General features: G+C 73.3%; 100 protein-coding genes (1 of these 100 running past the window's edge). 55 read left to right on the forward strand and 45 right to left on the reverse strand.

Features of this window, described 5'->3' with window-relative positions:
- Positions 1-1,377: 1,377 nt before the first annotated feature.
- Positions 1,378-2,637: a hypothetical protein gene (locus tag IE251_RS19800; RefSeq protein WP_189754326.1), complete on the reverse strand. Its 1,260-nt coding sequence runs from the start codon at positions 2,635-2,637 to the stop codon at positions 1,378-1,380.
- 417 nt (positions 2,638-3,054) lie between these two features.
- On the opposite strand from IE251_RS19800, the gene IE251_RS19805 reads away from it, so the two are divergent.
- On the forward strand, positions 3,055-3,684 hold the full coding sequence (locus tag IE251_RS19805; RefSeq protein ID WP_189754327.1) for a hypothetical protein: 630 nt from the start codon (positions 3,055-3,057) through the stop codon (positions 3,682-3,684).
- A gap of 224 nt (positions 3,685-3,908) precedes the next feature.
- Here the strand turns inward: IE251_RS19805 and IE251_RS19810 are convergent, their stop codons facing one another.
- A complete protein-coding gene (locus IE251_RS19810; protein ID WP_189754328.1) occupies positions 3,909-5,258 on the reverse strand; it encodes a glycoside hydrolase family protein in 1,350 nt (449 codons plus the stop codon).
- Positions 5,259-5,440: 182 nt separating this feature from the next.
- Between IE251_RS19810 and IE251_RS19815 the strand changes: the two genes are divergently transcribed.
- The 5 genes from IE251_RS19815 to IE251_RS19835 all read left to right on the forward strand — a co-directional run bounded on the left by IE251_RS19815 (position 5,441) and on the right by IE251_RS19835 (position 10,164).
- Positions 5,441-6,463, forward strand: a complete 1,023-nt coding sequence (locus tag IE251_RS19815; protein WP_189754329.1) for a LacI family DNA-binding transcriptional regulator — start codon at positions 5,441-5,443, stop codon at positions 6,461-6,463.
- Between the two features lie 74 nt (positions 6,464-6,537).
- Positions 6,538-7,878, forward strand: coding sequence for an ABC transporter substrate-binding protein (locus tag IE251_RS19820; RefSeq protein ID WP_189754330.1), 1,341 nt, complete (start codon positions 6,538-6,540; stop codon positions 7,876-7,878).
- Positions 7,879-7,930: 52 nt separating this feature from the next.
- Positions 7,931-8,938 carry a carbohydrate ABC transporter permease gene (locus tag IE251_RS19825; RefSeq protein WP_200692445.1) on the forward strand — a complete coding sequence of 336 codons (1,008 nt, stop codon included), beginning with the start codon at positions 7,931-7,933 and terminating at the stop codon, positions 8,936-8,938.
- Positions 8,939-8,941: 3 nt separating this feature from the next.
- The gene (locus tag IE251_RS19830; RefSeq protein ID WP_189754331.1) at positions 8,942-9,784 is read left to right on the forward strand and encodes a carbohydrate ABC transporter permease; all 843 of its coding nucleotides are present in this window, start codon (positions 8,942-8,944) and stop codon (positions 9,782-9,784) included.
- A gap of 137 nt (positions 9,785-9,921) precedes the next feature.
- On the forward strand, positions 9,922-10,164 hold the full coding sequence (locus tag IE251_RS19835) for a hypothetical protein (protein ID WP_189754332.1): 243 nt from the start codon (positions 9,922-9,924) through the stop codon (positions 10,162-10,164).
- Between the two features lie 164 nt (positions 10,165-10,328).
- On the opposite strand, the gene IE251_RS19840 is transcribed toward IE251_RS19835, so the two are convergent.
- Complete coding sequence (locus IE251_RS19840; RefSeq protein ID WP_189754333.1) at positions 10,329-14,834, reverse strand: hypothetical protein; 4,506 nt, start codon at positions 14,832-14,834, stop codon at positions 10,329-10,331.
- Between the two features lie 553 nt (positions 14,835-15,387).
- On the opposite strand from IE251_RS19840, the gene IE251_RS19845 reads away from it, so the two are divergent.
- Positions 15,388-16,764 (forward strand): MFS transporter, encoded by a 1,377-nt coding sequence (locus IE251_RS19845; protein WP_189754334.1) that lies wholly within the window; start codon positions 15,388-15,390, stop codon positions 16,762-16,764.
- Between the two features lie 50 nt (positions 16,765-16,814).
- On the opposite strand, the gene IE251_RS19850 is transcribed toward IE251_RS19845, so the two are convergent.
- The 4 genes from IE251_RS19850 to lnt all read right to left on the reverse strand — a co-directional run bounded on the left by IE251_RS19850 (position 16,815) and on the right by lnt (position 21,928).
- A complete protein-coding gene (locus tag IE251_RS19850; protein ID WP_189754335.1) occupies positions 16,815-18,731 on the reverse strand; it encodes a helix-turn-helix domain-containing protein in 1,917 nt (638 codons plus the stop codon).
- A gap of 73 nt (positions 18,732-18,804) precedes the next feature.
- A complete protein-coding gene (locus IE251_RS19855; RefSeq protein ID WP_229896857.1) occupies positions 18,805-19,695 on the reverse strand; it encodes a 3-hydroxybutyrate dehydrogenase in 891 nt (296 codons plus the stop codon).
- 54 nt (positions 19,696-19,749) lie between these two features.
- Complete coding sequence (locus IE251_RS19860; protein WP_189754336.1) at positions 19,750-20,229, reverse strand: NUDIX hydrolase; 480 nt, start codon at positions 20,227-20,229, stop codon at positions 19,750-19,752.
- Positions 20,230-20,308: 79 nt separating this feature from the next.
- Positions 20,309-21,928, reverse strand: coding sequence for an apolipoprotein N-acyltransferase (lnt, locus tag IE251_RS19865; protein ID WP_189754337.1), 1,620 nt, complete (start codon positions 21,926-21,928; stop codon positions 20,309-20,311).
- 412 nt (positions 21,929-22,340) lie between these two features.
- Here lnt and IE251_RS19870 point away from each other — a divergent pair, with 412 nt between their 5' ends.
- Positions 22,341-23,291, forward strand: a complete 951-nt coding sequence (locus IE251_RS19870) for an O-antigen ligase family protein (RefSeq protein ID WP_189754338.1) — start codon at positions 22,341-22,343, stop codon at positions 23,289-23,291.
- A gap of 25 nt (positions 23,292-23,316) precedes the next feature.
- Here IE251_RS19870 and IE251_RS19875 read toward each other — a convergent pair whose 3' ends face one another.
- Both IE251_RS19875 and IE251_RS19880 read right to left on the reverse strand, forming a co-directional pair.
- Positions 23,317-23,859 (reverse strand): phage holin family protein, encoded by a 543-nt coding sequence (locus IE251_RS19875; protein ID WP_030775590.1) that lies wholly within the window; start codon positions 23,857-23,859, stop codon positions 23,317-23,319.
- Between the two features lie 81 nt (positions 23,860-23,940).
- A complete protein-coding gene (locus IE251_RS19880; RefSeq protein WP_189754339.1) occupies positions 23,941-24,726 on the reverse strand; it encodes a glutamate racemase in 786 nt (261 codons plus the stop codon).
- A gap of 16 nt (positions 24,727-24,742) precedes the next feature.
- Between IE251_RS19880 and IE251_RS19885 the strand changes: the two genes are divergently transcribed.
- On the forward strand, positions 24,743-25,960 hold the full coding sequence (locus tag IE251_RS19885) for a glycosyltransferase (RefSeq protein ID WP_189754340.1): 1,218 nt from the start codon (positions 24,743-24,745) through the stop codon (positions 25,958-25,960).
- A gap of 51 nt (positions 25,961-26,011) precedes the next feature.
- Here IE251_RS19885 and IE251_RS19890 read toward each other — a convergent pair whose 3' ends face one another.
- Positions 26,012-27,286 (reverse strand): TerD family protein, encoded by a 1,275-nt coding sequence (locus IE251_RS19890; RefSeq protein ID WP_189754599.1) that lies wholly within the window; start codon positions 27,284-27,286, stop codon positions 26,012-26,014.
- A gap of 310 nt (positions 27,287-27,596) precedes the next feature.
- On the opposite strand from IE251_RS19890, the gene IE251_RS19895 reads away from it, so the two are divergent.
- The 4 genes from IE251_RS19895 (at position 27,597) to IE251_RS19910 (ending at position 32,377) form a co-directional block, all read left to right on the forward strand.
- Positions 27,597-28,040, forward strand: a complete 444-nt coding sequence (locus IE251_RS19895) for a DUF6643 family protein (protein WP_189754341.1) — start codon at positions 27,597-27,599, stop codon at positions 28,038-28,040.
- A 41-nt stretch (positions 28,041-28,081) separates the two neighbouring features.
- Entirely contained in the window at positions 28,082-28,942 is an 861-nt protein-coding gene (locus IE251_RS19900) for an MOSC domain-containing protein (RefSeq protein WP_189754342.1), read from the forward strand.
- A 167-nt stretch (positions 28,943-29,109) separates the two neighbouring features.
- Positions 29,110-29,715 (forward strand): Rv1733c family protein, encoded by a 606-nt coding sequence (locus IE251_RS19905; RefSeq protein WP_189754343.1) that lies wholly within the window; start codon positions 29,110-29,112, stop codon positions 29,713-29,715.
- A 223-nt stretch (positions 29,716-29,938) separates the two neighbouring features.
- Positions 29,939-32,377 (forward strand): right-handed parallel beta-helix repeat-containing protein, encoded by a 2,439-nt coding sequence (locus IE251_RS19910; RefSeq protein ID WP_189754344.1) that lies wholly within the window; start codon positions 29,939-29,941, stop codon positions 32,375-32,377.
- A 27-nt stretch (positions 32,378-32,404) separates the two neighbouring features.
- Here the strand turns inward: IE251_RS19910 and IE251_RS19915 are convergent, their stop codons facing one another.
- Together IE251_RS19915 and IE251_RS19920 are read right to left on the reverse strand one after the other, a co-directional pair.
- Positions 32,405-32,833 carry a nuclear transport factor 2 family protein gene (locus IE251_RS19915; protein ID WP_189754345.1) on the reverse strand — a complete coding sequence of 143 codons (429 nt, stop codon included), beginning with the start codon at positions 32,831-32,833 and terminating at the stop codon, positions 32,405-32,407.
- Positions 32,834-32,943: 110 nt separating this feature from the next.
- Entirely contained in the window at positions 32,944-35,493 is a 2,550-nt protein-coding gene (locus IE251_RS19920) for a hypothetical protein (protein ID WP_229896858.1), read from the reverse strand.
- A 262-nt stretch (positions 35,494-35,755) separates the two neighbouring features.
- Here IE251_RS19920 and IE251_RS19925 point away from each other — a divergent pair, with 262 nt between their 5' ends.
- A complete protein-coding gene (locus IE251_RS19925) occupies positions 35,756-36,586 on the forward strand; it encodes a DeoR/GlpR family DNA-binding transcription regulator (protein ID WP_189754346.1) in 831 nt (276 codons plus the stop codon).
- Between the two features lie 104 nt (positions 36,587-36,690).
- Complete coding sequence (locus IE251_RS19930) at positions 36,691-37,164, forward strand: SRPBCC family protein (RefSeq protein WP_189754347.1); 474 nt, start codon at positions 36,691-36,693, stop codon at positions 37,162-37,164.
- Between the two features lie 37 nt (positions 37,165-37,201).
- On the opposite strand, the gene cds1 is transcribed toward IE251_RS19930, so the two are convergent.
- A complete protein-coding gene (gene cds1 / locus IE251_RS19935; RefSeq protein ID WP_189754348.1) occupies positions 37,202-38,347 on the reverse strand; it encodes an L-cysteine desulfhydrase Cds1 in 1,146 nt (381 codons plus the stop codon).
- A 306-nt stretch (positions 38,348-38,653) separates the two neighbouring features.
- Between cds1 and IE251_RS19940 the strand changes: the two genes are divergently transcribed.
- The 7 genes from IE251_RS19940 to IE251_RS19970 all read left to right on the forward strand — a co-directional run bounded on the left by IE251_RS19940 (position 38,654) and on the right by IE251_RS19970 (position 43,726).
- Positions 38,654-38,977, forward strand: a complete 324-nt coding sequence (locus tag IE251_RS19940; RefSeq protein WP_030775553.1) for a hypothetical protein — start codon at positions 38,654-38,656, stop codon at positions 38,975-38,977.
- Between the two features lie 258 nt (positions 38,978-39,235).
- Complete coding sequence (locus IE251_RS19945; RefSeq protein WP_229896859.1) at positions 39,236-39,892, forward strand: ATP-binding protein; 657 nt, start codon at positions 39,236-39,238, stop codon at positions 39,890-39,892.
- Between the two features lie 202 nt (positions 39,893-40,094).
- Positions 40,095-40,667 (forward strand): TetR/AcrR family transcriptional regulator, encoded by a 573-nt coding sequence (locus IE251_RS19950; protein ID WP_189754349.1) that lies wholly within the window; start codon positions 40,095-40,097, stop codon positions 40,665-40,667.
- 53 nt (positions 40,668-40,720) lie between these two features.
- Complete coding sequence (locus IE251_RS19955; protein ID WP_189754350.1) at positions 40,721-41,110, forward strand: (R)-mandelonitrile lyase; 390 nt, start codon at positions 40,721-40,723, stop codon at positions 41,108-41,110.
- 15 nt (positions 41,111-41,125) lie between these two features.
- Complete coding sequence (locus IE251_RS19960) at positions 41,126-41,710, forward strand: DUF4865 family protein (protein ID WP_189754351.1); 585 nt, start codon at positions 41,126-41,128, stop codon at positions 41,708-41,710.
- Positions 41,707-42,618, forward strand: a complete 912-nt coding sequence (locus IE251_RS19965) for a phosphotriesterase family protein (protein ID WP_189754352.1) — start codon at positions 41,707-41,709, stop codon at positions 42,616-42,618. Before IE251_RS19960 ends, IE251_RS19965 begins: the two co-directional genes overlap by 4 nt.
- 61 nt (positions 42,619-42,679) lie before the next feature.
- Positions 42,680-43,726 (forward strand): S66 family peptidase, encoded by a 1,047-nt coding sequence (locus IE251_RS19970; protein ID WP_189754353.1) that lies wholly within the window; start codon positions 42,680-42,682, stop codon positions 43,724-43,726.
- 59 nt (positions 43,727-43,785) lie between these two features.
- Here IE251_RS19970 and IE251_RS19975 read toward each other — a convergent pair whose 3' ends face one another.
- Positions 43,786-45,036, reverse strand: a complete 1,251-nt coding sequence (locus IE251_RS19975; protein WP_189754354.1) for an ROK family protein — start codon at positions 45,034-45,036, stop codon at positions 43,786-43,788.
- A 48-nt stretch (positions 45,037-45,084) separates the two neighbouring features.
- Entirely contained in the window at positions 45,085-45,735 is a 651-nt protein-coding gene (locus IE251_RS19980; RefSeq protein WP_189754355.1) for an alpha-ketoglutarate-dependent dioxygenase AlkB family protein, read from the reverse strand.
- Between the two features lie 67 nt (positions 45,736-45,802).
- Between IE251_RS19980 and IE251_RS19985 the strand changes: the two genes are divergently transcribed.
- Positions 45,803-46,936 (forward strand): methyltransferase, encoded by a 1,134-nt coding sequence (locus IE251_RS19985; RefSeq protein WP_189754356.1) that lies wholly within the window; start codon positions 45,803-45,805, stop codon positions 46,934-46,936.
- A 63-nt stretch (positions 46,937-46,999) separates the two neighbouring features.
- On the opposite strand, the gene IE251_RS19990 is transcribed toward IE251_RS19985, so the two are convergent.
- Positions 47,000-47,863 (reverse strand): class II fructose-bisphosphate aldolase, encoded by an 864-nt coding sequence (locus IE251_RS19990; protein ID WP_189754357.1) that lies wholly within the window; start codon positions 47,861-47,863, stop codon positions 47,000-47,002.
- Between the two features lie 32 nt (positions 47,864-47,895).
- Positions 47,896-48,777 carry an SIS domain-containing protein gene (locus tag IE251_RS19995; protein WP_189754358.1) on the reverse strand — a complete coding sequence of 294 codons (882 nt, stop codon included), beginning with the start codon at positions 48,775-48,777 and terminating at the stop codon, positions 47,896-47,898.
- A gap of 135 nt (positions 48,778-48,912) precedes the next feature.
- Here IE251_RS19995 and IE251_RS20000 point away from each other — a divergent pair, with 135 nt between their 5' ends.
- Complete coding sequence (locus tag IE251_RS20000; protein ID WP_189754359.1) at positions 48,913-49,692, forward strand: DeoR/GlpR family DNA-binding transcription regulator; 780 nt, start codon at positions 48,913-48,915, stop codon at positions 49,690-49,692.
- Between the two features lie 311 nt (positions 49,693-50,003).
- Here the strand turns inward: IE251_RS20000 and IE251_RS20005 are convergent, their stop codons facing one another.
- Entirely contained in the window at positions 50,004-50,399 is a 396-nt protein-coding gene (locus tag IE251_RS20005) for a luciferase domain-containing protein (protein WP_189754360.1), read from the reverse strand.
- A 433-nt stretch (positions 50,400-50,832) separates the two neighbouring features.
- On the opposite strand from IE251_RS20005, the gene IE251_RS20010 reads away from it, so the two are divergent.
- The gene (locus IE251_RS20010; RefSeq protein ID WP_189754602.1) at positions 50,833-52,005 is read left to right on the forward strand and encodes an MFS transporter; all 1,173 of its coding nucleotides are present in this window, start codon (positions 50,833-50,835) and stop codon (positions 52,003-52,005) included.
- Here the strand turns inward: IE251_RS20010 and kilB are convergent.
- Complete coding sequence (gene kilB / locus IE251_RS20015; protein WP_189754361.1) at positions 51,980-52,444, reverse strand: plasmid transfer protein KilB; 465 nt, start codon at positions 52,442-52,444, stop codon at positions 51,980-51,982. The genes IE251_RS20010 and kilB overlap by 26 nt on opposite strands.
- A 154-nt stretch (positions 52,445-52,598) precedes the next feature.
- Here kilB and IE251_RS20020 point away from each other — a divergent pair, with 154 nt between their 5' ends.
- From IE251_RS20020 to IE251_RS20030, 3 genes are all read left to right on the forward strand, one after another.
- The gene (locus tag IE251_RS20020; RefSeq protein ID WP_229896860.1) at positions 52,599-53,483 is read left to right on the forward strand and encodes a TIGR03619 family F420-dependent LLM class oxidoreductase; all 885 of its coding nucleotides are present in this window, start codon (positions 52,599-52,601) and stop codon (positions 53,481-53,483) included.
- A 194-nt stretch (positions 53,484-53,677) separates the two neighbouring features.
- Entirely contained in the window at positions 53,678-53,974 is a 297-nt protein-coding gene (locus tag IE251_RS20025) for a hypothetical protein (RefSeq protein WP_189754362.1), read from the forward strand.
- Complete coding sequence (locus tag IE251_RS20030; RefSeq protein ID WP_350968854.1) at positions 53,952-54,485, forward strand: maleylpyruvate isomerase N-terminal domain-containing protein; 534 nt, start codon at positions 53,952-53,954, stop codon at positions 54,483-54,485. Before IE251_RS20025 ends, IE251_RS20030 begins: the two co-directional genes overlap by 23 nt.
- Before the next feature lie 156 nt (positions 54,486-54,641).
- Here the strand turns inward: IE251_RS20030 and IE251_RS20035 are convergent, their stop codons facing one another.
- A complete protein-coding gene (locus IE251_RS20035; protein ID WP_189754363.1) occupies positions 54,642-55,040 on the reverse strand; it encodes a MarR family winged helix-turn-helix transcriptional regulator in 399 nt (132 codons plus the stop codon).
- A gap of 85 nt (positions 55,041-55,125) precedes the next feature.
- Here IE251_RS20035 and IE251_RS20040 point away from each other — a divergent pair, with 85 nt between their 5' ends.
- Positions 55,126-56,619: an MFS transporter gene (locus IE251_RS20040; protein ID WP_189754364.1), complete on the forward strand. Its 1,494-nt coding sequence runs from the start codon at positions 55,126-55,128 to the stop codon at positions 56,617-56,619.
- Positions 56,620-56,690: 71 nt separating this feature from the next.
- A complete protein-coding gene (locus IE251_RS20045; protein WP_189754365.1) occupies positions 56,691-56,966 on the forward strand; it encodes a DUF6332 family protein in 276 nt (91 codons plus the stop codon).
- A gap of 334 nt (positions 56,967-57,300) precedes the next feature.
- Here the strand turns inward: IE251_RS20045 and IE251_RS20050 are convergent, their stop codons facing one another.
- Positions 57,301-58,554 carry a geranylgeranyl reductase family protein gene (locus IE251_RS20050; RefSeq protein WP_189754366.1) on the reverse strand — a complete coding sequence of 418 codons (1,254 nt, stop codon included), beginning with the start codon at positions 58,552-58,554 and terminating at the stop codon, positions 57,301-57,303.
- Between the two features lie 130 nt (positions 58,555-58,684).
- Between IE251_RS20050 and IE251_RS20055 the strand changes: the two genes are divergently transcribed.
- Both IE251_RS20055 and IE251_RS20060 read left to right on the forward strand, forming a co-directional pair.
- Complete coding sequence (locus IE251_RS20055; protein WP_030775494.1) at positions 58,685-60,040, forward strand: dipeptidase; 1,356 nt, start codon at positions 58,685-58,687, stop codon at positions 60,038-60,040.
- Between the two features lie 61 nt (positions 60,041-60,101).
- Positions 60,102-60,797, forward strand: a complete 696-nt coding sequence (locus IE251_RS20060; RefSeq protein WP_189754367.1) for an MBL fold metallo-hydrolase — start codon at positions 60,102-60,104, stop codon at positions 60,795-60,797.
- A 13-nt stretch (positions 60,798-60,810) separates the two neighbouring features.
- Here IE251_RS20060 and IE251_RS20065 read toward each other — a convergent pair whose 3' ends face one another.
- Positions 60,811-61,854 (reverse strand): NUDIX hydrolase, encoded by a 1,044-nt coding sequence (locus IE251_RS20065; protein WP_189754368.1) that lies wholly within the window; start codon positions 61,852-61,854, stop codon positions 60,811-60,813.
- A gap of 154 nt (positions 61,855-62,008) precedes the next feature.
- Positions 62,009-62,191, reverse strand: a complete 183-nt coding sequence (locus tag IE251_RS20070) for a hypothetical protein (RefSeq protein ID WP_030775486.1) — start codon at positions 62,189-62,191, stop codon at positions 62,009-62,011.
- A 216-nt stretch (positions 62,192-62,407) separates the two neighbouring features.
- On the opposite strand from IE251_RS20070, the gene IE251_RS20075 reads away from it, so the two are divergent.
- The 3 genes from IE251_RS20075 to IE251_RS20085 all read left to right on the forward strand — a co-directional run bounded on the left by IE251_RS20075 (position 62,408) and on the right by IE251_RS20085 (position 65,616).
- A complete protein-coding gene (locus tag IE251_RS20075; RefSeq protein ID WP_189754369.1) occupies positions 62,408-64,441 on the forward strand; it encodes an NPCBM/NEW2 domain-containing protein in 2,034 nt (677 codons plus the stop codon).
- A 213-nt stretch (positions 64,442-64,654) separates the two neighbouring features.
- Complete coding sequence (locus IE251_RS20080) at positions 64,655-65,113, forward strand: hypothetical protein (protein ID WP_189754370.1); 459 nt, start codon at positions 64,655-64,657, stop codon at positions 65,111-65,113.
- Positions 65,114-65,199: 86 nt separating this feature from the next.
- Positions 65,200-65,616 (forward strand): SsgA family sporulation/cell division regulator, encoded by a 417-nt coding sequence (locus tag IE251_RS20085; RefSeq protein ID WP_189754371.1) that lies wholly within the window; start codon positions 65,200-65,202, stop codon positions 65,614-65,616.
- Between the two features lie 37 nt (positions 65,617-65,653).
- Here the strand turns inward: IE251_RS20085 and IE251_RS20090 are convergent, their stop codons facing one another.
- Positions 65,654-66,793 carry an aromatic acid exporter family protein gene (locus IE251_RS20090; protein ID WP_189754372.1) on the reverse strand — a complete coding sequence of 380 codons (1,140 nt, stop codon included), beginning with the start codon at positions 66,791-66,793 and terminating at the stop codon, positions 65,654-65,656.
- 160 nt (positions 66,794-66,953) lie between these two features.
- Here IE251_RS20090 and IE251_RS20095 point away from each other — a divergent pair, with 160 nt between their 5' ends.
- Positions 66,954-67,259: a hypothetical protein gene (locus IE251_RS20095; protein WP_189754373.1), complete on the forward strand. Its 306-nt coding sequence runs from the start codon at positions 66,954-66,956 to the stop codon at positions 67,257-67,259.
- 106 nt (positions 67,260-67,365) lie between these two features.
- On the opposite strand, the gene IE251_RS20100 is transcribed toward IE251_RS20095, so the two are convergent.
- A complete protein-coding gene (locus IE251_RS20100) occupies positions 67,366-68,319 on the reverse strand; it encodes an ROK family protein (protein ID WP_189754374.1) in 954 nt (317 codons plus the stop codon).
- Between the two features lie 217 nt (positions 68,320-68,536).
- Between IE251_RS20100 and IE251_RS20105 the strand changes: the two genes are divergently transcribed.
- Positions 68,537-69,586 carry a LacI family DNA-binding transcriptional regulator gene (locus tag IE251_RS20105; RefSeq protein ID WP_189754375.1) on the forward strand — a complete coding sequence of 350 codons (1,050 nt, stop codon included), beginning with the start codon at positions 68,537-68,539 and terminating at the stop codon, positions 69,584-69,586.
- 596 nt (positions 69,587-70,182) lie between these two features.
- Here the strand turns inward: IE251_RS20105 and IE251_RS20110 are convergent.
- Positions 70,183-71,481, reverse strand: coding sequence for a DUF6986 family protein (locus IE251_RS20110; RefSeq protein WP_189754376.1), 1,299 nt, complete (start codon positions 71,479-71,481; stop codon positions 70,183-70,185).
- Between the two features lie 215 nt (positions 71,482-71,696).
- On the opposite strand from IE251_RS20110, the gene IE251_RS20115 reads away from it, so the two are divergent.
- Entirely contained in the window at positions 71,697-72,602 is a 906-nt protein-coding gene (locus IE251_RS20115; protein ID WP_189754377.1) for an endonuclease/exonuclease/phosphatase family protein, read from the forward strand.
- A gap of 59 nt (positions 72,603-72,661) precedes the next feature.
- Here the strand turns inward: IE251_RS20115 and IE251_RS20120 are convergent, their stop codons facing one another.
- From IE251_RS20120 to IE251_RS20135, 4 genes are all read right to left on the reverse strand, one after another.
- The gene (locus IE251_RS20120) at positions 72,662-73,624 is read right to left on the reverse strand and encodes an electron transfer flavoprotein subunit alpha/FixB family protein (RefSeq protein WP_189754378.1); all 963 of its coding nucleotides are present in this window, start codon (positions 73,622-73,624) and stop codon (positions 72,662-72,664) included.
- A gap of 52 nt (positions 73,625-73,676) precedes the next feature.
- Positions 73,677-74,462 (reverse strand): electron transfer flavoprotein subunit beta/FixA family protein, encoded by a 786-nt coding sequence (locus IE251_RS20125; RefSeq protein ID WP_189754379.1) that lies wholly within the window; start codon positions 74,460-74,462, stop codon positions 73,677-73,679.
- 216 nt (positions 74,463-74,678) lie between these two features.
- Positions 74,679-75,188, reverse strand: a complete 510-nt coding sequence (locus IE251_RS20130; RefSeq protein ID WP_189754380.1) for a flavin reductase family protein — start codon at positions 75,186-75,188, stop codon at positions 74,679-74,681.
- 208 nt (positions 75,189-75,396) lie between these two features.
- Entirely contained in the window at positions 75,397-75,729 is a 333-nt protein-coding gene (locus IE251_RS20135; protein WP_189754381.1) for a thioredoxin family protein, read from the reverse strand.
- 317 nt (positions 75,730-76,046) lie between these two features.
- Here IE251_RS20135 and IE251_RS20140 point away from each other — a divergent pair, with 317 nt between their 5' ends.
- Positions 76,047-76,772, forward strand: a complete 726-nt coding sequence (locus IE251_RS20140) for a lysophospholipid acyltransferase family protein (RefSeq protein WP_189754382.1) — start codon at positions 76,047-76,049, stop codon at positions 76,770-76,772.
- Between the two features lie 414 nt (positions 76,773-77,186).
- On the opposite strand, the gene IE251_RS20145 is transcribed toward IE251_RS20140, so the two are convergent.
- The 4 genes from IE251_RS20145 to IE251_RS20160 all read right to left on the reverse strand — a co-directional run bounded on the left by IE251_RS20145 (position 77,187) and on the right by IE251_RS20160 (position 81,108).
- Positions 77,187-77,777, reverse strand: a complete 591-nt coding sequence (locus IE251_RS20145) for a transglutaminase-like domain-containing protein (protein WP_189754383.1) — start codon at positions 77,775-77,777, stop codon at positions 77,187-77,189.
- Positions 77,778-77,855: 78 nt separating this feature from the next.
- Positions 77,856-78,926, reverse strand: coding sequence for a threonine aldolase family protein (locus IE251_RS20150; protein ID WP_189754384.1), 1,071 nt, complete (start codon positions 78,924-78,926; stop codon positions 77,856-77,858).
- On the reverse strand, positions 78,923-79,714 hold the full coding sequence (locus IE251_RS20155) for an SDR family NAD(P)-dependent oxidoreductase (protein ID WP_189754385.1): 792 nt from the start codon (positions 79,712-79,714) through the stop codon (positions 78,923-78,925). Before IE251_RS20155 ends, IE251_RS20150 begins: the two co-directional genes overlap by 4 nt.
- A complete protein-coding gene (locus IE251_RS20160; RefSeq protein ID WP_189754386.1) occupies positions 79,711-81,108 on the reverse strand; it encodes a DUF6421 family protein in 1,398 nt (465 codons plus the stop codon). Before IE251_RS20160 ends, IE251_RS20155 begins: the two co-directional genes overlap by 4 nt.
- A 405-nt stretch (positions 81,109-81,513) precedes the next feature.
- On the opposite strand from IE251_RS20160, the gene IE251_RS20165 reads away from it, so the two are divergent.
- Positions 81,514-82,197 (forward strand): glycerophosphodiester phosphodiesterase, encoded by a 684-nt coding sequence (locus IE251_RS20165; protein ID WP_030604187.1) that lies wholly within the window; start codon positions 81,514-81,516, stop codon positions 82,195-82,197.
- A gap of 37 nt (positions 82,198-82,234) precedes the next feature.
- On the opposite strand, the gene IE251_RS20170 is transcribed toward IE251_RS20165, so the two are convergent.
- Complete coding sequence (locus IE251_RS20170; protein WP_189754387.1) at positions 82,235-82,774, reverse strand: GNAT family N-acetyltransferase; 540 nt, start codon at positions 82,772-82,774, stop codon at positions 82,235-82,237.
- 57 nt (positions 82,775-82,831) lie between these two features.
- Between IE251_RS20170 and IE251_RS20175 the strand changes: the two genes are divergently transcribed.
- Both IE251_RS20175 and IE251_RS20180 read left to right on the forward strand, forming a co-directional pair.
- On the forward strand, positions 82,832-83,224 hold the full coding sequence (locus IE251_RS20175) for a VOC family protein (RefSeq protein ID WP_189754388.1): 393 nt from the start codon (positions 82,832-82,834) through the stop codon (positions 83,222-83,224).
- A gap of 170 nt (positions 83,225-83,394) precedes the next feature.
- Positions 83,395-84,447 carry an aldo/keto reductase gene (locus tag IE251_RS20180; RefSeq protein WP_189754389.1) on the forward strand — a complete coding sequence of 351 codons (1,053 nt, stop codon included), beginning with the start codon at positions 83,395-83,397 and terminating at the stop codon, positions 84,445-84,447.
- Between the two features lie 13 nt (positions 84,448-84,460).
- Here IE251_RS20180 and IE251_RS20185 read toward each other — a convergent pair whose 3' ends face one another.
- Both IE251_RS20185 and IE251_RS20190 read right to left on the reverse strand, forming a co-directional pair.
- Positions 84,461-85,042 carry a MarR family winged helix-turn-helix transcriptional regulator gene (locus IE251_RS20185; protein ID WP_189754390.1) on the reverse strand — a complete coding sequence of 194 codons (582 nt, stop codon included), beginning with the start codon at positions 85,040-85,042 and terminating at the stop codon, positions 84,461-84,463.
- Positions 85,039-86,739 (reverse strand): FUSC family protein, encoded by a 1,701-nt coding sequence (locus IE251_RS20190; RefSeq protein WP_189754391.1) that lies wholly within the window; start codon positions 86,737-86,739, stop codon positions 85,039-85,041. Before IE251_RS20190 ends, IE251_RS20185 begins: the two co-directional genes overlap by 4 nt.
- 187 nt (positions 86,740-86,926) lie before the next feature.
- On the opposite strand from IE251_RS20190, the gene IE251_RS20195 reads away from it, so the two are divergent.
- The 5 genes from IE251_RS20195 (at position 86,927) to IE251_RS20215 (ending at position 92,497) form a co-directional block, all read left to right on the forward strand.
- A complete protein-coding gene (locus IE251_RS20195) occupies positions 86,927-87,478 on the forward strand; it encodes a DUF5134 domain-containing protein (RefSeq protein ID WP_189754392.1) in 552 nt (183 codons plus the stop codon).
- A 174-nt stretch (positions 87,479-87,652) separates the two neighbouring features.
- The gene (locus IE251_RS20200; RefSeq protein WP_189754393.1) at positions 87,653-88,405 is read left to right on the forward strand and encodes a phosphatase PAP2 family protein; all 753 of its coding nucleotides are present in this window, start codon (positions 87,653-87,655) and stop codon (positions 88,403-88,405) included.
- A 293-nt stretch (positions 88,406-88,698) separates the two neighbouring features.
- Positions 88,699-89,364 (forward strand): TetR/AcrR family transcriptional regulator, encoded by a 666-nt coding sequence (locus IE251_RS20205; RefSeq protein ID WP_189754394.1) that lies wholly within the window; start codon positions 88,699-88,701, stop codon positions 89,362-89,364.
- Between the two features lie 206 nt (positions 89,365-89,570).
- Positions 89,571-90,914 carry an FAD-dependent oxidoreductase gene (locus tag IE251_RS20210; protein WP_189754395.1) on the forward strand — a complete coding sequence of 448 codons (1,344 nt, stop codon included), beginning with the start codon at positions 89,571-89,573 and terminating at the stop codon, positions 90,912-90,914.
- A gap of 173 nt (positions 90,915-91,087) precedes the next feature.
- On the forward strand, positions 91,088-92,497 hold the full coding sequence (locus IE251_RS20215; RefSeq protein WP_189754396.1) for a nucleobase:cation symporter-2 family protein: 1,410 nt from the start codon (positions 91,088-91,090) through the stop codon (positions 92,495-92,497).
- On the opposite strand, the gene IE251_RS20220 is transcribed toward IE251_RS20215, so the two are convergent.
- Positions 92,396-92,770: an ArsR/SmtB family transcription factor gene (locus tag IE251_RS20220; RefSeq protein WP_189754397.1), complete on the reverse strand. Its 375-nt coding sequence runs from the start codon at positions 92,768-92,770 to the stop codon at positions 92,396-92,398. The two genes, IE251_RS20215 and IE251_RS20220, sit on opposite strands and share 102 nt — an antisense overlap.
- Positions 92,771-92,917: 147 nt before the next feature.
- On the opposite strand from IE251_RS20220, the gene IE251_RS20225 reads away from it, so the two are divergent.
- Together IE251_RS20225 and IE251_RS20230 are read left to right on the forward strand one after the other, a co-directional pair.
- On the forward strand, positions 92,918-93,997 hold the full coding sequence (locus IE251_RS20225) for an NADH:flavin oxidoreductase/NADH oxidase (protein WP_189754398.1): 1,080 nt from the start codon (positions 92,918-92,920) through the stop codon (positions 93,995-93,997).
- Positions 93,998-94,141: 144 nt separating this feature from the next.
- The gene (locus IE251_RS20230) at positions 94,142-94,903 is read left to right on the forward strand and encodes a metallophosphoesterase family protein (protein ID WP_189754399.1); all 762 of its coding nucleotides are present in this window, start codon (positions 94,142-94,144) and stop codon (positions 94,901-94,903) included.
- 47 nt (positions 94,904-94,950) lie between these two features.
- Here IE251_RS20230 and IE251_RS20235 read toward each other — a convergent pair whose 3' ends face one another.
- On the reverse strand, positions 94,951-99,255 hold the full coding sequence (locus tag IE251_RS20235) for a cation-translocating P-type ATPase (RefSeq protein WP_189754400.1): 4,305 nt from the start codon (positions 99,253-99,255) through the stop codon (positions 94,951-94,953).
- A gap of 9 nt (positions 99,256-99,264) precedes the next feature.
- Entirely contained in the window at positions 99,265-99,807 is a 543-nt protein-coding gene (locus tag IE251_RS20240) for a hypothetical protein (protein WP_189754401.1), read from the reverse strand.
- Between the two features lie 417 nt (positions 99,808-100,224).
- Between IE251_RS20240 and IE251_RS20245 the strand changes: the two genes are divergently transcribed.
- Positions 100,225-101,013: a pectate lyase gene (locus IE251_RS20245; RefSeq protein WP_189754402.1), complete on the forward strand. Its 789-nt coding sequence runs from the start codon at positions 100,225-100,227 to the stop codon at positions 101,011-101,013.
- Positions 101,014-101,056: 43 nt separating this feature from the next.
- On the opposite strand, the gene IE251_RS20250 is transcribed toward IE251_RS20245, so the two are convergent.
- Together IE251_RS20250 and IE251_RS20255 are read right to left on the reverse strand one after the other, a co-directional pair.
- A complete protein-coding gene (locus IE251_RS20250) occupies positions 101,057-102,235 on the reverse strand; it encodes a benzoate/H(+) symporter BenE family transporter (protein ID WP_189754604.1) in 1,179 nt (392 codons plus the stop codon).
- Positions 102,236-102,719: 484 nt separating this feature from the next.
- A complete protein-coding gene (locus IE251_RS20255; RefSeq protein WP_189754403.1) occupies positions 102,720-103,487 on the reverse strand; it encodes a PaaX family transcriptional regulator C-terminal domain-containing protein in 768 nt (255 codons plus the stop codon).
- A gap of 71 nt (positions 103,488-103,558) precedes the next feature.
- Between IE251_RS20255 and IE251_RS20260 the strand changes: the two genes are divergently transcribed.
- Complete coding sequence (locus IE251_RS20260; protein ID WP_189754404.1) at positions 103,559-105,226, forward strand: DNA alkylation response protein; 1,668 nt, start codon at positions 103,559-103,561, stop codon at positions 105,224-105,226.
- Between the two features lie 259 nt (positions 105,227-105,485).
- Here the strand turns inward: IE251_RS20260 and IE251_RS20265 are convergent, their stop codons facing one another.
- A complete protein-coding gene (locus tag IE251_RS20265; RefSeq protein ID WP_444545175.1) occupies positions 105,486-106,073 on the reverse strand; it encodes an Rv1733c family protein in 588 nt (195 codons plus the stop codon).
- A gap of 279 nt (positions 106,074-106,352) precedes the next feature.
- On the opposite strand from IE251_RS20265, the gene IE251_RS20270 reads away from it, so the two are divergent.
- From IE251_RS20270 to IE251_RS20285, 4 genes are all read left to right on the forward strand, one after another.
- Positions 106,353-107,441, forward strand: coding sequence for a WD40/YVTN/BNR-like repeat-containing protein (locus tag IE251_RS20270; RefSeq protein WP_189754406.1), 1,089 nt, complete (start codon positions 106,353-106,355; stop codon positions 107,439-107,441).
- 144 nt (positions 107,442-107,585) lie between these two features.
- Positions 107,586-108,263, forward strand: a complete 678-nt coding sequence (locus IE251_RS20275) for a uracil-DNA glycosylase (RefSeq protein WP_189754407.1) — start codon at positions 107,586-107,588, stop codon at positions 108,261-108,263.
- Positions 108,260-109,234, forward strand: a complete 975-nt coding sequence (locus tag IE251_RS20280; protein WP_189754408.1) for an N-acetylglucosamine kinase — start codon at positions 108,260-108,262, stop codon at positions 109,232-109,234. The genes IE251_RS20275 and IE251_RS20280 overlap by 4 nt, the downstream gene beginning before the upstream one ends.
- A 164-nt stretch (positions 109,235-109,398) precedes the next feature.
- A complete protein-coding gene (locus IE251_RS20285) occupies positions 109,399-110,325 on the forward strand; it encodes a sirohydrochlorin chelatase (protein WP_189754409.1) in 927 nt (308 codons plus the stop codon).
- Positions 110,326-110,583: 258 nt separating this feature from the next.
- Here the strand turns inward: IE251_RS20285 and IE251_RS20290 are convergent, their stop codons facing one another.
- A complete protein-coding gene (locus IE251_RS20290; protein WP_189754410.1) occupies positions 110,584-111,621 on the reverse strand; it encodes a lactonase family protein in 1,038 nt (345 codons plus the stop codon).
- Positions 111,622-111,737: 116 nt separating this feature from the next.
- A protein-coding gene (locus tag IE251_RS20295; RefSeq protein WP_189754411.1) for an FUSC family protein crosses the window boundary here: on the reverse strand, positions 111,738-112,559 show its 3' portion. 672 nt of this gene lie beyond the right edge of the window; the window shows 822 of its 1,494 coding nt (coding positions 673-1,494); its start codon lies beyond the right edge, outside the window; the stop codon is at positions 111,738-111,740.

A 112,559-nucleotide genomic window follows, 5' to 3' on the forward strand; every position in this document is an offset into this window, starting at 1 on the left:
GCTGATGCGCGAGGACGTCCCGGTTGACCATGATCACCACGGGCTGGATCATCCCACCCTCGCGCGATCACCCCTCAACCGCTATCACGCACCAGCTCGTAAGACGACAAGAAGCGCCAGCCATCCGTACAGCAGGGAGACCGGTGCGACAGGTGCACGGAGAATCGTGCCGCTTCGGAGATGCGGGCTGAACGGAAGCAAGATCGTGGCAGCCGCACAATCACCCTTGAGCCCCGCCCCGGGAGCGCCGAGGCCGCCAAGGTTCCGGTCGACGCGTCGGGTCAAGCGATCCCGCTCCGCCGCTTCGGCTGCGGTAAGCCCGCAAGCCTCCCAGGACCTGAAGGACTGCCCGAGCACTTCTCGTGCCGCAGGAAGAATGAGGCGTAATCCATCGGCCACCGCTGGCCACCCCTCACTGCGTCACCAGGCGCCAAAACCCCTTGCCCGGGTCGGGTGGGAGGTGTCATGTTTCCGCCCGACAGGCCAGTCCCCAGTGCCACAGTGAGCGCCAAGCAGGACACCCGCGCCGGCCACGTTATGACGTTCCTTGCGGGGTCCTGCGTACTGCGGAACCGGGCCGACTCGGCTGACCACACGGCGAAAGGGCCCGCCTCCAACGCACACTCCCGGTCCCAGCCGTGCTGCCCTACGGCGCTGAACCGAAAGGGCACCCGTCAGCCGTGGGAGTCCTCTGGAATTTCTCTGGGACTTCCGGCTTCATCAACCGGCACGAGCCTGAAAGAACTGAAAGACCATTCTCGCAGGTCAGCGGCCAACTCATCCCCGTCTCCGCAGGTCGCCACGCTGCCAGGTCTCTTCCGGGGCATCTGGCCAGCCGGACTCAGTAGGTCCGCACTCAGCGTTGCTTGCCCTCGGCGCCCGATCGATACTCGCCGCCTCGACAGGTCCGACCTGCCCGATAAGGTGCCTGACATTCCATCAGAACGAGCGTCAAATGAGCTTCAAGATACCTTGCAGAGCGTCATTTGAGCGTCAAGATATCGCCCGTAACGCCCATAGCGCACATCATGCGCACCCATCAAAACCGCAGGTCAGAAGCCCTTCGCCGCCGGTTCAAGGATCGCGACGCACTCCACATGATGCGTCATCGGAAAGATGTCGGCCTCAGTGAGCCGCAGAAAAGGCCAGGTCAGAGGCGCTTTCTCGGCTCGCTGTGGAGCTTGAGGGCGCCGCGAGCGTCACGGCGGACAGTCCATGCTGCTCAACGGGGAACACATTGCGGCACCCGGATCGCCCCGACAGGGATCCACCTCGCTTGCTCCGGGCTTCAGTCGAGTGCCATTGCGCCGCACCCCCCTAGCGGCCGCCCTGTGCTGCTACAAACGCCTCGTCCGACCCACCACGTAGGACAACGGTCTAAGGCGTCGTCGTGGCCTGTTCGGTGGTCAGGCGGACCCTCCAGTCACGGACGTAGTCAGGGGGGATCGAGGCCAGGCGGGCTATCTCCACGTCGTCGCGGCCGTCGGCCCACGCCAGGATCCGGGTCACGGTGCGGTTCCGCGCGGTGCGGAGGTCCTTGAGCATGCCTTCGAGGCGTTCGACTTCCTCGCCTTCGTAGACGAGCTGCCGGTCGACGGCGGCCCGTTCGTCGGCACGCAACCGCTGCAGATAGGCGGGGAGACCGGTCAGCACCAACCCCTCATCGTGCGCGGCCTTCTGGAAGCGTTCGGCCAGGGCCGCCAGCACGCAGTCCGGCACATCGGCGAGCGTGGCTCCGGGAGGTTTGGCCGCCTCCCAGGTGCTCCTGCCGGCCTCTGTCGTCTCGAACCAGGTGCGGGCCTCCGTCGGGGAACGGTCGCCGCACGCCGTGGCGCGATAGGCGTACAGGGCGGCGCGATGGCCGTAGAAGGTGAAACCGTCCTCGATCTGCCGGTCGGCGGCGCGGCACATCCGCCCCGGGACACCGCCGTAGCCCGAGTCGGGCCGGTAGTCGGCGTAAGCCTCCAGTTCCGCGTCGGTGGCCACTGCCCAGGACGGGTCGCACAAGTCGGGGTTTCTCGCGAGGAACGCGCCGACCTCGACCCGCCACGCGGGGACCGGGCTCATCTGGAGCCTGGGCCAGACGACGTCTCCGGAGGGGGCGAAGGTGTAGGTGGCGGCCTGCTCGATGTCGTCCCAGGCGGTGGCGGCCTCGGCGGACCACTCCAGTTCGCCGGCCGGTCCCGTACGGTGGATCGAGTCCACGAGCCGCTGTACGGCGGGCAGTATGCGCAGCGCGAGCGCATGCAACTCCTCGGCGGTGAAGAAGCGCCAGGAGTAGCCGCGCCGTTCGTCGTGCGCAAGGTGGGTCAGCAGGTGCACGAGAACACCGGGGGCCGGCAGCGTCCCATCGCCGAGTGCGCTGCGCGGGACGCCGGGGAGCTGGCGTTCCAGGTCCTCGCGCGAGGCTCGCCAGTCGACGTCCCCGAACCAGACCGCACCGCTCTGTGCGTCGATGGCCAGCCACTGGTGGTATCCCACGCCCGGTCCGTCCCGCTCCTCTTGCTGCTCGGCGTCTTCGTCGTGCCAGACGTACTCGGCGGGGGGCGGGTTCAGCCCCACGGCCATGAAGCCGTCCTCCGGGCGATAGCCGGTGAGGATGTGGGCTGTGATCGGTGCGCTGTCGGCGGCGGTCATGAGGGGTTTCCTCTCGGTGGAACAGCAACCGCCGCAAACCGTAGTGTGCCCGTCGGTCACCAGTTCACTTTTGAGTCATTTATGCCTGGCTCGGCACGGCAGGCGGGCACCGTCGGGGCCCCGGTGTCACGCGAGGTCTACGCGCGTGCAAGTGGTGATCACGTTGGCCAATAATTCACGCGCCCTCCGCGTATTATTCACATCACGGCATGCTCTTGCAGTCGGCCCTCGATCGATTCGAACGCATGCCGGGCGGGTACGGCCGCATTCCAGATCGGCAAAACACCTGGTTGGTGCAGGGTTCCGCTACTCGCAAGGGCTTGCGGCGCGTTCCCCACGAACGCAACGTGCTTGACGCCGGCCGCCGCCGATCCGGCGTGACTTTTCACCACCGGCATTCGCCGAAAGGCTCCGCCCTTGAACACCGCACTCGCAGAAGCCCTCCTCGTCGCCCTGCTCCGTGATCCGGCCGCAGGGCTGGCGGTTACTGAGGATCTCGGTGCGGTGTCGCCTGGCGGTCGACGGGACCTGATGAAGGACATGTGCCCGGAGCTGCTGTACGTGTCGGGGTTGGTGGGCACGGAGTTTGAGTGCGACGGTGAAGTCGTCGTGGCGGAGGAGATGTTCGGCTCTGCGGTCGACAACGAGGTGCTGGTCCGTGACGGGGCGGGCCGCCGGTTCCGGTTGTCGCTGCGCGAGTGCTCGCCCTTGGCCGGGCCCAGGTCATCGCGACCGGGCCGGGGCCGCAGGCGGACGACGACCGCGAGAGGGCCTCGGTGCTGCTCACTCAGCTCAGCGATGAGGAACTTGCCGCAGTTCGTCAGCGGGCTCCCCATGGAGGTTCTGACCCGCTTCCGGTCGTGCGGCGACGGACTCGCAGAGCCTGGCGAGCCCCGGCCGCAGTACGCGACCACGGTGCCCGAGTTGCAGCGATACGAGGCGAAGGCCACCGAGCCGGGCGTGAGCGTAAGGGCCGTCAGGCGGTGGGCGCGCGCCGGCGACCGGGAAGCCGGGTTCGTGCGTGACGACCCCGACCGTGAGCGGTGACATGGGAAGCCTGGGCCGGGCCGCCGTGCGGTGGGCTGAGATGGCCCTGGGGATCACGGCCGAGCACGGGAAGGACCCGAAGCCGGCCCGTGGGATGGTGATCCGTTCCGTCGGCTCGCGCCTGGAGGCCCGCTCCGGCGCAGGGGAGGTGAAGCTGCCCGGTCGCGCGACGGCATACCGGTGGGTTCAGGCCGAACCGACCGTCGGGCGCGGGCTCTCGCCCCTCAGGGAGTCGAGGGGCCGGGCCAGATGGCCGAGGCGTCGTCGCGGTGCGGGTCGGGCAGCCGGATCGGGCGGACCGGAATCGTGCGTCGGCGTCCTTCTGCGACGGCCGTCCACGGGGCGGAGTGCCCGGAGTAGCACAGGGTGGTCAGGGCGAACACGCCGTCGGCGTAGACCTCGACGTATTCGCCGATGGTGAGGATGCGCAGGGTGGCGGCGGGGCCGGTCAGGACGGTTTCGCCCAGTCGGGTCCCATCGGGGCCGGTGACCCAGAGGTTCTTGCCGTCGCAGCCCACGGCGAGGGCGGGACGGTCGCCGTCCGGTGTGTCGGTGCGCAGGGTGATCTCGACCGGCCCGGTGATGCCGAGGTCGCCGACCGCGTGCAGGGTGGGGCGGTCGGTCTCCTCCCCGAGCCAGGTGTCCAGGCCGGGCCACCATTCCAGGCGGGGAGACGAACCCCTGTCCACCACAAGTGACTTCGGCTGGGCGAGCATGCCGCGGCAGCCGGCACCGGTGTCCCTGAGCCCGACGCGGCGGGGCGTGGTGTGCAGCACGACGCGGGAGCCGTCGGGCGCGGCGATCACGCGCGGAGCATAGGCGCCGGTCGGGCCGAGCGGGCCCCGGCGGGTCCAGGGGCCCCTGAGGCGGGGAGCGGTCCACGCCTCGAAGCCCCGGGTGGCGCCGATCGAGCCGAGCAGCAGCCAGCTGCCGTCGTCGAGGCGCTCCAGGACCGGGCACTCCAGCTCGTCGACGTCGCCGGGTGAGATGAGCGGCGGGTGGACGGTCCAGTGCTCCAGGTCGTCGGAGGTGGCCAGCGCGACGCAGCCGCTGACCTCCACCGGGAGGGAGGCATCGCTGGCGCAGATGACCATGACCCAGCCGTCCGACTCGTCGTCACGTACGACGAATGGGTCGCGCCAGCCCATGCGTTCGCCGGTGCGGTACCAGCGTGGGTCCGCTTCGACGACCGGCCCGGTGCCATGGCGGCGCCAGGCTGTGCCGTCGGTGCGGTCGGAGTAGGCCAGTCCGACTGACTGGAGTGGCCAGCCGCCCGGTGTGAGACCGGAGACGCCTGTGTAGAACATCGCCATCGCGTCGGCGTGCCGCAAGGGATGCATGGTCCACACGGCCTGCTGGTCGAACCGGCCGGGCAGGCCGTTGCCGAAGGCGGTGCCCTGGGGCTGCCAGTGGACCAGGTCGGTGGAGGTGGCCCGGCCATAGGAGGTCTCCATCCGCAGATGGTCGAACTCCGGTGTCCAGGGCCCCTGCAGGTGCAGCACCGCATACGTGCCGTCCTCGTCGCGCAGGAGGGCGAAGTCGTTCACACAGAGGCCGGGCGGGGCGTATCGCATGCACAGTTCCTGTCGCTCCGCAGCGCGCAAACGCGTGCGCTGACGTTTGGTCAAAGACGAGGTCCTCCAAGGGCAAGCTCAAGTAGATCTGAACGCAAACGCTTGCGCAACAGGGTGTACGGGTTTACGGTCACGTCACCCACAGATCACACCGACGTGAAAATCAAGGGGAGGAGTCCGCAGTGACGGCCAGCATCACCGATGTCGCCCGTGCCGGCGGAGTCTCGGCGTCCACCGTGTCCCGCGCGCTGCGCGGCCGGCCGGGGGTGTCGGCGGAGGTCCGGGACCGGATCGTGGCCCTCGCCGCGCAGCTCGGTTACACCGCGTCCCGCTCGGCCTCCAGCCTGGCCAGTGGCCGCACCTACACCATTGGTGTGCTGGTCCCGTACGTGGGCCGCTGGTTCTTCGGCACCGTACTGGACGCTGCCGAGAGGGTGTTCAGCGCCGCCGGGTACGACGTACTGCTGTACAACCTGGGCTCACCGGAGACCCGCAAGCGCTTCTTCACCAGGCTGCCGGTCCGCAAGCGGGTGGACGCGCTGCTGACGCTCCTCATTCCTGATGAGGAGGAGTCGGCGGCGCTGCGCTCACTGGGGGTGCCGCTGGTCACCACGGTCGGCGGCCCCCGGCCCGGCTTCACCGTGGTCGGCATCGACGACCGGGCCGGCACCGAGAGCGCCGTACGGCATCTGGTGAACCTCGGTCACCGCCGGATCGGCATGATCAGCGGGGCCAGCGGACCGCTGCACTGGACCACGCCCATCGAGCGCCGCAACGCCTACCTCGACGTCCTGGCCGCCGCCGGGATCGACCACGATCCGACGCTGGAGGCGGACGGTGACTACACCGTCGAGGGCGGCGAGCGGGCGATGACCGAACTGCTGGCCGCTGCCCGGCCGCCGACCGCCGTGTTCGCGCAGTCCGACGAGATGGCGATGGGCGCGCTGCGCGCCCTGCGCAGGCACCGGCTCAAGGTGCCGGAGGACGTGTCGGTCGTCGGCTTCGACGACCACGAACTCGCCGACGTGGTCGGCCTGACCACCGTTGCCCAGCCGGTCGCCGAGCAGGGCGCCGAGGCCGCCCGGCTGCTGCTGCGCCGGATGGACGAACCCGACGCCGAACCACCTGCCGCGCAGGTGCAGATGCCCATCCGCCTCGTTTTGCGTGAGACCACCGCCCCGCCGCACCCGCGCGGCCCGCAATAACTCCCCGAGCCCCACGGCCCACGCCCGGAAAGCACGACGGCACCTCGGACCCTCACCAGCACGGAGGCACAGCCATGAGCTCAACCAGCAGAACGTACCGCCGCACCGCCTGTACGGGCCTGGCCCTGGCCCCCCTGGTGGCGCTGGCCGCCTGCGGCTCGGGCGGCCCTGCCGACACCTCCGCCGAGGCCGGAAGCGGCAAGGGCGTCATCAGTGTCTGGGCCCACCAGGGGCAGAAGAGCGAGGCCGGCGCGCTGCAGAGCGCGGTGAAGTCCTTCAACTCCTCGCAGGACGAGATCAAGGTCGAGCTGAAGCTGATCCCCGACGCCGACTACACCAAGACCATGACGGCCACCGACCCCGCCAAGTTGCCGGACGTGCTGGAGTTCGACGGTCCGACCATGGCGAGCTTCGTCTACAACAAGAAGCTCGCCCCGATCGACACGTACGTCTCCGCCGAGACGATGTCCAACGCCACCGACGCGAGCAAGGCGCAGGGCGAGATCGACGGCAAGCACTACGGCCTGGGCATGTTCGACTCCGGGCTCGGGATCTACGGCAACAAGAAGCTGCTGGATGCGGCCGGGGTGAAGTACCCGACCAGCCTGGCCGACGACTGGACCGCCGAGGAGTTCACCGCCGCGCTCAAGACACTGAAAGTCAAGGACTCCGACGGCAAGCCCCTCGACCTGCAGGAGAACGGGGGCTACGCCAACGAGTGGGGCACCTACGGCTTCGCCCCGATCGTCTGGTCCGCCGGCGGCGCCCTGATCAAGGACGGCAAGACGGAAGGCGCCCTCGACACCCCGGCCGTGGTCTCGGCCATGAAGACCTTCCAGTCCTGGAAGACCTACGTCGACCCCAACACCGACGGCAACGCCTTCGTCAAGGGCCGCGTCGCCCTGAGCTGGGTCGGCCACTGGATGTACCCCACCTACAGCGAGGCCCTCGGCGACGACCTCGTTGTCCTTCCGCTTCCCGACTTCGGCAACGGCCCCAAGACCGGCCAGGGCTCCTGGGCCTGGGGCATCGGCGCCCACACCAAGAACGCCAAGGCCGCCGGCACCTTCCTGGACACCCTCCTGGACGACACCAACGTCACCGCTCTGACGAGCGCCAACGGGGCGGTGCCCGCCACCAGGAGCGCGCTCGCCAAGAGCCCCCTGTACAAGCAGGGCGGCCCGCTCCAGCTCTTCGCCGACCAGCTCTCCAAGCCCTGCGGCGACAACGACATCACCAAGTCCTGCGTCGCCGTCACCCGCCCGGTGACTGCCGGCTACCCCGTGATCACGTCGAAGTTCAGCGAGGCCCTGAACTCCATCTACGGCGGCGCCGACCCCGAGAGCGCCCTGAAAAAGGCCGCCCGCGCCATCGACCAGGACTTCTCCGACAACGCCGGCTACCAGATCCCGTAGGACCCATCGGCCGGGGCAGCCGCGCCCGCCCCGCCGGGAACAGGACCCTCCCGTGAAATCCGTGGAACCCGCGCACGCCGCGCCGCCCGGCCCGGAGCAGACCCCCTCCGCGACAACCGTGAAGTCCGCGCGGTCGACGCGATCAGCGCGGCCGGGCCGCAAGAACCGCGACTGGCTGCACGGACTGCTCATGTCCGCCCCGGCCGTCGTCGGGCTCATCCTCTTCGTCGGTGTGCCCTTCGGCTACGCCGTGGTGCTCTCCTTCTACAACGTCCGCCTCGGCTCCCCGCTGGCACCCTCCTTCTTCGGCCTGGAACAGTACCGGCGGCTGTTCACCGACCCGGACATGTCCGGCCCCTTCCTGCGGGCACTGCTGAACAACCTGACCTTCGCCGCGGTCGTCGTACCGGTGCAGACGGCCTTGGCGCTGGCCCTGGCGATCCTGCTCAACCGCAAGCTCAAGGCCATCGGTCTGTTCCGGTCCCTCTTCTTCATGCCGGTCGTCTTCCCGATGGCACTGGTCGCCGTGATCTGGCGGCTCATCTTGGCCCGCAGCGACCAGGGCATGCTCAACTCCGCACTGAACGCGGTCAGTCTCGGCAACTGGGGCGCCTTCGACTGGCTCGGTGACGGCGCCACCGCAATGGCCTCGATCATCGTGCTGTCCATCTGGCAGGGCGTCGGCTTCCAGATGGTCATCCTCCTCGCCGGCCTCCAGCAGATCCCGGGCGAGCTCTACGAAGCCGCCCAGCTCGACCGCGCCAGTCGCTGGCAGCGGTTCCGCCACGTCACCCTGCCCGGCATCCGCGGCACACTCGTCTTCGTCGCCATGCTCACCTCGGTGCTCTCCTTCCGGGTCTTCGACCAGGTCTACGTCCTCGTCCGCGGTGGCGGCCTCAACGAGGAAGCCACCCGCACCGTGATGTACCAGGCCGTCACCACCGCCTTCGACCAGAACAACATCGGCCAGGCGTCCGCGATCACCGTGGTCTTCTTCATGATCGTCGTCGTCCTGACGCTCATCCAGCGCCGTGTCGTCCGGCCCGGAAACGAGGACTGACCCATGGGCACCACCCGTACGCCCCTGCGCCGCTTCATCGACTACGCCGTACTCGGCGTGCTCGCCTTCATCTTCGTGCTACCCGTGCTCTATCTGTTCCTGGGCAGCCTCAAGCCGTCCGACGAGGTCCTCGACGGCCTGTCCGGTTTCCTTCCGACCCATCTGTCCCTCGACAACTACTCCACCGTCCTGAGCAGCCTCGACTCCGACAGCACCGGCCACTTCCGGCGCTTCATGGGCGTCTCGCTGCTGCTGGCGTTCGTGGTGGTGACGGGGGGCCTGTTCGTCAACTCGATGGCCGCGTACGGGCTGTCACGGCTGAAGTGGCGCGGTCGGGAGGCCGTCTTCACGCTCATCCTGCTGCTGATGCTGGTCCCGTTCGAGTCGGTGGCCGTACCGCTCTTCTACATGTTCAACGACCAGCGCAACACCCTCCCCATCCTGGCGCTCCCGTTCATCGCCAACGCCTTCTCCGTCTACCAGTTCCACACGTTCTTCCGCTCGATCCCCCCGAGCATCGAGGAAGCGGCCCGGATCGACGGCGCAGGCCCCTGGCGCACCTTCTTCGCGATCATCGTCCCCATGTCGAAGCCCGCCTTCGCCTCCGTGGCGATCCTGACCTTCCTCATCCAGTGGGGCTCGTTCCTGTGGCCGGTGCTGATGGTCTCCGATCCGTCGGTCCGCCCGCTGCCGCTGGAGATGAGCGTCTTCCAGGGCCAGCAACCCCCGGACTGGGGCCAGATCTTCGCCTTCGGCGTCCTCCTGGTCCTGCCCGTCCTGGTGGTCTTCGCCTTCTTCCAACGCTGGTTCGTCCAGGGCGTCGCCAGCTCCGCCGTCAAGGGCTGAACGCGTTCGCCGACCGGAATGGTCGAGACGCGTCTCCACGTCCGGTCCATCCCGGGTGATATCGAGCCGCCCCGGCTACGGATCGCACCACTGACGTCCCCCGCGACGAGAAGGAATGAAAGGGGTTCATTGCATGTATGGCCAACGGCTTCCCTGACGGTGAATTCTTCCTGCTCAACACCGAAGCCGTGCTGTGTCTGGCCGCCGACCCGGGCGGCACGGAATTCGACGGCAGCTTCGTCACCAAGTCCGGATCCGCCATCGAGTACGCCCACACCAAACCCCAGGTGGCTCAAGTGGAATACCCCAGGCCGCCGGGCAGGAACCAGTTCCAGGGCGGATACTTCGACAGCAGCAAGGGCCCTGGGGACGTCCGGTGAACTTCCTGGTCAGCCACGGATGTAGACCCAGGAATCGCCACACTCCACATGATGCGTCACCGGGAAGACATGGAGGCCCCGGAGCCTCGATGCTGCGTCTCAGAAGGCTACGACCGCTCGCAGCATGCAGTTGCACGAGCACCGTACCGAACTCTGCCGATCACCTACTGCCTGTACGGCCGTGGAACGTTGATCACCATGGGGCGGAGGTGAAGTGCGCCCGCTTGGGAGAGGCTCGCCGCCTGGTCCTGTAGCTCGACGAGGAGTGTGTCGAGCTGGAGCTTTTTTGCCTGGGTCTTACGGCTGTCGCCCGTGGCATCCCAGAGGTCGATCGGATACCAGCCGACGATGTAGATGCCTGCATCCGTTCTCGCTTCCGGCAGATAGCGACCCGCCAACTGTTCCGCCTGAGCCGTCGGAACCTCGACGTTCCAGGAGCCCTTGACCTCGATGACCAGCTTGACCGACTCGCTTGGAGCGATGTCGGGGTGGTCGCCCGGTGCGGGCATCGCCTCGACGAGAAGATCGGTGCGGTCGCCCGCGCCGTACGGGTCGGTCGGATGGATCAGCACTTCCCGGTTGACCGCGACACGGTGGCCGGCCAGCCGCAGAGTCAGCTCGTGTGCGAGGTAAGCACACAGGGCCGCTTCGGGTTTGGGCCGCCAGACGTCAGGGACGACCGGGTTCTCCGCGGACGGCTTTCGAGGGCTCTTGCCCGGTGTGCGGTCCCACAACAGTTCACAGTGTGAGGGAAGTGCCCGGCCCACCTCCTCCAGGGCCTCATGAACCACGTCCAAGAGGTCTGTGCTGGTGCGGATGACCCGCCGCGCCGGATCCTGTAGCAGCCGTATGACGTCCTCTGCGCGCACCTGTCTCCAACTCGCGGCGGCGTATTGCTTGGTCGCGGCTACGAGTGCTGCCGCGACAGACAGCCGACTGGGGTACAGGGCCGCGAGGCGGCGCAGTTGCCGAACCGCCTCTGCGGTGCCTCGTCGGCTCAGCTCAGGGAGCAGGCCGTCTCTCCATCTCCGGGCTTCCTCATCGGCGGTGACCCAGCGAACGCCGCGAAGAGGCTGGCCCTCCTCAGGGTCGTACAAACCGCTGAGCCACAGATACAGGTCGGCGACGAGAGCCTCGCCGAGGTTGCTGTGGATACGTTCCGCCGCGGTCCTGGCGCATGCCTCGGCCAGCTCGCGGCCGAGTTCTGGATCGGTTGCGAACGCCTTGACTCGTGCCCAGTGCGCCTCGGCATCTGCGGCCAGCAGGGCCTGGGCGGCGAGGACGGCGGCTCGTGCGGCAAGCGGGGTTTCCCGGGGCCCGTCGATACAGGCGTCAAGGATGCCGTGCGCGGTGTGGCTGTCGGTGGTGAGAAGAGCGGCCAGGATGCTGTGCCAGGTGCGCAGTGCCGCGTCACGCGCCTCATCGTTGTCGGGCAAGCGCATGGGATGGTCTTCGATCGCCGGCGAGCCTGCCAGGACCTTGTCCGCCGCCTCGGGTGCGAGTCCGAGACAGGTGGAGAGCTCAGTGGCGAGGTGCTCCATGCACGTACGCAGTTCCGGGGACCAGCGGGGATCGACTGCATTGAGCTCGATGGGCTGTCGGCCTGTCCTGAGCTCTGCTCGTGCCACCTGGACAACGCGATGGGCCAACGACTCAGGTGCGTGGCGGGCGGCCAAGCGCAGCAGGTCCACCCGTTCGGGTTCCGTGTAGCTCGTGGCCATGCCCAGATGCTCGGTGAGTATCGCGGCGGTCCAGGAACTCCATGTCCGCGCGGGGAGTTCGGGCAGGCGGTCTGTCCGGTGCAGCTCGGTGAGCAGGGCGTATCCGGCCCAGGAGCGTTTGTTGCCGCTGGCGTGCGGGAGCCAGGAATCGGCGCGGTCGTGCTCGGCGGTGAGGTAGCGGAGAGCGAGCTCGGGCACGTCAGGCAGATCGTCGCCGAGAGCTACAGCGGCGGGCCAGGTCGCGATGGCGCCCCGCACATCCTGCGCGAAGCTCCCCGTCTGTGGGTCCACACGCAGGCCCCACAGGAATTGCCACAGAGCGTCGTTGTCGCCCGCCCTGGCTTCGGCGAGGAGCCGCGCCAGATCGGCCATGAGCTCTGCTGCTTCCGGCCAGTGCCTCTTGCCGGCGCTGTGGCTGCGGCGCAACCTCCGGGCAAGCGAGCTGTCGATGGGGATGGCCTCGTAGAAGGAGCGCAGATACGGCCAGGCCGGGTGCGCATCGTCGTAGGCCAGTTCGAGTGCGTGGGGGTCGTCCGGGGGGAACGTGCAGGAAGCCAGCTCGCCGTACACCTGGACGGCCGCGTCGTCGCCGGTCGCCGCCGCCTCGGCGGCCTGCTCCAGGACCCACGGGAAGTCCTCGCGGTCGATGAGCTGGTGACGGGTCGGCGGCTCGGGCACCGAGGATGTGCCGAGCCGCATCGGTGAGCGCCGTTCCCAGTCGTACGCGATCTGACAGGCCGCCAAGCGCGGGGCGTCCCCTGTTCGCAGGGCTTCCGTGACCAGGGCTTGTGCCAGAAGCCTCCGTAGTGACCGTGTCCCGGGCGCCTCGTGTCCGTGCTCATCCGGTTGCAGGCAGTCCGGCACCTGAACCTTGCGATGGTCGTGCAGGAAGCTGAAAATGATCTTCGCCAAGATGCCCGCGTGCCGAGCCGCGTCCGGAGCCTTGAGAGCGCGGTCGATCACCCCGTTGATCAGCGAGATCTCGAAGCGGTCGGACGAGAAGACGAAGCCGCTGTCCGGCCGGGACACTGCTTCGGATACCCAAGCCAGAAGACGCGGCAGGTCCTCGTCCCCGCACTCCGCCGGCATGTTCCTCAAGAAATGGGCGTAGTTGCCGTACAGATCAGGGGACGGAGGGCGAAGGGCACCGAGCATCGTCGCCGCGTCCAGATGGTGCGGCCACAGCAGGTTCAGTAGCGTGCCTCGCAGCTCATGCTCGGGATCCGCCCGCTCGGCGCGGGACGGATCGGACAGCGAGTCGAGCACCTCCACGAGGACGGGCACGGCACGGCCTGGGTCGCAGGCGAACGCGGCGCGCGCCGCCAATCGACGTTCCGTTTGGTGCCACGCGTCGTTCCGCACCAACCTCAGCAGCGCATCGGCCAGCCTGGGGTGAGTGGTGCCGGCCTCCTGCGCCAACTGGATCGCCAGCCGGACTCGCGCCGTGGACTGCCACTCGGCCCCGCCTTTGGCGGAACTGGACTCCAGGACGTCGGCGAGCTGGTCGGCGAGCGCGGGATGGCTCAGGTCCCAGCGGGAGAGCTGCCATCTCGTGTCTCCCAGTTCGACCTGTGCCGCACGTTCCAGCAGTCTGCTCACGGTGAGCCGGCGGACCTCGTCGGAACGCACGAGTGCGCTGTGCACCGCCAGGCTCTCGGGATCGGCGCCGGCCAGCCAGCCGCTGGCCGAGGGATCCATGGCCACCAGCCAGGCCGCGGTCTCCCGCAGCGGTGCCGGAATGGTCGCCGTCTCCCCGTCCGGTGCGCCGACCAGGAACAGATTTTCCAGTTGCCTCGGCGTGGTCTTCCGGTCGGTCAGGTACCGGGCCGCGAGGTAGGCAGCCACGGAAGAGTGGCGGAATGCCGCCCTGCCGTCGTCCGGCGCTGTGAACAGCGCGGTCGCCAGGCATTCTTCGACCACTTGGGGCGTGACCTGGAACGCGCCGGCGGCGGTTCGCTCCGTTCCCCCCACCAGTACGTCGCCCGGCAGATCGTAGGCGCCGGCCTCGAAGGTACCGCCGTGCCAAACGGTCCGGTGACCGGACAGCAGCATCCACGCGGCAATGCGTCCCGCCACCATCAGGCGCTGAGGGGCCGTGGTGATCAACGCCTTCTTGAGACGGTGCGGGTCGGGGTCTTCAGCAAGGCGCGCCACTCCGCGGGCGAACAACTCCTCCGGCCGCCCGTGCAGTCGGCCATCATCCCGATAGGTCAACACCAACAATTCCAAGGTCAGCGGTACGCCTGCCAGCACAGCGGCGCCGGCCGCCTCAGCCGCCTCCACCAGCTCTTCTCCCGGCACACCGGCGCTGTCGGCCAAAGACACGGCCTCCGTGCGACTCAACGGAGCCAGATCGACGCATCGGCACGCACCGAAAGCCTCGGCCAGCACAGAGGTCAGCGCCGCCGGATAGTCGGCCGTGCGGCAGGCCATGAGAAACCGGACCCGACTGGTGTCCCGGCCGCTCAGCGACCTTCTCAGCCAACTCGACAGACGCGGCAGCAGCGGGCTCTCGTCGGCCTGGTCCAGGACCACCGTCAGCACTCCGACGGTCCCCGCAGCGTCTCCTCGTGGAGGCAAGGAGACGAGATGACAGCCGATCTCCTCCTGATAGGAGTACTCGGTGAGATCCCCACCCGTCACCCACAGGCACGCGTCGGAGTCTCCCCTCCAGGTGTCGTAGACACGGGGCAACTCTCTGGTGAGCTGCTTCAGCACGGAAGTCTTACCGGCGCCCGGCTCTCCCAGCACGACCATGGCTCCTGCCGCCGCAACCACGGCGGGAAGCGCCAGGACTCCTTGACGAAGTCGCCCCGCGTCCACGACCACGTCGTCATCGTCCGGTCGGAACGCTTCGGCGGCCTGCACGATCAGATCTTCGGCGGCGACTCGCTCACCCCGTATCCTGCACACCCGAGGGACATGAAAGCCGAACACATAACCTGCCATTCCCGCATTGTGTCAACTCCCACTGACAGTCGCCCCGGTCTCCCTCTGCTGACCAAGCGCGCGAACGCGCGACCAAGCTGCTTCGGTCGCACTCCGAGGGCAGGCTCGATGACCAGCCGGTGAGCGGCTGGCCGCCGTCCGTCTCGGTCTGGGCACACTGACCGCTCAGCCCGGACATCCGCAGAGCAGTCGGCAGGCTGCCGACGGGCGACTGGAGGGTCGACGCCGATCCAACGCAGCGTAGTCAGCACCAAGTCAGCACGGGAGGGGTGAAGAGGGGTGCTGACGTGGGCTTTCAGCCAGCATCGAACCAGCACGGGAGTCAGCACCGCACCGTCAAATCACCCCCAACTACGCGCACCGGACAGCAGTGGTCTCGACCACTCCCGAGCCCTCGAACCACCCCTCCCCCACCCCGGCATGGTGCCCGCACGCATACCCGCCCCCCGAACTATGGTGCCCCACCACATGTGCCCCTGACCTGCGGCTTCCTACCGTGTGCCGACACGTATCCGTCGTACCCGTCCCCACCGCACACGAGGAAGTGGCGCACATGGCATCCGGAAACACCGCTCCCCCACCCCCCGCGAGCCTCCCGAGGATCGTCGCCGCCAGCCTCATCGGGACCACCATCGAGTGGTACGACTTCTTCCTCTACGGCTCCGCCGCCGCGCTGGTGTTCAACAAGCTGTTCTTCCCGGACTCCGACCCGCTCGTCGGGACGCTGTTGTCGTTCCTGACGTACGCCGTCGGGTTCGCCGCCCGCCCGCTGGGGGCGCTGGTGTTCGGGCACTACGGTGACCGGCTGGGGCGGAAGAAGCTGCTGGTGCTGAGCCTGGTGCTGATGGGCGGGGCGACGTTCGCCATCGGGCTGCTGCCCACGCACGCCACCGTCGGCTCCGCCGCGCCCCTGCTGCTCACCGCGCTGCGGCTGGTGCAGGGGTTCGCGCTCGGCGGCGAGTGGGGCGGCGCCGTGCTGCTGGTGTCGGAGCACGGCGACGCGCGGCGGCGCGGCTTCTGGGCCTCGTGGCCGCAGACCGGCGCCCCCGCCGGGCAGTTGCTCGCGACCGGTGTGCTGTCGCTGCTCACCGCCGTACTGTCCGACGACGCCTTCGGGTCCTGGGGCTGGCGGATCCCGTTCCTGCTCTCCGGGGTGCTCGTGCTCGTCGGTCTGTGGATCCGGCTGTCCGTCGACGAATCGCCCGTCTTCAAGGAGGCGTTGGAGCGGTCCCGGGCGCGGCGGGCCCAGGCGGACGAGCAGCCGCCGCTGGTCTCCGTGCTGCGCCACCACTGGCGCGACGTGCTGGTGGCGATGGGCGCCCGGATGGCGGAGAACATCAGCTACTACGTCATCACCGCGTTCATCCTCGTCTACGCCACCACCTCGGCCGGCGTCTCCAAGCAGACCGCGCTCAACGCCGTACTCATCGGCTCCGCCGTGCACTTCGCCGTCATCCCGGCCTGGGGCGCGCTGTCCGACCGGGTCGGGCGGCGGCCGGTGTACCTGCTGGGCGCGGCCGGGGTCGGGCTGTGGATGTTCCCGTTCTTCGCGCTCGTGGACACCGGGTCGTTCGGGTACCTGATCCTGGCCGTGACCGTCGGGCTGGTGCTGCACGGCGCCATGTACGCACCGCAGGCCGCCTTCTTCGCCGAGATGTTCGCGACCCGGATGCGGTACTCGGGTGCCTCGATCGGTGCCCAGTTCGCCTCCGTGGCGGCCGGTGCGCCCGCCCCGCTCATCGCCACCGCGCTGCTCTCCGATTACGACAGCTCCACCCCGATCGCGCTGTACGTGATCGCCGCCGCGGTGCTGACCCTGGTGGCCGTGGCGTTCGCGCGCGAGACACGGCACCGGGATCTCGGCCGGATCGCGGACGAGGACGGCGAGCCCTCGGGCACCGGCCCGGCCGCCGAGGCGCGGACGCGCTGACCGGCGCCGGGGCCCACGCCCGCACCGGCCGGCCTTCGCGAGGGGGCCGGTCAGTGCCGTATCTGCGTCGCCAACCGGTGCAGTCTGAGGGCCAGTTGGATCTCCAGGGCGCGGGCGGGGGTCTGCCAGTCCGGGCCCAGCAGGCGGCCCACGCGCTCCAGTCGCTGGGCCACCGTGTTCACATGGACGTGCAGCGCGTCCTTCGTACGCGCCGGGCTCATCCCGCCCTCGAAGTAGGCGTCGAGGGTGCGCACCAGTTCCGTGCCGCGCCGCTCGTCGTACGACACCACCGGGCCGATGGTCCGCTCGACGAAGCCGGCGATGTCCCGGTCGCCCGCGAGGAGCAGGCCGAGGAAGCCGAAGTCCTCGGCCGCCGCGCCGTCCCCGGCCCGGCCCAGCAGGCGCAGCGCGTCCAGGCAGCGGCGGCCCTCGGCATAGGCGGCGGCCACGGTCTCGGGGTGCCGGGCGAGGCCGGTGACGGGTGCGGAGGCACCGACCGTGACCGGCTGGTGGACGGCGGTGCCCAGGTGGCGGGCGGTGCGGCGGGCCACGTCGGTGGCGGTGTCGCCGGCGCCGAGCGGCAGCAGCAGGACGGTGCCGCCGTCGCGGGCCGCGGCCAGCCCCCGCCGGGTGGCGGCGAGGTGGGAGGCGGCGGACCACAGCCGGCGGCGGGCCGCGGCCTCCTCGTCGGCGTCGGCCGCGGGACCGTCCAGACGCGCGGCGAGGACGACATGGGTGGCGTCCAGGTCGGCCTGGAGGCGGCCGGCGCGCTCGCGCAGCAGCCGCGGGTCCCGGTCGCGCGCGTCGAGCAGGTCGTCCAGCAGTTCGCCGCGCACCCGCTGTTCGGCCTCGGCGGCGGAGCGGCGGGCGAGCAGCAGCAGGGAGGTGACCATCGCCGCCCGTTCCAGGGTGCGCTGGTCGACCGGGTCCAGGCCGGGGTGGCCGCGCAGAACCAGGGCGCCGAGGAGTTCGCCGCCCGCGGCCACGGCGGCGATCCAGTCCTTGCCGTGCCGTACGGCGTGTCCCTCGGCGCGGGACGCCTCCAGCGCCTCGGCCGGTGCCGTGTCGGCCTCGGTGAACGTCACGGTGCCGTCGAGGACCTGGGAGACGGCGGCGGCCACGTCGTGCACCCCGCCGCCGCGCAGCACGAGTTCGGCGAGCCGGTCGTGGACCTCCGACGCACGCTCGATGACGGCGCTGCGGTCCCGGATGATCTCGTTGGCGCGCTCCAGGCCGGCCAGGGCGGAGCGGGTCTCGGTGAGCAGGTTGGCGGTGTCGATGGCCGCTGCGGCGAGCGCGGCGAAGGAGCCGAGCAGGGCGATCTGCTCGCGTTCGAAGACCCGCGCCCGCCGGTCCGCCGCGAACAGGACGCCGATCACGTGCGGGCCGAGCATCAGGGGTACGCCCAGGATGGCGACCAGGCCCTCGTCGCGGACGCCGGCGTCGATGGTGCGGGTGTGCTGGAAGCGGCCGTCCTCGAAGTAGTCGTCGGTGACGTACGGCCGCGCGGTCTGGGCGACGAGTCCGCCGAGCCCCTCCCCCATGCCGAGGCGCAGTTGCTGGAAGCGTGCGGAGACGGAGCCCTCGGTGACCCGCATGTAGGTGTCGCCGCGGGCCGGGTCGTTGAGGCTGAGGTAGGCGACGTCCGTGCCGAGCAGGGAGCGGGCGCGCTGCACGATCGCCTGGAGGACGGCGTCCACGTCGCGCAGTCCGGCGAGGTCGTGGGCGGTCTCGAAGAGCGCCGAGAGCTCCGCCTCGCGCCGCCGCCGGCCCTCCAGTTCGGCGCGCACGCGCAGGGCGAGCAGCCGGGCCTCCTCCAGCGCGGCGATCCGGCAGGCCGGCTCGGCGGCGGCTCTGGCGCGCAGGACGGGCTGCTCGAAGGCCTCCACGGAGGCGTCGCGGGCGAGCAGGTCGAGGTACGGCGCCTCGGCGCTGCCGGTGGCCGGCTGGAGGTGATCGCGGGACATGGTCACAGGATTCCGTATCGGCCACCGGTCCGGCAGGCCTGTGGATAACTCCGGGGGCCGGTGGTGGCGCTGGTCAGTGGGCCGTCCACCCGCCGTCCAGGACGAGTGAGGTACCGGTGACGAAGGACGCCTGCGGGCCGCACAGATAGGCCACGGCCTCGGCGACCTCCTCGGGCTCGATGAGCCGGCGCAGGGCGCTGTCCTTCAGCAGCACCTCGGACACCACCCGGTCCTCGGGGATGCCGTGTGCCCGTGCCTGGTCGGCGATCTGCTTCTCGACCAGTGGTGTGCGCACATAGGCGGGGTTCACACAGTTCGAGGTCACACCATGGGCGGCGCCCTCCAGCGCGGCCGTCTTGGACAGCCCTTCGAGACCATGTTTGGCGGCCACATAGGCGGCCTTGAAGGCAGAGGCGCGCAGACCATGGACGGAGGACACATTGACGATCCGGCCCCAGCCTTGCGCGTACATGTGCGGGAGGGCGCCGCGGATGAGGCGGAAGGGTGCCTCCAGCATCACGGTCAGCACCGTGTGGAACACCTCGGGCGGGAACTCCTCGATGGGCCGTACCAGTTGCAGCCCGGCGTTGTTGACCAGCACGTCGACGCCGACGGCGGCGCGTTCGGCGGCGTCCAGGTCGGTGAGGTCCACGACCACCGGTACGACGGTGCCCGCGAGGTCGCCGGCCCGCTCCGCCTCCCGGGCCAGCCCGTCCAGACCGGCCGCGTCCCGGTCGACGGCGCGCACCTCGGCCCCGGCGGCGGCCAGCCGCAGCGCGCAGGCACGGCCGATACCGCTGGCGGCTCCGGTGACGAGCGCGGTCCGGCCGCCGAGGTCGAGGGCGAGGGTCCCCGGCCGGGGTCCGGGACCGGGCACGGGGGCGGAAGCCGACGACGCGGCGGAACCGGACGGCGCGGCGGGACCGGACAGGTCGGCGGCGGGCAGGGGGGTGGGCGAGGTCATATGCCGACCCTAAGGGGGAGCCCACCCTCACCACATATGGTCACCACCCATACTTCAGCCTGCGGTCATAGGGTCGAACCATGTGGGTGCATCAGACATGGCCTGCTTGATCCGGAAGAGGCCGAACTCGTCCAGCGGGGGCAGGGCGTCCACCGCGAACCAGCCGACCTCCAACGACTCGTCGTCGTTGACCCGGGCCTCGCCGCCCACCGCCCGGCAGCGCATGGTGATGTCCATGTACTGGCAGACGTCGCCGTTGGGGTAGGTGACCGGCGGCAGCGCCTGGACCAGGACCATCCGCTCGGCCACACAGTGCACCGCCGTCTCCTCGAAGACCTCCCGCACCGCACAGGCCGCGGGCTGCTCGCCCGGCTCCGGGATGCCGCCGATCACCGCCCACTTGCGCGTGTCCGTCCGCCGGCCGAGCAGCACCCTGCCGTCGTCGTCGAAGACGATCGCGGTGACCCCGGGCAGCCAGATCAGTTGCTGCCCGGCGGAGGCCCTGAGCGCGCGGAGGAATTCGGGAGTAGCCATGCCCCGACCCTAACGGGCGGAGCCCGGCGCCCCGCCGGTTCCCGGGGTCGTATGACGGTCGTACCGGCGGAGCGCGGGGCTACGCGGCGGCGCCGCGCCGTGCGCGGAGGCCGGAGCCGATCGCCCAGCCGATCCCGCCCGCGGCGACCAGCACCAGTGCCAGCTCCGGGAGGACGCCCAGTTCGGTGGCGGGCGTCGTGGACGTGCGCAGCGGCACCTTCTGCACCAGGTAGGCGGGCACGAACATGCCGGTCCTCTGTGTGATCCGGCCGTCGGGCAGGATGACCGCGCTGACCCCGCTGGTCACCGGCACGGTCACGGTGCGGCTGTGCTCGACGGCGCGGATACGGGACATGGCGAGCTGCTGGTAGGTCATCTCGCTGCGGTCGAAGGTGGCATTGTTGCTGGGCACGGAGATCATCTCCGCGCCGTGCGTCACCGTGTCCCGCACGGCCCAGTCGAACGCGGCCTCGTAGCAGGTGGCCAGGCCCACCTTGGTCCCGGCGATGTCGAACACGCCCGGCTCGGTGCCCCGGCTGAAGTCCTGGCGGGCCATCTCGGTCCAGCTCTTGTTGATGGCGCCGACGAGCGAGCGCAGCGGCAGGAACTCGCCGAAGGGCTGGATCTGCCGCTTGTCATAGGTCTGCGTCGGTCCCTTGGCCGGGTCCCAGAGGATCTGCTCGTTGAGCAGCTTGCCGTCCCGCTCCACCACACCGCCGACGGAGACGGGCACCCCGATGTCCTTGGCCGCCTGCTCGATGACGGCGGCGGCGTCGGGATACTCGAAGGGGTCGATGTCGGAGGAGTTCTCCGGCCACAGGACGAAGTCGGGCTTGGCCGCCTTGCCCGAGCGGACGTCGGCGGCGAGCTTGTGCGTCTCGCGCGCGTGGTAGTCGAGCACGGCCCGCCGCTGGGCGTTGAACTCCAGCCCGGCGCGCGGCACATTGCCCTGGATCACCGCCACGGTGGCGGTGCCGTTCTCCGCCTTGTCGCTCACCAGCGCGCGGGCCGCGACCGCGCCCGCCACCGGTACGGTCACGCTCAGCAGCGCGGCGGTCGCGGCGGCCCGGCGTACGGTCCGGTTCCGGCGCCGCTCGAGAAGCAGCCGCCCGGCCTCGTACAGCCCGAAACCGCACAGGACGACCGCGAAGCCGAGCACGGGGGTGCCGCCCACCGCGGCGAGCGGCAGGAAGACGCCGTCCGCCTGGCCGAAGGCGATCTTGCCCCACGGAAAGCCGCCGAAGGGCACGCGCGCGCGGGCCGCCTCGCCCGCCGTCCACAGGGCGGCGGCCCACACCGGCCAGGCGGGCAGCCTGGAGACGGCGGCGATGCCGGCACCGGCCAGGGCGACGAAGACCGCCTCGGCGGCGACCAGGGCCAGCCAGGGCAGGGGACCGACCTCCACGCTGGTCCACACCAGCAGCGGCAGCAGGAAACCCAGCCCGAAGAGGTAGCCGAGGCCGAGCGCGGCCTTCCAGCTCCGGCCGCGCAACACCCAGGCGAACCCGGCGAACGCGGGCAGGGCCAGCCACCACAGGGTCCGCGGCGGGAAGCTGACGTAGAGCAGCACTCCGCAGAGCACGGCGGCGGCGGCCGGGGCCAGGCGCAGCAATCGGCCACGGCGCGCGGCGGACGCCGGGCGCGGCTCCAGCTGGTCCGGCTGGTCCGGCTGGTCCACGGAGGTTGCGGTGACGGTCACCCGGGTGAGTGTACGGCGGCCGCCGCCACCGCCGACAGCACGGTCCGGCGCCGGTCCGCAGGAGATCGTCGCTGGTGGCGGGCCGTTCGCGGGGAGATACGGCCGGGCGCCCGGCCGGGTTTCCCCGCGTCGGCGCGGCCGGGTGCCCGCCCGCCGGGCCGTGCCGGGGCGGGCGCCGGACCAGTGGAATCATGCCGATCCTGCGCGTACCGCCCACAAAACGGTCCACAGCCGTTACGGTGTGCCCAGCCTCGGCGGCCCGGCCGGAAACCGGCCCGCGGCCGGGGCCTGCCAAGGTCGGGGGACCGGGTACGAGGGGCGACGGGTGGGGTCGACGGGGACGCAGTCCGCGGCCGGTACGTGCGGCGCGGATGCCTGTGGCATGCGAAGAAACGTTTCCGACGGGACGGGCATGATCCTGTTGGGAGCCTGTGCGGCGTGGTCGCTGATCACCGCGGCGGCCCGGGGCGGGCGGCCGGAGGGCATGCTGCTCGCGGTGCTCGCCCTGGCCGCCGGGTACGCCGCGGGCCGGGTCTCCGGCGCGCTGCTGCCGGTGGCCGCGCCCTGCGTCGGAGCGGCGGCGGGGCTGGGGCTGGCGGTGGCGCTGCCCGGGCTCTCCCCCGGTCCCTGGTACGCCGGTCCGCTCGGGCCCGCCGGCGGCACGGCCGCGCTGCTGGCGCTGGCCACCGGGGCCGCGTGCTGTGCCGCCCGGGCGACGCGCGTACCGGCGCTCCGGACCGGGCTGGCGGCGCTGGCCTGCGCCACCGTGCCGGCCGGGCTGGCGCTGGGGTCGGCGGCCGGGTGCGTGGCCGGCGGGGCCGTCCTGCTGTGTGCGCTGGCCGCGGGCTCGGCGCACGGCCGGGGCAGGTGGCTGGCGGGGCTGGCCGTGGCGGCGGGCGTGGTGACGGCGGCGCTCTGGGCGGTCGCGGCGGGCGCGCTGCCCGACGGGCTCGCCGGGGCGCTGGGCGGCTGGTTCCCCGCCCACCGGGTGCCGCAGTGGCAGGACGCCCTGCGACTGGCGGACCAGCACCTGGGGCTGGGCGTCGGCCCCGGCCGGTTCGGTGAGCTGGGCGACGTCGGCGGGACGCTGCCGGCCGACGGCAGACCGCACTCGGCGCCGTTGCAGCAGGCGGCCGAACAGGGCCTGGTAGGGGTGTCGCTGCTGGCGGCCGTGTTCTGCTGGATCCTGTACGCGCTGTGGCGCAGCGCGCGCCCCACGCCGGTCGCCCTGACCGCGGGCGCGGCCCTGACGGCGCTGGCCGCGCTCGCCTCGGTGAGCAACGCGCTGAGCTTCACCCCGGTGACGGCGGGCGCCGGCCTCCTGGCGGGCTGGGCCACGGCCCGGCCGTGGTCGGCGGCCTAGTCATACCGGGGAGACCGGGCGGGCTCTAGCCGGCCGTTCCCGGCCTGATCGTGCGCAGGCGGTCGCGGATGAGCCGGACCGCGGACTCCGCGTTGTCCACGGTGATCGTGAACGTGTGGCCGTCCCACAGGCGCAGCACGATGCCCTCGCCGCGGCGGACGACGACGGCGGTGCCCTTCTCGGGGAGCCAGCGGTAGCCCCAGCCGCCCCAGTGCCGGGGGGTGACATGGGCGGTGAAGTCGGCGCCGGCCACGTGCGAGAGCGGGATGCGGCGGCGCGGCAGCCCCATGTGTCCGCAGCGCACTTCCAGGCACTCGCGGTCGAGTTTGAGGTCGACGTGTACGAAGGCGAGCGTGCCGAAGAGCACCAGCAGACCGGCCGCGATGCAGCCGACGACGGACATCACCAGCGCGGCGATGCCGGACGTCCAGGCCGAGTCCACGGCCAGCGCGATGCCGAGCGCCAGGCAGGCGGCTCCGACGAGCGCGAACAGCCACTGCACCCGGTTGGTGGCGCGTCCCTTCCAGACCGGGGGAAGCGTTCCGTCGGCGTCGGGGTGGTCCCTCATGTGTACGAGGTTACCCGGATTTCGCCGTCCGGAGAGGGCGTAGCGCGCCGCGGGCGGCCGGGCGGTGTCCGTACGCGCCGGTCAGCGGACCGGGCTGACGGCGCGCAGGAAGCGGCCTTCGTCGTAGGACAGCGCCGTGTCCGGGAGGGTCGCCTCGCGGCCGCTCAGCAGCACGGTGAGGGTGGTGTCGGCGGCGGCCTCCGGGGCCGGTTCCACGCCGATCCGGCGCAGCGCCTGGGCGGCCACCGCCCCGGCGGTGCCGTGCAGGACCAGCGGCGGGCGGCCGGGGCGCTGGACGGCCGCGCGGATCCGCTCCGCGACCAGCTCGTAGTTGGTGCAGCCCAGGACGAGCGTGGTCACGTCGTCCGGGGTGCGAGCGGCGGCCGAGGCGATCGCGGCGTCGATCGCCTCGTCGTCGGCGTGGTGCACGGCGTCCGCGAGGCCGGGGCACGCCACCTCGGCGACGGCCACGCCGTCGGCGAACCGCTCGATCAGGCCGCGCTGGTAGGCGCTGCCCGTGGTGGCCGGGGTCGCCCAGATCGCGACGGGACCGCCGCCCGCGGCGGCCGGCTTGATCGCGGGTACGGTCCCGATGATCGGCAGCCGCGGCTCGAACCGCGCCCGCATCGCCGGCAGGGAGTGCACGGAGGCGGTGTTGCACGCGACGATCAGGACATCGGGCTCGTGCGCGGCGGCGGCCTCGGCCACGGCGATGGCCCGCTCGGTGATGTCTTCGGGAGTGCGCGGTCCCCAGGGCATGCCGTCCGGGTCCCAGGACAGCACCAGATCCGCGTCGGGCCGCAGCCGGCGTACCGCGGCGGCGGCGGGGAGCAGGCCGATTCCGGAGTCCATGAGCGCGATCTTCACCCGGCCACGATAGACGATGCCCTCTCCCGGGCCCCGTCGGGTGGGGCAGACTGCCGCCGTGAACGCGTACTTGTGGATCACCGTCGTATCACTGGCCGCCTGGGGCTGGCTGCTGCTCGGCCAGGGCTTCTTCTGGCGCACGGACGTCCGGCTGCCGCCGCGCCGGGAACCGGACGCGTGGCCGTCGGTCTGCGTGGTCGTACCGGCCCGGGACGAGGCCGCCGTGCTGCCGGACAGCCTGCCGTCGCTGCTGGCGCAGGACTATCCGGGGCGGGCCGAGGTCTTCCTGGTGGACGACGGCAGCACGGACGGCACCGGGGAGCTGGCCCGCGAGCTGTCCCGGCGGCTCGGCGGGCTGCCGCTGACGGTGGACTCGCCCGGTGAACCGCCGGCGGGCTGGACGGGCAAGCTGTGGGCGGTGCGGTACGGCATCGGGCTGGCACGCGCGCGCGACCCGGAGTATCTGCTGCTGACGGACGCGGACATCGCGCACGCGCCGGACAGCCTGCGCGAGCTGGTGGCGGCGGCGGGGGCGGGCGGCTTCGACGTCGTGTCGCAGATGGCGCGGCTGCGGGTGGCGAGCCTGTGGGAGCGGCTGGTGGTGCCGGCCTTCGTGTACTTCTTCGCGCAGCTGTATCCCTTCCGGTGGATCGGCCGGAGGGGCTCGCGTACGGCCGCGGCGGCGGGCGGCTGTGTGCTGCTGCGCGCGGGGATGGCGGAGGAGGCGCGCATCCCGGACGCCATCCGGCACGCCGTGATCGACGACGTGGCGCTGGCGCGCGCGGTGAAGGGCGCGGGCGGCCGCGTCTGGCTCGGGCTGGCCGACCGGGTGGACAGCGTGCGGCCCTATCCGAAGCTGGGCGACCTGTGGCGGATGGTCTCGCGCAGCGCGTACGCCCAGCTGCGGCACAACCCCCTGCTGCTCCTCGGTACGGTCGCCGGGCTGGCGCTGGTGTACCTGGTGCCGCCGGCCGCCGTGGCCGTGGGCGCGGCCGGCGGCGACGCGGCGACGGCGCTGGCCGGGGCGGTGGCGTGGGCGGTGATGGCGGGCACGTATCTGCCGATGCTGCGCTATTACGGGCAGCCGCCGTGGCTCGCGCCGCTGCTGCCGTTCACCGCGTTCCTGTACCTGCTGATGACGGTCGACTCCGCCGTGCAGCACTACCGCGGGCGCGGGGCCGCCTGGAAGGGCCGTACCTACTCCCGCCCGGACGCCGTGCCCGACGAGAGCTGAGCCCGGCCGGGTGGGGCCGGGTCGTTCGCGGTCCGGCCGGCCGTCGCCGGGTCACTTGCGGCCGGGTGTCCAGTCCATGCCCCAGCCGTAGGCGTGGTCCACGGTGCGCTGCGGGCTCGTTCCGCGCTCCGGCACCAGGTAGCGCGCCTCGCGCTGGACGAGCAGGTCGCCGCCGGTGTTGGTGATCAGGGCGAGCGCGCACACCGGGGAGGCGACGGTGCACTCGTCCAGCGAGAACTCGACGGGGGCGCCGTGCTGCGGCTGGAGGGTGACGGTGGCGTGCAGGTCGGCGAAGGAGCGGGCGCCTTCGTAGATGGTGACGAAGACGAGGATGCGCCGGAAGTCGCGGGTGTGGTCGAGGTTGATGGTGAGGTTCTCGCCGCGGGCCACGGCTCCGGTGCGGTCGTCGCCGTCGAGATGGATGTACGGCGGCTGGTGCAGCGCGCCGAAGGCGTTGCCGAGGGCCTGGACGACGCCCTTGCGGCCGTCGGCGAGTTCGTACAGCGCGCACAGGTCGAGGTCGATGCCGCCCTGGCCGCTCAGCCGGCCGAGCCAGCCCGTGGGCTGCTTGAGCAGGTGCCAGTTGAGGTTCACCCGCATCGCGCCGGAGGTGCCGCCCTGTTTGGCGAGCGAGACGGACGGGGCCGCCTTGGTGAGCGTGACCTTGGACAGCCGGACCGGCTGGGCCGCGGGCGGTGCCGAGGGGGCCGCGGCGGGACGGGGCGGCGGAGCCTGCGCCGCCGTGGGAGGGGCGGCAGGGGGCGGCGGGGCGACCGGTGCCGGGGCCGCGGGTGGTGCCGCGTGCTGGGGTTCGTCCACGCTGATGCCGAAGTCCGTCGCCAGTCCTTCGAGTCCGCTGTCGTAGCCCTGGCCGACGGCCCGGAACTTCCAGCCGCCCTGGCGGCGGTAGAACTCGCCGAGCACGAAGGCGGTCTCCACCGTCGCGCCGGGGCTGTCGAAGCGGGCGACCACCTGTCCGGAGGCGGCGTCGGCCACCTCGATGAAGAGGTCCGGGACCTGCCCGAACGTGCCGCCGTCGGCGGAGGCGGCGAGGACGATCCGCTCGATGTCGCCCTCCACGCGCGCGAGGTCGGCCAGCAGGGTGTCGGTGACCCGTCCGCCGGCCGTCCGCTTGCCCTCGTGGCGTACGGCGCCGGAGGCGTGGGCGGGCTGGTTGTAGAAGACGAAGTCGGCGTCGGAGCGGACCTTTCCGGCGGCGAGCAGCAGGGCCGAGGCGTCGGCGTCGGGCACCCCGTGGCCGGAGCGCCAGCCCAGTTCGACGCGTAGCGCCGTCGTGGGCACCTGCGTGTTCGATCCTTTCGGCATTGACATGTCCGCCCCCATCACGTGTTCGGTCCGGCGGGTTCCGCCCGTCGGTCCGGATCCTCCCGGCCGGTGCGTTCCCTGCCCACAACCTATTCCGCGCCCCGGCGCACGCCCAGGAACGGCACAGGAAGATCGCCGGTCAACCGCCGGTAACACCGCAGGAACTCAGCCTTTACACGATCCAAACGTCGACTGGCGTCCCTTTTTGCCATGTTCGCTCGGATTGAGGATGTCAGACTCCCGACGACACGGAAAACAACCCTCTTATCGGTCTCCCCAACCAGCACATCGTGGGCTTAACTTATGTGCCATGACCTCCCCCCGCTCCACTTATGGTGGCGGCTACTACTCCGCCTCCTTCAAGGAGACCCCGATCTACGACTCGCTCGTCGCCGAGCGTGGCACTCCGCAGATCGCCCCGATCAGGGTCCCCGCCGCCTACGACACGGGCAGCGGTCTGCCCGCCCTGCCGTCGGCCCTGCCCGCCCTCCCGGCGGCCCCGTCCGCGCAGCAGCCCCCGGCCTACGGCTACCCGCAGGCACCGCAGCCCGCGCCGCTCCAGCAGGCGCCCACGGCGTACATCCCGCAGCAGGCGAGCGCCCCGCGCGGCTATCCCGGCCCGCAGGCCCCGCAGCAGCAGCGGCCGACGGCGGGAGGCAACGGGTACGAGGCGATGCGCCCGGCCGCGCCGCGCCCCGCGCCGGCTCCCTACCAGGATCCGTACAACAACCAGCAGCAGTACCGCGGTTACTGACGGCGCCCCGGCTGTCAGTGCCGCCTGGCACGATGGACGGCATGGGAAACGCCGTAGTGCAGTCGATCCACGTCCATCCGGTCAAGGCGCTCCGGGGCGTATCGCCCCGGACGGCCGTGGTGGAGCCCTGGGGCCTGGCCGGTGACCGGCGCTGGACATTGATCGACGACGGGGGAACGGTCGTCACACAGCGCGAGTCGCCGCGCCTGGCGCTGGCCGCCGCCGAGCCTCTGGCCGGCGGCGGCATTCGTCTGTCCGCACCCGGCCGGCAGTCGCTGACGGTCGAGGTGCCCGAGCCTTCCGGGACCGTCCTGGTGGACGTGTTCCGCACGAAGGTCGAGGCGGTTCCGGCCGCCGCGGCGGCGCACGAGTGGTGCAGCGCCTATCTGGGGACCAGGGTCCGCCTGGTCCACATGGACGATCCGGCCCTGCGCCGCCCGGTCGACCCGGAGTACGCCCTGCCCGGCGAGACGGTGAGCTTCGCCGACGGCTTCCCCCTGCTGGTCACCACGGCGGCCTCGCTGGAGGCGCTGAACTCCCTGATAGCCGACGGGCCGCACGCCCACGAGGGCCCGCTGCCCATGAACCGGTTCCGGCCCAACCTCGTCGTCGCCGGCACCGAGCCCTGGGCGGAGGACGACTGGATCCGGATCTCCGTCGGCGACGTGGTGTTCCGGGCCACGAAGCCGAGCGCGCGGTGCGTGGTGACCACCACCGACCAGGACACCGCCGCACGCGGCCGGGAGCCGCTGTACACGCTGGCACGCCACCGCAGGAGGGACGGGAAGGTGCTGTTCGGGCTGAATCTCGTGCCCGTCACGCCCGGCACCGTCGGTGTCGGCGACCCGGTGCGGGTGCTGGAGCGCGCCTCGGACGAGGCCCGGGCGGCGGAGGGACGATGATCCGCCGGGCCGGGAACCGGGGCCGTGCGCCGGCCGTTGAGGGGGCGTGAGAAATTCGTGAGAGACCGCGTACATCGGAGGTCACGGCGCTGGTGATGCCGCCCGCTCCCGGTCCGGGTCCGGACGGGCACCGCCGCCGGGGGTGGTGACGGACCGGAAGGGGGGACATGCGGGTACTCAGTGGGCTGTGGCGCTGGCGGCACAATCCGCTGCGCCGCGCGACCGATCTGGCCGAGGCGTGGCTGGCCCTCGTCGCGCTGCTGCTGATCGCCGTGGCCGCGCCCGTGACGGGCTGGCTGGTCGGGAGGGCCGCCGAGGACTCGCTCCAGCGGTCCGCGCGGCAGCAGCAGCACGCGCGTCATCTCGTGACGGCCACCGTGGTGAGGGAGTTGGGCGGCACCCTGCCGGAGGCCGACCCGGAGTCGTCCTCCGCGCGCGAGAGCCACAGCCGGGTGCTGGCGTACTGGCGGGCGCCGGACGGCTCCCGGCGGCACGGCCCGGTCCTCGCGGACCTGAAGTCCCCGCGGCCGGGGGACCACTTCGGGCTGTGGACCGACCCGCGGGGCCGGGTGACGACCCGCCCGCTGGACTCCGCCACGGCGACGACGCACGCCGCGCTCGCGGGGCTCGGCGCGGCCCTGCTGACCGCGGCCGCGGTGGAGACCGGCCGGCGGGTGACCGTATGGCGCCTGGTGCGGCGGCGGTACGCGCGCTGGGACCAGGCGTGGGAGCGGGCCGGCCCGGACTGGGGCAAGGCGGACACCAGCAGCTGACGGGCTCGAGGCTCCGGTCAACCCGGCGTATCCGCACGCGCTACGGTGGACCGGCCGGAGCGCTGCCGGCGACGCCCCTGGACGCGTGACCCCCGGGGCGGGGGGCCCGGGAGCGCGCACGCGCTCACGCCCGCGGGCGGGCACGACCGCGGTCCGTCAGCGGCGGCAGCGCCCCGACGGGCGGCGGGCCATCAGGACGACAAGGTGGGGGCACAGCAACGCCATGGCACAGGGCACGGTCCAGGTGACGCACACCGGTACATCGCGGTGGCGGCGCCGCACGGGTGAGTACGCGTCGCTGGCCGCCGCCCTGGAGGCCGCCGCCGACGGCGACGTCCTCACCATCGCCCCCGGCACCTACCGGGAGAACCTCGTCGTCCACCGGGCGGTGACGCTGCGCGGGTCCGAGGGCTCGGCCGGTTCGGTGCGGATCGCGCCCCCGGACGGGGTGCCGCTCACCGTGCGGGCCTCGGCGGTGGTGCGGGACGTGCATGTGGAGGGCCAGGACGCGACGGTGCCCGCGCTGCTGGTCGAGGAGGGCACCCCCGAGCTGGCGGACGTGCGGATCGTCACCCGGTCCGCCGTCGGCATCGAGGTGCGCGGCGGCGCCCGCCCGACCGTGCGCCGGTGCACCGTCGACAACCCGGCCGGCGTCGGCATCGCCGTACTCGACGCCGGCGGCGGGGTGTTCGAGGACTGCGAGGTCGTCGCGGCCGGACAGGCGGGCGTGGCCGTCCGCGGCGGGGCCCGGCCGCGGCTGGAGCGCTGCCGGGTGCACCACGCCTCCGGCACCGGCCTCACCGTGACCGGGGAGAACACCGCGCTGGAGGCGGTGGGCTGCGAGATGTACGAGGTGCGCGGCGCGGGCGTGCAGGTCACCCAGCGGGCCACGGCGCACCTGACCGACTGCGAGGTGCACCGCACCGCCGCCGACGGCATCACCCTGGACACCGACGCGGTGCTCACCCTCGCCGACTGCCGGCTGCACGACATCCCGGAGAACGCGGTCGACCTGCGCTCCCGCTCGGTCCTCACCCTGACCCGGACGACGGTGCGCCGGTTCGGGCGCAACGGCCTGTCGGTGTGGGACCCGGGCACCCGCGTGGACGCCAACCAGTGCGAGATCTCCGACAGCACCGGCGACTATCCGGCGGTGTGGGTGAGCGACGGTGCCACCGCGGTGCTCGACTCCTGCCGGGTGCACGACGTGCCGGACGCGCTGTTCGTCCTGGACCGCGGCTCCCGCGCGGACGTCGTCGACAGCGATCTGTCGCAGGTGCGCAACACGGCCGTGTCGGTGAGCGACGGGGCGACCGCGCAGCTGGACGACTGCCGGATCCGGGAGGCGGCCACCGGCGCCTGGTTCCGCGACCACGGCAGCGGCGGCACGCTGAACAACTGCACCGTGGAGGACACCCAGACCGGGGTGATCGTCACCAAGGGCGCCGACCCGGTCATCGAGCGCTGCGTGGTCGGCTCGCCCGCCGAGGCGGGTTTCTACGTCTCCGCGGGCGGCCGGGGCAGCTTCCTGAACTGCCGGGTCACCGGCAGCGGGGGCTACGGCTTCCATGTGATCGACGGCAGCCGTACGACACTGCGCAAGTGCCGTACGGAACGCTGCGCGCGCGGCGGTTACGAGTTCGCCGACGGCGGGCCGGACGCGGCCCCGGGGACGGGGCCGGTCGTGGAGGACTGCACCAGCGACGAGAGCGCCGCCGCCCGGCCGCCCGCGATGCGGGAGCCGGTCGTGCAGACGGTGACACAGACCCCGGGCCTGCTGGGCGCCCTGCCGGGGCAGCGGGCGGCGGAGCAGGAGCCGGCCGGCCCCGCCGTGGAGCCGGCCGGGCCGCGGCGGACGTCGCAGGACGTGCTCGGCGAACTCGACGCGCTGGTGGGCCTGGACAGCGTCAAGCGCGAGGTGCGGGCGCTGACCGACATGATCGAGGTGGGCCGGCGCCGGCAGCGGGCGGGACTGAAGGCGGCCTCGGTCAAGCGGCACCTGGTCTTCACCGGCTCCCCCGGCACCGGCAAGACGACGGTCGCCCGGCTGTACGGCGAGATCCTCGCCTCGCTCGGCGTGCTGGAGAAGGGCCACCTGGTGGAGGTGTCCCGGGTCGACCTGGTCGGCGAGCACATCGGGTCCACGGCGATCCGCACCCAGGAGGCCTTCGAGCGGGCGCGTGGCGGTGTGCTGTTCATCGACGAGGCGTACGCGCTGTCCCCGGAGGACGCCGGGCGGGACTTCGGCAAGGAGGCCATTGACACCCTGGTGAAGCTGATGGAGGACCACCGGGAGGAGGTGGTGGTGATCGTCGCCGGGTACACCGCGGAGATGGAGCGCTTCCTCTCCGTCAACCCGGGTGTGGCCTCCCGTTTCTCCCGGACCATCACCTTCGGCGACTACGGCCCCGAGGAGCTGCTGCGGATCGTGCGGCAGCAGGCGGACGAGCACGAGTACCGGCTGGCGCCGGGCGCGTCCGAGGCGCTGCTGACGTACTTCGCGGCGATCCCGAAGGGCCCGGCGTTCGGCAACGGCCGTACCGCCCGGCAGACGTTCGAGGCGATGGTGGAGCGGCACGCGAGCCGGGTGGCCCAGCTCCCCGACCCGACCACCGACGACCTGACCCTGCTGTACGCGGAGGATCTGCCCGAACTGCCCTGAGCGGCCGTACCGTTAGCCCCCGGCGGGCTACAGGTTGTCTCCCCAGCCGGACTGGATCATGGTCTGGAAGGCCCACCTCCCGTCCCGCTTGAGCAGGATGTCGGCGTACCTCAGGCGCTGGGAGTGGCCGTCGGCGGTCATGGTCGAGTCCGTGAACACGACGGCCATCGAGGCGGACAGGAACACCGGGGTCCGGGTGGACTCGAAGGTGATGTCCTGGTCTCCGTCGCCCATCACATGGGTCATGGTGGCGAGGAACCGGTCCCGGTCCCACTGCGCCGAGCGGCCGTCGCCCGCGGAGTCGTCGCTGACGAGGTTGAGCGGGAACACCGCCATGTCCGCCATGCGCCTCACGTCGCGCCGGCCGCTCGCCGCGTCGTACTCCGCGAACCAGGCGTCCAGGCTCGCGCGGTCCTCGGCGGTCGGGGTGTATCCGGTGTCGGGCAGGAAGGTCATGCGGGCTCCTTCGACGGTGGCGGAACGTCGGCTAATCAAGTTTGACTAGTCGAGTCGCAGGGAGGGTACACCGCTCCGCGCCGGTGATCAAACTTGATTAGTGAGGACGGTCAGGACGGGTCCGAGCGGACCGGGTCCGGGCGCTGGGCCGGGAGGCCGGGCAGGAGGCGGGTCAGGAGGCGCGCTCGTTCGCGGGTGAAGGCGGGGTCCGACGGGTAGTCGGAGTGGCCGAGGATCGGGGCCGGGAGCGGATGGTCGAGGGTACGGCCGTAGGCGAGGGGGTCCGGCAGCGGCTCGTGGTCGACTTCCGGGGCGGTGCCGGCGGGGATGCGGACCGGGCCGCCGATGGGGTCGGTACGGCGGTAGAGGTTGCGCCAGCAGGCGATGTCGCGGTGCAGCGCGGCGAGGGCGGGCGGGCCGAAGTGGGCCGGGAACCAGCGGCCGTACAGGCGCTCCAGCGGGGAGCCGTAGGTGAGCAGGGCGACCCGGGTGCGGACCGACGGCGGGAGCTGCCAGGCCGCCGCCGCGGCGAGGACGCTGCCCTGGGAGTGCCCGGACAGCACCAGCCGGCCGCCGGTGCGCCGGGTCCAGGTGACCATGCGCCAGGTCAGGTCCGGCACGGCGCGCTCGGCGTAGCAGGGCGGGGCGAAGGGGTGGGCGGCACGCGGCCAGAACGTGCCGACGTCCCACAGGATGCCGATGGTGCGCCGGGCCGAGGCGTCCTTGTAGGCGCGCCTGCCCCAGGTCACGAAGAGTACGAAGCCGAGGCCGACCAGCCAGGAGCCCAGCGCCTGGGAGGTCTCGGCCACGGCCCGGACGAGGTGCGGGGTGCGGTCGGCCGCCCCGTCGGGGGTCTTCCCGGTGGCCGCGGCACCGGCCAGCGCCACCGCGCCCAGCAGCAGGGTGGTGGCGGTGAGGACGGCGACGACGAGGGGGACGCTGTCGGTCAGGGTGGCCATGGCCCGGGCGTGCGCGATGGCGCGGGTGCGGGGCGGGTCCTCGGGTTCGCCGGGGTACTCGCGGCGCACGCGGGCGCGTTCGGCGCGGGCGAGCCGGGCGGTGCGCACGGCGAGGGCGGCGGCCAGGAGCAGCAGCACCGCGATGAGCGGCGGGATGACGGAGGCCTGCCAGGTCAGCAGGGCGGGCGGACCGGCGAGCAGGGCACGGGTGCCGTCCAGCCAGTCGGCGACGCGCTGGGCGACCCCGCCGGAGATCACGCCGCCCAGCGCGCAGGCGAGCAGCGCGACGGCGGGCCCGCCGAGGCCCCGCATCCCGGTGCGCGGGTCGGGCCGGCGCCGGTACAGGACCCGCGCCACGACCGCGAGCACGACGATGACCAGGCCCTGGGCCAGCATGAGGAGGCCGAAGGCCCAGGCGCCCGGCAGCCGCCCGGCGGACTGCCAGCCGGGCCGGGACCACCCGGCGTACAGCAGGGCGAGCAGGAGCAGGGCGAGTGCGCCGAGTGGCAGGCAGCGGTCCAGGTGCCGGTCGAGACGCCGGTCTAGACGGCGCTCGCTGCGGCCCCGGCGGCAGACCACCGCGGCCACCACGACCGCCCCGGCGGCCAGGGCGGCGGTCAGGGCCCAGCCGAGGACGTCCAGGACCGCGGGGCCGCCGGTCCGGCGGTCGTAGCGGGCGGCCGGGACGGTGACGGCCGCGGCCACCGTGAGCAGGCCGGCCGCGGTGTGCGCCGCGCGCAGCCGGGCGACCAGCCGGCGCCCGTACCAGAAACCGGGCCGGGCCAGCGCGCTGCCCCGCGGGTCCGGCCGGGCGTCGGTGTCCGGCTCGGAGACGTCGGCGTCGGTGTCGGCGCCCCGCTCGGCAGCGTCGGCATCCGGTTCGGGATCCGGGGACAACGGCCGGTGGGACTCGTAGGCGCTCCAGGTGCGGTGCGAGAGGTACCACAGCAGGCCGGTCAGCGCGGTCGGCACCACGGCGGCCAGGGCCAGCCTGCGGCCGGGCGCGCTCCACCATCCGCCCGCCCCGGCGGGCGCCCCGGGGGCCGCGGGTGCCAGGAAGCCCAGCCAGGAGTGGCGGCGTACGCACGCGGGGGCGCTCGCGCACTGCCAGGCCACCAGGTCCAGGGCGACCTCGCAGACTGCGGCGACCAGCAGCACCGTCAGGGTGAGGGCGGTCAGCCTTACCAGGAGGCCGTAGAGCCGCACGGTGCGCGGCCGGCCGGGTGCGGCGGGGCGCATCCAGTGGGCGAGGTTGACGACCATGAACGGCAGCAGCAACAGCCACAGGGCGCGGCTGCCGTCGCCGGAGGTGAGGTTGCACCAGACGTACGCCTCCCGGACCGGCCCGCCGCGCGGGTCCCGCCCGGCCGGGGCGGAACCGGCGGCCCCGGCCCCTGACGCCTCCCCGGTGTCCTCGACGTCCTCGGCACGCCGGAAGACGGCGGCCGTGTCGTCGCCGGAGACCCGGACCGTGCGCGGATCGCCGAGCATCTTCTCGGGTGTGGTGCCGCCGACCCCGTGCACCAGCAACTCCAGGTCGGTCTCCGGCTCCGCCGGCCGTCGCGCCGGCCGCTCCGCCGCACGGTTTCCGTAGTCCCCTAAGGGCGGTTCCCCTGGGGGCCGGTCGTCGTACCGATCCGGTGCCGGGCCCTCGTACCGCTCTGCCGTCCGCTCCGCGGACCGGTCCTGCGCGCGTTCCATCGTTTCGCACATCCCCCGTGACGCCCTGACGTCTGTGTCCGTGCGCGGTCCAGGATGGCCGGTCCGGCCGCCGTATACACCTCTCGTCACGGAATCTCCCCGAACCGGGTCACGCCGGACGCCACCGGAGGTGGTGGCGCGAGGGGAGCCGCCCCGTGAAAAGATGGGACGCCCGCGCACTGCCCGTACGGACGGAAGTCCAGGTCGCAGCCGGTGCGCCGGGGCGTGTCGGACGGCTGGCGGCGAAAGGACCGGAGCGTACGTGAGCGAGAATCAGAACCTCCTCGCGGAGCAGCGCCGCGCCCTGATCCTGGACGAGGTCCGGCGTCGCGGCGGGGTGCGGGTCAACGAGCTGACCCGCAGGCTCGGCGTCTCGGACATGACCGTGCGCCGCGATCTGGACGCGCTCGCCCGCCAGGGCATGCTGGAGAAGGTGCACGGCGGCGCGGTGCCGGTGGTCGAGGCCAGCACGCACGAGCCGGGGTTCGAGGCGAAGTCGGGGCTGGAGCCGACCGCCAAGGAGGACATCGCGCGCGCCGCGGCCCGGCTGGTCGGCCCGGGAGCGGCGATCGCCCTGTCCGGCGGTACGACGACCTACGCGCTCGCCCGGCAGCTGCTGGAGGTGCCCGACCTGACCGTGGTGACGAACTCGGTGCGGGTCGCGGACGTCTTCCACGTCGCGCAGCGCACCTCGGGGCAGCGGCAGGGGGCGGCCACGGTGGTGCTGACCGGCGGGGTGCGCACCCCGTCGGACTCGCTGGTGGGACCGGTGGCCGACCAGGCGATCGCTGCGCTCCACTTCGATCTGCTGTTCCTCGGTGTGCACGGCATATCGCTGGAGGCGGGTCTGTCCACGCCGAATCTCGCGGAGGCCGAGACCAACCGGCGCCTGGTGCACTCCGCGCGCCGGGTCGTGGTGGTCGCCGACCACACCAAGTGGGGCACGGTGGGCCTGAGTTCCTTCGCCACGCTGGACCAGGTGGACACGCTCGTGACCGACGCCGGCCTGCCCGCCGAGGCGCGCGCGGAGATCTCCGAGCACCTGCGGGTGATCGTGGCGGGCGAGCCGGGGGAAGAGGCCGCGGAGGCCTGACGGGTGCTGCCTGACGGTCCCCTTCCGGAGGGCCTTCGGCTAGGGTGTGCTGCCCTGGCCGGTCGACCGTCCCACGGGGGGCGGCACACAGGGGGGTTCGCGCCATGGCTCGTCGTCTGCGCCCGGTGGGCATCGGCTTCGTCGGGACCGCGCCCGTACGGCTGGTCTTCGAACGGGAGCTGTCCGCCGCCCCGGAACAGGTCTTCCACGCGCTCGCCAAGGATGTCTCCGGCTGGCCGCGGTGGTTCTCGGCGGTGACGTTCGCGCGGGCCGCCGACGACGGCGCCGGGCGGGAGATCCGGCTCAGGGGCGGGACACGGTTCGAGGAGACGGTGCTCGTGGCGCGGGAACCGGAGGTGTACGCCTACCGCGTCGATGTCACCAACGCGCCGGGCGCCCGGGCCCTTGCCGAGGAGTGGCGGCTGACTCCCCACGGCACCGGCACCCGTCTGCGGTGGACCTTCGCCGCCGACGGGCCCGCGCCGTTCCGGTTCCTCATCGGGCTGGCCCGGCCGGGCCTGGGGCGTGCCTTCCGGGACGCGGTGAGGTCCTTGGACCGGCGGCTGGCGACGCGCTGACCCGCACCGGGCGGTCGGCCGGACGGCCGGGGCGCCGTCAGTCCGGCCACACTCCCGTCGCCAGGAACGAGCCGAGCGCCGCCGCGTACGGCGCGATGTCCAGGCCCTGGGCCGCGAGCCACGCGTCCGAGTAGTACTTGTCGAGGTACCGGTCCCCCGGGTCGCACAGCAGGGTGACGACACTGCCGGTACGGCCCTCGGCCACCATCTCGGCGACGATCTTCAGCGCGCTCCACAGCCCGGTGCCCGTGGAACCGCCCGCCTTGCGGCCGATGGCGCCCTCCAGCGCCCGTACGGCGGCGACGCTCGCCGCGTCCGGGACCTTCATCATCCGGTCGATCGCGCCGGGCACGAAGCTGGGCTCCACGCGGGGCCGGCCGATGCCCTCGATCCGGGAGCCGCAGTCGCAGGTGACGTCCGGGTCGCCGGTGGTCCAGCCCTCGAAGAAACAGGAGTTGTCCGGGTCGGCGACACAGATCCGGGTGTCGTACTGCATGTAGTGGACGTAGCGGGCGAGGGTCGCGGAGGTGCCGCCGGTGCCCGCCGTGGCCACGATCCAGGCCGGCTCCGGGAACCGCTCCAGGCGCAGCTGACGGAAGATCGATTCGGCGATGTTGTTGTTGCCGCGCCAGTCCGTGGCCCGCTCGGCGTAGGTGAACTGGTCCATGTAGTGGCCGCCGGTCTCCGCCGCCAGGCGGGCGGACTCCTCGTACATCTTCCGGGAGTCGTCCACGAAGTGGCACCGCCCGCCGTGGAACTCGATGAGCCGGCACTTCTCGGCACTGGTCGTGCGCGGCATGACGGCGATGAAGGGCACGCCGATCAGCTTCGCGAAGTAGGCCTCCGAGACCGCCGTGGAGCCGCTGGACGCCTCGATCACGGGGCGGCCCGGGCGGATCCAGCCGTTGCACAGACCGTAGAGGAACAGCGAGCGGGCCAGCCGGTGCTTGAGGCTGCCGGTGGGGTGGGTGGACTCGTCCTTCAGATAGAGGTCGATCCCCCACCGTTCGGGCAGCGGGAAGCGCAGCAGGTGCGTGTCCGCCGAGCGGTTGGCGTCGGCCTGGACCTTGCGGACGGCTTCCTTGAGCCAGTCGCGGTAGGCGGGGTCGCTGCGGTCGACGTCGAGGGTGGCGCCGGTGGTGGTCTGGGGCGGGATGCTCACGGCGGGGCTCCTTGCACTCATCGCCGACGGCGCCTCGCGCGGGTCGGCAGATCGAGCATAGGCGCCTTGCACACGCCTTCCCACCTGCATAAACGCATCTTTGGGTGGCCCCAAGGCGGGCTGGGGCACAGGCGTGCGACCCGGCCGGGGCGCATGGGAGCGCGTGCTGCGGGTGACTCGTTCACGCGCCTCCGCGCGCACTGGTGCTCCTGGCCCGGCCGGGGCAGACTGCACGCGACGGGACGGTCCGTCCCGCACGGGGGCGCACGAGAAACCGACGAACCAGGGAACCACGCACCCAGGGAAATGAGCGCGAGGGGGGCCGACATGGCTGAGCCGGAATTCAGGGCCACAGGCGTGCGGATCGGCAAGGGCCTGCGTTCGCTCACCCGGGCCGGACAGGTCCGGATCAGCGACGGCAGGCTCCAGTTGCTCACCAGCTACGGCAGCGAGATAGACAGCGCGCCGGTGCAGGCGGTGCGCGCCTCCAAGCCGTGGTTCGCCCCGGACGACCGGGCGCTGGCCGACCTGAACGGCACGCGGTATCTGCTGACGCTGGGCGAGCGCGACCCGGCGCCGGGACGGCCGGGGCCGCCCGCCGCCCGGAGGTTCATCGAGGCGGTCCGCCGGGCCGCGGGGCGCGGCGGCTGAGCGGCGCGGGACGCGGCGGCCGGGCGAGCCGGACCGCGCGCCCGCGTCCTCGCCCGGCGCGCGGTCGCGGCGAGTTGCGGGAGTGCGTGCGCTGCGTCACTCTGGTCTCACGTCACTCTGGGTTTACCGGCGACAACGCTGCGAACCAGCCCGCCGGCCACGACAGCAGGCGGACGTTTGGACGCAAGCACCCTGCTGGATCCGTTGTTCTCCGTGTTCTTCCGGTTCCTCCGGACCTCACATCGGGGAGTCGCAGCCGTGACCAGTCATCCAAGCAGGCACTGCACGGTGGAGCTCCAAGCCCTGCCGTCGCGGATCGGCCAGGTCCGCAGAATCGTATCTGCGCAGTTGCGCTACTGGCATCTCGACCCATTGATCGACCGGGCCGCGCTCGGTGTGACGGAGCTGCTGAGCAACGTCCACCGGCACGCCAGGCCCGACAAGTCGTGCACCGTGGAGCTGGAGTTGCTGCCGGACCGGCTCACGGTCTCGGTACGCGACCACGATCCGCGCCTTCCGGTACCGGCCGACGCCACGGACCCGGCGGACGCCACCCCGCTGGCCACCTGCGGGCGGGGACTGGCGATGGTGGCCGCGGTGAGCGAGAGCTGGGGTGCGCGGCCGGACGGGGAGAACGGCAAGGTCGTGTGGTTCACGCTGCCGGCCACGGCGGCGGCCCACGGCCATCCGGCACGGCCGCCCCAGGACACACCCCGGCCGGCACCCGCACGGGCACCCGCCACGGCGGCGGTCGCGGCCGGGGTCTCGGCCCCGGCGGGGGCCGGGACGACGGCGGGAGGCGGTCCGGCCGTCCCGATGGAGGTGGTGGCGGCCACAGCCACCACGGCCACCTCGGCCCCCGCGGTCGCCGCGGTGGCGAGCGCGATGGCCGACGGCGGTGCGGCGCCGGGCTGAGCGGCCGGCCGCGGCGGACGACGACACGGCGGGAGCGCCCCGGGCACCTTGGGCCCGGGGCGCTCCCGCCGTGCTCACCGTGCGGCTCACCTGTGCGAACGGACTGACGGATACGCGCGAACGGACTGGCGGATACGGGAGGCCGGCCGGCTGATCCGGGAACCGACTAGCGACTGTAACTACTAGTATGTAAAGTGCTCGCATGAGCACCTCGGAACGACTGATCGAGTCCACCCGTGAGCTGCTGTGGGAGCGCGGATACGTGGGCACCAGCCCCAAGGCGATCCTGGAGCGCTCGGGAGCGGGCCAGGGCAGCATGTACCACCACTTCAAGGGCAAGCCGGATCTCGCCCTGGCCGCGATCCGGCGTACCGCCGCCGAACTGCGGGCCACCGCCGAGGCCGTGCTCGGCGGGCCGGGCACACCGTACGAACGGATCGAGGCGTATCTGCTGCGCGAGCGCGATGTGCTGCGGGGCTGCCCGGTCGGCCGGCTGACCATGGATCCGGACGTGATCGCGAGCGACGAACTGCGCGCGCCGGTGGACGAGACGATCGCCGCGATCCGGGACCGGATCGCCGAGATCGTCGAAGAGGGCAAGCGGCAGGGGCAGTTCGCGTCGGAGCTGGACGGCGCGGAGATCGCCGCGGCCGTGCTCGCGACCGTGCAGGGCGGCTATGTGCTCGCCCGCGCCTCCGGCTCCCCCGCCGCTTTCGACGCCGGCGTCCGCGGTCTGCTCGCGCTGCTCGCTCCCCGGACGCACGGAACCGGCTGAAGCCCCCGAATCCGACGTCCTTCCCGAACTCCCCGACAGGAGAACCGAGTCACGTGCACATCACCAGACGCCGGCCCGACACCCGGCAGGGTCCGGCGGACACCTTCACCGGCGCGGTCTGGCTGGACGAGATAGCCGCCCCCGCCGCCCCGTCCCGGCTGCGCATGTTCAACGTCCACTTCGCGCCGGGCGCGCACACGGCCTGGCACACGCATCCGCACGGGCAGGTGCTGCACGTCCTGGAGGGCGAGGGCCTGGTGGGACGCGCGGACGGCGAGGTGGAGGAGATCCGCGCGGGCGACACGGTGTGGATCGAACCGGGCGAACGGCACTGGCACGGTGCCGGGCCCCGCACCTTCATGACCCACCTCGCGGTCGTGGAGGCCGCCGAGGACGGCACGACGGCCTCGTGGCACGCGCACGTGTCCGACTACCCCGCCTGAGAAGGGAAGCACGAAGTGCACGCGATGCAGTACGAGTTCACCCTGCCCGCCGACTACGACACGGGGCTCGTCCGCTCCCGGGTCGCCCGCGTCGGGCATGTGCTGGACGACTGGGACGGCCTGGGCATCAAGACGTACGTGATGCGCGAGCGGGGGGTGAACGGCTCGCCGGTGAACCAGTACGGACCGTTCTACCTGTGGAACACCATGGAGGGCATGAACAGGTTCCTGTGGGACGGGGCCTTCCAGGGGCCGGTCAACGACTTCGGCCGGCCGGCGGTACGTCAGTGGACCGGCCTGGCCTTCGAGGAGGGCACCGCGACCGCCTCCGCGCCGGCGTACGCCGTGCGCCGGCGTCAACCGGTGCCGGAGGGCGTTGAGTTGGCGTCGTTCATGGCGGACGCGGTGGCCGAGACGGGAAGGCTGGCGGCGGCGGACGGCGCGGTGCTCGCGGCGGCGGCCGTGGACACGCGTGCCTGGGAGGTCGTGCACTTCTCCCTCTGGGAGCACGACGGCCCCGAGGCGGACGGGGATCTCTTCGAGGTGCTGCACCTGTCCGTGCCCGGCCGGGACCGGCTTCCGCGCGGACGGCAGTGGTGAGGCGCGTCCGTACGGTCCTCGGCGACATCGGTCCCGAGGAGCTGGGCGTGTGCGACGCGCACGACCATCTCTTCCTGCGCAGCCCGCGGTTGCCGGGGCAGGAGCTGGACGACGTGCCGGCCGCGCGGGCCGAGCTGGCGGCCTTCCGCGCGGCGGGCGGCGCGGCCGTCGCGCAGTGGACGCCGTACGGCATGGGGCGGCGAGCGGCGGACCTGCCGGCGCTGTCCCGGGCGACCGGGGTGCGGATCGTCTGCGCCACCGGGCTGCACCAGGCGGCGCACTACGACCCGCGGGTGTTGGAGGAGCTGAGCGGGGACCGGCTCGCCGAGCTGTTCGTGACCGAGCTGACCGAGGGCATCGGGACGACCGGGGTGCGGGCCGGCCTGATCAAGGTGGCGGGCGGTTTCCACGGGCTCGACGCGCACGCCCGCCGGACGATGACGGCGGCGGCCGAGGCCCACCACGCCACCGGCGCGCCCATCGCCGTGCACCTGGAGCTGGGCACCGGCGCGCTGGACGTACTGGACCTGCTGTGCGGCGAGCTGGGAGTGCCCGGGGAGCGGGTGATCCTGGGGCATCTGAACCGCTTCCCCGACCCGGTGGCGCACCGGGAGGCCGCCGCGGCGGGCTGCTGGCTGGCCTTCGACGGGCCGTCCCGCGCCCACCACGCCACCGACTGGCGGATGCCGGAGGCGGTACGGGCCCTGGCCGAGGCGGGGTTCGGGGACCGGTTGCTGCTCGGCGGGGACACGGTGACCGCCGGGGCGCGCTCGGTCGACGGCGGGCCCGGGATGCCGTATCTGCTGCGCCGGGTGCGGCGGCGGCTGACGGCGGCGGTGGGCGCGGAGCTGGTGGAGCGGATGCTCGGGGAGCATCCGGGGCGGGCGTTCGGGGCCGACTGGAAGTGAGCGCGTCCCGGCGGGGAAATGCGGGTGATCAGGACCGGGCCGGGCCCCTAGCCTGGCCGGCATGATCACACCCGTGTATCCGCCCAAGCCCGTGCCCGGTGACCGGATAGCGGTCCTCTCGCCTAGCGCCGGTCTGCCGGGCATCCTGCCGCTTCCGTACGAGCTGGGGCTGAGACGGCTGCGGGAGGACTTCGGTCTGGAACCGGTGGAGTACCCCACCACCCGCACCATGGGCGCCGGCCCGCGGGAGCGCGCCGCCGACATCCACGCCGCGTTCGCCGATCCGACGGTCAAGGCGGTGATGGCCGCCATCGGCGGGGACGACCAGATCACCGTGCTGCCCCACCTGGACCGTGAGCTGATCCGCGCCCACCCCAAGCCGTTCTTCGGGTTCAGCGACAACACCAATCTGCTGGTGTTCCTGCGCAACGTGGGCATCGTCGGCTACCACGGCGCCTGTGTGATGACCGAGCTGGGCCGCCCTTACGCGCTGCACCCGGTGACGGCCGACTCGGTGCGCGCGGCCCTGTTCACCTCGGGCCCGTACGAACTGCGTCCGGCCGGGCGCTACCGCGACACCGACCGCGACTGGGCCGATCCGGCCACGTTCGACGCCGAGCCCGACTCCCAGCCGGCCGGCGGCTGGATCTGGCACCGGCCCGAGCGGCTGGTGGAGGGGCGCGCCTGGGGCGGCAACCTGGAGATCCTGTCGTGGCTGCTGATGGCCGACCGCGAGATCGAACGCGACCCGGCGGCCTACGACGGCGGCGTACTGTTCCTGGAGACCTCGGAGGAGCTGCCGAGCGCCGCCGAGGTCTTCCGGATCCTGCGCAACATGGGGGAACGCGGTCTGCTGGAGCGCTTCCCCGCGCTGCTGATGGCGCGTGCCAAGGCGTGGTCCTTCGAGCGGCCGAACGACGCGGACGCCAAGCGGCGCTACGCCACCGAGCAGCGTGCGGCGGTGCTCCGCGCCCTGGAGGTATATGCCCCGCACACCATGGCGGTCTTCGATGTGGACTTCGGACACACCGATCCGCAACTGGTGATCCCCTACGGCGGACAGGTCCGTGTGGACGGCCCGGCGCGCCGCATCACGGTGACGTACTGACGGTGTGACGTACTGGCCGTGGGACGTACTGGCGGTCCGGCGCGACCGGGGTACCGGGGTCAGCCCGTGGTGCCGGCCAGTGCCGTCAGCGGGTCGTCCAGGACCGGCTGCCAGGCCAGTTCCGCGGCGCCGACCAGGCTGCTGTGGTCCAGGGTGCACGGCAGGATGGGGACGCCGCCGCTCTGGCCCCACAGGCTGCGGTCCGCCACCACCGCGCGCAGCCGGCCCGGGTCGGCCGCCAGCAGGGTGCGGTGCAGGCCGCCGAGGACGATGCGGTCCGGGTTCAGGATGTTGACCAGGCCGGCCAGGCCGAGGCCGAGGCGGTCGATGAGGGCTTCGGCCGCCCTGCGCACGGCCGGGTCGTCGTACCGGGTGCGCAGCAGGTCGTCGGCCTGCCGCAGCAGCGACAGCTCGGGGCCGGGCTCGAGGCCGGCCTCCACCAGCAGGGCCAGCGGGTCGGCCTCCACGTCCAGGCAGCCGCGGCCGCCGCAGTGGCAGGGGCGGCCCTCCGGGTTGACCGTGAGATGGCCGACCTCCAGCGCGAGACCCGAACTGCCGGTGTGCAGCCGGCCGTCCAGCACGAGCGCGCCGCCGACCCCGCGGTGCCCGGTGGCCACGCACAGCAGGTCCCGCGCACCCCGCCCGGCGCCGTGCCGGTGTTCGGCGAGCGCGACCAGGTTGACGTCGTTGCCCGTGAAGGCGGGCCCGTCGATGCCGGCGGCGCGCACGCACTCCGCGAAGATCCGCCGGACGGGCGCGCCGACGGGCCAGGCCAGGTGCAGCGGGTTGAGGGCCAGGCCGTCGGGTTCGGCGACAGCGGACGGCACGGCGAGTCCGGCGCCGACACAGCGCCGGCCGGTGGTGCGCAGCAGCTCCGCGCCCGCCTCCACGACGCTGGCGAGCACCTTGGCCGGGTCGGCGTCGACGGTCTCGCAGCCGGGCGCGGTCGCCACGATCCGCCCGCCGAGTCCGACCAGCGCGGCCCGGAATCCGTCGGCGTGGATCTGCGCGGCGAGGGCCACCGGCCCGTCCTCGGCGACCTCCAGCCGGTGCGAGGGGCGGCCTTGGGAACCGGCCGCGGAGCCGGGCCGGGCGTCCACCCGGATCAGGCCGAGCGCCTCCAGTTCGGCGGCCACCGCGCCGGCCGTCGCCCGGGTGACGCCGAGTTCGGCGGTGAGCACGGCCCGGGTCGGCGCCCGTCCGGTGTGCACCAGCTCCAGCGCGGGTCCGAGAGCGCCGCGCCCCCGGTCCAGCCGCGCCCTCGAGGTGGTCCTCTCCCCCGCTGTCCGGGGATCCGCCTTGCCGTTCATGAGGGCGAGTCTCCCATGATCCGCCTCCGGGGTGACCGGCGCCGCCCGCTACCGGCCGCTCACCCGCAGGGTGATGTTCAGCCTGCCGGTGAGGCCCAGCCAGTCCGGGGCCGTGCCCGGGCGGACGCTCGGCACACCGTGGTAGGCGAGCCGGGAGGGGCCGCCGAAGACGAACAAATCGCCGCCGCGCAGCTCCACGTCGGTGTACGGCCTGCCGCGCGTGGCGGTGTTGCCGAAGCGGAACACGCAGGTGTCGCCGAGGCTGAGGGAGACCACCGGGGCGTCCGCCCGTTCGTCGGCGTCGCGGTGCATGCCCATGCGGGCGTCGGCGTCGTAGAAGTTGATCAGCGCGATGTCGTACGGCGCGGCCGGTACGGCGTCCGGGCCGAGCGCGTCGGTCACCGCGCGGCGGCCCAGCTCGCCGAGCCGGTCCGGGAACGGCTTGACGGGGGCACCGTCGCCGTCCACGGCGGTGCGGGCGTAGGCGTACGGGTACCAGTGCCAGCCGAGACAGACCTGGCGTGCGGTCATCGTGCCGCCGCCCGGGGTGCGGACCGTGCGCAGTCCGGCGGGGGGCCGGGCCCAGTCCCGGCAGGCGGCGAGCAGGGCGCGCTGCCGTGCGGGGTCCAGCCAGTCCGGGACGTGCACGGCGCCCGGCGCGACCTGTGTGCGCTCCCTCGGGAAGAGCTCGTCCTCCATGCCCCCATCCTGCCCCACGGGCCCTGAGCTGCGGCTCGGCTAGCCTGGACGCACGATGAGCGACCGTATGACGACACCGTGGGGCGAGGTCGAGCTGACCCGCTTCCCCGAGGATCCGCGCGACCGGCTGCGTGCCTGGGACGCCTCCGACGCGTACCTGCTGCGCCATCTCGCCGAGGAGGAGGTGCCGCTCACCGGCACGGTCGTGGTGGTCGGGGACCGCTGGGGCGCGCTGGTCACCGCGCTGGCCGGGCACCGGCCGACGCAGATCACCGACTCCTTCCTCGGTCAGGAGGCGACCCGGGCGAATCTGGCGCGGGCCGGTGTGGAGCCGGGCGCCGTGAGGCTGCTCACCACGCAGGACCCGCCTCCGGAGCGGGTGGACGTGCTGCTGGTGCGGGTGCCCAAGAGCCTGGCGCTGCTGGAGGACCAGTTGCTGCGGCTGGCGCCGGCCGTGCACGCGGACACGGTGGTGATCGGCACCGGCATGGTGAAGGAGATCCACACCTCGACGCTCCGGCTGTTCGAGCGGATCCTCGGGCCGACCCGGACCTCGCTGGCCCGGCAGAAGGCCCGGCTGATCTTCTGCACCCCCGACCCGGCGCTGGAGCGGCCGGCGAACCCGTGGCCGTACAGCTACGCCCTGCCCGACGGTGTCGGCGCGGTGTCGGGGCGCCCGGTGGTCAACCACGCGGGCGTCTTCTGCGCCGACCGGCTGGACATCGGCACCCGCTTCTTCCTGCGGCACCTGCCCGGTCCCGGCGCGGGGCGCGTGGTGGACCTCGGCTGCGGCAACGGCGTGGTGGGGACGGCGGTGGCGCTGGCCGATCCGACGGCCGAGGTGCTGTTCGTGGACGAGTCCTTCCAGGCGGTGGCCTCGGCGGAGGCGACGTACAAGGCGAACGGGGTGCCGGGGCACGCCGAGTTCCGGGTCGGGGACGGGCTGGCCGGGGTCGCCTCGGGCAGTGTGGACCTGGTGCTGAACAACCCGCCGTTCCACTCCCATCAGGCGACCACGGACACGACGGCCTGGCGGATGTTCAGCGGGGCGAAGCGCGCGCTGCGGCCGGGCGGTGAGCTGTGGGTGATCGGCAACCGGCACCTCGGCTACCACCTGAAGCTGAAGCGGTTGTTCGGCAACAGCGAGACGGTGGCGTCGGACCCGAAGTTCGTGGTGCTGCGGGCGGTCAAGAGGGGCTAGGGGCCCCGATCGGGGACCGCGCCGCCGGTCCCGGCCGGTGGCGCGGTTCCCGGCCGGTGCCGGTCAGCCGCCGTCGGCCCGGGACAGTACCCCGATGATCCGGCGGACTTCGCGGGCCATCGCCTCCCGGCCCACGCCGAGGTAGGCGCGGGAGTCGACGGCCTCGGGGCGGGCGGCGAGGAAATCCCTGATCGCGCCGGTCATGGCCGCGTTGAGCGCGGTGCCGACGTTGACCTTGGCGATGCCTTCGCCGACGGCCGCGACCAGTTGCTCGTCCGGTACGCCGCTGGAGCCGTGCAGGACGAGCGGCACGCTCAGCGCGGCGGACAGCCGGGTGAGCAGGGCGTGGTCGAGGACGGCGGTGCGGCTGGTCATGGCGTGGGCGCTGCCGACGGCGACGGCCAGGGCGTCGACGCCGGTGCCGGCGACGAAGTCCCGCGCCCGGTCCGGGTCGGTGCGCGCGCCGGGCGCGTGGGCGTCCAGCGGGGGCCGGCCGTCCTTGCCGCCGATCTCCCCCAACTCCGCCTCGATCCACAGCCCTTGGGCGTGCGCCCAGTCGGCGGCGGCCCGGGTCGCGGCCAGGTTGTCGGCGTAGGACAGACGGGCCGCGTCGTACATGACCGAGCCGAACCCGGCGTCGGGTGCCTGGCGGAGCAGGTCGTCGCTCTGCACGTGGTCCAGGTGCAATCCGACGGGTACGGCGGCCCGTTCTGCGGCGGTGACGGCGGCGCGGGCCAGCGGCAGGAGCCGTCCGTAGCGGAACTTCACGGCGTTCTCGCTGACTTGGAGGACGACGGGTGAACCGGCCGTCTCGGCACCGGCGATGACGGCCTCGATGTGTTCCAGGGTGATGACGTTGAACGCGGCGACGGCGGCGCGGGCCGCTGCGGCCCGGGTGACCAGCTCGCCGGTGGGCACGAGGGGCACGGGGTGTGTCCTTCCTGGGCGGGACCGGCGGGTCAGGGGGTGAGGATGACCGAGCGGGTGAGGTGGCGCGGCCGGTCGGGGTCGAGTCCCCGGGCGGCGGCGACCGCGACCGCGAGCCGCTGGACGCGGACGAGTTCGGCGAGCGGGTCCAGCTCGCCCTCGATCCACATCCCGCCGGTGGCGCGGACCTGCGCGGCGAGCCCGTCGGGTGCCGTGCCGAGCATCCAGGTGGCGGTCCCCTCGCAGGTCACGCTGATCGGGCCGTGCCGGTACTCCATCGCCGGGTATGCCTCGGTCCAGGACAGCGACGCCTCACGCATCTTCAGCCCGGCCTCGCTCGCGAGTCCGACCGTCCAGCCGCGCCCGAGGAAGGTGAACTGGCGGCACTCCACGAGCCCTTCGGGCAGGGGGGTGGCGAGTGCGGTGCGCGCGTCGGCCACGACGGCGTCGGTGTGCAGGCCGAGGTGGGCGCGCAGCAGGGTGAGCGCGGTGGTGGCGAACCGGGTCTGCACGACGGAGCGTTCGTCGGCGAAGTCCAGCACCACGAGGTCGTCCGCGGCGTCCATGACCGGGGTCCGCGGGTCGGCGGTGATCGCGGTGGTACGGGTCCGCCCGGCCAACTCCTGCAGCAGTGCCAGTACTTCGGTGGTAGTGCCGGACCGGGTGAGGGCGACGACCCGGTCGTAGGACCGCCCGTGCGGGAACTCGGAGGCGGCGAACGCGTCGGTCTCGCCCTGCCCCGCGCCCTCCCGTAGCGCGGCCACCGCCTGGGCCATGAAGTAGGAGGTTCCGCACCCGACGACGGCGACCCGCTCCCCCGCCCGCGGCAGTGCCTGACGGTGCCCTGCCGCCTGTTCGGCGGCCCGTATCCAGCACTCCGGCTGGCTGTTCAGCTCGTTCTCGACATGGGTCATGGCCCATACCCTCCCCTTGCTGATTGTTCTTGCAAGGTATAGCGATCTTTCGAGCACAATCAAGCATTCGGCGGGGAAGCCGGGTGCGCTAGGGTCGCCGGGAGATCGTCCGGAGGAAGAAGACGGAGGCCGCGGATGTCCCGGGACGCCCGCTGGAAGGCGCTGCTGGAACTGCTCGTCGAGCGCGGCCGGCTGGAGGTCGAGGAGGCGGCGGCCGAGCTGGCGGTGTCGGCGGCGACGATCCGCCGGGACTTCGACCAGCTCGCCGAACAGCAGATGCTGGTGCGCACCCGGGGTGGCGCGGTGGTGCACGGGGTGTCGTACGAACTCCCGCTGCGCTACAAGACGGCCCGGCGCGCCTCGGAGAAGCAGCGCATCGCCAAGGCGGTGGCCGAACTCCTCGCGCCGGGCGAGGCGGTGGGGCTGACCGGCGGTACGACCACCACGGAGGTGGCCCGCGCGCTGGCCGTGCGCGCCGATCTCGCCACCGGCTCGCCGGCGCTGACCGTCGTCACCAACGCGCTCAACATCGCCAACGAGCTCGCCGTGCGCCCCCAGTTCAAGATCGTGGTGACGGGCGGGGTGGCGCGCGCGCAGTCGTACGAGCTGATCGGCCCGCTCGCGGACGGGGTGCTGGGCCAGATCACCCTGGACATGGCCGTGCTCGGTGTGGTCGGTTTCGACGTCGCGCACGGAGCGGCGGCGCACGACGAGGCGGAGGCCGCCATCAACCGCCTGCTGTGCGAGCGCGCCGAGCGGGTGGTGGTCGCCGCCGACTCCAGCAAACTGGGCCGCCGCGCGTTCGCCCGGATCTGCGGGGCCGAACTGGTGGACACGCTGGTGACGGACACCGCGGTGGCGCAGGAGACGGTACGGCGGTTCGAGGAGGCGGGCGTGCGGGTGCTGGCGGTGTGAGGCGCGGGGTACCGAGTACCAACCGGGCCGTCGAGGCCGGCCCGGCCGGGGCGCCCCGCTGACACCTCCCGGCCGCGCAGGGCAACGGCCGGGGCGGGGTTCGGCTCGGACGCCGCATCGACCGGGGCGCCGCTCGCCTCGGACGCCTCAACGACTGGAGCGCCGTTCGCCTCGGACGCGGCCACCACCGGAGTGCCATTCACCTCGGCCACCGCGTGAAGCGGGGCACAGTTCACCTCGGCCGCCGCTCCGACCGGGGCGCCGCCGGCCTCGGATGCGGGCATCAGCTGCCGTTCCGTGCGTCCGCCCCCTCACATGCCGCGCAGGTCGGCCTTCACGAACCCCGCGCCCCGCTGGTCGTTGCAGAGCGTCGGTGGCCGGTCGGCCGGGTCCGGCCATGTCTGCGGGGCCTGGAGCGCCACGCTCACCAGCGTCAGCAGCAGATCGACGTCGCTAGCGGCATCCAGGCGCAGTGTCACCCACGGCGAGCCGCGCACGATCCTGATCGCTCCCGAGTGCTTGAGGTCCTTGGTGAACCGCCGGACGGCCCGGTCGGTGAGCAGCAGGTCGACATCCCGCTCGGAGTGGAAGTGGACGATCTCACCCTGGGCGGAACTCACCGCCTGCCCCAGGCCGCAGCTCGGCACGGTCTGTCTCAGATCCGGCCAGGTCGCCAGTTGCGCGAGCGCGCGCGAGGCCAACGTCATGGGCCCATCATGGCGCGCTCACCCGTCCGCAACCAGCTCGTGAGCGAGCATTAACCGACCGGTATCCACCGCGAGTTCAGCTACTCGCACACCTGCGCGATCGCCGAACAGGTCCGGATTCGCCCGGTGTTGCCTCGCCCGGCACCGCCCGGCGGGGGGAACCCGCAGGTGGGCCCGTATGACAGGGCGGCCGACCCGGTCCCGCCGGCCGGGCACGCGCGCGATCCGGTTCCGTGGAGCGTACGGGACGGCCCGGGGCCGGGGCGCCCGAAAGGGCGAAGCATCGGACGCCGGTTCGTCACCGTCACAACCGGAGGACCCGGGTCGACGACCGGCCGCGCGGGGCCGGCCCGCGACCGTCTTGCCCACTCCCCGCGCCCCCCGTACGCTGGATTTTGTGCCGATAGTAAACAAAACCCGTGTGCACAGCGCCGTGCCGGGCCGGAGCCTCACGGCACTGCGCGCCGCGATCACCGCCTTCTTCGCCCTGGACGGTTTCATCTTCGCGGGATGGGTCGTCCGCATCCCCGACATCAAGCAGCAGACGCACGCCTCCGCCGGCGCCCTCGGACTCGCCCTGCTCGGCGTGTCCGCCGGGGCCGTGCTCACCATGACGCTGATCGGGCGGCTGTGCCGTCGCTACGGCAGCCATCCGGTGACCGTGGTCTGCATGGTGGTGCTCGCGCTGAGCGTGGCGCTGCCCCCGCTCACCCACTCGGCGCCGGCGCTGGGGGCCGTACTGCTGCTGTTCGGCGCGGGCTACGGCGGGGTCAACGTGGCCTTCAACAGCGCCGCCGTCGATCTGGTCGCCGCGACGCGCAAGCCGATCATGCCGAGTTTCCACGCGGCCTTCAGCCTGGGCGGAATGGTCGGCGCGGGCCTCGGCGGACTGGTCGCCGAGGTCCTCTCCCCCACCCGCCATCTGCTGGGCCTCACCGTGGTCGGGCTGCTCGTCACGGCCGTCGCCGGGCGCACCCTGCTGCGGTACGAGCCGCCGGAGCCGCTCGAGCGCACACCAGCTCAGGCGGCGCGGGCGGGCGGGAAGAACCGGCGCGGGGTCGTGGTCGTCTTCGGGCTCGTCGCGATGTGCACGGCGTACGGGGAGGGGGCGATGGCCGACTGGGGCGCGCTCCACCTCCAGCAGGACCTCGATGCCTCCGCCGGCAGCGCGGCGGCCGGGTACGCGTGTTTCGCGCTCGCCATGACCATCGGCCGGCTGACCGGGACGACGCTGCTGGCCCGGTTCGGGCGGGCCCGGACCGTGGTCGCCGGAGGTACCGTCGCGGCGGTCGGCATGCTGCTCGGTGCCCTCGCGCCCTCGGTGTGGGCCGCGTTGGCCGGTTTCGCGGTGACCGGGCTCGGGCTCGCCAACCTCTTCCCGGTCGCCGTGGACCAGGCGGGTGCGCTGGCCGGTGCGTCCGGCGTCGCCCTGGCCTCCACCCTCGGTTACGGCGGCATGCTCCTCGGGCCGCCGGCGATCGGGTTCATGGCCGACTGGTTCTCCCTGCCCACCGCGCTCACCAGCGTGGCCGCGCTGGCGGCGATCGCCACCGTCCTCGGACTGGCGACGCGGCACTCCTTCACAGACACCGCTTCGCCCGGCTGACGAAACCGGTGACGAGGTCCCGGGTGCGCACCCGCAACTCATCCGATTCCGCCCTGCTGTTCGCCTTGGACAGCTTCGTGATCTCCGCGAGCACGTCTTCCGCGGCCTGGCCGAGCCCCTCGTCGTCCGTCAGCATCTGCGCCCGGAACAGGGCCTCTTGGGCCTGGGAGCGCAGGTCGTAGGCGCGGATGCGGACGGTGTCGGGGTCCTCGGGCGGTGGCTGTTCGCGCTCGCAGAACCACAAGTGGATCAGGCACCGGCGGTAGTTGACCAACGCGCCCGCGTAGGCCGAGTATGCCTCCAGCCGCTCCTGCCGGAGACTCTCGCGCCGGGTGAACTGGTGGTTTCTGTCCGTGGTGCGCCGCTGGAACGCGAGGGTGAGTGCCGACCCGAGCAGGGTGCCGAGGACGGCTATGGCGCTGGCGATGATGGTTTCCACGCCTCAAGACGATCACGCGCACCGCGAGCCGGCCACACGCACCCGGTGACCGGACCGGCCGGGATGAACAATCACCATGCGGGAGTTGGGGATGGGGACAGGGCGGTCGGTGATCGTCGTGTCCCCGTCCGCACCGCTACCGGAAGGCGTTCCCATGACCCCGCTGCGCCTCGGCGTCTCCCTGCAACCGCGCTGGCCGCTCCACGACGGAACGGGCGCCCTCCGCGCCGCACGCCACGCCGAGGAGCTGGGCTTCGACCATGTCGCGGTCGGCAACCGGCTCCTGGACAGCGGTTTCGGCCTCGACACGGACCCGTTCGTGCTGCTGTCGGCCGTGGCGGGGGCGACGACCCGCGTGCGGCTGCTGACGTCCGTGCTCGTCGCGCCGTACTACCCCGCGCTGGTGCTAGCCAACCAGGCCGCCACCCTGGACGTGATCTCCGGTGGCCGTCTGGTCCTCGGCGTCGGCACCGGCTGGAACCCCGACGAGTTCGCGGCCGTCGGCGTGTCCGCCGGGGAACGCGGTGCGCGCACCGACGACCACCTCGGCGCCGCCAAAGCCTTGTGGTCCCGGCGCCCCGCGGACTTCGACGGGCCGTTCACCCGGCTGCGCGCCGCGCACCTGGGCGTGCCTCCGGTCACCCCCGGCGGCCCGCCCGTGTGGGTCGGCGGCCACAGTGACGCCGCGCTGCGCCGGGTGGTGCGGTTCGGCGACGGCTGGTACGGCTCCGGTGTGGACGCCGCGGAGGTCACCGACGTCCGGCGCCGTCTGCGGGACCTCGCCGGCGCGGAGCACGCCGACCGTCTGACGCTCGCCTCGTCCGCGTTCCTCACTCCGCCCGGTTTCCCCGCGGCGCTCGCCCCGCCGGGACGCCCGCTCGGCGGCGCCGCGCCCACCGCGGCGAGCGTCGCCGACGACCTCGCCCGGCTCGCCGAGGCGGGGCTCGCCGAGTGCACCCTGTGGCTGCCGCTCGCGGCCGAGCACGTCGGCCGGGCCATGGAGTGGATAGCGACCGAGGTGACCCCGCGCCTGGCCTGATCACCCTTCCGCTTCGCGTCGGCGCCGCGTCCGGACGATGGCCGGCACCGGCGGTGACCGCGTCTGTCGGCGGTGGCCGCCGGTCCGTGCGTACGCGTCGCCTGCCGGTAGGACACCGGCCGTCCCGTCCCACGTCCGGGTGTTTCGACGCCGTCACCCGGATGAGCCGACGCGGTCATGAGCAGCGTCGCCTCATGACCGAGCGAAAGACACGCGGTCCGAAACCGGCCGCGGTGCCGGAAGCGACCCTCGGCACTCGCGAACACACCGGCGGGCCGCACACCGACTCCAAGGGCACGAACACCAACAGGCGCGGCACCCCGGGCGGCAACTACGTCGGCACCGCGGACCAGGGTGGCCGCGCGTACTGGTACCGGACCGCCTCCGGCCCCCGCGTCCAGTGCCCGGGCGGCACCAGCACGACCGCCCGGCAACTCGTACGGAACAAGCGCACGGGGGTCGTCGGTCATGTCTCCGCCTGCTGTCTCTGACGGCCGGCCGACCCGGTTGCGGGTCGCCGACCTCCTCCAAGTCCTGGACGCGAGGGCCGGTTGCCGGCGGCGGCCGCCGCTTCCGCGGGGCCCGGCGCGGACGTGCCCCCTGTGCCCCGGGTGGCGGGTGCGCGATCTGGTGCGGCACCTCGGCGCCGTACACCGCTGGGCCGCCGCCCTCGTCACCGACCGGGCCACCACGCCCCCGCCGATCCGGAGTGCTGGACCTTCCACACCGCGTCCAACCCGTCGCCGCCGGCGTTCTGGGCCCGCCGGCAGGCGCACGAGACGGTCGTGCACCGCCATGAAGCCGGAAGCGCGCGCGGCGGGGAACCGTCCCCGATCGGCCGGGACTTCGCGGTGGACGGCATCGACGCACCGCTGCGCGGCTTCCACTCCCGCGAACGGAGCCGGCTGCGCAGCGAGCAGCCGCGCGTGCTGCGGGTTCGTGCGGTGGACGCGGGACCGGACGCCGTGTGGACCGTACGGCTCACGGCCGGGCCGGCCGTGACCGTGCGCGCGGCCGAGGGCGAGGCGGAGGCCGAACTGTCGGGCCCGGCGCAGCAGTTGCACCTGACGCTGTGGAACCGGACGGCCATCCCGCGGACGACCGGCGACCCGGCGCTCGCGGCCCGGTGGCGGGAGCGGTCCGGGATCCGAGGCCCGGTCAGTCGGCGTGGGCCAGCATCCGGGACAGCACCTCGCGCTGCACGGGCCGTACCTCACCGTGCAGCGCGTGTCCCTTTTCCGTGAGGGAGACCCGCACCGCGCGCCGGTCCTCCGAGCACATGCCCCGCTCCACGAGGCCGTCCTTCTCCAGCCGGGCGATCAGCCGGGACAGCGCGCTCTGACTGAGGTGGACCCGCTCGGCGATCTCCTGCACCCGGTAGGCACAGCCGCCGTCCACGGCCGCGCCCTCGGCCAGCACGTCGAGCACCTCGAAGTCGCTCGCGCACAGCCCGTGCCCGTGGAGCGCCCGGTCCAGTTCGCACTGGGTACGGGCGTGCAGCGACAGGATCTCCCGCCACTGCTCGATGAGCCCTCGCTCGGCATTCTTCGCCGCCATGCCCGCACGGTAGCAGAAAACCACGTTTGTTGCACTGTAATTAAATGAGCTTGCATCTGATGCGCGTGCATGTAATCTCGTCGCCATGACTTCTCCGCTCACCACCTCCGCGGCCCCGTCCCCGGCCGCGCGCTGGACTCCCCGGCTGTGGGGCACCCTCCTGGTGCTGTGCGCCGCGATGTTCCTGGACGCGCTCGACGTGTCGATGGTCGGCGTCGCACTGCCGTCCATAGGCTCGGAACTCGGCCTGTCGACGTCGACCCTGCAGTGGGTCGTCAGCGGCTACATCCTGGGCTACGGCGGCCTGCTCCTCCTCGGCGGCCGGACCGCCGATCTCCTCGGCCGGCGCCAGGTGTTCCTGGTGGCGCTCGCCGTCTTCGCCCTGGCCTCGCTGCTCGGCGGGCTCGTGGACTCCGGCCCGCTGCTGATCGCGAGCCGCTTCGTCAAGGGCCTCAGCGCGGCCTTCACGGCACCGGCCGGCCTGTCGATCATCGCCACCACGTTCCCGGAGGGCCCGCTGCGCAACCGGGCCCTGTCGATCTACACCACCTGCGCCGCCACCGGATACTCCCTGGGCCTCGTCTTCTCCGGCCTGCTCACGGAGGCCAGCTGGCGGTTCACCATGCTGCTCCCGGCGCCGGTCGCGCTGATCGCCCTGCTCGTGGGCATGAAGCTGCTGCCGCGCGGCGGGCGGGAACGCGGCCACGGCGGCTACGACGTCCCGGGCGCCGTCCTCGGCACCGCCTCGATGCTGCTGCTGGTCTTCACCGTCGTCCAGGCACCCGAGGCCGGATGGGCGTCGGCCCGCACGATCCTGTCCTTCGCCGCCGTGGCCGTGATGCTGATCGTGTTCGTCCGCGTCGAGCGGCGCAGCCCCAGCCCGCTGATCCGGCTCGGGGTGCTGCGCTCCGGCTCCCAGGTCCGGGCCCAGCTCGGCGCGCTGACCTTCGTCGGCAGCTACACGGGCTTCCAGTTCCTGGTCACGCTCTACATGCAGCAGGTGCTGGGCTGGTCCGCCCTGCACACGGCGCTGGCGTTCCTGCCGGCGGGTGCGCTGGTGGCGCTCTCGGCGACCAAGGTCGGCACCGTCATCGACCGGTTCGGCACGGGACGGCTGATCGTGCTGGGCTTCGTCCTGATGACGGCCGGGTACGCGCTGTTCCTGCGCATCGACCTCGACCCGGTCTACGCGTCCGTGATCCTGCCGACCATGCTGCTGGTCGGCGCGGGCTTCGCCCTGTCCTACCCGTCCCTGAACGTCCAGGCCACCAACGGGGTGGACGAGCACGAGCAGGGCATGGTCTCGGGGCTGCTGAACACCTCGGTGCAGGTGGGCGGCGCGATCTTCCTGGCCGTGGTGACGGCGGTGGTCACCGCGCACGCCCCCGAGAACGCCACCCCGCAGGCCGTCCTGGACAGCTACCGGCCCGGCCTCATCGTGGTCACGATCGTCGCCGTCGTGGGACTGCTGCTGTCGCTCAGCGGACTGCGCCGGTCCCGGCCGACGGCCCACTCGGTCGTGGTCGCCAGGTCCACCGTGAAGGAGGCGGACGCCGACCGGGTACCGGTCCGCGACTAGGGGGACCGCCTCCAAGGTGCGCCCGGCGGGCATTCGTTGCCCGCCGGGCGCACCTCTGCGAGGCTGACGGCATGGACGCACACGGGGGCCGCCGCAGCCAGGCGGAGCGGGACGCGGTGACGGTCGAGATCGGGTACGCGCTGGTCAGCGCCGCGTTCGCGGCGGCGGTGCTGTTCGGGGCCGTGGCCGGGCCCGCGCTGCTCTTCGACCTGCCCCACCTGCTGTCCACGGTGCTGTTCCGGCTGGGCCTGGTGGTCGCGCCGCTCGTGTTCATGGCCCGGGTGATCAGCGTCCTGCTGCGTTTCCGGTGGCAGGCCAGGCCCGGCCGGCCCGGCCCGGACTCGTAGGCCGGCACGACGAGTGGGGCCCGGCCCGGGCGCCCGGCTGGAGCATCGTCCGGCTGACGTGCGTCTGCGCGGTGAGTGGGCCGGCCACCAGCCGGCGGGCTCTTCGGACAGGCCCATGCCCGCCGGCACCTTCACCTCCCACTGCCGCTCGGTGAGCCGGACAGGGCCGACTTCGGGCAGACGCGGGCACCGCGGCCGAACGGCGCGCACGCCCGGCCGGCCCATGCGCCCGTACGGCCCATCCGCCCGAGACCGCGCGCCCAGCCGGACCGCGCGCCCAGCCGGCCCCCTGCTCAGCCGGAATCCGCGTTCGGCGCGCCAGGCCCCGTCCCCGTCAGGTACCGGCCGGCTCCTCCGTGGCGGGCTCCGCCGGAGGTGCCGGCCGGCGGTCGAGCGCGGTCAGGGCGCGCTGGGCGATCGGGCGGGAGCGGACGATCTCGGCCAGGGAGGTGGCGCCCGTGGTGATGTCCCGGAACGCCCGCCACGCCGGACGGAAGCCGGTGAGCGCCGCGTGGAACAGGCCCGGGCGCCGCTCGAACACGGACAGCAGCCGCTTGCCGACGCTCATCTCGACGCCGAGCCCCGCCTTGATCGCGAACGCGTAGTTCAGGGCCTGGCGCCGGGTGTCCACCGCGTCGTGCGCCTCGGCGATGCGCACCGCCCACTCCCCCGCCAGCCGGCCGGAGCGCAGCGCGAAGGAGATGCCCTCGCGGGTCCAGGGCTCGACCAGGCCCGCCGCGTCGCCGCAGACCAGTACCCGGCCCCGGGACAGCGGCGAGTCGTCGGCGCGGCAGCGGGTCAGATGCCCGGAGGAGAGGGACGGCTCGAACCCGGCGAGACCCAGCCGGGCGATGAAGTCCTCCAGGTACCGCTTGGTGGCGGCTCCCTCACCGCGCGCGGAGATCACGCCGACGGTCAGCGTGTCGCCCTTCGGGAACACCCAGCCGTAACTGCCCGGCAGCGGCCCCCAGTCGATGAGGACGCGTCCCTTCCAGTCCTCGGCGACGGTCTCGGGCACCAGGATCTCCGCCTCCAGGCCGAGGTCGACCTGGTCGAGCTTCACGCCGACGTGGGCTCCTATCCGGCTGGCGCTGCCGTCGGCGCCGACGACCGCGCGGGCCAGCACCGTCTCCCCGCCCTGGAGGACGACGGCGACCGTGCGCCGGTCCGGCACCGCCGAGCCGTGCTGCTCGACCCGCTGGACCGTGACGCCCGTGCGCAGCTCGGCGCCCGCCTTCTGGGCGTGCTCGACCAGCTGCTGGTCGAACTCGGGCCGGTTGATCAGGCCGAAGAGCATCTGCTTGGAGCGGCGGGTGCGGGTGAAGCGGCCGTTGTGGGAGAACGTGACGGCGTGCACCCGGTCCCGGAAGGGGAGTTCGAAGCCGGGCGGCAGCGCGTCGCGCGAGGGGCCGATGATGCCGCCGCCGCACGTCTTGTACCGCGGCAGCTCGGCTTTCTCCAGCAACAGCACACGCCGTCCCGCGACCGCCGCCGCGTAGGCGGCCGAGGCGCCCGCCGGGCCCGCGCCCACCACGACGACGTCCCACACCCGCCGCACGTCGTCCGCTGAAGAGTTCTCGCCGCTCACGATGGTCTACCGCTCCGCTCAAGCCGCTGCCAAGTGTCTGTCGCATCCTACGGCGGTCGTCCGGGCGATCCGCTGTGGGAGGATCGTTGTACTCACCCCGTACCACGTCGCACCCACGAGGAGCGTGCCCATGCCGTCGAATCCGCTCGCCGAGACCGTCGCCTCGCTGCTGCCCCGGGCGAAGGCGGAGCTGGCCGAACTGGTCGCCTTCAGGTCGGTGGCGGACTTCTCACAGTTCCCGAGGAGCGAGAGCGAGGCCGCCGCGGGCTGGGTCGCCGACGCGCTGCGGGCCGAGGGATTCACGGACGTGGCCCTGCTGGACACCCCCGACGGCACGCAGTCGGTGTACGGCTACCTGCCGGGTCCGGAGGGCGCCAAGACGGTCCTGCTGTACGCGCACTACGACGTGCAGCCCCCGCTGGACGAGGCCGGCTGGACCACTCCGCCGTTCGAGCTGACCGAGCGTGACGGCCGCTGGTACGGCCGCGGGACCGCCGACTGCAAGGGCGGCTTCATCCTGCATCTGCTCGCCCTGCGCGCCCTGAAGGCGAACGGCGGCGTCCCGGTGCATGTGAAGGTGATCGTGGAGGGCTCGGAGGAGCAGGGCACGGGCGGCCTGGAGCGGTACGCCGAGCAGCACCCCGAGCTGCTGGCGGCGGACACGATCGTCATCGGCGACGCGGGCAACTTCCGGGTCGGTCTGCCGACCGTGACCACCACCCTGCGCGGGATGACCCTGGTCCGGGTGCGGGTCGACACCCTGGCCGGCAATCTGCACTCGGGCCAGTTCGGGGGTGCCGCCCCGGACGCGCTGGCCGCGCTGATCCGGGTACTGGACTCGCTGCGCGGCGAGGACGGCTCCACCACCGTCGACGGCCTGGACGCCACGGCGCGGTGGGACGGCCTGGAGTACACCGAGGAGCAGTTCCGCGCGGACGCCAAGGTGCTGGACGGCGTCGGGCTGATCGGTGAGGGCTCGGTCGCCGACCGCATCTGGGCCCGCCCGGCGGTCACCGTGCTCGGCATCGACTGCCCGCCGGTGGTCGGCGCCACCCCGTCGGTGCAGTCCAGTGCCGGTGCCCTGGTGAGCCTGCGGGTGCCGCCGGGCACGGACGCGGCGGAGGCCGGCAAGCTGCTCCAGGCGCACATAGAGGCGCACACCCCGTGGGGTGCCCGGGTCACCGTCGAGCAGATCGGCCAGGGCCAGCCGTTCAGCGCCGACACCTCCAGCCCCGCCTATGAGGCGATGGCCGAGGCGATGGCGGTGGCCTACCCCGGCGAGACCATGCAGTACGCGGGTCAGGGCGGCTCCATCCCGCTGTGCAACACCCTCGCCGCGCTGTACCCGCGGGCGGAGATCCTGCTCATCGGGCTGAGCGAGCCGGAGGCGCAGATCCACGCGGTCGACGAGAGCGTGTCCCCCGAGGAGCTGGAGCGGCTGTCCGTGGCCGAGGCGCTGTTCCTGCGCAATTACGCGGCGGGCTGATCTCTTCTGCCCACCGCAGAGGGCCCTCGCCCGCGGGCGGGGGCCTCTTTACGGTCGGTGCATGGACGTCATCGAACTGCTGCCCCGGCTGCACCTGTTCCGCTTTCCCGTCGGCCAGGCCTATCTCTGGCGCGACGACGAGGAGTTGACCCTGATCGACGCGGGCCCGGTCGGCGCCGGCCGGCCGATCGCCGACGCGGTCACCGCGCTGGGGCACGATCCCCGGGACGTACGACGCGTCGTGCTCACCCACTTCCACGAGGATCACGTCGGCGGAGCGGGCGAGTTCGCGGCGCTGAGCGGGGCGGAGGTGCTGGCGCACCACGTGGACGCCCCGTTCGTCCGCGGGGAACGGCCGGGCCCGCCGCCGCGGACGGAGGAGTGGGAGCGGCCCCTGCACGCGGCGGCCCTCGCGCAGTTGCCCCCGGGCCCCCCGGTGCCGCCGGCCTCGCTCACCGAGTTGTCCGACGGTGATGTGCTGGGCTTCGGCGGCGGCGCCCGGGTGGTGCACGTCCCCGGGCACACGGACGGCAGCATCGCGGTGTTCCTGCCCGCGCACGGCGTGCTGTTCACCGGGGACACGGTGGCGGCGGCACCGGACGACGGGACGCCGGTCCCCGGGGTGTTCAACCTGGACCGGGCGCGACTCCTCGCCTCGATACGCCTGCTGGCGGACCTCGGAGCGGAGGTCGCGTGCTTCGGCCACGGCGACCCGGTGCTGTCCGGCGCCGCCGCCGTGCTCCGCTCGCTCGGTTAGCCGCACGACGGGATCAGCCGACCGGCACCCCCGCCTCCAGGTAGAGCGCGCTGCCCCGTTCCCGGGCGCGCAGCGCCCAGCGCAGCCGCTCGTAGCGGACCGGGGGCAGCATCGCGGCGGCCTCCTGCTCGGTGGCGAACCGCCAGGCGCGCAGCTCGGGTCCGGGCAGCAGCACCCGGGAGGCCTCGCCGGGGCCCAGCCGGCCGCCGTCGAAGAGCAGCCGCAGCCCGCCGTAGCCGGGCGGAGTGGGGCGTTCCCAGTCCACGACCAGCAGCCGGGGCACCTCGCGCAGGTGTATCCCGGTCTCCTCGGCGACCTCGCGCATCCCGGCGCGGGCCGGCGCCTCGCCGCGTTCCACCACGCCGCCGGGGAACTCCCAGCCCGGCTTGTAGGTGGGGTCGACGAGCAGCACCCGGTCGTGCTCGTCGAAGAGCAGCACCCCGGCGGCGAGCGTCTCGGCGGTCGGCTCGGGGGTCTGCACGATGTCGCAGGCGGGTACGGCGCCGTTGCCGACGGCCTCGGCGATGCGGACGGCGGTCTCGTACGGGGTGAGGGCGCTGGTGTCGAGCGGGTGGGCGTCGGCGGTGAGCCAGGAGGCGAGGGCGGCTCGGTAGGGCTCGATGTGGTCGGAGGACCACTGCCGGACGCGTATCTCGCCGTCGGGTGTCTCGGGCGGGATCTCCCGGCCGGCTATCCGCTCCCGCAGGATCGTTTCGGTGGGGGCGAGGAGCAGATGGTGTACCGGGATGCGGCGGGCGGCGAGCCCGCCGAAGATCTCGTCGCGGTACTCCTGGCGGAGCAGGGTCATCGGCACCACGAGGGTGCCGCCCAGCTCGGTGAGCATCGCGGCGGCCGTGTCGACCACGAGCCGGCGCCAGATCGGCAGGTCCTGGAAGTCGCCTGCCTCGGCGAGGCGCTTGGGCGGCAGCAGGTGCGTCAGTGCCCCGCCGATGATCTCGGGGTCGAAGAGCGCGCTGTTCGGGATCAGTTCGATCAGTTCACGTGCGGTCGTGGTCTTCCCCGCACCGAACGCGCCGTTGATCCAGACGACGGTCACGGACTCCCCCTCTTCTGTTGGCCCCCTGAGGATTGCCCGCTCCACCCTGCCATGGAAACCCGCCGCCGTTGAGGGCGCCTGCCCGCGCGTATACGCGGAAGTGCCGGCGTCCCCTGTGACGGAGACACCGGCACGGACGCCCCGGGGCCGCGGGTCAGTCGCGGTCGAGGACGGAGTCGCCGAGGTCCAGGCTGTCGTGGGCGACGAGGTCACCGACCTCGTCCACTGTGTCCGACACGTCGAGCGGACGGTCGACCGCCGCGTGGGAGGGGGAGACGGCGGCCACGACGAATCCGGCGGCGAGGGTGGCGATGGCGAGCATGCTGCGCTTCTTCATGCGCTGATCAACTGCGGGGAGCGGCCGGGGGTCACGCGGATCGCGGAAGCTTTCCCCCTCTCGGACCGCCGCTCCCGGCGATCGAACACATCCGAACAATGCCACGCCCGGCCTGAACGCCCCTTCCGACACAGTCCGACACGCCCTACCGTGAGCGCGCATTCATGACGCGCGCATGCCGTCATCCGCGTTTCGCGAGTGGGAGGAACGTCGACGATGCGTCACCCTCACAGCCGCACCACCCGTTTCAGAGTCGCCGGAGCGCTCGGCGCCGGACTGCTGTGCGCGACGGGCCTCGCCGCCCCCGCCCTGGCGGCCTCCGCGCCGGCCCCGGCGGCGCGGACCGCGTCCGCGTCCCTGGACGACGGCCTCGCCCTCACCCCGCCGATGGGCTTCAACAACTGGAACTCCACCTACTGCCGGGCGGAGTTCAACGAAAGCATGGTCAAGGGCATCGCGGACATCTTCGTGGAGAAGGGACTGAAGAAGGCCGGCTACCAGTACGTCAACCTGGACGACTGCTGGGCCCTGCCCCAGCGCGACGCCGCCGGCCGGCTGGTGCCCGACCCGGTGCGCTTCCCGAACGGCATCAAGGCGGTCGCGGACTACGTCCACTCCAAAGGGCTCAAGCTCGGCATCTACACCAGCGCCGGCACCAGGACCTGTGACAGCGTGGGCCTTCCGGGCGCCCTGGGCCACGAGTACGAGGACGCACGGCAGTTCGCCGACTGGGGCGTGGACTACCTGAAGTACGACAACTGCAACAACCAGGGCCTGGACGCCCGACAGCGCTACCGGACCATGCGCGACGCCCTCAAGGCGACCGGCCGGCCCATCGTCTACAGCATCTGCGAATGGGGCGAGAACAAGCCCTGGGAGTGGGCCGGGGACATCGGCCACCTGTGGCGGACCACCGGCGACATCAAGGACAACTGGCCCTCGGTGCTGTCGATCCTGAAGCAGAACCTCCCCCTCGCCCGGTACGCCGGCCCCGGCCGCTGGAACGACCCCGACATGCTGGAGGTCGGCAACGGCGGCATGACGGACACCGAGTACCGCTCGCACTTCTCCCTCTGGTCGGTCATGGCCGCGCCGCTGCTCATCGGCACCGACCTGCGCAAGGCCTCCCAGGCGACCTACGACATCCTGGGCAACACCGAGGTCATCGCCGTCGACCAGGACCCGCTCGGCAAGCAGGGCACGGTCGTCTCCTCCGCGGGCGGACGCTGGGTCGTCGCCAAGCAGATGGCGGACGGCAGCCGCGCGGTGGCCCTCTTCAACGAGTCCGGCACCGCCCAGCGGATCGCCACCAGCGCGGGCGCGGTCGGCATGCCCCGCGCCGACGGCTACGCCGTGCGCGACCTGTGGCAGCACCGCACGTACAACACCGCCGGCACCCTCGCCGCCACCGTCCCCGCCCATGGCACGGTCCTGCTGCGCGTCGCGGCCGACCGGCACTGGGCCGCGTATCCGCCCGCCGTCGAACTGGGCCTGGACGGCGGCCTGTTGCTGACGGCGGGTACCCCGGTCACCCTCACCAGCACCGTCACCGACCTCGGGCGCACGCCCGCGCGCCGCGTGTCCGTGGCGCTGACCGGCCCGGCCGGCTGGGGCATACGGGCCACCTCGGCGACCTCGGCCGCCGCCCTCCGCACCGGGCGGACGCTGCGCACCGGCTGGCGGCTGACCGTCCCGGCCGGCACCCCGACGGGCTCCTACGGCCTCACGCTGCGGGCGAGTTACCGGTCGCCGTCGGGCACGCCGGTCACCAGCACGGTGCCGCTGACCGCGTCCGTGGTCGTACCGCCGCCGTCCGGGACGTCGTACCTCAGTGATCTGCCGTGGATGTCGGCCGCCAACGGCTTCGGGCCGGTGGAGCGCGACACCAGCAACGGCGAGAAGGCCGCGGGCGACGGCCGTCCGCTCACCATCGGCGGCACGGTGTACGCCAAGGGGCTCGGCGTGCACGCGCGCGGCGACATCGCCTTCTACACCGGCGGGGCCTGCGAGAAGGTCACCGCGTCGGTCGGCGTGGACGACGAGAAGGGCGCCAAGGGCAGCGTCGCCTTCGAGATCCTTGCGGACGACACGCGGGCCGCCGCCTCCGGTGTGCTCACCAACGCGATGCCCGCGCAGTCCCTCACCGCCGACATCACCGGCGCCCAGGTGATCCGGCTCGTCGTCACCGACGGCGGCGACGGCACCGACTCCGACCACGCGGACTGGGCGGACGCCCGCCTGAGCTGCTGAACACCCGGGAGCGGACGCCGAAGCGGGGAGCCGGGCCCATCAGCACGCCGCCGGGGCCCGCCCGAAGGGCCCCGGTTCGGCGGTGTCGCCTACATCACCCCCAGCAACGTTTAACGTTCAACTTCCTGGGAGTACTGTCACTCCTGTCCCGCCCAATCGGGACGATACCGGCACGAACACCCCCTGTGCCGGTGTCTGTACAGGAGGAAGATCATGAATCTCACCCTTGGACGGCGCGCCACCACCGCGGCCGTCACCCTCATCGCCGCCGTCGGCACGCTGCTGACCGTGGGCGGCACGGCATCCGCCGCCGAGAACCCGGCAACCGGTCACAAGGTCGTGGCCATGCCGGAGCGGGACCACCGCTCGCACGGCGACGACCGGAACACCCGCCACGAGATCCGGGGCCGCCAGGTCGCCCACCGGGTCGGGTACGACCGGGACAGCGCCGGTGAGCAGCACCGTCACCACCGGGTCGGCCGCGAGGAGTTCCGCGGCGAGCACCGCTCGGACGGACACCGCGACCGGGCGCGGGACGGCCGCGACCGGTACAGCCACGACCACGGTCGCGCGTACCGCTACGACGGCGTCCGCCTCTACCGGTGGGACCACGGCCGGTGGATCCTGACGACCGGTGACCTGTACGGCTTCGACAGGGATCTCCTGCGCTGATCCGACGGACCGCTACGGCGCCGGAGCCGGACGGCCGCCCGCCGTCCGGCTCCGGCGCCCGGTCCCCGGGACGCATCGAGCCGACCATGACCAACTACGTGGACCACGCACTCGACATGGAGCTGACAGGCCCCGAGGGTGTACGCGTCACCGTGCCGACCCGCCTTCGCTACCGGGCCGACGAACCGCTCGCGGTGCAGTTCCGGTTCGACCGCGCCCCCTCCGGGCCGGTGCTGTGGGTCTTCGCGCGCGAACTGCTCACCGAGGGCCTGTCGGCACCGGCGGGAGAAGGGGACGTGCGGATCTGGCCGACCCGCGCCGACGGACGGGCACTGCTCCACGTCACCCTGTCCGCGCCGGGCGGATCCGCGCATCTGACCACCGCGCTGAACCCCGTCAGAAAGTGGCTCTGCCGCACCTATCGGCTGGTGCCCGCGGAGCGGGAGAGTGAGGCGCTGGACCTGGAGCACCATCTCACCCGTTTCCTCGAAGACAGCTCCTGAGCCGCCCCGCCCTCGCCGGGAACGCCGCGGGCCCGGCTCACCGTCCCGCCCTGCGGGCGAGGCGCTCGCTCCGCCAATGGGCGTGATCCAGGTCGGCCAGGATCCGCTCCACATCGGTCATGAGGGAGCCGTACACATGCCATGCGCCGGGCTCGGCGAGGCCGCCCCCGCGGACCAGGCCGGTCATCGACTCGTGCCAGGCCAGCGCACCCTCGATCGCGCCGCGCAGCCGCTCCCTGGGGGTGACGCCGGCCGGGCCGTGCTGCGGCGCGGGCTCGACGAACTCGAGCACGGCGGCCCCCGCCCACTGCAGGATCTCGGCGTAGCGGTCGAGGAACCGGCGGCCGAGCCGGCTGCCGGCGCGCCCGTCGAACACGTCGTCCACCAGCGTCCTGGCGATGCCGCGCACCTGGAGGGATATGCCCCGCAAGGCTTTGAAGGCCACGCTGTCGACCGATCCGCCGCGGTGCGCGTGTGCCGCGCACCGGGTGTTCCAGCGCAGGCTCTCCTCGGCCTGCCGCACCTGCTCCTCCGCGCGGGACAGGCACTCGTCCAGCTTGCGCGCCCTGCGCAACCACACGTGGGACTCCGTGGCGAGACGCCGGTGCCGCAGGCCGGTGCCCATGTCCCGCAGGAGCGTTCCCATCGTGCGGGCGAGGGAGCGTACGGCGGAATCCGACTCCTCGACATAGAGGGGAGGCAGGACGAGCGCGTGGACGGTGACGCCCACCACGGCGCCGACGAGGGTCTGCAGCACGGAGGACATCAGGCCGCCCACGGGTTCGGTCGCCGCGGCGGCCAGGCCGACGACCGCGATCGAGGCGACCTGCATCCGGTCGTCGGCCGTACGTCGCGGGCCCGCCAGCGTGGGGACGACGACGATCACCGCGACGGCCGCCGCGGTGGGCCCCAGCAGCCGGACGGCGACCAGCGCCAGCATCAGCCCGGCCAAGCGCGCGAGCACACTCTGCGCCGACCGCGTCACCGACTGGTACACCGTGGAGGCGTTGACCATGAGCAGGGCCGTGGCGACCGCCAGATACGGCGGGTCCGCGGGCACGCACAGGCCCGCCGCGGCCCAGGCGAGCAGGGCCGCGATCAGCGTCTTGACGGCGAACACCAGGTGTGTGCGGCGGGCGGCGCGCAAGGCCCCCGCAGCGATGGTTGAAGGCTGCACGACATTGAGAATGACACCTTTTGCCCCTGTTTGACGTGACACCCGTCACCATCACTCAGCGATGGCCGCTTTCACGATTTTTAGTTTATGCTTCAACCATATTGGCGGCGCGCAGGGTGGGGACTCGCCGCGAAACCCAGCGCCAAGGGAGTAGAAGATCATGCACGGTTTCAAGCGGCGCGCGGCCACGGCCGGCGCCTCACTCGCCCTCGTGAGCGCCGTTGCCCTGGCCGCGGCCGGGACCGCCTCCGCGGCCCCCTCCGCCCTCGACGCGCACGCCGACGCGGTGGCCACCGCCGGCCCGGCTCACGCCCGGCACCACCACCGGCCGGGCGACCGGCCGGACCCCTGGATCGCGGGACAGCTGGAGCAGGCCCGCCGGATCGCGGGACATCCGGCACCGGCCGATCCCTGGATCGCGGATCAGATCGCCCTGTTCGAGTGCTCTCGCGCCCTCCTCGGCTGAGCGCAGACACGACGGCGGTGACCCTGGCGACCCACGGGGCCGGGACACTGCCGCCGACGGCGACCGCACCCGGCCCGCGTGTCACCGGCTCCCCGGGACCACACGCCTAGCGGCTCGCCGCGGTCGCGTCCGGGGTGCGGGTCAGGGCCGCCGCCGCCGCGCCGACCAGGCCGGCGTCGGTGCCCATCCGGGCGGGTACGACGGTCAGCCGCCGCACGAAGGACAGGGTCGCGTAGTCGGTGAGGGCCTTGCGCAGCGGGGCGAACAGGATGTCGCCCGCCTTGCCGACCCCTCCGCCGATCACCGCGATGTCGATCTCGACCAGGGTCGCGGTGGCCGCGATCCCGGCGGCCAGCGCCTGCGCCGCCCGCTCGAAGGAGGCGACGGCGACCGGGTCGCCCGCGTGGGCCGCGGCGGCCACCGCGGCGGCCGAGGTGTCGCCGTCGGGGCCGGGGCGCCAGCCTTGCTCCAGCGCCCGGCGGGCGATGTTGGGGCCGCTCGCGATGCGCTCCACACAGCCGCGCGCGCCGCACGGGCAGGGGTCGCCGTCGAGGTCGACGCTGATGTGGCCGATGTGCCCGGCGTTGCCGGTGGGTCCCGGGTGCAGCCGCCCGCCGAGGACCAGGCCGCCGCCGACGCCGGTGGAGACCACCATGCACAGCGCGTTGTCGTGGCCCCGCGCGGCGCCCTGCCAGTGCTCGGCGGCGGTGATCGCGACCCCGTCGCCGATCAGCTCGACCGGCAGGCCCCCGGTGGCCGCACGCACCCGGTCGACCAGCGGGAAGTCACGCCAGCCCGGCACGTTCACCGGACTCACGGTGCCCGCCGAGGCGTCCACCGGGCCGGCGCTGCCGATGCCGACCGCGCCGGCGCGGTCCCACAGGGGCGACCCGGACAGTTCGCCGAGCACCTCCGCCACGGCCCGCATGACCGTTTCGCCGTCCTGCCGGGCGGGCGTCGGGCGCTGGGCGCGGACCAGAAGGCGTCCGTCGCCGTCCACCAGCGCGCCGGCGATCTTGGTGCCGCCGATGTCCAGGGCCGCCACGAGGTCGGTGTGCATGAGAGTCAGATCTCCCCGTTGAAAGCTTGAGAACCAAAGAGAGCAGGCCGGTCAGGCGGTGGGGGCGCAGGCCGGAGAAAGCGGTGGACAGTCTCTCTCGCATCTGACAACGTTGTCCAGGCTCTATGCTCGACGCCACATCCTCATACAAGCCCACGGATGCCGCACCCCCGTGGACCGGAAAAACCACAGCCGGACGACAGACAGGACAGCGCACGTGCCCCAGACCACCCGCCGCGCAGACGGCCTCACCGGGAACCGGTACGGCAACCGCCCGACGATGAAGGACGTGGCGGCCCGCGCCGGGGTCGGACTGAAGACGGTCTCCCGCGTGGTCAACGGCGAGCCCGGGGTCACCCCGGACACCGAGCGCCGGGTGCAGGAGGCGATCGACGCGCTCGGCTTCCGCCGCAACGACAGCGCGCGGGTGCTGCGCAAGGGGCGGACCGCGAGCATCGGGCTGATCCTGGAGGACCTCGCGGACCCCTTCTACGGCCCGCTCAGCCGCGCCGTCGAGGAGGTGGCCCGCGCCCACGGCGCGCTGCTGATCAACGGCTCCAGCGCCGAGGACCCCGAGCGCGAGCAGGAGCTGGCACTCGCGCTGTGCGCGCGCCGGGTGGACGGGCTGGTGGTGATCCCGGCCGGGGACGACCACCGGTATCTGGAGCCGGAGATCCGGGCCGGCGTGGCGACCGTGTTCGTGGACCGCCCGGCCGGCCGGATCGACGCCGACGTGGTCCTGTCCGACAACTTCGGCGGCGCCCGCGACGGCGTCGCCCACCTCATCGCGCACGGCCACCGGCGGATCGGCTTCATCGGCGACATGCCCCGGATCCACACGGCCGCGGAGCGGCTGCGCGGCTACCGGGCGGCCATGGAGGACGCCGGGATATCCGTGGCGGAGCGCTGGATGTCCCTCGGCGCGACCGACCCGGAGCGGGTGCGCCGGGCGGCGGAGGAGATGCTGGCCGGTCCCGACCCCGTGACCGCGGTCTTCGCCGGCAACAACCGGGTGACGGTCACCGTCGTCCGGGTGCTGGCCGAGCGGGCCCGCCGGGCCGCGCTCGTCGGCTTCGACGACTTCGAGCTGGCCGATCTGCTCCAGCCGGGCGTCACGGTCGTCGCCCAGGACTCGTCGGCCCTCGGCCGCACGGCCGCCGAACGCCTCTTCCGCCAGCTGGACGGCACCCTGGTCGCCCCGGAACGCATAGAACTCCCGACCCGCCTCATCACCCGCGGCTCGGGCGAACTGCCACCGGCGGATTGAAGGGGCGGGCGGGGACGGCCTGCGCGGGGGCGGGACCCTGAGGCGGGGCCGGGCGGGGTCAATACGGCGTGGCGCGTGGGGCCGTGCCGGAACCGCCGATTCCAGGCCCCGCCGGCTTCGGGCCCGCCGGCTGGGGGCCGCACCGGGCGCGCGCCGGCCCGCCCCACGACCGTACGACGCGGGGCCGGGACGGAGCAGTCGCGGCGCGGCCAGGCCACGGGAGCGCCGGCCGACCGGCGCCGGGGACTTACGACACCGGCCGGAGCGACCGCGGACCCACCGGCCCCACCGGATCCGCCGGCCGTGTCCGCCGCCGCCCTTGCCGACGGCGGACACGGGACCCCCTCCGGCGCGGCGGGTCCGCGGGAGGGCGCGGGAGTCCCCTGGCGAACGGGCGGAGCGAGCCGGCGGTGGCCGGCCCTCGTGCCGGACGGCGACTCATACCGCTCGTGTCACCGGCCCCCTCGGCCCCGGCCCCCGCAGCCCCCGGAGCCGCCGGAGGCCGGGACGCCGGAACGCCGGGGCGCCGACAGGCCGACAGGCCGACAGGCCGACAGGCCGACAGGCCGACAGGCCGACAGGCCGACAGGCCGACGTTACTTCGCGGACGCCGTCAGGTCGCCGCGGCGGGGGGACGCGAAGGATTCCAGGTCGGCGCGGGTGAGGCCGGTGAGGCGGGCCACCTCGGCGATGTCCAGGGCGCCGCAGTCCAGGCCGCGCAGCAGATAGCCGCTGAGCGCCTTGGCGGTGGCGGGCTCGTCCATGACGTCGCCGCCGGCCCGGTTGGCGTAGCGGGAAAGGCGGGCCGCGGCCTGCTCGAAGCCCTCGCGGTAGAAGGCGAAGACGGCGGCGTAGCGGGTGGGGATGTGCCCGGGGTGCATGTCCCAGCCCTGGTAGTAGGCGCGGGCCAGCGCCCGCCGGGTCAGGCCGTAGTGGAGGCGCCAGGCGTCGTGGACTTTCGCCGTCGGGCCGACGGGCAGGACGTTGGTGGAGCCGTCCGAGACACGGACGCCGGTGCCGGCCGCGGCCACCTGCATGACGGCCTTGGCGTGGTCGGCGGCCGGGTGGTCGCTGGCCTGGTAGGCGGCGGAGACGCCGAGGCAGGCGCTGTAGTCGAAGGTGCCGTAGTGCAGCCCGGTGGCGCGGCCCTCGGCGGCCTGGATCATGCGGGCGACCGCGGCGGTGCCGTCGGTGGCCAGGATGGACTGGCTGGTCTCGATCTGGATCTCGAAGCCCAGGCGCCCGGCGTCCAGGCCGTGCGCCTTCTCGAATGCCTCCAGCAGCCGGGCGAAGGCGCCGACCTGCTCGGGGTAGGTCACCTTGGGCAGGGTGAGGACCAGGCCGTCGGGCAGGCCGCCGGCCTCCATCAGACCGGTGAGGAAGACGTCGAGGGTGCGGATGCCCCGGTCCCGTACGGCGGCCTCCATGCACTTCATGCGGATGCCCATGTAGGGCGCGGCGGTGCCGTCCCGGTACGCCTCGGCGATCAGGCGGGCGGCGCGGGCGGCCGTCGCGTCCTCCTCCGCGTCGGGGCGGGGGCCGTAGCCGTCCTCGAAGTCGACGCGCAGGTCCTCGATGGGCTCGCGCTCCAGCTTGGCCCGCACCCGGGAGTAGACCGGCTCGGCCAGCTCGTCGGACAGGCCGAGGACGGCCGCGAAGGAGGCGGCGTCCGGGGCGTGTTCGTCGAGCGCCGCGAGCGCCTGGTCGCCCCAGGAGCGGATGGTGTCCGCGGCGAAGGCGTCGCCGGGGACGTACACGGTGTGGACGGGCTGGCGGGTGCCCGGGTCCCCGGGATAGCGGCGCTCCAGCTCCGCGTCGACCGGTGCGAGGGAAGCGCTGATCTCCTCGCTGACGGCGCCCGCGAGGCTCGTCGCCACCTTCTCCTGCTGACCCATCCCACACCCTCCAGTTTTCCGCTTTATGGAATCAACAATCCGTATAGCGAAGTTATCTGGCAACCTTCCCACTGGTCAACACCACATCGTGTGCACTCCACTCCACGCTCTCGACACGGTCACCTCTCTCTGGCACCGTGCCGGAGCCGCACCCCTTCGACCGCGCCGGCCCGTCGGCGACGAGCCGCCCCGAAGCCGCAGCAGGAGGAGCACCCGTGCCGAGCCACACCCGAGTCACGCGCCGCAGGGGCCTGAAGGCCGCGCTGGCCGCCGCGATTCCCCTGCCCCTGTCCAGTACAGCACTCTCCGCGGGCCCCGCCAGGGCGGGCACGGACCGCCACGCCCCCCTGCGTGTGATGTCGTTCAACCTCCGCTACGCGAGCACCGCCGAGCCGCACAGCTGGGCCGCCCGCCGCCCCGTGACGCGCGCCCTGCTGCACCGCGAGCGCCCGCATGTCATCGGCACCCAGGAGGGCCTCTACCAGCAGTTACGGGACATCGAGGCCGACCTCGGGACGGCGTACGACTGGATCGGCACCGGGCGCGCGGGCGGCAGCCGCGACGAGTTCATGGCCGTCTTCTACGACACGCGCCGGCTCGCCCCCGAGGAGTACGACCACTTCTGGCTCTCCGACACGCCGGACGTGATCGGGTCCAACACCTGGGGCGGCGGTTCCGTCCGCATGGTGACCCGGGTCCGGTTCCGGGACCTGCGCTCCGGCGACCGGGAGTTCCACCTGCTGAACACCCACCTCGACAACCACAGCCAGTACGCACGCGCGCGTGCCGCCGCCCTGATCGCCCGGCGCATCGCCGCACTGGGCACCTCGCTCCCGCTCGTCGTCACCGGCGACTTCAACGTGGCCGCCCACAAGAACCCGGTCTACGACACGATGCTGGGCGCGGGTCTGGCCGACACCTGGGACACGGCGGCCGAGCGGAGCGAGCTGTACGGCACCTTCCACGGCTACCGGCCGCCGACGCCGGGGGGCGATCGCATCGACTGGATCCTCGCCACCCCCGGTGTGACGGCGCACGAGGCCCGGATCAACGCCTTCTCGGCGCACGGGCAGTACCCGAGCGACCATCTGCCGGTGCAGGCTTCGCTGACGCTGGGATGAGGCGAGGCCCCCGTGACCGTCGGTGCGGTCACGGGGGCCTCGGCCGGCTGATGCGGGGATCAGCCCTTGCGGGCCTTGATCTCCTCGGTCAGCTGCGGCACGACGTCGAACAGGTCGCCGACCACGCCGTAGTCGGCCAGCTCGAAGATCGGGGCCTCCTCGTCCTTGTTGACGGCCACGATCGTCTTCGAGGTCTGCATGCCGGCGCGGTGCTGGATCGCGCCGGAGATGCCGTTGGCGATGTACAGCTGCGGCGACACGCTCTTGCCGGTCTGGCCGACCTGGTTGGTGTGCGGGTACCAGCCGGCGTCGACGGCGGCGCGCGAGGCACCGACGGCCGCGCCCAGCTGGTCGGCGAGGGCCTCGATGATCGCGAAGTTCTCCGCGCCGTTCACACCGCGGCCGCCGGAGACCACGATCGCGGCCTCGGTCAGCTCCGGGCGGCCCGTGGACTCACGCGGCGTACGGCCGGTGATCTTCGTGCCGGTCGCCTTGTCGGAGAAGGTCACCGACAGGGCCTCGACCGCGCCGACGGCCGGGGCGGCCTCGACGGCGGCGCTGTTCGGCTTGACCGTGATGACCGGGGTGCCCTTGACGACACGGGACTTGGTGGTGAAGGACGCGGCGAACACCGACTGGGTGGCCACCGGGCCCTCCTCGCCGGCCTCCAGGTCGACGGCGTCGGTGATGATGCCCGAGCCGATGCGCAGCGCCAGGCGGGCGGCGATCTCCTTGCCCTCGGCGGAGGACGGGACCAGCACGGCGGCCGGGGAGACGGCCTCGTAGGCGGCCTGGAGGGCGTCCACCTTCGGCACGACCAGGTACTCGGCGTAGTCGGCGGCGTCGTGGGTGAGCACCTTGACCGCGCCGTGCTCGGCGAGCGTGGCGGCGGTGTCGGCGGCGCCGTTGCCCAGCGCGACGGCGACGGGCTCGCCCAGGCGGCGGGCCAGGGTCAGCAGCTCCAGGGTGGGCTTGCGGACGGCACCGTCCACGTGGTCGACGTAGACGAGGACTTCAGCCATGGGATTGCTCTCCTGCGTAACGAAGTTGAGGGGCGGTCAGCGGGTCGGGCCCTTAGATGAACTTCTGGGCCGCGAGGAACTCAGCGAGCTGCTTGCCGCCCTCGCCCTCGTCCTTGACGATGGTGCCGGCCGTGCGGGCCGGACGCTCGGTCGCGGACTCGACCTTGGTGAAGGCGCCGTCCAGGCCGACCTCCTCGGCCTCGATGTCGAGGTCGGACAGGTCCCAGGACTCCACCGGCTTCTTCTTGGCCGCCATGATGCCCTTGAAGGAGGGGTAGCGGGCCTCGCCGGACTGGTCGGTCACGGAGACGACCGCCGGGAGCTGCGCCTGGAGCTGCTCGGAGGCGGCGTCACCGTCGCGGCGGCCCGTGACCGTGCCGTCCTCGACGGAGACCTCGGACAGCAGGGTGACCTGCGGGACGCCCAGGCGCTCGGCGACCAGCGCCGGGACGATGCCCATGGTGCCGTCGGTGGAGGCCATGCCGGAGATGACCAGGTCGTAACCGGCCTTCTCGATGGCCTTGGCCAGCACCAGGGAGGTGCCGATGGCGTCGGTGCCGTGCAGGTCGTCGTCCTCGACGTGAATGGCCTTGTCCGCACCCATGGACAGGGCCTTGCGGAGCGCGTCCTTGGCGTCCTCGGGGCCCACCGTCAGAACGGTGACCTCGGCGTCGTCCGCCTCCTCCTTGATCTGGAGGGCCTGCTCGACCGCGTACTCGTCCAGCTCGGAGAGCAGACCGTCCACGTCGTCGCGGTCGACGGTCAGGTCATCGGCGAAGTGCCGGTCGCCAGTGGCGTCGGGCACGTACTTCACAGTGACAACGATCCTCAAGCTCACGCCGGCTCTCCTACTGCATCGTCATTTCGGGCTGCCTCTTGCAGGCAGCATAGGCGCCTCAAGCGGCCGATCCCGGTCGGGGCGTCCGCGCGCTCCGAACGAGATATTACTCGTCAGTACACCCAGTTCCTGCCCGCTAAGCAAGCGCTTTGAACTGTGACCTTCGCAACGCAGCGTAACCGGAACTCGACGGGCGCGCAGCGGAGCCCGGAGTGATCAATCCCGCAGACCGTTGAAGCGGCCCTGGTGATAGAGGAGCGGGCGGCCGTCGCCCGAGGGGTCGCCGAGCACGACCTCGGCGAGCACGATCCGGTGGTCGCCGGCCGGGACCCGCCCGACGATCCGGCACACCAGCCAGGCCAGCACGTCGTCCAGCACCGGCACCCCCTGCGGCCCCTCCCGCCAGGCGGTGGGCGCGCCGAAGCGGTCGGCGCCGCTGCGCGCGAAGGTGGCGGCCAGGTCGCTCTGGTGCTCGCCGAGTATGTGCACGCCGACGTGGTCCGTCTCGGCGATCGCGGGCCAGCTGGAGGCGCCCGTGCCGATGCCGAAGGAGACGAGCGGGGGTTCGGCGGAGACGGAGGTGAGGGAGGTGGCGGTGAAGCCGACCGGGCCCGAGGCGCCGCGCGCGGTGATCACCGCCACACCGGCGGCGTGCCGGCGGAAGGCGGAGCGCAGCAGGTCCGGGGAGGCGGTCCGGGGGGTGCCGAGTTCGGGAGTGGCCGTCATGGAGTTGTCCTTCTGCCGGGGGTCACGAGCGGGTCCGCGGGTGCTCAACGGCCCGGACACCCCGCGCTCGCGGTGCGGGCCAGGTCGATGTGGACCCGCCCGTAGAGAAGGAGTTCTGTCGGCATGCGGTCAGGTTGGCGACCGGCGAGGCGTACCGTCAAGCGGCTTCCGCGATCCGGAAGACGGCGCACCGCGCGCCGGGACCCGCTCATACCGCTTCTCCCAGGGCCGCTATGACGTCGGCCTTGCGGGGCTGTCCGGTGGCGCGCCGCACCACCCGCCCGCCGGCGTCGAGGACCAGGACGGTGGGCGTCTTCACGATCTCCAGCGCGCGTACGAGGTCCAGGTGGGCCTCCGCGTCGATCTCGACGTGGGTCACGCCCGGGACCAGCCCGGCGACCTCGCCGAGGACCCGGCGGGTGGCCCGGCAGGGCGCACAGAAGGCGCTGGAGAACTGCACCAGCGTGGCCCGCTCCCCCAGCACCGCGCCGAGTTCGGCCGCACCGATGCGCCTGCCGTCGTCGCGCCCGCCCACCCGCACTCTCCCGTTCCGCCGCCGGCGCGGCTCGTCGCGGCGGGCACGTCAGGGGCGCACCGCCGGTCCGGTCGTCGTCAATACAACCGGTCCCGGGGCCGCGAAGATTCCCGGCGGCATCCCCGGGGAAGGTAAAGGGGACCCAAAGATCCGAGGTGGGATGTAGGCCGACGTGACGAGGATCTCGCGTTAGGGGGGCACCAGAACTGGCCACCCGTACGTTCTTCGGGCACGATCTGCGAGACGCCGTAAACCTACGGCTGCGTAACCTTCCCGCCGGGAGCCCCCTTTCCCGAGCAGAGCAGAAAGGGCACACCCCGCCCATGGCAGAGCTGGTCTACCGTCCCGTCATCGGTATCGCCAAGACGGCGTTCAAGGTCTGGGATCTGAAGATCGACTGCCGGGGGTCGGAGAACATCCCGCGCTCGGGCGGCGCCGTGCTGGTGAGCAATCACATCAGCTATCTGGACTTCATCTTCAACGGTCTGGCCGCCCTGCCGCAGAAGCGGCTGGTGCGCTTCATGGCGAAGGATTCCGTCTTCCGGCACCGGATCTCCGGGCCCCTCATGCGCGGCATGAAGCACATCCCGGTGGACCGCGGGCAGGGCGAGAAGGCGTACGCGCACGCGCTGGACGCGCTGCGCTCCGGCGAGGTCATCGGGCTGTTCCCGGAGGCGACGATCTCGCAGTCCTTCACGCTGAAGAGCTTCAAGTCGGGCGCGGCCCGGCTGGCCCAGGAGGCGGGCGTGCCGCTGGTCCCGATGGCGGTGTGGGGCACGCAGCGGCTGTGGACGAAGGGGCAGCCGCGCAACTTCAAGCGCAGCCACCTGCCCGTCACCGTCCGGGTCGGCGAGGCGGTGGAGGCCCCCCGCGACCAGTACGCCGGCGCCATCACTCGCCGGCTGCGCGAACGCGTCCAGGAACTGCTGGAGGCCGCGCAGCGTGCCTACCCGGGCCGCCCCAAGGGCCCGGACGACTCCTGGTGGCTGCCCTCCCACCTCGGCGGTACGGCGCCCACGGCGGAGGAGTTGCGGGCGGTCCAGGCGTAACGCCCGCGGCGCCCGGCCGTTTCCGGGCACTCGGATGCGTTGCCCCGGCCGGGCTCGGTCTGTGCGGACCACCCGCCGTCGAGGTATGGCCGCCTCCCGGGTGCGGGTCGTTCGCGGCCGGTCACGCGGCCCTCCGCGCCCCCTCCGGGCGCATCGGAACCGGGGACGCTGCCAGGGCCGACCGGGTCATGCGCACCACTCGCCCTCCAGGCACGGCCACCTCCCGAGTACGGATCACTCGCGGCCCGTCACGCAGTCCCCGCACCCCCTCTGGCCGCGCCGGCACCGAGGATGCCGCCAGGACTGGCCAGGTCTGCGGACCACCCGCCGCCCAGGCACGACCACCTCCCGAGCGCGGGTCGTTCGCGGCCGGTCGCGCGGTTCCCCGCGCCCCTTCGGCGACGCGACGAGATGTCAGAGAGCCGCCGGGAGGGTCTTCCACAGGGCCGGGCGGTCGGGAGCCGTTCGCAGGGCGGTGAGGACCGCCGGGTGCGGGGCGGCGTACAGGCCCGGGTAGTCCGTCTCACCGGCCGCGGGGTCCGGGGTCCAGGCCAGCCGTTCGCCGGACAGGGAGAACCGCGCGTCCACTCCCGGCTTGTTGCCCCGGGGGTCCTGACGGTGCCAGGCGCCGTGGAAGCGTACGGCGACCAGGCCGTGGAGCAGATGGCCGCCGGCGTCGTCGGTCAGGCGCTGGTAGCACAGGGCCGTCGGGATGTCCTCGGCCCGCAGCAGGGCGGCCAGGGCGTGGGACTTGGCGTGGCAGATGCCGGTGCCCAGGGCCAGTACGTCAGAAGCGCGCCAGGTGACGCGCGGGTCGCCGGAGTCCACGGAGTGCGGGATGGTGTCGCGGACGAACTCATACGCGGCCCGCGCATATTCATACGAGTCGGCGGCGTCGGCCGCGAGGCGTGCGGCGGTCTCCCGGACCAGTGGGTGATGGTGGTCGATGACCTCGTCCGCGGCGAGGTACGCGGACAGGTCGGCTGTGTTCTGGATCAGCTCCATGCCCGCAGAGCATAGGAACGCGATCACCCAGGAGTCAATGACTTTCCAGGTGATCGCATAACTATGCAGCACTGGGGGTCAGCGGGCCATTTCCTCCTTCAGGGCGGCCACGAACGTGTCGACGTCGTCCTCCGTGGTGTCGAAGGAGCACATCCAGCGCACCACCCCGGCGGCCTCGTCCCAGAAGTAGAACCGGAACCGCTTCTGCAGCCGCTCACTCACGTCGTGCGGGAGCCTGGCGAAGACGCCGTTGGCCTGCACCGGGTAGAGGATCTCCACCCCGTGCACCGCGCGCACGCCCTCGGCGAGCCGCTGGGCCATCTCGTTGGCGTGCCGGGCGTTGCGCAGCCACAGGTCCTTGGCGAGCAGTGCCTCCAACTGCACGGACACGAACCGCATCTTGGAGGCCAGCTGCATGGACATCTTCCGCAGGTGCTTCATCTGCCGCACCGCGTCCTGGTTGATGACGACGACGGCCTCGCCGAACAGCGCGCCGTTCTTCGTCCCGCCCAGCGAGAGGATGTCCACGCCGACCGCGTTGGTGAACGTCCGCATGGGCACGTCCAGGGAGGCGGCGGCGTTGGCTATCCGGGAGCCGTCCAGGTGCACCTTCATCCCGTGCGCGTGGGCGTGCTCGCAGATCGCGCGGATCTCCTCGGGCGTGTAGAGGGTGCCCAGTTCGGTGGACTGGGTGATCGACACGACCTGCGGCATGGCCCGGTGCTCGTCCTCGAAGCCCCAGGCCTGCCGGTCGATCAGCTCCGGGGTGAGCTTGCCGTCGGGCGTGGGCACGGTGAGCAGCTTCAGCCCGCCCATGCGCTCGGGGGCGCCGCCCTCGTCGACGTTGATGTGCGCGCTCTCGGCGCAGATCACCGCGCCCCAGCGGTCGGTGACCGCCTGGAGCGCGACCACGTTGGCGCCGGTGCCGTTGAAGACCGGGAAGGCCTCCGCGGTGGCGCCGAAGTGACTGCGCACGATCCCCTGGAGGTGCTCGGTGTAGTCGTCCTCGCCGTACGCCACCTGGTGGCCGCCGTTGGCCAGGGCCAGGGCGGCCAGCACCTCGGGATGGGCTCCGGCGTAGTTGTCACTGGCGAAACCGCGGACCTGCGGGTCGTGATGGCGACGCGCGTCGGTCTTGGGTGGGTTCACGGCTTCTCGGTCAGCCACAGACGGTTTCCGTTCACTTCTGCGGCGGGCTTGCTCCAGACGCCCTCGACGGCCTCGGCCAGGTCCTTGACGTCCGTGAAGCCCGCGAACTTCGCGTTGGGGCGTTCGGCGCGCATCGCGTCGTGCACCAGCGCCTTCACCACCAGGATGGCAGCCGCCGAACGCGGCCCCTGCTCGCCCCCGGCCTTGCGGAAGCCGTCGGCCATGGCGAGCGTCCATGCCTCGGCGGCGGCCTTGGCCGCGGAGTACGCCGCGTTGCCCGCCGTCGGCTTGGTGGCGCCGGCCGCGCTGATGAGCAGGTACCGGCCGCGGTCGCTGCGCTGGAGGGCGTCGAAGAAGGCGAGGGAGGTGTGCTGGACGGTGCGGACGAGCAGCTTCTCCAGCAGCTCCCAGTCGGCGAGGTCGGTGTCGGCGAAGGTGGCGCTGCCGCGCCAGCCGCCGACGAGGTGGACCAGGCCGTCGATCCGGCCGTGGTCCTTCTCGATGCGCGCGGCCCAGGCCCGGGTGTCCTCCAGGTCGAGCAGGTCGACGGTCTCGCCCGTGACGGTGGCGCCGCCGCGGGCGTAGCGCGCCGCGTCGACGGCCTCCGCGAGGCGTTCGGGGTTGTTGTCGGCACCCACGACGACCGCGCCCGCCTCGGCGAGCCGGACCAGTGCCGCGTGCCCGGCGGGGCCGCCCGCGCCGGCCACCGCGATCACCGCACCACTGAGAGACCCGTTGTTCGCCACGTTCTTCCCCTCTTGAACAGTGTTGTGGACGCGGTCGCTCACGCGGCGATCCGCTCGGCGCCGTCCGCCGTGATGCCCTTGGTGGAGGCGATCACATTCTTCAGCTTCTTCGCCAGCGCCTCATAGAACATGCTCAGCGGAAACTCGTCCGGCAGCACGTCGTCCACCAGCTTGCGCGGCGGCTGGGTCAGGTCCAGGGCGTCGGGGCCCTTGGCCCACTTGGAGCCGGGGTGCGGGGCGAGGTAGGTGGAGACCAGCTCGTAGCCGGCGAACCAGTGCACCAGCTTGGGGCGGTCGATGCCGTCCCGGTAGAGCTTCTCGATCTCGGCGCACAGCTGGTTGGTGACCCGCGGGGCGCGCTCCCAGTCGATGGAGAGCTTGTTGTCGGTCCACCGGATGACGTCGTGCTTGTGCAGGTAGGCGAAGAGCAGCTGGCCGCCGAGGCCGTCGTAGTTGCGGTTGCGGTCACCGGTGACGGGGAAGCGGAACATGCGGTCGAAGAGCACCGCGTACTGCACGTCACGGGCCTGCGGGACGCCGTCCGCCTGGAGCTTCACGGCCTCCTTGAAGGCGGTGAGGTCGCAGCGCAGCTCCTCCAGGCCGTACATCCAGAACGGCTGGCGCTGCTTGATCATGAACGGGTCGAACGGCAGGTCGCCGTGGCTGTGGGTGCGGTCGTGGACCATGTCCCAGAGCACGAATGCCTCTTCGCAGCGCTTCTGGTCGTGCACCATGGCGGCGATGTCCTCGGGCAGCTCCAAGCCCAGGATGTCCACGGCGGCGTCGGTGACGCGGCGGAACCGGGCGGCCTCGCGGTCGCAGAAGATGCCACCCCAGGAGAAACGTTCCGGCGCTTCCCGGACGGCGATGGTCTCCGGGAAGAGGACGGCGGAGTTGGTGTCGTAGCCCGAGGTGAAGTCCTCGAAGGTGATGCCGCAGAAGAGCGGGTTGTCGTACCGGGTGCGCTCCAGCTCGGCCAGCCAGTCCGGCCAGACCATGCGCAGCACGACCGCCTCCAGATTGCGGTCCGGGTTGCCGTTCTGGGTGTACATCGGGAAGACGACCAGGTGCTGGAGGCCGTCCACCCGGTGGGCGGCGGGCTGGAAGGCCAGCAGCGAGTCCAGGAAGTCCGGGACCCCGAAGCCGCCCTCGGCCCAGCGGCGCAGGTCCGTCACGAGGGCCTGGTGGTAGGCGGCGTCGTGCGGGACCAGCGGGGAGAGCCGCTCGACCGCGTCGGCGACGCGCTCGACGGCCGCCACGGCGTCGGCCCGCCGCGGGGCACCCTCGGCGTCGAAGTCGATCGATCCGTCCTTCGACTGCCATGGCCGGATCCGCTCCACGGCATCCTTGAGCACGGCCCAGGCCGGGTGCTCGACCACCCTGGTCGGCGAAGGAACCCGTTCCTCCGCGCTTGCCTGCACAAGAATTTCCGTCATGTCCCATCCTCCACGGGAGAACCTCGCGTATGGACACCGTATGCGTACCCTGTTTCAGTCAGCAAGAGCGGGAGCGGGAAATTATTCTGTCCGACCCCTTGGTCACCGATGTTTTTCCTGCCGTAAACCGTGACGGCGCTCACTTTCACCAACGGCGCGCACTCCCCGGCGCGACGGCGCACCCGGTGGTCAAGGGTGCGCGAGGCGCGCCCACCGACGGGTGACGGCCAAGGCGGATACCGGCCAACTGGCGCCTGTCCCGGCTCCCGAATGCCCGGCGCAGCCGCGGGTCCATCGCACGGCCAGGCCATTAGGCTGCGGCCTTGCCGCGTGGACGACGACGTCCGGCACGGGTCCGTCGGTCCGCGCGTCGCCGAGCCGCCGTCGACGGAAGCGAGTTGAACCTTGAACTTCCTTACCATCGGTCATCGCGGGGTCATGGGCGTCGAGCCCGAGAACACCCTCCGTTCCTTCGTCGCCGCGCAGCGGGCCGGCCTGGACCTGATCGAACTCGATCTGCACCTGAGCAAGGACGGCGCCCTGGTCGTCATGCACGACGCGGAGGTGGACCGCACCACCGACGGCTCCGGGCCGATCGCCGAGAAGACCCTCGCGGAGCTGCGCGCCCTGGACGCGGGGCGCGGGGAGCGGGTGCCGGTGTTCGAGGAGGTGCTGGAGGCGGTGCGCGCGCCGCTGCAGGCCGAGATCAAGGATGTGGCGGCGGCCCGGGCACTGGCGGAGGTGATGCGCGCGCGGGACCTGACCGCGCGGGTGGAGGTGTCCTCGTTCCACGACGAGGCGATCACCGAGATCGCGCGGCTGGTGCCGGGGGTGCGTACGGCGCTGGTGGCGAGCCGCTATGGCACCGAGGTGGTGGACCGCGCCGTCGCCGCGGGCGCCGCGACCGTGTGCCTGAACATCCGCCGGCTCACCCTGGAGATCGTCGAGCACGCGCGCGCGTCCGGGCTGCGGATCCTCGGCTGGGTGGTCAACACCCAGGAGCACCTGCGACTGGTCCGCGCCCTGGAGCTGGACGGGGCGACGACCGACTACCCGGAGATCAAGCGCACGGGCCGGTTCACGGCGTAGCCGACGGCGGCCGGGCCGGGAAGCGGCGGTCGCTCCCTCACCCGAGCTTCTTGACCAGCAGCTCGAACTCCAGGTCGGCGCGGAGCGGGATGCCGAAGCGCTCGTCGCCGTACGGGAACGGGGACGTCCGTCCCGTACGGCGGTAGCCGCGGCGTTCGTACCAGGCGATCAGGTCCTCGCGCACGGAGATCACCGTCATGTGCATCTCGCCGACGCCCCAGGTCCGCCGGCACCGGCGCTCGGCCTCCGCCAGGACGGCCTTGCCGACCCCTGAGCCCTGCAGTGTGGGGCTCACCGCGAACATCCCGAAGTAGGCGTGGTTGCCGCGGTGCTCCAGCTGGCAGCAGGCGACGATCCGGCCCTCAAGCTCCACGGTGAGCAGCCGGCTGTCCGGCGACTTGATCACCGCCAGCACGCCCTCGGGGTCGGTCCGCTGCCCGTCGAGGATGTCCGCCTCGGTGGTCCACCCGGCCCGGCTGCTGTCCCCCCGGTACGCCGACTCCACGAGCGCGACGAGGGCGTCCACGTCGGCGTCGGTGGCGTCGCGGAAGGTGAGTCCGGTGGCGGGGCTGTCCATGACGGTGGTCTCCGATCTCGGGCGTGGCCGGGGCACGGAAGAGGGTAACCCTGCTGCATGGTGCATGTACTCAGCAGCCGGACCCTGCTCCGGCCCTCCGATCCCGAACGCTCCCGTGCCTTCTACGGCGAACAGCTGGGTCTGTCCGTCTACCGCGAGTTCGGGACCGGCCCCGAGCGCGGCACGGTCTACTTCCTCGGCGGCGGTTTCCTGGAGCTGTCCGGCCGGTCCGACGACCCGCCCTCGCCCGCGCTGCGGCTGTGGTTGCAGGTCGAGGACGCGACGGCCGCGTGCGAGGAGCTGCGGGCGCGGGGCGTGGAGATCGTACGGCCCCCGGTGAAGGAGCCCTGGGGCCTGGTGGAGATGTGGATCAACGACCCGGACGGCACGCCGATCGTCCTGGTGGAGATCCCGGCGGACCATCCCCTGCGGTACCGGCCCGGGATCTGAGGTCCGCCCCGCGAACGCGCCCGGGGGCGGCTGCGGCCTTGACCGGGCACGTTCGCGGGCCTGCGGCCGTGCGTCCGGCGGGTGTTTGCCTTCGAGAGCACTCCAGCTCCTAGCGTCGCCCGCACCACCTGCGAGGTCGCTCGCACACCTGCGACGAGGGAGAGACACACATGCGGTACACGCTGTTCGGGCGGACCGGGCTGCGCGTCAGCGAGCTGGCGCTGGGCACCATGACCTTCGGGGAGGACTGGGGGTGGGGCGCCGACAAGGACACCAGCGCCCGGATCCTCGACGTCTACGCCGACGCGGGCGGCAACTTCGTGGACACCGCGAACAACTACACCTCCGGCAGCGCCGAGCGGATCCTCGGCGAGCTGCTCGCCGGGCGCCGCGACCGGTTCGTGCTGGCGAGCAAGTACACCTGCGGCACCCGCGACGGCGATCCCAACGCGGCGGGCAACCACCGCGGGAACCTCGTCCGGTCGGTCGAGGACAGCCTGCGCCGGCTGCGCACCGACCGGCTCGACGTGCTGTGGGTGCACGCCCGGGACAACTTCACGCCGGTGGAGGAGGTGATGCGCGCCCTGGACGACGTCGTCCGCGCGGGCAAGGTGCTCTACGTGGGCGTGTCGGACTGGCCGGCCTGGGAGATCGCGCAGGCCAACACCCTGGCCGAGCTGCGCGGCTGGACGTGTTTCGCGGGCTCGCAGCTGCGCTACAGCCTGCTGGAGCGCACCCCGGAGCGGGAACTGCTGCCGCAGGCCAGGGCGTTCGACCTCGCCGTGTTCGCCTGGGCGCCGCTGGCCGCGGGCCGGCTCACCGGGAAGTACCGGCGCGGCGGGACGGGGCGGCTGGACACGCTGGACGTGCGGCCCGAGGCGTGGGAGGAGGACGTCGTCGACGCGGTCGTGGAGATCGCCGGGGCGGGCGGCTGGAGCCCGGCACAGGTGGCCCTGGCCTGGCTGCTGGGCCGGCCCGGGAACGTCGTACCGATCGTCTCGGCCACCCGGCCCGAGCAGCTCGCGGACAACCTGGCGTGCACCGGGGTCCGGCTGGACGCGGACGCGCGCGCCCGCCTGGACGAGGTGAGCGCGGTCCCGCTGGGCTTCCCGCACGACTTCCTGCGGGAGGCGCCCATCACCCGCAATGTGTACGGCGACCGCTGGCCGGACATCGTCGACCGCCGCTCCACCTACCGCCGTACCGTGCACGACGTCCTGTGAACGTCCGGCCCGGTCAGGCCCGCAGCGCGCCCATCCGGCCCTCCAGGCGGCCGAGCAGCTCGGCCAGCAGTCCGGCCAGTCCGGCCTGGTCCCCCGGGGGCAGGACGGACAGTACGGCCGTCTCGTAGGCGAGTTGGTCGGGCAGGATGCCGTCGACCAGGCCGCGTCCCGCGTCGGTGAGCCGGACGTGGGCCACCCGCCGGTCGCGGGTGTCGCCGCGCCGTTCGACCAGGCCGCGCTCGGTCAGCTGCTTGAGCCGCTTGGTCACGGCGGCCCCGGAGGAGAAGGTCTCCCGGGCCAGCTCCCCCGGGGTCAGTTCGTGGCCGGTGCGGCGCAGCGCGCCGAGCAGGTCGAACTCGGCGCGGCTCAGACCGGCCCGGCGCAGCGGGGCGTCCTCGGCCTGCTGGAGCAGGGCCGCGCAGCGGTTGATCCGGCCGATGATCTCCATCGGCCCGGTGTCCAGCTCGGGGTGGACGGCCTGCCACTGGCGGACGACGGCCGAGACGGTGTCGCCGCGCGCGGGCCCGGGACCGGCCCCGGGCCGGGCTCCGGTCGCGTCGCTTCCGGGCGTCGGTCCGCCGTTCGTCGCCGTCATGGCCGTGTGTCCTCCGTCGTCCTGTCCGGGTCCCGGTCGCCGCCCGGCGCCCGGCCCGGGTCCTCGTCCCGGTCCTGCGGTACGAGCCCCTGGCGCCGTACCGTCGCCGCGAGCGTACGGTGTCCGGCCTGTTCGGTGAGCACCACCCGGTCCTCGGGCAGGGCGCGCTGCCACCACTCGCCGGCGGCGGCGTCGGCCGTGGCGCGCAGGTCGACCAGGGCGGCGGCCAGGGTGCGGCGGGCGGACTCCAGGGCGCGCGGCCGCGGGTGCGGCTCGGCGAGCAGGCGGGCGGCGTGCTCGCGGGCGCGCTCGGCGGCGGTCAGCGCGTGCTCCAGACGGGCGCCGGCGCGCCGGTTGGTGACGGCGACGGCGGCGGCGAAGCCGACCAGCGCGCCGATGAGGGTGTCCACGACCCGGTCGGTGATCAGGTCGGCCGTGTCCTGGCTGCGCGCGAACTCGGTGATGAGCAGCGCCATCGGGGTGACGCAGACGCTGCCCAGCCAGTAGTTGCGGCCGATCAGCGCCTCGGCGCCGAAGTTGAGGGCGAGCGAGACCAGCACCAGGGCGGCGGGGTGCAGATGGGTGAGCGGGGCGAGGGCGGCGAAGACGAGGACGCCGACGAGGTTGCCGACGACCCGCTGGACGGCCCGGCTCCAGGTGAGGGTGACGTTGACCTGGTAGAGGGACGCGGCGGTGACCAGCGCCCAGTAGGGGCGGCCGACGCCGAGGGCGAGGGCGGCGTACCCGGCGAGGGCGCAGCCGAGCGCGGTGCGTACGGCCAGCGGGGCGAGGGGGGCGAGGCGGTGCCGCAGGGAACGGGGCGGCAGGGGCTGTTCGGCGGCCACGCCGAGGAGTTCGTCGGCGTCGCCGCCCGACGGCACGACGCGCGGGACCCGGCCGGTGCCGCGCAGGGCACGGGCCCAGGAACGCAGCCGCTCGGGGTCGGTGTCGGCGGGCGCGGCGAGGGCGACCTCGGCGCGGACCAGGAGGTGTTCGAGGGCGCGCCGGGTGCCGTCGGGGCGGGCGCCGGCGGCGAGCAGCGACTGCCAGGCGGCGTGGATCGCGGCGGCGCAGGCGGCGCGGGCCCGGGCGTGGCCGTCGCCGGTGCCGCGGGTGCCGGCGTACGCGGCGGCGGCGTTCAGGGCCTGGGCGGTGGCCCGGCGCTCGGGGCCGTGCGGGCGCAGCAGCCCGGGTGCCATGCAGACCAGCCAGGCCCAGGCACCGGCGGCCAGGGCCAGTCCGATGTGCCCGGGCAGCCGGCCGGGGGTCTGCGGGACGAAGAGCGAGGCGGAACTGATGAAGGTGAGGACCACATTGCCCGGCGGTCCGACCCGGGTGGCGTCGCAGACCGTCTTCTGGACCGCCGCGAGGACGGCGCCGACGGTGACGAGGACCACGGCGTTCGTGGTCAGCGCCGAGGCGAGCAGGGCCACTGCGAGGCCGCCGACCATGCCGAGCACGACCCGGGCCAGGGTGCGGGCGCGGGCCGGGTAGGGCCGGTTGTGGCCGTAGAGCGCGCACAGCGAACCGGCCATCGTGTACATGGCGAGATCGAGCCTGCCGAGCGCGAGCAGCGTCAGGTTGGGCGGGGCGACCGAGACGACCGCGCTGAGCGCGGGCTTGAACCAGATGTCGGAGGGACGGCCGAGGCGGAGCGCTCCGGCGAGGGGAAGACGGTGGGGGGTCGCACTGCTCATACCATCAATTTAACACGTGTTTTACTCGTAAAATAATGGCTGTGGTCAGGGCGTGACAGCGCGTGCTCCCCCGGATGCTCCCCGCGTACCCCCTTGCGCTCGCGTGCGCTCCGCCGCCCCGGGGCATGGCGTCCCTGGGAACGGGTCCGGAGCTTCTCCGGAGCGACCGTCGAGCGGGGAGGTGCGCATGCACGGACCGGTGTCGACAGCCTGGCTGCTGGTGGCGCTGTGCGCGGCGACCGGGGCCTACTGCCTGCTGCGGATGCGCAGCGGCGTGGCCGAGCAGCGCCGGGCCGCGGGCGGCGAGGCGCTGATGGGCTTCGGCATGGCCGCGATGGCCGTGCCGGCGGCGGTGTTCACGCCGCCGGGGTGGGCGTGGCCGGTGTACGCGGCCGTGTTCGGCGCGGCGGCGCTGCGCGCGCTGTGGGCCGTGCGCGACGGCCTCGGTCATCTGCACCACCTGGTGGGCAGCGCGGCGATGGTCTACATGGCGGTGGCGATGGCCGGCGCCCCGCCCGCCGCCCACCACGGTCACGGCGGCACCGGCACACCCTTGCTGACCGGCGCCCTGCTGCTCTACTTCACCGGCTATGTGCTGCTCTCCGGCGCCCGGCTGGTGCCCGCCGCCGCTCCCGTGGCCGGGGCCGCGCCGGACCGCTGGGGCGACCGCCCGGAACTGGCCCGGGCATGCCGGCTGTCGATGGGGATCGGCATGGTGGCGATGCTGCTGGCGATGTGAGGACGGCGTCGTGGGCGACGTGTTCGCGCGGGTGCCGGTGTCCGCGGAGGTACCGGGGTCCGCCGAGGTACCGGTGCCCGCGTCCGCGGACGTTCGCGACGAGCCCGGGAGCCTCCGCCCGCTTCCGGTCATGCCGGGCTTGGCCGTGGCCGCCGTATCCACAAAGATCGCGGCATGCGCGATCGTCCCACCGCTCCCCCTCCGCCGCCGCCCTCCTCCTCGTCCCCGCCGCCGGCCGCCTCCGGCCCGCCGCCGCACCGCGCGGCGGGCCGGGCCGCCGTGGTGGCCGCCCTGGTGCTCGGGGTCTGCTCGGTCCTGCTGCTGGTCCTCGTCGCGGTGCGCTGGCACCCGCTGCTCACGCTGGACGGCGACATCGCCCGCGCCACCCACCGCTGGGCGGTCCGCGACCGGGCGGTGACACGGGCCTGCCGGGTGCTGACGGACTGGGTGTGGGACCCGCTGACCATGCGCCTGGTGTGCGCGGCGGCGGCCGGGTGGCTGGTCTGGCGCCGCGCGGCGTGGTGGACCGCGCTGTGGCTGGCGGGCGCCGTCGCGCTGGCGACGATCGTGCAGCAGTCGGTGAAGGCCGCCGTCGGCCGCCCCCGCCCGGTCTGGCCGGACCCCGTCGACTCCGCCCACTACGCGGCCTTCCCGTCCGGTCACGCGCTGACCGCGACCGTGGTCTGCGGCCTGCTGCTGTGGCTGCTGCGCCGTCGCGGCGCGGGCCGCGCCCTGTGGCGTACGGCGGTGGCGGCGGCGGTCGTCTCGGTGGCCGGAGTGGGTGTCACCCGGGTCTGGCTGGGCGTCCACTGGGCCTCGGACGTGCTCGGCGGATGGCTCTTCGGCGCGCTGCTGGTGGCGCTGGCGGTGCTGGTGTACGAGTGGGCGCGGAAGCGGCCGGGGCCCCCGGCGGGCCGACGGGGGTGAAGTGGCGGGCGCGTCCGCCGTGTTACCCGGATCCCCAGGGACGCCGTGCGGCGTCGGGTCCGCCGGGTCCGGGCCGCGCGCGGTACCGGCCGAAACCGGCCACGACGGCCCCGACAGGGCCGCGGACATGGTGTTTTGAGTGTCCGCCGGATGCCTGGCGCACTGTGCCGCCCGTCTGAGACGATCCCCCGCGTCGCCCCAGACGGACGGCTTCTCCGGGCGGCCCGAACACACGGGTGGCCCGATGCGTTGAGTATAGTTGGCTGGCAGCCAGTCAACGCAGGAGTTACAGGATGTCCCCGCGCAGCGCTTCGGTCAATGAAGAATTGCGGCGGCGTTCCAGGGAACGGCTGTTGCAGGCCGCCGTCGAACTGGTGGGCGAGCGTGGGTTCGAGGCCACGACGCTGGGCGATATCGCCGACCGGGCCGGTTCGGCACGTGGACTGGTGTCGTACTACTTCCCCGGCAAGCGCCAGTTGGTGCAGTCCGCCGTGCACCGGCTGATGCACCGCACGCTGGAGGAGGCGCTGGAGCGGGAGCCGCGCACCGAGGACGGCCGGGAGCGGCTGGCCCGGGCCATCGACGCGATCCTGGGCCTGGCCCGGGACCGGCCGGTGCTGATGCGCCAGCACATGGCGGGCCTGCTCCACGCCGAGGGCTTCGTGCAGTGCCCGGAGCAGCGCCGGCTGGCGGAGCTGCTCGGCGAGACCGTGGCCCGCTACGGTTCGCAGACGGTCTCGGCCGACTACCCGATGCTGCGGGCCCTGTTGATGGGCGCGGTCTACGCGGCGCTGGTGCCGGGCGTGCCGATGCCCGTACCGGTGCTGCGGGCCGAGCTGTTCCAGCGGTACGGGCTGGACTGGGAGATGGGCGTGCCCCCCGAGAGCGCGGACGCGAGGGCGGAGGACGAGGACCTGTCCCGGTTTTTCGCCACGGAGGAACGGCCGGAGCGGGCCTGAGCGGGATCGGCGGTCGCCGAGGGGACCGGTCGCAGAGGGGGCCGGCGCCCGCTGCCGGGTGATCGGACACGCGGTGCGGTCGTACGGTCACGGCCCCTGACGAGCGCCTGCGCGTCCGGATCACTCCACCGGCCCTGCCCGGCCGGGCCTCGCGGTGCCATGCTGGAAGCGTCCGCACGCCCCTCCTTCGGGCAAGGAGTACCGCTGTGCTGCGTGTCGCCGTCGTCGGATCCGGGCCGAGCGGGTGTTACACCGCCCAGAGCCTGGTGCAGCGTGACCCGGGGGTCCTGGTGGACGTCCTGGACCGGCTGCCGTGCCCCTACGGCCTGGTCCGCTACGGCGTCGCACCCGACCACGAGAAGATCAAGTCCCTCCAGGGCAGCCTGCGGACGGTGCTGGAGCACGAGCGGGTGCGGTTCCTCGGCGGGGTCCGGGTGGGCGGTCCCGGGGGTCTGCCGGTGGAGCGGCTGAGGGGGCTGTACCACGCGGTGGTGTACTGCGTGGGCGCCGCCAGCGACCGGCGGCTGGGGGTCCCCGGCGAGGACCTGCCGGGCAGCTTCTCGGCGACCGAGTTCGTCTCCTGGTACAGCGCGCACCCGGACGCGGCCGACGCCGGCTTCCTGCGCGGGGTGCGGTCGGCAGTGGTCATCGGGGTGGGCAATGTCGCGGTGGACGTCACCCGGATGCTGGTCCGGGGTGCCGCGGAGCTGCGCGGCACGGACATCCCGCAAGCCGCGCTGGACGCGCTGGCGGCGAGCGGGCTCACCGAGGTGCACATGGTGGGCCGGCGCGGCCCGGCGCAGGCCCGCTTCACCACCAAGGAGCTGCGCGAACTGGGCGCCCTGCCCGGCACCGGCGTGACCGTGGACAAGGACGACCTGGCGCTCGACCCGGCCGACCCCGGCGCGCTGCCGGCCGGACAGCGCCGCAATGTGGAGGTGCTGCGCGACTGGGCGGCGCGGCCCGCCGAGGGCGCCGCCCGGCGGGTCCGGCTGCGGTTCTTCCTGCGCCCGGTGGAGCTGCTCGAAGCCGGCGGCCGGGTGGGTGCCGTCCGCTTCGAGCGCACGGCGCCGGACGACCGGGGCGGCGTGACCGGGACCGGCCGGTACGAGGACCTGCCCGCGCAGTTGGTGCTGCGCTCGGTGGGCTATCGCGGAGTGCCCCTGGAGGGACTGCCGTTCGACGCCGCCGGCGGCACGGTCCCGCATCGCGAGGGACGCGTCCTGCGCGACGGCGTGCCCGCGCCGGGCGAGTACGTCGCCGGGTGGATCAAGCGCGGCCCGACCGGGGTCATCGGCACCAACCGGCCCTGCGCCAAGGAGACGGTGACCTCGCTGCTCGCGGACGCCCCCGCCCTCGCCCTCGCCGACGTGCCGGCGGATCCGGTCGCCGCGCTCCGGGCGATCGGCGTCGAGCCGGTGCCCTGGGGCGGCTGGCTGGCGATCGAGCGGGCCGAGGCCGAGCTGGGGGCGCGGCTGGGCCGGAGCGTGGTCAAGCTGTCCGACTGGGACGCCCTGCTGGCGGCGGCACGGGTGCCGCAGGTGTCGTAGCGCAGCGGGGGCGCCCGGGAGGCGGGACACACAGCGGCAACAGACCTGAAATCAACAAACTGTTCAAGACGCTTACGGTCTCCTCCTGTCCGGCCGTCCGGCCGCCTGGCTGTCCGAAGGCGCGGATGACCGGTTCCCGCCCCCGCCCGCCGCAGATGGAGACCTCAGACCTCATGGCCACGACCACAGCCGCGCACCCCGTCGACGAGATTCCCCCCGTCCGGCAGCTGGCCGCCTTCGGGCTCCAGCATGTGCTCGCCATGTACGCGGGCGCCGTCGCGGTGCCGTTGATCGTGGGCGGCGCGATGCGGCTGTCACCCGCCGACCTGGCGTATCTGATCACCGCGGACCTGCTGGTGTGCGGGATCGCCACGCTGATCCAGTGTGTCGGCTTCCGGTGGTTCGGGGTGCGGCTGCCGGTCATGCAGGGGTGCACGTTCGCGGCCGTGTCGCCGATGGTGCTGATCGGGACGACGGACGGCGGGCTGCCCGCGATCTACGGCTCCGTGATCGTCGCCGGGCTGGCGATCATGCTGCTGGCGCCGGTCTTCGGCAGACTGCTGCGCTTCTTCCCGCCGCTGGTGACCGGCACGGTGATCCTGGTCATCGGGGTCTCGCTGCTGCCGGTCGCGGGCAACTGGGCGGCGGGCGGCGCCGGTTCGAAGGACTTCGGCGAGCCGCGGAACCTGGCGCTGGCGGGCTTCGTACTGGCCGTGGTGCTCGGGGTGCAGCGGTTCGCGCCCGTCTTCCTCTCGCGGATCGCCGTGCTCGTCGGCATCGCGGCCGGGCTCGCGGTCGCCGTGCCGCTGGGGTTCACCGACTTCGGCGGGGTCGCCGACGCCGACTGGCTGGGCATCAGCACGCCGTTCCACTTCGGGGCGCCCGAGTTCCGGGCCTCCGCCATCGCGTCCATGCTGGTGGTGGCCCTGGTGTCGATGACCGAGACCACGGGGGACCTGATCGCCGTCGGCGAGCTGACCGGGCGGCGGGCCGAGCCGCGCACGCTGGCCGACGGGCTGCGCGCGGACGGTCTGTCGACCGTGCTGGGCGGGGTGTTCAACACCTTCCCGTACACGGCGTACGCGCAGAACGTGGGCCTGGTGGGGATGACCCGGGTGCGCAGCCGCTGGGTGGTCGCGGCGGCCGGCGGGATCCTGGTGCTGCTCGGCCTGCTGCCCAAGCTGGGCGCGGTGGTCGCGGCGGTCCCGGCGCCGGTGCTCGGCGGGGCCGGGCTGGTGATGTTCGGGACGGTCGCGGCGAGCGGGCTGCGGACGCTGAGCCGGGTCGACTTCCGGGGCAACGGCAACCTGACCGTGGTGGCCGTCTCGGTGGCGATCGGCACGCTGCCGGTGGGCGTGCCCACGCTGTACGCGAAGTTCCCGGACTGGTTCCAGACGGTGATGAACAGCGGCATCAGCGCGGGCTGCCTGTCCGCGATCGTGCTGAACCTGCTCTTCAACCACCTTCCGGGCAGGGGCGGTTCAGCCGCCGGCCGGGACGCGGGCGGCGTCGCCGAGCCGGGCGGCCTGGCGGTCGGCCGCGGCGAGGACGCTGTCGAGCAGCCCCGGGAAGAGGCTCTCTAGATCGTCCCGGCGCAGGCCGTTCATCTTGGCCGTGCCCCGGTAGACCTGCCGGACGACCCCGCTCTCCCGCAGCACCCGGAAGTGGTGCGTGGAGGTGGACTTGGTCACCGGCAGGTCGAACTGCGAACAGGTCAACTCCGCTTCCCTGGCGGCCAGTTCACGCACGATCTGCAACCGCAGCGGGTCGGACAGCGCGTGCAGCACGGATTCCAGCCGGATGTGCTCACGATCCGGGTGCGGCAGCGCGCGGCCGGTGGCGGCTGTCTCGGTCACGGCGTCCGCCCTTCGTCACGGGACTTCTTCGATGACCATCGTACGAGATCCCTCGTAGTTCGACACCTGCCGTAGTTTCACGTTCATCGTAGTACGATGGATGGCGTACGAAGGGATCAAGCCGTCCGCGACGAAATGGAGTCCGTCATGCCCGCGCTCTTCGAGCCCCTCACCCTGCGCGAAGTGACCGTCCCGAACCGGGTGTGGATGGCGCCGATGTGCCAGTACTCGGCCGAGCCCGAGGGTCCGCTCGCCGGTGTGCCGCACGACTGGCACTTCGCGCACTACGCGGCGCGGGCCGCCGGGGGCACCGGGCTGATCCTGACGGAGGCCACCGCGATCGCCCCCGAGGGCCGGATCTCCCCGTACGACCTCGGACTGTGGAACGACACCCAGGTGGAGGCCTTCCGGCGGATCACCCGCTTCCTCACCGAGCAGGGCACCGTACCCGGCGTCCAGCTCGGTCACGCCGGCCGGAAAGCCTCGACCGACCGGACGTGGAAGGGCGGCGGGCCCGTCGGACCGGAGGCGCACGGCTGGCAGCCGCTCGCCCCGAGCGCGCTGCCGTTCGGCGAACACCACCCGGTGCCGACGGAACTGACGGTTGATCAGATCCAGGAGATCATCGGGCAGTTCGCCGCCGCCGCGCGCCGGGCGCTGGCCGCGGGCTTCGAGACCGTGGAGATCCACGGCGCCCACGGCTACCTGGTCAACGAGTTCCTCTCCCCGCACACCAACCATCGCACGGACGCCTACGGCGGCTCCTACGAGAACCGCACCCGGTTCGCCCTCGAGATCGTGGACGCCGTACGCGAGGTGTGGCCCGCGGAGAAGCCGGTGCTCTTCCGCATCTCCGCCACCGACTGGCTGGACGAGGGCGGCTGGACTACGGACGACACGGTCCGCTTCGCCCGTGACCTGCACGCCCACGGCGTGGATCTGCTCGACGTCTCCACCGGCGGCAACGCGAACGGCGTCAGCATCCCGACCGGGCCGGGCTACCAGGTGCCGTTCGCCGCCCGGGTGAAGGCCGAGACCCCGCTGCGGGCCGGCGCCGTCGGGCTGATCACCGAGACCGGGCAGGCCGAGAAGATCCTGGCGAACGGCGAGGCCGACGTGGTCCTGCTCGGCCGCGAGCTCCTCCGCAACCCGTCCTGGGCCCGGCAGGCCGCCCGCGAACTGGGCGCGGAGATCCGGGTGCCGATCCAGTACCACCGCTCGGTCTGACCCCGCCTCCGCCACCCGGACCGCCCCGACGCCCGGGGCGGTCCGGGCCCGGTGCCGGTGGCCGTACGACCGGTAGGTTCCGCCCTGGCGGTCCAAGCGCTGTTCTCGTACCGCTGCACGGCCGAGTGGTGTACAGCAGTGACCATGCCGAACCGAGTAGCCGTCCTGTCCGACATCCACGGAGTCCTGCCGGCCCTGGAGGCAGTACTAGCCGAACCGGACGTCGGCGCCGCCGACCACATCGTGCTCACCGGCGACATCGCCGCCGGCCCGCAACCGACCCAGGTTCTCGACCTGCTGACCAGCCTCGGCGACCGCGTCAGCTGGATCAGCGGCAACGCCGACCGCGAGCTCCTCGAATACCGCCGGGGTCAGCGCGACACGATCCCCGATCCGATCGCTCCCTGGGCAGCCGCACGACTTCGCGAGGACCATCTCGACCTTCTCGGCTCGTTGCCCAGGTCCCTCTCCCTGACCGTGAACGGCCTGGGAAAGGTGCTGTTCTGCCATGCCACCCCTCGTGACGACGAGGAGGTCGTCCTGGTCGACTCCCGTCCCGCCCGATGGCAGGAGGTCTTCGCCGGACTCGAATCCGACATCCGCACCGTGGTCTGCGGTCACACCCACATGCCGTTCGTCCGCCTCGCCCACGGCCGACTGGTGATCAACCCCGGGAGCATCGGGATGCCCTACGGACGAACCGGAGCGCACTGGGCCCTCCTGGGGCCGGGTGCCGAACTCCGGACCACGCACTTCGACATCGAGACCGCCGTCACCCGGCTCCGCCGGGACTCGTCCTACCCCGGAATCGCCGAGTGGGCCGACTACTTCCTGCGTGCCCGCGCGACCGACGCCGATGCCCTCGCGGCCTTCGCCCCACGGGACGGACGCGACCACTGCCCGTGACATTCACCGGTAGACGGCGTGTCGGTCGTCCCCGGCCGCCCCGGTCGTCACCGCGTGGGCAGCAGTCGTCCCACGGCCTGCTCCAGGCGGGGCAGTGACCGCTGGCCCGCGAGGGCCAGGGCGATCGCGGCCACGACGCCCGCCCACGCGAACGGGCCGAGCGGGGTGCAGCCGAACGCGCGGCTGAGGACCGGGGTCTGGACCACGGCGACGAGCGCCAGCGCGGAGCCCAGCGAGGTGATTTGCACCAGCCGGCTGTCCCGCCGGTCGAGCAGGGTCTGCACCAGCTGGGTGCCGACCACCCCGCACAGGGCCATGGTGCTGGAGCGGCGGGCGGTGCCCGGGGTGAAGCGGCCGATCAGCCAGGCCGTGACCGCGCCCAGACAGGTGGTCAGCGCCCGGTGCCGGATCTGCCGCAGCAGCGGGGCGCCCAGCACCGCGGAGGCGTCCTCCGGCGACCCGCTCCGCGCCCGGACCATGCCCTGACCGTCCTCCTTCTCCGTCACCGCCACGGCCATCGACGGGAAGAGGTCGGTGAACAGGTTCACCATCAGCATCTGCCGGGTGGACAGCGGCGCCCGCCCGGACAGCAGGGTCCCGATGATGCCGAAGCCGACCTCGCCCGCGTTGCCGCCGATCAGGATGGCGATGGCGTCGGCCACGCTGTGCCACAGGGCGCGGCCCTCGCCCACCGCGTCGACCAGAACCGTCAGATCGTCGTCGGTCAGCACGATGTCCGCCGCGTTGCGGGCGGCGGCCGAGCCCCGGGCGCTGATGCCGACGCCGATGTCCGCCGCGCGGATCGCCGCCGCGTCGTTGGCGCCGTCGCCGACCATGCCGACCACCCGGCCCGCGTCCCGCAGCGCCTCCACCACCTGGAGCTTCTGCTCCGGGGCCACCCGGGCCACCACACCCGCGTCGCGCAGCATCCGGGCCCGGGCGGCCCGGTCGGCGGCGGCCAGCTCGTCGCCGGTGACCACCACCGTGTCCGCGGGCCAACCCAGGTCGGTGGCGATGGCCCGCGCGGTCTGCGGATGGTCGCCGGTGAGCATCACCGGTCGTACGCCCGCCCCGTTGAGCGCGTCCACCAGTGCCGTGGAGGTCACGCGCGGTACGTCGGACAGCGCCAGCAGGCCGATGAACTCCAGGTTCTCCAGCGGCCGTTCGAGGGCCTCGTCCTCCCGCTCGGCGGCGTCGAGGCGCCGTTCGGCCACCGCGAGCACCCGCAGCCCGTCCCCCGCCAGCGCGTGGGCGGTGTCGGCGGCGTGTTCCGGCAGCCCGGCGCAGGCGGGCAGGACGGTCTCGGGGGCGCCCTTGACCACCAGCACGGGCGGGCCGTCCCCGGCGCGGCCGACGGCGGCGGCGTATCCGCGCGCGGCCTCGAACGGCAGGTCGGCGATCCGGGCCCAGTCCGGGTCGGGCGGGGCCGCGTCGAGCACGGCCTCGTCGGTGGCGTGCACCGGCCGGCCGGAGCCGCCGTCCGGCTGCGGACAGGCCCGCGCGGCGGCCCGTACGATCTCCTCCGCGCCGGGGTCGGCCACGGCGTGGATCCCGCCCCCGGTGTCGGCGGTGCGCACCAGGCGCAGCCGGTTCTCGGTGAGCGTGCCGGTCTTGTCGAAGCAGATGGTGTCCATGCGGCCCAGCGCCTCCAGGGTGCGCGGGGTGCGCACCAGGACTCCGCCCCGGCTCAGCCGGCGGGCCGCGGCCAGCTGGGCGACCGTCGCCACCAGCGGCAGCCCTTCCGGTACGGCGGCCACGGCCACCGCGACCCCGCCGCTGACCGCCTCCCGGATCGGGGTGCCGCGCAGCAGCGCCAGGCCGGTCACCGCGGCGCCGCCCCCCAGGGTCAGCGGCAGCGCCTTGCGGCTCAGTTCCTGGAGCCGGGCCTGTACTCCGCCGGCCGGGGGCGTGCGCGCGGCGAGGTGGACGGCGCGGGCGGCCTCGGTGCGGTCGCCGGTGTCGACCACGACGGCCCGGGCCTCCCCCGCCACCACCGTCGTCCCTTCGAAGACCATGCAGCGCCGGTCGGCCACGGCGGCGTGCGGGGTGGGGTCGGTCTGCTTCTCCACCGGCAGCGACTCGCCGGTGAGCGCGGACTCGTCCACCTCCAGGCCCTCCTGCCACAGCAGCCGGGCGTCGGCGGGCACCACGTCGTCCGTCTTCAGCTGGATCACGTGGCCGGGCCGCAGCCGGCCGGCCTCCACGGTGCGGGGGCCGCCGGCCGGGGCCTCGGCCTGCGGCGGCACCAGGCGGGCCTTCTGCTTCTGTTCCGCGACGAGTCCGGACAGCGCCCGTTCCGCCCGTAGCCGCTGGAGGCCGCCGACCAGGGCGTTCAGGTCCAGGGCGCCGACGACGAGCAGCGCGTCCACGACCGAGCCGAGGATCGCCGACGCCGCCGAGCCGACGGCCAGCACGGGAGTGAGCGGGTCCTGCAGTTCGCTCCGGACGGCCCGGCCGAGCCGGTAGGACCAGCGGGCGGGCGCGGCGGCCGGGTGCCCGGTGACGCTCTTGGCCGCCTTGCGCACCCGGGTGGTCAGCGCGTCGGCCCCGGTCTCGGCGGCCGGTTCCCGGGCCAGCCGGTCCCGGGCCTCGTCCGCGTCCAGCTCGTGCCAGTGCACCCGGGGGCGCGGGTGCGGGGTGCGGGCCGCCGCCACGCCGAGCGCGGCGCGCACCCCGGACAGCAGCGCGGAGGCGGCGCCCGCGTCGACCGGCGCGTGCCGCAGCCCCGGCAGCACGGCCCGGCGGCCCCTGCCGCCACCGGACTCGCCGACGGCGACCAGCAGCCCGGACAGCGCGGCGCCGGAGCGGGCCAGCGTCTGGGCCCGGCGGCCGACCCGGCGGGCGGCCGGGATCGCGGTCAGGACCCGCCACACATCGGGCAGGCCGTGCAGGGCGAGCAGGTCCGCGCCCCAGACGACCGCGCCGTTCCGGTCGCTCAGGGCGAGGGCGATGTCGGCGGCGCGCAGGGCGGCCAGGACGTCGTGTTCGCCGGCCGTGCGCACCCGCGCGACCACCAGGACGGCGCCCTCCTCGCCACGCGCCTCGTACACCACGTCGTCCAGCGGCCGGCGGGCGTCGACGACCTGGTCGGCGAGGCCGGTGAAGTCCTCCAACGCCGGATCGTCCACGAGGACGACCCGCAGTCCGGCCCGGCGGGCCGCGTCCAGCACCGGTTCGGCCCACGGGTCCGGCTCGCCGTCCTCGGTGCGCAGCGCGCCGGGGTGCAGTACGACGGTGCCGGCCATCTCCAGCTGGCGCAGCCGCTCGGGGGCGCGGACCAGTACGCCGGTGCGGGCCAGCGCGCCGGAGAGTACGGCGTGGAAGGCGGCCGGGCCGTAGCGGGCGGCCTTCGGGGAGCCGGCCAGCACCGCCTCCGCCGCCTCGGCGGTGTCGTGCTTGACCAGCAGGGTGGCCGCCGCGCCCAGCACGCTGCCGGCGGAGGCGTGGGCGGCGTACTCCTGGGCCGGGGAGACACGCAGCGGGGGGCGGGGCGGGCCGTCCGGGGCGAGGCTGACCCGCTGCGGAGCGCACAGCCGGTCGTGCACCGCGTCGAAGGCGGCCGAGCGGGCCACCGTCTCGGCCACCTGGCAGGCGCGCAGCACGCCGTCGAGCACCAGCGAGGTGGGGCTCTGCCCGGCGCCGTGCACGGCCGCGTTGGCGCAGGCCAGCGCGAGGTCCATGCCGGAGTCGCCGAGGCGGGCGCGCAGCCGGTCGCGGAAGCGCGGGTTCTCCCGCAGCAGGGTCACGACGGCGGTCACCATCCGGGGGGAGGGCGGCAGCCGCAGGGTGTAGGCGGTCAGGGCCACGGCGATGCCGACGGCGTCGGCGGCGAGCGTGGCCGCGGCGGCGCGCACCCCGGCCGGGTCGGCCGGGTGCGTGGTCTCGGCGTCGTCGCCGCCGGCCAGCGCCAGGCCGTGCCGTTCGGCCAGGTCCGCGGCGTGCGCCAGGACCCGGTCGGCGGCCTCTTCGCCGGTCGCGGTCACCACCAGGCGGGCGAGCCCCTGGTCCCAGTAGGCGACGAGCACCTCGGGATGTTCCCGCAGCGCCTCGGCCACCCGGCGCGCCAGGTGCGCGGTGCCGCCGGCGCGCCGCGCCTGGTCCCGCTCCAGGGGGCGTACGGCCAGATGGGCGCGGGCGCCGGAGCGCCAGTGGGTACCGGCGCCGGGGAACGCGTTGCGGGCCACCCGGGCGACCCGGGCCGCGGTGTCCGCGCCGCGCACACCGGCGCGCGCGGTACTCGCGGCGGCACCGGCGGCCATGCCGACCGCCGGTGCCGCCGCCCGCGCGAGCAGGCGTGGTGCCGCGGGCAGCAGCCGTACGGCGGCTGTCGGCGCCGTCAGCAGTCCGGCCACCTCGGCCTCCTAGAGTGTGGTGCGGTCGGGCCGGGCGGTCGGCCCGAGCGGGCCCGAGGACGTCCTGGCCCCGGACGTCCCGGCGCCGTGGCCGGCTGCGGGCGGCCCGGGCGCCTGGGTGTGTCCCGTTCCCTTGGCGCGCCCGGGGGCATGACCGGCCGCGTGGCTCCCGCTGCCACCCGGCGCGCCCTCGACCGCCTGGTCGTGTCCGGCGCCGGACCTGAGGGCCGCGGTGCCGAGGTCGTGTGCGGGCTCCGGGCGCTGTGTGACGGCCTCCGCGCCCCGCGCCGGCTGGTCGGGCCGGGGCTGGGTGAGCCAGGCCACCGCCGCGCCGGTGAGCGCCACGGGCCACTCCACCACGCCCGCCACGCCGAGCACCCCGGCGCCCGTGTACACCGCCATGCGCCGCCCGCGGGGCGAGACCGCGCCGATCTTGTCGAGTGTCCCCTCGGCGGCCCTGCCCACCGTTCCGGCGCCGGGCACCCTGCGCAGGACCGAGGCGGCGCCGCGCAGGGGCGCCGTGAGGACCGACGACGACTTCTGCTCAGCCATGACTCTCCTCGGGGGTGAGATCGCCTTACGTGCCCACCGAGTGCCCGCGACCGCGCTGGTCATCCCCTCTTTCCCGGGGGGACGCCCGCTGCTACCAGGAAACCTCTCGGGCCCGTGCGACGCCACCCTCCCCGCCCGCCGGGATGGCCGCCGCCGGGGGGCTCGCGCGCTGCGCCGAGGGGGCGTGCGGTGGGCGCGCCCTGCGCCGAGGGGGCATTCTCGCGGGCCGGAAAAGCACTGCGCGACCCGTTGACTAGAAAGCGCTTGCATCCTACGGTCCGTTCATCAGCGTGACCGTCCGGCACGCAAGGCAGCCGTACGGTCCACGCGACCCCCCAACCGTGTTCCACATGACGCGCGTGGTTCACGTACGTAACCCCCACAGAGCAGCACCCACGGAAGAAGGCATTTCGGGACATGACCTCATCAGCGACCTCGCGCGGTCTGCTCGGCGGACTCGCCACGCTCGGCCTTACGCTTGGCATGCTCATGACCTCCGGAGCGCCGGCGGACGCGGCCACCTGGCCGACCCCGAACGGCAGCCAGGCGGTCTCCTCCACCATCTCGGTGTCCGGCACCAAGGACTACGGGATGAAGCGGCTGTACGGCAGCGGCGACCTCGGCAGCGACGGCCAGGACGAGGACCAGGGGCCCCTGCTGGAACTGGCCCCCGGCACGGTCCTCAAGAACGTCGTCATCGGCTCCCCCGCCGCCGACGGCGTCCACTGCCTCGGCAGCTGCACGCTGCAGAACGTCTGGTGGGAGGACGTCGGCGAGGACGCGGCCACCTTCCTCGGCTCCTCGTCGTCCAACGTCTACACCGTCAGCGGCGGCGGGGCGAAAGAGGCGAGCGACAAGGTGTTCCAGTTCAACGGCGCCGGCACGCTGAACGTCTCGAACTTCGCGGTGAAGAACTTCGGCACGTTCGCCCGCTCCTGCGGCAACTGCAAGACCCAGTACAAGCGGACGATCAACCTCAGCGGCATCGAGGCGACCTACAAGGGCAACAAGCTCGTCGGCATCAACACCAACTACGGCGACAGCGCGACCCTGCGGAACATCACCATCGTCGGCGACACCAGCAAGAAGATCGTTCCCTGCCAGAAGTACATCGGCAACAACACCGGCGCCGAACCGACCACCAACGGCTCGGGCCCGGACGCCACCTACTGCAAGTACTCCAGCTCGGACATCACCTACAAGTGAGCCCCGGGGGCCGGGCCGCCGACGGCGGCGGCCCGGCCGCAGGTCAGGCGCCCGCCGTCCGCCCACGCCGGCGCCCGGACAGGACGAGGTGGGCGGCGACGCCGAGGACGAGACCCCAGAAGGCGGAACCGATGCCGAACAGGGTGACGCCGGAGGCGGTGGCCAGGAACGTGATCAGCGCGGCCTCGCGGTCCTTCTCCTCCTTGACCGCGCCGGTGAGTCCCCCGGCGAGCGCCCCGAACAGGGCGACACCGGCGACGGCGGCGACCAGTTCCCCGGGCAGCCCGGCGAAGAAGGCCACCAGCGTCGATCCGAAGGAGCCGATCAGCACGTAGCAGGCGCCGCAGGAGACACCCGCCACATACCGCCGCCGCGGATCTGGGTGCGCCTCCGGGCCGGTGCAGATCGCGGCGGTGATCGCGGCCAGGTTGACCGCGTGCGACCCGAAGGGGGCGAGCACGGTGGAGGCCACTCCGGTGGTGCCGATGAGCAGCCGGTCCCCGGGCCGGTAACCGGAGGCGGAGAGCACCGCCATGCCCGGGGCGTTCTGCGAGGCCAGGGTGGCCACGATCAGCGGCACGGCGATGCCGACGAGCGAGGCGAGGGAGAACTCCGGGGCGGTCAGCACCGGCCGGGCCAGCTCGATCGCGTGGAGGCGGACGTGCAGCCGCGAGGTCGCCGCGCTGCCGACCACCCCCGCGGCGAGCGCGACGAGCACGGCGTACCGGGGCAGCAGCCGCTTGGCCAGGAGGTAGGCGAGCAGCACGGATCCGGCGATGACCGGCGCCGTCTTCAGCGAAGTGAAGACATGGGTGCCGAAGCCGAACAGGATGCCCGCCAGCATCGCCGAGACCACCGCCGCCGGCACCTGGCGCATCAGCCATCCGAAGACCCCGGTCAGCCCGATCAGCGTGATGACGGCACCGGTGATCAGGAACGCGCCGACGGCTTCGGCGTACGGGTACGCGCCGAGGCTCGTCACCAGCAGCGCCGCGCCCGGTGTCGACCAGGCGGTGATGACCGGCATCCGGGTGCGCAGGCTCAGCCCGATGCAGGTCAGGCCGCTGCCCAGGGAGATCGCCCACACCCAGGAAGTGGTCCGCGCGGGATCGAGGTGTCCGGCCGAGGCCGCCGCGAGCACGATGACCAGTGTCCCGGAGTAGGAGACGACGACGGCCACGAAGCCCGCCAGCACGGCGGACAGCGACGCGTCCCGCAGCAGCCGGGGCCGGCCGTGCGGTTCCGGTACTGCGGCCGGCGGCTCGACCGGTTGCCCGGCAGGGCTGGCGTGGGGTTCCGGTTCCCCGGCAGGGCTGGCGTGGGGTTCCGGTTCCCCGGCAGGGCTGGCGTCGGGTTCCGGTTCCCCGGTCGGCCGCTCGGCTGGTCGCCTGGCAGGGCGGGCGTGCGGTCCCGGTCCCGGTCCCCCGGCAGACCGACCCTGCGGTCCCGGTCCCCCGGCTGACCGGCCGTGCGATTCCGGTTCCCCGGCCGGCCGCTCGGCCGGTTTCCGGGCAGGGGAGTCGGCGGCGGGCGGGGTGTCCGTCTCGGGGGACTCGGGGCTCAACTGTCTTCCTCCGCAGCCCGTTTCGGGCCTGTTCCAGGTCGGCGACGGCCTCGACCGTACAGCGGTGTCCGAGGAGGGATGCCACGGGGGACCCCACGCCCGCCTCACGACGTGGAGACCTGTCACCGCACGCGCTCCTCCGCTACGCCCCGCGCACCCCAAGCCCCGCGCCGAGGTCCCGTCGATAACCGGCGTACGCCGTGCGCAGTTCCTCCCCCGGCCAGTCGGCGGGGAGCAGGGCGGGCGGCAGGACGGGGTCGGTGAGCAGATGGCGGACGGCCGCCGCGTAGGCGGTGAACCGGTCGGCCGGGCGGTCCGCTCGGGCCGCCCGGGCGAGCAGGGAGCGCGCGCCGGCCGCCCAATCGGCCAGCGGCCACAGCCGGGCGGCCAGCTCACCCGGCGGCTCGTCGGGACGGGCCGTGTACGTCAGCGCCACCCGGTGCACCTCGGCGGGCAGCGGCCGGTCGAGGTTGGCCGGGCGCAGCCACACGCCCTCGCGCAGTTCGGCCAGGCGCAGGGCGGTCAGCCGGGCGCGCAGGTCGGCGCGTTCGGCGGGGCCGCGCCCGGTCGCCGTGATCACCACCATCTCCCAGTCACCGTGCCACGCGCGCGTGCGCGGCCGTAGCGCGTCGTCCTGCCGCCGCTGCCGCTCCAGCAGCCGGTCGCTGAGCCGGTAGACGGCGTCCGTGCGCCGCAGGTCCCCGGCGGCCACCATCCGGCTCAGCGCGGCCCGCAGCGTGGAGCCGCCGATCCCGAACGGCTCCACGAGCCGGACCAGGTCCCGCACCGGCAGCTCCGGCGGGTGCACGCCGAGGAGCAGGCTCAGCACCACCGACCGGGCGGACAGGGGTCGCAGGGCCGCCGGTTCCGGCACCGGCCGGTCCGGCTCCGCCGGGACGTTCACGCACATGGACCCGTACTGTACGTGCGCCTGCTTGTTGCAGCATTGCTACGGCCGCACGGAGAGTGCAACATGCTCGTATGGTCTCGATTCCCGCGCAGTCGCCGCCCCAGCCGCAGTCCGGCACGCACGACGTCACCAACCAGCCCCCGCCGCTCGCCCCGTACGACGCCTCCGACGACCCGGCCCTGCTGGAGGGGCTGCGCCGGGAGGGCGCCGGATGGGCCGAGGAGAACCTCCGGCGGCTGGGGGCGCGCGCCGGGAGCGCGCAGGCGCAGGAGTGGGGCGAGCTGGCGAACCGGTACGAGCCGGTGCTGCGCACCCACGACCGCTACGGGCACCGCGTCGACGAGGTCGACTTCCACCCCGCCTGGCACCACCTGATGCGGACGGCGGTCGCCGAGGGCCTGGCCGGCGCCCCATGGGCCGACGACCGGCCGGGCGCGCACGTGGCCCGGACCGCGGGCGGCCTCGTGTGGGGGCACACCGAGGCGGGACACGGCTGCCCCACCTCGATGACGTACGCGGCCGTACCCGCCCTGCGCGCCCAGCCGGAACTGGCCAAGGTGTACGAACCGCTGCTCACCAGCCGGGAGTACGACCCCGAGTTGCGCGTGCCCACCGACAAGCCCGGGCTGCTCGCCGGGATGGGCATGACGGAGAAGCAGGGCGGCTCCGACGTCCGTACCAACACCACCACCGCCACACCCACCGGCGAGCCGGGCGTGTACACGCTGCGCGGGCACAAGTGGTTCACGTCGGCGCCGATGTGCGACGTCTTCCTGGTGCTCGCGCAGGCCCCGGGCGGGCTGTCGTGCTTCCTGGTGCCGCGCGTCCTGACGGACGGCAGCCGCAACACCTTCCGCATCCAGCGGCTGAAGGACAAGCTGGGCAACCGCTCCAACGCCTCCTCCGAGCCGGAGTTCGACCGGACCGTGGCCTGGCTGGTGGGGCCGGAGGGGCGGGGCGTGAAGACCATCATCGAGATGGTCAACTGCACCCGGCTGGACTGTGTGATGGCCTCGGCGACCCTGATGCGCAAGACGCTGGTCGAGGCGGGCCACCACGCCCGGCACCGCAGCGCGTTCGGCGCCCGGCTGATCGACCAGCCGCTGATGCGCAATGTCCTCGCCGATCTCGCGCTGGAGTCGGAGGCCGCGACGACGCTCACGCTGCGCCTCGCCGGCGCGGCGGACCGCGCGGTGCGCGGGGACGCCGGGGAGCGGGCCTTCCGGCGCATCGCCACCGCCGTCGGCAAGTACTGGGTCACCAAGCGGGGCCCGGCCTTCACCGCCGAGGCCCTGGAGTGCCTCGGCGGCAACGGGTACGTCGAGGACTCCGGCATGCCCCGGCACTACCGGGAGGCCCCGCTGCTGTCGATCTGGGAGGGCTCCGGGAACGTCAACGCGCTCGACGTGCTGCGCGCCCTCGGCCGGGAACCGGACACCGCCGAGGCCCTGTTCGCCGAACTCGCCCTGGCGCGCGGGGCCGACGCCCGCCTCGACGCGACCGTGGCCGCGCTCAAGGACGAGCTGGCCGGAACCGATCAGGTGGGCGCCCGCCGGCTGGTCGAGCGGATGGCGCTCGCGCTCCAGGCCTCCCTGCTGGTACGGCACGCCCCGCACCCGGTCGCGGACGCCTTCTGCGCGTCCCGGCTGGGCGGCGACTGGGGGCACGCGTTCGGCACCCTTCCCGCCGGGACCGGCCTCGACGCCATCCTGGAGCGCGCCCTGCCCGGCGGGAACTGACCGCACCCCACGCGCGCACGCGTGCCCGTGACAACCGGCTCCGGACGTCATCGGTGCCGTGGCGCGCACGCGCGCGTGGAGGGAGCTACGTGCGGGCGGGGTGGCCGGGGACGAAGGGCTGCGCCTCTTGCGCGGGCAAGCGGGGGCGGGCCGGAGAGGGGACCACGGGACGACGGGCGAGGCGGCCACCCGGCTTCCGGGACGGGAACCGGGAACCGGGAACGGAGGACCCCGGGAACCGAGGGCCGCTGACCGGCCGTCAGACCATGCGTCCCCACTGCGGGCCGAGGCGGGCCCATTCCGTGTCCCACTCCCGCATACGGCGGCGCTCCAGGCGGCCCCGTACGGCCAGACCCGTGACGCAGGGCACGGCGGCGGCGCTCACGCCGACCAGGAGGCCGATCAGGGTGGCCCGTAAGGCGGCCTCGGAGGCGCTGGTGGGGCGGTCGACGAGCCGGCCCCGCGGGTCGGTCCAGACGGTGACCGGCGTGCCGGGCGCGCTGCCGGAGCGTACCCGGATCCGGCCGGTGTGGGAGGAGCCGTCGACCGCCGTCCAGCGGACCTCGGTCCAGATCCGCTCCCCCGCCGGGGCGCGGTCCTCCCGCGCGGCGGACTTCGCCGGGAGCGGCGTGACCACCCGGGCCACGGTGGGCCGCCGCAGGCTCCGTTCGCGGGCGAGCCCGTGCTCCACCGCGCCGGCCGCCGCCAGGCCCGCCAGCACTCCGGCCAGGACGGTCAGCAGGAAGGCGCCGAGCACCACCCATGCCTCCACCACATCGGCCCGGCGTCTGAGCGGGTTCCGCCGCCAGCGCCACAGCCACACCTTCGGACCACGGAACGCCTTCAAGGGCATCCTCCTCACGAGCGCACCGACCGGCCGGACCGCCCTCCCGTACGGGAGGGATCGCTCCGCTGCTCACGACGAGCCGTCACCCCGACGGTCGCACGAGACACCCCTCTTGCGCAGGCGCATGCCGGAACGGAACCGGCCGATCTTCGCCATTCGCCGGTGACATGGGCCGTGAGCTGCGCGGACGCCCGTTGCGGGGGGATTGTCAGTGGTGGGGTGCACACTGGCCGATATCTGACGACTACCTGGACAACGGTGTCCTGGAGGTGATCGGTCATGGCCGAGGTACTGCTCGCGGTGGGAACCCGCAAGGGCCTGTTCATCGGGCGGCGACGGGGCGGCGGCCGCTGGGAGTTCGACGAACGTCCGTATTTCGACGCGCAGGCCGTGTACTCGGTCGCGATCGACACCCGGGCGTCCCGGCCCCGGCTGCTGGCGGGCGGCTCCAGCACACACTGGGGGCCGTCGGTGTTCCACTCCGACGACCTCGGCCGCACCTGGGCCGAACCGGCCCGGCCCGCCGTGAAGTTCCCGAAGGACACCGGCGCCTCCCTGGAGCGCGTCTGGCAGCTGCATCCGTCCGCGGCCGAGCCGGACGTGGTGTACGCGGGCACGGAACCGGCCGCGCTGTACCGCTCGGAGGACCGCGGCGAGAGCTTCGTCCTGGTCCGGCCGCTGTGGGAGCACCCGACCCGGTCCCGGTGGGTGCCGGGCCTGGGCGGCGAGGGCCTGCACACGGTGCTCACCGACGCCCGCGATCCGCGGACCGTGACGGTGGCCGTCTCGGCGGCCGGGGTGTTCCGCACGGCGGACGGCGGGGCGAGCTGGGCGCCGTCCAACTCCGGGGTGTCCGCGGTGTTCCTGCCGGACCCGTATCCGGAGTTCGGCCAGTGCGTGCACAAGATCGCCAGAGACGCGCGCGACCCGGACCGGCTGTACCTCCAGAACCACTGGGGGGTGTACCGCAGCGACGACGCGGGCGCGCGGTGGACCGACATCGGCGCGGGCCTGCCGTCCACGTTCGGCTTCGCGGTGGCCGCCCACCCGCACCGGGGCGGCACGGCGTACGTCTTCCCGATCGCCGCCGACGTCGACCGGGTGCCCGCCGAGCACCGCTGCCGGGTGTTCCGCACGGCCGACGCGGGCCGGTCCTGGGAGCCGCTGGCCAAGGGCCTGCCGGAGGCGGACCACTACGGCCCGGTGCTGCGGGACGCCCTGTGCACGGACGACCACGACCCCGCCGGGGTGTACTTCGGCAACCGCAACGGCGAGGTGTTCGCCTCCGCCGACGACGGCGACAGCTGGCACCTGCTGGCCGCCCACCTGCCGGACGTCCTGTGCGTACGAGCGGCGGTGGTCGGCTGAGCGGCTCGCGGACGAACCCGGCCGCACCCCCTGCGCGCACCCGGTGGCGGGGGCGATCGGGCGGGCCGGTGCGGGTGGCCGGACCCGGTCGTGCTGCGGCCGTCGGTTGATCGGCGACGGGCGTACGGCAGTAGGGTGACGCCCGTGGCACCACGACCGTTGCATGAAATCGTCGAACCGGGCTGGGCGAAGGCCCTCGAACCCGTCGCCGGACGGATCGCCGACATGGGCGACTTCCTGCGCGCGGAGATCGCCGCGGGACGCACGTATCTCCCGTCCGGACCGAACGTCCTGCGGGCCTTCCAGCAGCCCTTCGACGAGGTACGCGTCCTGATCGTCGGCCAGGACCCGTACCCCACGCCCGGGCACGCGGTGGGGCTGTCGTTCTCCGTAGCGCCGGAGGTACGCCCGCTGCCGCCCAGCCTGATCAACATCTTCCGCGAGCTGCACAGCGACCTGGGGCTGCCGCAGCCGTCCACCGGGGACCTCACCCCGTGGACACAGCAGGGCGTCCTGCTGCTGAACAGGGCGCTGACCACCGCGCCGCGCAGTCCGGGGGCGCACCGCGGCAAGGGCTGGGAGGAGGTCACCGAGCAGGCGATCCGGGCCCTGGCGGCACGCGGGAAGCCGCTGGTGTCCATCCTGTGGGGCCGCGACGCCCGCAATCTGCGTCCGCTGCTCGGCAGTCTGCCGGCGGTGGAGTCCGCGCACCCCTCGCCGATGTCGGCCGACCGCGGCTTCTTCGGCTCGCGCCCGTTCAGCCGGGCCAACGACCTGCTGATGCAGCAGGGCGGACAGCCGGTGGACTGGCGTCTGCCGTGACGACCGCGGGATATCTCGCCGTGGACTCCGGCGGTTCCGGCCTCCGGGTCGCCGTCGGTGTGCCCGGGCGGGAGCCCTCGGCGCGGGGTGAGACCCGGGAGCCGGTCCGTACCGGCGCCCGAGGCATCGACCCCGCCCACCTGATGGCCCAACTCGCCCCGGTGGCCCGGTCCCTGGCCGCCGAGGCGGGGCTCGACGCCTTGCCCACGGCTGCCGTCGGGGCCGCCGGGTTCGCCAGCCTGGGCGAGGCCCTGCGCGCCGAACTGCCCGGCGCCCTCGCCCGGGAACTGGGTGTGCGCGCGGTGGCGCTGGCCGCGGACGCCGTCACCGCGTACGTCGGCGCCCTCGGGCCGCGTCCGGGCGCCGTGCTGGCCGCGGGCACCGGACTGATCGCCGTCGGCACGGATCTGACGGGCTGGCGGCGGGCCGACGGCTGGGGGCATCTGCTGGGCGACTGCGGGGGCGGGGCCTGGATCGGGCGGGCCGGTCTGGAGGCCGCCCTGCGCGCCCACGACGGCCGCGACGACGGTTCCGCGCCGCTGCTGGCCCGCGCCGAGGAGCGATTCGGCCCGGTGCGCGGCCTGCCCGGCCTGCTGTATCCCCGGGCCGACCGGGCCGCCGTACTGGCCTCGTTCGCGCCCGAGGTGGCCGCGTGCGCCGCGCACGACCCGGTCGCCGCGGACGTCCTGCGCGCGGCGGCCCGGCACATGGCCGATTCCGCCGCCGCCGTGTGCCCGTCCGACGGCGCCCCCGAAGTGGCGCTGACCGGCGGTCTGTTCAGGATGGGGGACCCGCTCCTCGGGCCGCTGCGCGAGGAGCTGGCGCGCCGGCTGCCGCACGCCCGGCAGGTGCCGGCCGAAGGAGATCCGCTGCACGGAGCGGTGCGGATCGCGACGGATCTGGCGACGGACCGGCTCACCCTGCCGGGTGAACCGGCGCTGTTGTACGTGGTGCGCGACCAGAACGGCTGAGGGTCCCGTTCGGGCGGTTCCGTCCCGGTGCCGGGTCATGCGTCCGGCATGTGCCCGGTCCGGGTGGTATCCGCGCGTAACTCATCAGACAAAACCGGACGGATACCGCTCACCTGCACCCTCCCCGAACGGAGGAGCCCACGAAACCAGTAACATGCGGCGCCATGAGCTCCCCCACTGGACCCGCGTCCGGCCTGCCCGTACGAATGCCGCGCCCCCGCCAGCCCGGACGGCACCGCCGCCCGGAACCGCTGGTGGCTCCCGAGGGCGCGCCCGCGCTCGTCCTCGCGGTGCCCGGCGCGCCCAGCGCCGGCACGCGCGGCCTCGCCGAGGAGGTCGTGAGCATCGCCCGCTCCGAACTGCCCGGCCTGGACGCCCGGATCGGGTATGTGGACGGGGACGACACCGAGTTCCCCACGCTCCGCTCCGTGCTGGCGCGCGCCGCCGAGGAGCGCACCGCGCGGTACGAGCAGGCGCTCGCCGCCGGGGTCGAGGGGGTCACGGAGCCCGAGGGGCCGGCCGCCGTCGTCGTCCCGCTGCTGGCCGGTCCGGACAGCGCGCTGCTGCGGCGGATCCGGCAGGCCGTGATGGACAGCCGGGTCGCCGCCGAGCTGACCGATGTCCTCGGCCCGCACCCGCTGCTCGCCGAGGCGCTGCACGTGCGGCTGTCCGAGGCGGGTCTGGCCCGTGCCGACCGCGCCCGGCTGTTCACCGTGGCCACCGCCGCCGACGGCATCATCCTGGCGTCCGTGGGCGGCGAGGAGGCCGTGCAGGCGGCCGGGATCACCGGCATGCTGCTCGCCGCGCGCCTGGCCGTGCCGGTGATGGCGGCCGCCTTGGACCAGGAGGGCTCCATCTCCTCCGTGGCCGAGCAGCTGCGTTCCGCGGGTTCGCAGCAGCTGGCCCTGGCGCCGTACCTGATCGGCCCGGAGATCGACCCGGAGCTGCTCGCCGCGGCGGCCGAGGAGGCGGGCTGCGCGACGGCCGAGGCGCTGGGCGCGTACCCGGCGGTCGGCAAGCTCGCGCTCGCCAAGTACACGACGGCGCTGGGCATCGCTCCGCGGCAGCCGCAGGGCGCCCCGGTCCGCTGATCCGCCGGCCACCGGCGCACCAGGGCTCAGGGCTCGCGTACGACACGGGGCCCGCTCCCTACCGGAGCGGGCCCGTCGCCGTATCCGGGCGGCGTGGCGCCTCCGCCGCGATCCGCGTGTGCCCGGGCGGCGCGGCACCACCCCGCGGTCCTCGCCGTATCCGGACCGCGCGGCGCCACCCGGCGGTCCGCTCCCGCCCCCTCCTGGGCCCGCCCCCCCCCGCTCCTAGGCCCGCCCCCTCCTCGTCCGCTCCCGTCCTCAGCCGAAGACGACGCAGGAGGCCGCGGCGACCCGCACCGAGCCGTCGTAGCGGGGGACGCCCGTCGTCGGGTCCACGGCGAACCAGGAGACGTCGCCGGAGCGCTCGTTGGCCGCGTAGAGGAAGCCGTCGTGTTCGGCCAGCGCGCGCGGCCAGTGCCCGCCGCAGGGCACCGTGCCGGTCAGCCGGAGCCCGTCCGCCTCGACGGCGAGGACCGACAGGACGTCCTCGCCGCGGGTCGCGGTCCACACGAAGCGGCCGTCGGGCGAGACGACGATCCCGGACGGGTAGGCGTCGCCGGCCGGCGCGTCGCGCAGCACGGGAACCTCGGTCAGGGGCCTGAGCGTGCCGCGCCCGGCGTCCCAGCGGCACACCGTGACCGTGGGGGTCAGTTCGTTGACCACGTAGGCGTGGCCGCCGTCCGGGTGGAAGGCGAGATGGCGCGGGCCGGAGCCGGGGCGCAGGGCGAACTCGCGGTGCACGACGGGGCTGCCGTCCACCAGGGTGCACACCCGGACCGAGTCCGTCCCGAGGTCGACGCTGACGGCCCACCGGCCGCTGGGGTCGGGCTGCACCTGGTGGGCGTGCGGGCCGCGCTGCCGCCGGTCGTGCGGCCCGGAGCCGGTGTGCTGGAGCCGTCCGGAGGGCATGCCGGCGAGCGAGCCGTCCGGGCGCAGGGGTACGGCGGTGACGCTGCCGCAGCCGTAGTTGGCGGTCAGCACGTGCCCGGCGTACAGGCCGAGGTGGGTGGGGCCGCTGCCGCCCACCGGTACCGGGGGCCCGGCGGGTTCCGGCCGGTCCCCGGTGACACGGTAGGCGGCGACGGCCCCCTCGGCGGTCTCGCTGACCGCGTAGAGGGTGCGTCCGTCCGGCGCGAGGGCCAGGTAGGAGGGGTCGGGGACGTCCTTGACGGCGGACAGCAGGGTGAGGGCCCCGCCGCCCGGCGCGACCTCGGCGGTCACCAGTCCGGGGCCGCCCGCCGCCGTGAACGATCCGATGAACGCCCGGCGCCTGCCCGCCCTGCCGTCCCCTGCCACCGCTGTCCCCTCTCGGTCGAGCCCGTCGAGCCGGTCCGGGGCCGACGGTAGCAGTCCCCCCGGCGCGGTCTAGACCAAGGGGCGGCGGCAGGGCGGTTCGTGCCGTGCCGGGGCGCTCAGGCCTCGACCAGCCGGGACCGGGACGGGGTGCGCAGCGGCTCCGCGAGATCGGCGAGGGCGCGCTCCAGGCCGTGCAGATGGGCGAGGGCGGGTTCGGCGGGCGGTTCGGCGGGGTGCGCGACGGGTTCGGCGCGGCCGGCGGTGAGGGCCTCGACGGCCGCCTCCACCCGCCAGCAGGCGGCGGCGAGGCGGGCGTCGTGGGATGCCTCGGGGTCGGCGGCGATCGCGACCAGGCCGCGGACCTCGCGGGCGCAGTCGTCGAGCAGCGCCAGGACCCGGCGGGCCCGCGCCTTGCGGGCCGGCATCGGGTTCAGCGGGTGCACCAGCGGTGCCACCGACAGCCGTACCCGGCCGAGCAGCTGCTCCAGTTCGGCGACGCGCGGGGCGGGGTCGGCGGTGGCGGAGCCGGCCAGCCGGGCCGCGGCCTCGGCGGTGCAGGCGTGCACGCAGCGCAGGGCCCGCTGGATCCAGGCGTCGGTGGTGGCGTGCGTGGTGACCGGGAGCACGCACAGGACGGCGAGCACGGCGCCGAGCGCGCCCACCCCGGTCTCGGCGAGCCGCAGCGCGAGCAGCCCGGGGCTGAGGACGCCGAGCAGGCCGTAGAGAGAGGTGGCGAGCAGGGTCACCCAGAGCATCATCCAGGTGTAGGAGACGGCGGCGGTGTAGAAGATGCCGAAGACCGAGACGGCGACGAGGACCGCCGTCGGGACGGGCGCGCCGTGCACGGGGACGGTGACGAGCAGGCCCAGGCCGATGCCGAGCACCGTGCCGAGGACCCGGCGGAAGCCGCGGACCAGGGTCTCGCCGCGCGAGGCGGT

It is taken from the genome of Streptomyces eurythermus (genome assembly GCF_014649115.1).
GTDB lineage: Bacteria > Actinomycetota > Actinomycetes > Streptomycetales > Streptomycetaceae > Streptomyces > Streptomyces eurythermus.

What these genes read in the sequence shown, in the direction of transcription:
- IE251_RS19800 (WP_189754326.1), bottom strand. Translation starts at nt 2,637, where the DNA reads ATGACCGCCGCCGACAGCGCACCGATCACAGCCCACATCCTCACCGGC.
- IE251_RS19810 (WP_189754328.1), bottom strand. Translation starts at nt 5,258, where the DNA reads ATGCGATACGCCCCGCCCGGCCTCTGTGTGAACGACTTCGCCCTCCTG.
- IE251_RS19820 (WP_189754330.1), top strand. Translation starts at nt 6,538, where the DNA reads ATGAGCTCAACCAGCAGAACGTACCGCCGCACCGCCTGTACGGGCCTG.
- IE251_RS19830 (WP_189754331.1), top strand. Translation starts at nt 8,942, where the DNA reads ATGGGCACCACCCGTACGCCCCTGCGCCGCTTCATCGACTACGCCGTA.
- IE251_RS19835 (WP_189754332.1), top strand. Translation starts at nt 9,922, where the DNA reads ATGGCCAACGGCTTCCCTGACGGTGAATTCTTCCTGCTCAACACCGAA.
- IE251_RS19840 (WP_189754333.1), bottom strand. Translation starts at nt 14,834, where the DNA reads ATGGCAGGTTATGTGTTCGGCTTTCATGTCCCTCGGGTGTGCAGGATA.
- IE251_RS19845 (WP_189754334.1), top strand. Translation starts at nt 15,388, where the DNA reads ATGGCATCCGGAAACACCGCTCCCCCACCCCCCGCGAGCCTCCCGAGG.
- IE251_RS19850 (WP_189754335.1), bottom strand. Translation starts at nt 18,731, where the DNA reads ATGTCCCGCGATCACCTCCAGCCGGCCACCGGCAGCGCCGAGGCGCCG.
- IE251_RS19855 (WP_229896857.1), bottom strand. Translation starts at nt 19,695, where the DNA reads ATGACCTCGCCCACCCCCCTGCCCGCCGCCGACCTGTCCGGTCCCGCC.
- IE251_RS19860 (WP_189754336.1), bottom strand. Translation starts at nt 20,229, where the DNA reads ATGGCTACTCCCGAATTCCTCCGCGCGCTCAGGGCCTCCGCCGGGCAG.
- IE251_RS19870 (WP_189754338.1), top strand. Translation starts at nt 22,341, where the DNA reads ATGATCCTGTTGGGAGCCTGTGCGGCGTGGTCGCTGATCACCGCGGCG.
- IE251_RS19875 (WP_030775590.1), bottom strand. Translation starts at nt 23,859, where the DNA reads ATGAGGGACCACCCCGACGCCGACGGAACGCTTCCCCCGGTCTGGAAG.
- IE251_RS19885 (WP_189754340.1), top strand. Translation starts at nt 24,743, where the DNA reads ATGCCCTCTCCCGGGCCCCGTCGGGTGGGGCAGACTGCCGCCGTGAAC.
- IE251_RS19890 (WP_189754599.1), bottom strand. Translation starts at nt 27,286, where the DNA reads ATGCCGAAAGGATCGAACACGCAGGTGCCCACGACGGCGCTACGCGTC.
- IE251_RS19895 (WP_189754341.1), top strand. Translation starts at nt 27,597, where the DNA reads ATGACCTCCCCCCGCTCCACTTATGGTGGCGGCTACTACTCCGCCTCC.
- IE251_RS19900 (WP_189754342.1), top strand. Translation starts at nt 28,082, where the DNA reads ATGGGAAACGCCGTAGTGCAGTCGATCCACGTCCATCCGGTCAAGGCG.
- IE251_RS19905 (WP_189754343.1), top strand. Translation starts at nt 29,110, where the DNA reads ATGCGGGTACTCAGTGGGCTGTGGCGCTGGCGGCACAATCCGCTGCGC.
- IE251_RS19910 (WP_189754344.1), top strand. Translation starts at nt 29,939, where the DNA reads ATGGCACAGGGCACGGTCCAGGTGACGCACACCGGTACATCGCGGTGG.
- IE251_RS19915 (WP_189754345.1), bottom strand. Translation starts at nt 32,833, where the DNA reads ATGACCTTCCTGCCCGACACCGGATACACCCCGACCGCCGAGGACCGC.
- IE251_RS19920 (WP_229896858.1), bottom strand. Translation starts at nt 35,493, where the DNA reads ATGGAACGCGCGCAGGACCGGTCCGCGGAGCGGACGGCAGAGCGGTAC.
- IE251_RS19930 (WP_189754347.1), top strand. Translation starts at nt 36,691, where the DNA reads ATGGCTCGTCGTCTGCGCCCGGTGGGCATCGGCTTCGTCGGGACCGCG.
- cds1 (WP_189754348.1), bottom strand. Translation starts at nt 38,347, where the DNA reads ATGAGTGCAAGGAGCCCCGCCGTGAGCATCCCGCCCCAGACCACCACC.
- IE251_RS19940 (WP_030775553.1), top strand. Translation starts at nt 38,654, where the DNA reads ATGGCTGAGCCGGAATTCAGGGCCACAGGCGTGCGGATCGGCAAGGGC.
- IE251_RS19950 (WP_189754349.1), top strand. Translation starts at nt 40,095, where the DNA reads ATGAGCACCTCGGAACGACTGATCGAGTCCACCCGTGAGCTGCTGTGG.
- IE251_RS19970 (WP_189754353.1), top strand. Translation starts at nt 42,680, where the DNA reads ATGATCACACCCGTGTATCCGCCCAAGCCCGTGCCCGGTGACCGGATA.
- IE251_RS19975 (WP_189754354.1), bottom strand. Translation starts at nt 45,036, where the DNA reads ATGAACGGCAAGGCGGATCCCCGGACAGCGGGGGAGAGGACCACCTCG.
- IE251_RS19980 (WP_189754355.1), bottom strand. Translation starts at nt 45,735, where the DNA reads ATGGAGGACGAGCTCTTCCCGAGGGAGCGCACACAGGTCGCGCCGGGC.
- IE251_RS19985 (WP_189754356.1), top strand. Translation starts at nt 45,803, where the DNA reads ATGACGACACCGTGGGGCGAGGTCGAGCTGACCCGCTTCCCCGAGGAT.
- IE251_RS19995 (WP_189754358.1), bottom strand. Translation starts at nt 48,777, where the DNA reads ATGACCCATGTCGAGAACGAGCTGAACAGCCAGCCGGAGTGCTGGATA.
- IE251_RS20000 (WP_189754359.1), top strand. Translation starts at nt 48,913, where the DNA reads ATGTCCCGGGACGCCCGCTGGAAGGCGCTGCTGGAACTGCTCGTCGAG.
- IE251_RS20005 (WP_189754360.1), bottom strand. Translation starts at nt 50,399, where the DNA reads ATGACGTTGGCCTCGCGCGCGCTCGCGCAACTGGCGACCTGGCCGGAT.
- IE251_RS20020 (WP_229896860.1), top strand. Translation starts at nt 52,599, where the DNA reads ATGACCCCGCTGCGCCTCGGCGTCTCCCTGCAACCGCGCTGGCCGCTC.
- IE251_RS20025 (WP_189754362.1), top strand. Translation starts at nt 53,678, where the DNA reads ATGACCGAGCGAAAGACACGCGGTCCGAAACCGGCCGCGGTGCCGGAA.
- IE251_RS20030 (WP_350968854.1), top strand. Translation starts at nt 53,952, where the DNA reads ATGTCTCCGCCTGCTGTCTCTGACGGCCGGCCGACCCGGTTGCGGGTC.
- IE251_RS20035 (WP_189754363.1), bottom strand. Translation starts at nt 55,040, where the DNA reads ATGGCGGCGAAGAATGCCGAGCGAGGGCTCATCGAGCAGTGGCGGGAG.
- IE251_RS20040 (WP_189754364.1), top strand. Translation starts at nt 55,126, where the DNA reads ATGACTTCTCCGCTCACCACCTCCGCGGCCCCGTCCCCGGCCGCGCGC.
- IE251_RS20045 (WP_189754365.1), top strand. Translation starts at nt 56,691, where the DNA reads ATGGACGCACACGGGGGCCGCCGCAGCCAGGCGGAGCGGGACGCGGTG.
- IE251_RS20055 (WP_030775494.1), top strand. Translation starts at nt 58,685, where the DNA reads ATGCCGTCGAATCCGCTCGCCGAGACCGTCGCCTCGCTGCTGCCCCGG.
- IE251_RS20060 (WP_189754367.1), top strand. Translation starts at nt 60,102, where the DNA reads ATGGACGTCATCGAACTGCTGCCCCGGCTGCACCTGTTCCGCTTTCCC.
- IE251_RS20070 (WP_030775486.1), bottom strand. Translation starts at nt 62,191, where the DNA reads ATGAAGAAGCGCAGCATGCTCGCCATCGCCACCCTCGCCGCCGGATTC.
- IE251_RS20075 (WP_189754369.1), top strand. Translation starts at nt 62,408, where the DNA reads ATGCGTCACCCTCACAGCCGCACCACCCGTTTCAGAGTCGCCGGAGCG.
- IE251_RS20080 (WP_189754370.1), top strand. Translation starts at nt 64,655, where the DNA reads ATGAATCTCACCCTTGGACGGCGCGCCACCACCGCGGCCGTCACCCTC.
- IE251_RS20085 (WP_189754371.1), top strand. Translation starts at nt 65,200, where the DNA reads ATGACCAACTACGTGGACCACGCACTCGACATGGAGCTGACAGGCCCC.
- IE251_RS20095 (WP_189754373.1), top strand. Translation starts at nt 66,954, where the DNA reads ATGCACGGTTTCAAGCGGCGCGCGGCCACGGCCGGCGCCTCACTCGCC.
- IE251_RS20100 (WP_189754374.1), bottom strand. Translation starts at nt 68,319, where the DNA reads ATGCACACCGACCTCGTGGCGGCCCTGGACATCGGCGGCACCAAGATC.
- IE251_RS20110 (WP_189754376.1), bottom strand. Translation starts at nt 71,481, where the DNA reads ATGGGTCAGCAGGAGAAGGTGGCGACGAGCCTCGCGGGCGCCGTCAGC.
- IE251_RS20120 (WP_189754378.1), bottom strand. Translation starts at nt 73,624, where the DNA reads ATGGCTGAAGTCCTCGTCTACGTCGACCACGTGGACGGTGCCGTCCGC.
- IE251_RS20130 (WP_189754380.1), bottom strand. Translation starts at nt 75,188, where the DNA reads ATGACGGCCACTCCCGAACTCGGCACCCCCCGGACCGCCTCCCCGGAC.
- IE251_RS20140 (WP_189754382.1), top strand. Translation starts at nt 76,047, where the DNA reads ATGGCAGAGCTGGTCTACCGTCCCGTCATCGGTATCGCCAAGACGGCG.
- IE251_RS20145 (WP_189754383.1), bottom strand. Translation starts at nt 77,777, where the DNA reads ATGGAGCTGATCCAGAACACAGCCGACCTGTCCGCGTACCTCGCCGCG.
- IE251_RS20160 (WP_189754386.1), bottom strand. Translation starts at nt 81,108, where the DNA reads ATGACGGAAATTCTTGTGCAGGCAAGCGCGGAGGAACGGGTTCCTTCG.
- IE251_RS20170 (WP_189754387.1), bottom strand. Translation starts at nt 82,774, where the DNA reads ATGGACAGCCCCGCCACCGGACTCACCTTCCGCGACGCCACCGACGCC.
- IE251_RS20175 (WP_189754388.1), top strand. Translation starts at nt 82,832, where the DNA reads ATGGTGCATGTACTCAGCAGCCGGACCCTGCTCCGGCCCTCCGATCCC.
- IE251_RS20180 (WP_189754389.1), top strand. Translation starts at nt 83,395, where the DNA reads ATGCGGTACACGCTGTTCGGGCGGACCGGGCTGCGCGTCAGCGAGCTG.
- IE251_RS20185 (WP_189754390.1), bottom strand. Translation starts at nt 85,042, where the DNA reads ATGACGGCGACGAACGGCGGACCGACGCCCGGAAGCGACGCGACCGGA.
- IE251_RS20190 (WP_189754391.1), bottom strand. Translation starts at nt 86,739, where the DNA reads ATGAGCAGTGCGACCCCCCACCGTCTTCCCCTCGCCGGAGCGCTCCGC.
- IE251_RS20195 (WP_189754392.1), top strand. Translation starts at nt 86,927, where the DNA reads ATGCACGGACCGGTGTCGACAGCCTGGCTGCTGGTGGCGCTGTGCGCG.
- IE251_RS20200 (WP_189754393.1), top strand. Translation starts at nt 87,653, where the DNA reads ATGCGCGATCGTCCCACCGCTCCCCCTCCGCCGCCGCCCTCCTCCTCG.
- IE251_RS20205 (WP_189754394.1), top strand. Translation starts at nt 88,699, where the DNA reads ATGTCCCCGCGCAGCGCTTCGGTCAATGAAGAATTGCGGCGGCGTTCC.
- IE251_RS20215 (WP_189754396.1), top strand. Translation starts at nt 91,088, where the DNA reads ATGGCCACGACCACAGCCGCGCACCCCGTCGACGAGATTCCCCCCGTC.
- IE251_RS20225 (WP_189754398.1), top strand. Translation starts at nt 92,918, where the DNA reads ATGCCCGCGCTCTTCGAGCCCCTCACCCTGCGCGAAGTGACCGTCCCG.
- IE251_RS20230 (WP_189754399.1), top strand. Translation starts at nt 94,142, where the DNA reads ATGCCGAACCGAGTAGCCGTCCTGTCCGACATCCACGGAGTCCTGCCG.
- IE251_RS20240 (WP_189754401.1), bottom strand. Translation starts at nt 99,807, where the DNA reads ATGGCTGAGCAGAAGTCGTCGTCGGTCCTCACGGCGCCCCTGCGCGGC.
- IE251_RS20245 (WP_189754402.1), top strand. Translation starts at nt 100,225, where the DNA reads ATGACCTCATCAGCGACCTCGCGCGGTCTGCTCGGCGGACTCGCCACG.
- IE251_RS20255 (WP_189754403.1), bottom strand. Translation starts at nt 103,487, where the DNA reads ATGTGCGTGAACGTCCCGGCGGAGCCGGACCGGCCGGTGCCGGAACCG.
- IE251_RS20260 (WP_189754404.1), top strand. Translation starts at nt 103,559, where the DNA reads ATGGTCTCGATTCCCGCGCAGTCGCCGCCCCAGCCGCAGTCCGGCACG.
- IE251_RS20270 (WP_189754406.1), top strand. Translation starts at nt 106,353, where the DNA reads ATGGCCGAGGTACTGCTCGCGGTGGGAACCCGCAAGGGCCTGTTCATC.
- IE251_RS20285 (WP_189754409.1), top strand. Translation starts at nt 109,399, where the DNA reads ATGAGCTCCCCCACTGGACCCGCGTCCGGCCTGCCCGTACGAATGCCG.